The sequence below is a fragment of the Bacillus sp. (in: firmicutes) genome, from assembly GCA_012842745.1.
Taxonomy (GTDB): Bacteria; Bacillota; Bacilli; order Bacillales; family Bacillaceae_J; genus Schinkia.
The window spans coordinates 57,672-173,014 of record DUSF01000033.1 but is presented as its reverse complement, the minus strand read 5'-3'; the positions used below and the strand labels follow the sequence as shown (position 1 = coordinate 173,014).

The following is a 115,343-nucleotide window of genomic DNA, read 5'->3' as shown; positions in this document are numbered from 1 at the left end:
TTTTTCATGATATCTCTGAATAGCATCGGCACTTTGCTGATAGAACCGTTTTGATTTACTTTTCTTACTCATTAAGATTCCCCCTATACATGAGATCTCTTAAGTCATAAATGACTCGTCCTTATTTTGAATCACGAAGCTATTAGTTATGTAAGGGGGAGTGTGTAAAAAAAATGCTGTTTAGGAAAATAAGCGAAGTGCAAACTATAATCTAAAAAACTTTTCTAAATAATAAGCGATACCATCTTCTTCATTCGTATTCGTAACATCATAGGCTACCGATTTTACGTCATCAATAGCATTGCCCATGGCAACGCCATATTTCGCAAGCTGTAGCATTTCGATGTCATTATCCTCATCACCAAAGGCTATAATGCGTTCTTCTGGTATTTGAAAAGATTCTGCAACCTGTTTAACTCCAATCGCCTTATTAATCCCCGCTCTAATAATCTCAATAATATTCCAAGGTGAACCTGACGAACGATGCTCAATAAAGCTTCCTACTTCTTGTGAAAGTTGCTTGCGAATACTGTCAAGTTCATCTTCTTTAGAATGGATTAAAATCGAGGTTGGGTCGCTTTTTAAATTTTCCCGAACCTGGCCTGTATGGATTTGTGGGTTTCCAAACCTAAGCAGCTCCATAATATCTTCATCATGGTTTTGCAGGAAAATATGGTCTTTAACCTGTGCCATAATATTCCTAATATTATATTTATTACAGGTATCAATAATTTGCTGTGCAACGTTTAAAGCTAGTGGGGAATGGTATGTTCCCCAAGCCTCATCCTTTGGATGGTGAATATAGGCTCCATTATAATTTACAATCGGTGTGTTTAATTTCATTTGCTTATAATAGAACTGACTGGCACGAAATGGTCTTCCAGTAGCAATCATGACTTGGTGGCCGCGCTCACGTACATGCTTTATGGTGTCTAATGTTCGCTTAGAGATTGTTTTATTGTTTTTCAGAAGAGTTCCATCGAGATCAACGGCAATTAAATGAGGTTTCATCGTGTCAAGTCCTTTCTAGCTATGCTATATCAAGTGTAGTTATAATTGATATTTTTGTCTAGAATATTGCCTTTAAAAGAAATTTTTGCTCAAGGCTTAAATCTTTTACGGTTTACGTAAAAGTGGTAGGATATAATAAGAAAAATGCTTAATGAAAGGGGTTTTTATAAAATGGATAAGGCTTTAGAAGAAAATATTTTCGGTGCGTTAGAAAATGTGTTAGACCCTGAACTTGGTGTTGACATTGTTAACTTAGGATTAGTATATGGATTGGATTTAGATGAAAATGGGATTTTAACCGTTGAAATGACGTTGACTTCTATGGGCTGCCCATTAGCGGGGACGATTGAAAGTAATATAAAAAGTGTGCTAGCGGATTTACCAGAAATTAAAGAAACGATTGTCAAAATTGTCTGGACCCCACCTTGGTCAAAGGACAAAATGTCCCGTTATGCAAAAATTGCATTAGGAATTCCAGATTAAAAAGAATATAGGGAGAAAAAAACGTGGAAAATAAAGTGATTCTATTATTATCAGATCAGCTTGGTCAAGGCGATCAACAATTAGGTGAGGGAATTTTAGAAACGTTTTTTACGCTTTTAAAACAAAAAGAACAAAAGCCGAAAGCGATTTTTTGTATGAATCGCGGTGTTTTAACGATGACTGAACAATCCCTAGTTTCTGTTCACTTAAAAGAACTTTATGAACAAGGCGTCCAAGTGCTGGCATGTAAAACTTGTGCTGATTATTATGAGGTTACAGACAAGATAATAGCCGGAGAAATTAGTGGAATGGATAAGTTTATTGAGCTATCTACGCAATATGAGGTTTTAACCCTATCTTAGGAAAATCAACCTTTGTTGCAATAACAACTCTATTTATTGTCAATTTTTAAGGAATTTCAATTAAAAAATTGGCTCTAAATGGAGTTTTTCTATATATTGATAAAAGATACTAGTAAACCAGTGATATTTATCACAGTAATATACTGACTATATATTTAAAATTAGTTAAGGTGTGTTAAATAGCCTTGTTAATTAAGGGGGCAATACAATTGCTGGATAAAAGAGACCCAATTAAAGTAGCAGAAGCAGTCAATCGCGTTATGAAATATGCTCTTAAGGGAGATATTGAATACGTTTCTATAAATGAATGTGATGAAAGATATTTAGGGGAGGATGTTAAGGCAAGCCATGATATTCCACCATTTGATCGCTCACCATATGATGGCTTCGCGATTAGAGCTGAGGATTCAAAGGATGCAACCCAAGATCAACCTATTGAATTTGAGGTTATTGAGGAGATTGGTGCTGGTTATGTAGCAAAGAAGAAAGTGGGCCCTTTTCAAGCTGTTAGAATTATGACAGGGGCGCAAATGCCAAAGGAATGTAATGCTGTTGTTATGCTTGAATTGGCAAAAGATATTGTAAAAGATGGCAAGCCTTATATGATGATTAAAAGACCATATAAACCTGGTGATAATGTTTCATATCAAGCATCTGAAACAAAGGTAGGAGAAATTTTAGTAGAAGAGGGACGGTATATCAATCCTGGTATCAAGGCTGTTTTAGCTACTTTTGGATATGCTAAAGTGCCAGTTGTAAAAAAAACAGTCGTCGGCCTTTATGCAACTGGGACAGAATTATTAGATGTAGATGAAGCAATGCAACCAGGAAAAATTCGTAATAGTAATGCCTACATGATTGCTTCGCAAATAAAAAGAGCAGGAGCCGAGCCTAAATATTTTGGAAAATTAGAAGATGATTTTGACACATGCTTTGAAGCTGTAAAAAACGCATTGAATGAAGTCGATATGCTCATTACAACTGGCGGAGTATCTGTCGGTGATTATGATTATATGCCTGAAATATACAAAAAATTAGGGGCAGCAGTTCTATTTAATAAAATTGCTATGAGGCCTGGCAGTGTGACTACTGTTGCTGAGTTTAACGGCAAGCTTTTATTTGGACTTTCTGGAAACCCATCGGCATGCTTTGTAGGCTTTGAACTATTTACAAGACCGATAATTAGAAGCTGGTTCCATTCAAAGAAACCGTATTTACAAAAAATTAAAGCGACATTATACACGGATTTTCCAAAACCAAATCCTTTTACAAGATTTGTAAGAAGTAGGTTGGTCTACAATGACGGCAAATTGTTTGTCGAGCCATCAGGCCTTGATAAATCAAATGTTGTAACTTCTTTAGTAGATTGCAATGCGCTCATGATTCTTCCAGGAGGCACAAGAGGATATAGTACAGGTGACGAGGTTGAAGTATTGTTACTAGAAGACCAAAAAGGTAGCGAGTGGCCGTGGAATTAACAGTTCCTATTTTACAAATTGTTGGCTATCAAAATAGTGGGAAAACAACCTTACTAACGAAAATTATCAAGGAATTAAGTCAGGCTGGCATTCGCGTCGGTACAATTAAGCACCATGGACATGGTGGTGCTCCGGATGCATTCGATGCGGATAAGGACACTGCCAAACATCGTCATGCTGGTGCAACGGTGAGCGCCGTTGAAGGAGAAGGAATGCTGCAAATCGAAGCGTTCAATGCCGATGGCTGGACGCTTAATGATATGGTAGCGTTTTATAGGCAATTGCCGATTGATATCATCCTTATAGAAGGTTTTAAAAGAGAATATTTCCCAAAAGTCGTGCTGCTACGATTAGAGGAGGATTACATTCTTTTGGAACAGTTAGAAAATATTAAGGCAATGATCTATTGGGATAAACCCTGTAAGGGGGAAATAGGTATTCCAGCTTTTCATATAAATGATGAAAAGGACTATTTGACTTGGATAAAAACCTATTTTGAAAGGAAGATTTGATTGAGTGAGCGACTATTTTTAATTACGAAAGACCCCATTGCGATTGAACAGGTTACAAACAAGGTTGTCCGCTGTGAGGCTGGAGCGATTAATACATTTATTGGAACAGTACGAGAGCTGACAAAAGGAAAAAAAACACTTTATCTCGAATATGCCGCATATGAGTCGATGGCTGAGAAGAAATTAGCGCAAATCGGTGCTGAAATCAAAGCAAAGTGGCCAGAAGCGAATATCGCAATTACCCATCGAATTGGCAGGCTTGAAATATCAGATATCGCTGTTGTCATCGCTGTTTCGACTCCGCATCGTGCGGAGTCTTTTGAGGCGAGCCGTTATGCAATCGAGCGCATAAAAGAAATTGTTCCGATATGGAAAAAAGAGCATTGGGAAGATGGAGAAGAGTGGATTGGCGACCAGCTTGAAAAAAAAGCCTACCCTTCCGGAAAGCCAGAAAAGGAGGACCTTGGCCATGATTAATATATTATTATTTGCACATCTTGAGGAAGCGATTGGTGAATCAAAGCTTATCTGGACAGAACTCCCGATTACCGTAGAAGGTCTTAAACAAAAAATCTCTGAAAAATATAATATATCCCTTCAATCTGTAATGGTGGCTGTAAATGAGGAATATGCGGATGATGCTTTGGAGCTGTGCGATGGTGATATCGTAGCACTCATTCCACCAGTGAGTGGTGGATAAAAAGATGCTCCATAAGTCGATTATACTTCTCGAGATGGCCTGATTAAATTTGGTCGCTATAACCGACTTATGGACAGATCCTGTCTATTAGCTTCAAATATTTCATATATTTTTGTTGGATATTTAATTTGCTATTGAAAATAAGTGTAAACTTTTTTATAATTATAAATGAGAATGATTTTCATTATCCTTAATACGGAGGGATGAACGATGGTATTAGCTGAATTAAAACAAGGTGAAAAAGCTAGAATCAGAGATTTTTCTAAGCTTTCTGATATTGTGAGACGTAGATTAATAGATATGGGTATTTATGAAGGTGTGGAAGTGTGTTTAAAGTGCAATATGCCTTTTGGTGGTCCGTATATGATTGAGACGTTCGGTCAATGTGTCGGTATTCGTCGCCATGAAGCTGGAACGATTCGTGTTGAAAAAGTATGTTAGAGATAGCTTTATTTGGCAACCCAAATACTGGGAAAACATCGCTTTTTAATAGTTTAACAGGTTCCTATGAATATGTAGGGAACTGGAGCGGTGTAACAGTTGAAAAAAAGGTTGGGCTACTGCGCGACAAGCAAGGACAAATCATCGATCTCCCAGGCATATATTCTTTAAGCCCATTATCAAAAGATGAAACGGTTGTAACAAACTTTTTGCTTCAGGAATCTTTTACAGAGATTTTAAATATTGTTGACGCATCACAATTAGAACGTAATTTACATTTGACTGTTCAATTACTGGAATTTGGCAAACCATTGATTATTGGTCTAAATATGATGGACGTTGCAAAAAATCGCGGTATTTTTATTGATGAAAAATTATTAGCTAAACAGCTCGGTGTAAGAATTGTCCCAATTATAGCGCGTACAGGAAAAGGATGCAACGAATTAAGCCAACAATTAGTAATCTCTTCTACGGAACATAAAGAACCTCTTCAATTATATTATGGTTCAGTAATTGAAAAGGGGATTGATCGTTTTCGTCAATTAGTCGTTAATAGAAGAGATTCAATCGTGCGCGAACTTCCACCATTAAGATGGTTAGCCTTACAATTTTTTGAAGGAAATAAAGCTGTATTTGAATATTTACAAGATTTTATTGCAAAAGATGAATTAGATTGCTTGCATAAAGATACGGAAGCAAATTTGATTGAAAAAAATGAAGGTAAGTCTTTATTTCAAGCGATTTACGATGTTAGAAGAATGTTCATTGAGAAAGTGATCAGCGGTGCAGCTGAACGAAAGGCGGCTGGAAAACAAACATTAACTGAACAGATTGATAAAATAGTTACTCATAAAGTGTTGGGTATTCCAATTTTTCTATTCTTTATGTTTATGATGTTTATGTTAACGTTTAATTGGCTAGGTTTTCCACTTTCAGATGCACTTGATGCATTTTTTTCAGGCCCATTAACAGAATGGCTTACTGCGGGGTTAATAAGTATTGGTGCCTCAGAGTTTATTCAATCATTAATATTAGACGGTATTGTAGCAGGTGTGGGCGGTGTTTTAGTATTTGTTCCACAAATTTTTATTCTCTTTTTCTTTATTTCGTTTCTAGAGGATTCCGGCTACATGGCTCGAGTTGCCTTAGTTATGGACAGGATGATGGAGGCGATTGGTTTAAATGGAAAATCATTTATCCCAATGATTATTGGCTTTGGTTGTAATGTTCCAGGGGTTATGGCCGCAAGGACAATTGAACAGCCAAAGGAACGGTTGTTGACCATTCTTTTAACGCCGCTGATGTCATGTTCAGCACGGCTCCCAGTCTATGCTTTATTTGTAGGTGCATTTTTCGCCGCACACCAAGCAATTGTAGTTTTAGCGCTGTATGTGCTTGGAATTGTAATGGCTTTTATTGTAGCGAAAATATTTTCTTCGACGATTTTGAAAAGTGAAGCATCGGTATTTGTCATTGAGCTGCCGCCTTATCGCGTGCCACAGTTTCAAACATTAGCAAGAAGCACCTGGGATAAAGGGAAAGGTTTTGTCAAGAAAGCAGGGACATTTATTTTTGCAGGATCTGTAATTATTTGGTTGTTAGCATACGCTGGTCCTGGTGGTTTAGCTGTTGAAATGGATGATAGCTATCTTGCGATGATTGGAAGCGTAATGGCACCGCTGATAGCACCAATTGGTTTTGGTACGTGGCAGGCGGGGGCTTCTTTATTAACTGGTTTCTTTGCGAAGGAAGTCGTTGTATCAACGATGAATATTATTTATCACGTTCCAGATGTTAATTCCTTACAAGGGTTATTAGCAACTGCCTATACACCACTTTCGGCTTTTACATTTATGGCGTTTGTTCTGTTGTATGTCCCTTGCTTGGCAACAACAGCTACTATTCAAAAAGAAACTGGGTCATTTAAGTGGACCGCGCTTGCGATAGGATATGCATTGATATTAGCATATGTGCTTTGTTTGCTTATTTACCAAGTTGGTCGGGCGCTGGGATTTGCGTAATAGTATGCTTCTAGAGAGGCGGGGAAATCTATGATAGCAAATATTATAATCGGTCTAGCCATTTTTGGTTATGCTGCTTGGGCTCTAATGAAATATATTAAAAATAGCAAAAAAGGAAAATGCGCGGGTTGTGCGATAGAAAATTCGTGCAAAACAAAGGATAAATGTAGTTAATGGAAAACAGAAAGAATGCGGGGACGGTTTCATTTTAACGTCCCCGTGTTTCGTTGTTACGTTGTTATTGTTCATAAATTATAGTACCTGTTTGTGAAACATCATATCCCAATGCCAACAGCTCTTCTTTAAATTTTGCAGATTGTAGAATAGTTGTTAACAATGTAATTAATTCTTTATTTTCTTCTGTTTTTAAAATCACGAGGTCATACTGTTCTTTCACTAATGGGATGAAATCAATCCTAGCTATGTGAGCGGCTTTTTCAATGCCAACTCCAACATCAACTTCTCCTTTTGCAACCATTCCAGCCACACCAAGGTGAGAATTTTCCTCTTGGAAATATCCATTAATCTTTGTTTCCTCAATATTATGTACTCTTAGCATTTCATCGACTAAAATTCTTGCACCAGAGCCTTTTTCCCGGTTGACAAATTTTAATGTCGGATTACTTGCCAAGTCAATCCAAGTTCGAATACCTTTAGGATTCCCTTTTTTTACATAGAAACCAGCCCAACGGGAAATGAGGTTTATCACAAGAAAATGATGGCTGACTAAGATTTTTCTAATATAAGAAACGTTGTATTCTTTAGTATCTCCATCAATTAAATGGGTACTAACGATGTCAGCTTCTCCTTTATACATTGAAAATAGGCTATCTAAGCTACCAACATAGGATCGCAATGGGCGATACAAGCTGGAGCTTTTTTCAATATTTTTACTCAAAATATCTAGGCATAGATCTTGTCCGCTAATAATGAGTGAGCGAGTGTTAGCTGGGGAGTGCTCTAGTTTGGGGGAAACCACTAATCTTGTAGGAAGCACTTGTTCCTCTGTTGGTGGAATGCCTTTTGCTCTCCGTTTATAATCCTCAAGGTCGGAAGCATCAACTCGCATTTGTCGACCAACACGATATGATTTAAGTTCTCCTTTTTTAATTAAATCATAGACGGTTAATTTAGATACTTTTAATAATTGTGATATTTCTTCAGTTGTAAAAGATTGCTCTCCCATTATTTCACCCTCCTCTTTGCAAAAGTGAATGTTATTGAAGTTTGATAAGTATTACTTTTCATAGGATATCAGTAATAACAATACATAGCAATTTGCTATTGCCGCAAATTTTCTATTTTATAATTAGTTATATTTTATCATTTACATAATGAATATAACTAATTATAATGAAATATAAATTAGATATATTTATTTATATCTAATTACAATTAAATATAATGAAGCAGGCTAGTAGGAGGTTACAATATGGCTAAAAGAGTATTACTTAGTTTTCTTGCTTTCTTGTTTGTAATTGCATTATCAGTTGGATGCAGCCGGAATAATGCTTTGGAGCCGAATGTAGAAAATTCAAAAGAAGAAAAACCAGCTAAACAATCAATAGAACTAACGATTTCAGCAGCAGCAAGCCTCACAGATGCCTTAAATGAAATGAAACAAACATATGAGAATGAGCATAAATCCGTTCACTTGCTTTTTAATTTTAACGGTTCAGGTAAGTTGGCATTACAAATTGAACAGGGAGCACCTGTAGATGTATTTTTATCAGCAGACCAAAAAAGGATGGATGAACTAGAAGATAAATCGTTAATTCTAGCTGATTCACGCCAAGATTTTACAGGGAACAAGCTTGTGTTAATAGGTTCAAAAGATAAAGATTACGGAATCGCTTCATTTACTGAGATTAACCCAAGTTCATTGTCACATATAGCTGTTGGTGATCCTGAAAGTGTACCTGTTGGCACGTATACAAAAGAGATTATTACGAAACTCGGTAAATGGGATGAAATCGAATCAAAAGTAGTGCTGGCGAAAGATGTGCGCCAAGTGTTGACCTATGTTGAGTCAGGCAATGCTGATATTGGATTTGTGTATTTAAGTGATGCACTTACATCTGATAAAGTAAAAGTGTTAGCAGAAGCGGATGCAAGCCTACATACCCCAATTATATATCCTGCTGCAGTGACTGCTGATAGCAAACATCAAGAGGAAGCAAAGCAGTTCATTGAATTTTTACAAAGTGATGCTGGGCAAAATATATTAGAAAGGCATGGGTTTGTAAAGTAATGTAAAATAGGAGGTGGTGATACAAGTGAATTATTCCCCATTATTGCTTTCATTAAAAATTACGAGTATCTCCACCGTGTTTGTTTTTATAACTGGCCTAGTTGTTTCAAAATTTCTTTCACGGCGTAATTTTTTTGGTAAAAGCATAATAGAATCTGTTTTGTTACTTCCATTAGTTCTTCCGCCTACTGTTGTTGGTTTTGGGTTATTAATGCTGTTTGGCAAAAATGGACCAATAGGGAGCCTCCTTTTAGAATGGTTTCATATCCAAATTGTTTTTACTTGGATTGGCGCTGTCATTGCCGCGATTGTTGTTTCTTTCCCGCTGATGTATCAAAGTGCAGCCGCGGCATTTCAAAATTATGACCGTAATTTAGAAAATGCTGCTCTAACGATGGGAGCTTCAAAATGGAAAATATTTTGGTCGATATCCTTCCCGCTTGCTTGGCCTGGTTTATTGTCAGGCCTTGTCCTATCATTTGCAAGGGGCTTAGGGGAGTTTGGAGCTACTTTAATGATTGCTGGATACATTCCGAATAAGACAGATACAATCCCGATGGCTATTTATTTTGCGGTAGAATCTGGGCAAACGGATGTGGCCCAGTTTTGGGTGATGATAATTGTGGCTTTAGGCTTTAGCACGATTATGTGGCTCAATTGGTGGAGCAGGCGGAATATTATGAAATATGCGGATGAAAATTAGTGAAAAGGCGGGTATCCCCTATGTTATCGGTTCAAATTATAAAAAAGCTCGCTCATTTTACAATCAATGTTGATTTTAAAATTGATAATGAAATGGCCATCCTTTTTGGGCCATCCGGTTCAGGAAAAACAACGATTTTAAATTGTATAGCAGGCTTAACGCATCCTGACAAGGGCTATATCGCAAACAACGGTATAGACTTTTTCACTTCTTTAATAAAACCGCTACCAGTACAAAAAAGAAATATTGGCTATCTATTTCAAGACTACGCCCTCTTTCCCCATATGACCGTTTGGAAAAATATTTCGTATGGAATGAAAAATGAAAGTTTAACAAATCAAATCATTGATGTATTAAATATAAAGCATTTGCTACATAAATACCCAAGGGAAATTTCTGGTGGGGAAAAACAAAGAGTTGCCTTAACGAGGGCGCTGGCGACGGAACCAAGCCTATTATTGCTTGATGAGCCATTTTCAGCTTTAGACTATGAGACACGTATGCAATGTCATGATGAATTGCTCCGCTTACATAAATTATGGGATATACCAATTCTTATGGTCACTCATGACCATGAGGAGGCCAGGAAATTAGGCAATCGAATTTTTTATATGAAACAAGGACAAATAGAAAAGGTAGTTCAAGCAAAGTGTAGCTGAACTACCTTCTTTCTAATTTCCTTTACGAATCGTAATTTGAAAGCTGCCATCCTCAAGTTCAATTGTTTCGTGGCTGTAGCCTCGTTCATCTAATTCAGGATATAGAAACATTGGACGACGGTCATTATTAATAATGAGTTCCTCACCATCGGGCAATTCCTCAAGTGCCGCGAGTGTTCTCATCATTGGCTGCGGCGGTTCTAGTCCGCGATTATCAAGTTTCATGAATGATCTCACCTTACTTTTTTACAAATGTTATTTTCCAATGGTTTTCAGACAGCTCTTCAGCATTATTTGAGAAGCCTTTTGCTTTTAAAACACCGAAAAGTGGTGTTGGTTTAAATGGGGCGTGTAAAATGAATGTATCCCCTGAAGAGTCCAAATCCTTTATAGCACCCATTATTTTTTGAAAGGGCTCAAGCTTATTTTTAATATCCTCACGCACATCTAATTCAACAACTTTACCTGTTCCTTGACTCATCATACATTCCCCCTATTTATAATAATTATCTAGCACCTAACCAATCTTTCGCACGATCACTCATAAGCTCTGGAGACCATGCTGGCTCCCATACTAGTTGAACATGTACACTGTTTACTTCTTCCATTGCTTCAAGGACGTATCTTGCTCCGCTTGTGATGCTATCATGCAAAGGGCAGCCAGGTGTTGTTAACGTCATTTTCACATCTACATTATTTTTATCATCAATATCGATTTCATAAATTAACCCTAAATCAACAATATTTAATCCTAATTCTGGGTCAATGACTGTTTCTAATTCCTTAAGGATTTTTTCTTTTAATTCCATCTTACATTCCTCCATTATAATTATTTTCTAAGAATGTTTACTATTGCTGCACTATAGACAATGGTTGTAATAGCAAATAAAAACTGAACAATGGTATAAAGGTTTGTTAACTGGAAACCGAATGAAACGATAAATCCTAGATAACTTACCAAACATAAAATAAATAGCACTAACCCAAGATTTTCATTCATCAGCTGTTTTAAGGTTGGTACATTTAGCTGTCCCATTTGTTTACTATATTTATGGGTCCACCATAAAAATGGTACAATTTTATAGAGATAGCCCATAATGCTGAAAACAACCCAACCTAAAATATATAAATAAATAATCGCTCCAAATAAGTATGGAGAAATTAGTATGAATGATGAAATCATTGCCACTAGGTGAACAACCCAGCCAATTATGATCGCAATTAAAGAAAAAATAAATGGCTTATCTAAGTTTTTCTTAAGGCGCTTTTTAATAATTTGTTTAATATGCCACACAAATAGTGTGAATGCTACAAATAGCAGTGTCATCCCAAGTCGAAAAAAATTTGCTTGATTTATCCAAAATGAAACAATCGTCGCAAGTAAGCCGAAAATATAGAGAAAATAGATTGGTTTGCTTAGCTTCATTGAAAAACCATGAGCTAATGAAAACATTGGTACCATTTTGTAGGAAAGTCCAAAAATTAATAGCGAAAACCAGCCAGCAATACCGAGTAAAACATGTGTTTTCAGTAAAGCTACATGATTCGTTATAGACAGATATCCACTTACACTGGCAGCAAGGAGAATGCCGAACAAAATCGTAAGCAGTAAACTAACTAATGCAGTACCGACAAAAGCTGTCAAAATATTCTTTTCCGTTTGTTTCATCATTGTCATTCCCATTTGGAAGAGAAACATGACGATTCCAATTAACATTATAAATCCTGTTATCAATGTGAGTTTAGGGAAAAAGGCTAATGACAAAGCGAAACTTGTAATCCCGATTGCTGTAACTGCAAATTGAATAAATCCAAAGGTTTCATTCCAGATCGGTGTTAAAAAGGCGACAGGGACTAACTGGTACATCGCACCCATCGCAACCATCAGAGCCCAGCCTAATACTAATAAATGAGCTACCATCCATAATGGTGGTATTCTAAAGGCACCATTCATAATAAAGTCACCGCTAAAAATTAAAATGATTTGTGAAGTTGAAAAGGCCAGCAAACTATAAATAATAAAAGAAAAAGGTAATTTGATATTTGTTTCGGTCTTGGCAAGACCTGGAATCATGTTCACTGTGATTACCTCCGAACATTTTATCTTTAGTGCCCTATTAATATGATAACCATTTTCAGTTCATCATAAAGTGATTTACATCACAATCATGTTGTAAACTTTTTCGAATACTACTATATATGATTAAAGGAAAAGAAAAAGGCTGTTCCTAATGTATCGGACAAAATGCAATACATTAGGAAACAACCCTTATTTTGTGCAATATAAAAAAAGTTTAGTCTAAAATAACTCATTCTGTAGTTGCTCTATATCAACGAAGTAATATCCATTTTCATCTGTGTCAACTAATTTTTTTTTCTTAAGTTGGTTTAATGTTCGGCTAACAGTTTCACGGGAACTGCCAATCATATTGGCTAATTCACGGTTTGTGAAATGTGTGGTGATAAGAAATTTATTTGTCATATCGCTCACTTTTTGTCCGTGTGATTTAGCTAAGCGTAGTAATAATTTAATGATTTGTTCGTACGTATTTGATAATATTTGTTCCTCTAAACGGTTTTGTAAATCAATAATCTTTTCACCCAGTACTCTAAACACTTTTATACTTACTTCCGGGTATTTAATAAGTATTTCTTCAAAATTTGAAATCGGGATTACGATTAATGTTGTAGGTTCAATAATTTCGGCATGGGCTGGATACTCCCCTTTTTTAAAAAAGCCGACATGTGGAAACATATCCCCATCTTTTAAAACAGATACAATTTGTTCCCGTCCATTAAAATCAGTTTTGTAAATTTTCACCTTGCCATGATGGATAAAAAAAACGCGGTCCTGTATGTCCCCTTGCATAAAAACATGTATTTTTGAATCATAAATTCGGGTTTGGGAAATATCAATGATTGATTGTAATTCTTCATCTGTTAATTCCCGGAATATTGGAACATTATGTAAAAGCTGTTTTATTGATATCGGGGGTAACATATTGTTCACCTTCTTTTCATAATGACTTATTCTATTATAATTTTATCAAACTTAGCGGTAATAAAAAATACATTTGGACTATATATTTGTAGATATTTATTGTTATTCTATCAAAACTTGATTTCGTGTGATTAATATCACATAATCCTAGGCTGATTGACTGTAAAATAAAACATAAGTTCTTTTCAAGGAGTGTGATTTCACGTGTTTAATCGTGATTATAATAAAAATCCATTTATTGTTATTTGGGAGTTAACAAGAGCATGTCAGCTTAAATGCTTACATTGCCGGGCCGAGGCACAATATCATCGTGATCCAAGAGAACTTTCATTTGAAGAAGGAAAGAAATTAATTGATCAAATATACGAGATGGACAACCCAATGCTTGTGTTTACCGGCGGAGACCCGTTAATGCGTGAGGATGTCTATGATATAGCTGATTATGCAATCAAAAAAGGTGTTCGTGTTTCGATGACACCTAGTGCAACTCCAAATGTAACAAAAGAGGCGATTGAAAAAGCGAAAGAAGTTGGACTTGCAAGATGGGCATTTAGTATTGATGGGCCCACTGCAGAAATTCACGATCACTTCCGTGGCGTCAGCGGCTCTTTTGATTTAACGATGAAAGCTATTAAATATTTACATGAACTTGAAATTCCAATTCAAATCAATACTGTTATATCTAGATATAACGTAGATGTACTAGATGATATGGCGAAGTTAGTTGAAGATTTAGATTGTGTTCTTTGGAGTGTATTTTTCCTTGTTCCAACTGGCAGAGGCCAAGAGTCTGATATGATTTCTCCTGTACAGCATGAGCAAGTATTTACATGGCTTTATAATTTAAGTAAGCGTGTAAAATTTGATATTAAAACGACGGCAGCACAGCATTATCGCAGAGTTGTTATCCAAAATAAGATGAGAGAAAAAATGACAAATAATGATGATATTAATTATGAAGATGCTTTAATGAAGGGGGCAACTGGCACGATTGATGGTTTAGGACGAGCGCCTAAAGGTGTTAATGACGGGAATGGTTTCGTGTTTATCTCACATGTTGGTGATGTTTACCCAAGCGGTCTTTTACCAGTAAAAGCTGGAAATGTTCGTGAAACACCACTCGCTGAAATATATCGTGAATCACCTGTTTTTACATCATTGCGAAATCCTGATATGTATAAAGGAAAATGTGGTGTTTGCGAATTTCGTTTTGTTTGTGGCGGCTCTAGATCAAGAGCATATGCGATGACAGGTGATTATTTGGAAAGTGAACCATTTTGTGTCTACATTCCGAAAGCATTACGAAACAAAAAAGAAGAAAGTATTTCAAAGTAGAAAAAAGCCGGCTGATTTTTTTCAGCCGGCTTTTCTAAAGAGTGATGTTCTTCACTTTTAATTTTTACTTCGTACAATAATATAATGTTAGATGCAAACGAAGTCTTTAACTAATCAATATTGCATAGTTCTGGTGGACAATCCTCGCAATTAATTTCTGATTTTAAAAATGCGAGGTCATGGACTGTGATTTTTCCTTTATTAATGGTGATAATATTATCTTTTCGTAGATCGCTGAGCATTCTATTAATACCTTCCCTAGAGGTACCACAGAAATTGGCGAGTTCTTGATTTGTTAATGGAATATTGATGAGAATGCTTCCGTCATCACGTTTTACTCCATAGCTATTTGTCATTCGAATTAATGTGGAGTAAAGGGCGCCTTTTTTTCCATGAAGAACTAAGTCGCGGAATTTCGTTTGCGTCCTTCTAAAATGGTCGCTCATCCATTTCATAAATTCAAATGCAAGGGCTGGCTTTTCTAATAATTGTTGTTCTAAATGTTCTTTTTTAATAACGCCAACCTCGCCACTTTCTAAGATTTTGGCATTGAGCAAGTATTTTGCTTCGTTAGTAAATAACGTAAGTTCACCGACTATATCTCCCATTGTACAAATTCGTAATGTCAACTCCTTGCCGTCTTGTGAGATTTTACTTATTTGTACGCGGCCAGAACGCACTATATATAGTTCATTAGCTGCCATACCTTCTTGAAATAAAAATGTGCCTTTTTGGGTTCTCGTTATATGGTCAATTGAATGTAAAAGTTCTTTAATCGATTCAGGCATGAAATTATTTTTGATTGATTGTTTAGGCATAATCAAACCACCTTTCGACGGAAGTCACCAAAATTTTATTCCATACTACTAGTTAAAAGGAAAAAAGTATTTTAGTCAACTTCTTTATACCGTTAACACTATCATAACAGTGTTAATAACCAAGCTATAAATTACCTTTCAGAAACGATTTTGGTATGATATTTTGTGAACAATTTATGAAACTATGCATACCGTGATGGAATTCATACTTTTTTTGACTTAGGCATTATAGAATCATTATTAGGAGTGTTAGTATTGTGGAAATTATCTAAATTCCAACCCCCTTATTTTGAGTACTGTTTTGTCAGTACTCTTTTTTTTATACAGAAAAAAAGCTGGTCCTTGGACCAGCCTCTTAGTAATCAGTTTGTTCGATGAACATTTGACAAAAATCACACCAATTGTTAATAATAATATTTTTTTCGTTAATTGTAACTAAATCTTGTTCTTTTAATTTTGAAAGTACACGGCTTACACTTTCACGGGTCGATCCAACGATGTTTGCTAATTCTTGGATTGATAAAGGAAGTTCTATTTTTACTCCACTAGCTGTTTTGCTGCCGAATTCACGCGCTAGTCTTTCAATTGTTTTTACAGTTTTACCGTATACATCAAGCAGTGCGATATCCCGTAAAATCGAAGTAAACGAACGAAGCTGTTCTCCCATAAAGCGAATCATTTCAATTGAAAGGTCAGGATTAATGGAAATAACATCTTCTAAATCTGAGGTGTAAAGGAACATAACCTCGGCATCTGATATCGTTTGCGCGGTCCCAGGATAAGTGGTACCAGGTTCGCAAAATAGGGAAGCCTCAGCAAAAATATCTCCAGATCGTTTAATACAAACAATTAACTCTTTCCCTTGAGGGTTAATTTTCTTTATTTTGACGATGCCGCTTTTTACAAAATAAATCGCTTTTGCTTTGTCTGACTCATGAAATATATAGTCACCTTTTTTATAGGTAGCAGTTTTTACCTTTGAACTTAAGGCGCTGATTAAATGATCAGGCAAGTCCTTAAAAAATATAATTCCTTTTAAAAATTCATCAAGCATACAAATCCCTCCTCTGCTGTAAACAGACACTTTTTACCTCTTTACATTTGATTATAGTTCTCATTAACTAATGTAGGTGTGATGTAATTCACATTAGCTGCTAATGTTCACACTATATTCATATTTCTTAGCATGTCCAATCAATTTTGGCGATAATAATCGGTTAATAAAATTTTCTATAATTGAACTAAAAATATTGCGTAATTTATAAAAATACAATTGCTTTTATTTTTATGCAACTATATAATAAATACTAATTTCAAACAATTAATCGGTAGGGAGGACCAAAGATGAAAGTCGCAATCGTTGGGGCAACAGGTTATGGTGGAGCAGAGTTAATTCGTTTATTAAATCATCATCCAGAGGCTGAAATTGTATCTTTGCACTCCTCATCACAGCAAGGTACACCATTTATTGAAAGTTACCCACATCTTCATGGAATAGTGAATAATAGATTAGAAGAAATTGATCCCAAAAAGATGGCTAAAAATGTCGAGCTTGTTTTTTTGGCTACACCAGCGGGGATTTCTAGTAAACTAACACCGAATTTAGTGGAGCAAGGACTTAAAGTTATTGACGTCTCAGGAGACCTTCGGATAAAAAATCAAGAAGATTATGAGTTTTGGTACAGAAAGCCAGCAGCACCTAAGAAAACTTTAAAACAAGCGATTTATGGGATGCCTGAATGGTTTAAAGCGGAGATAGAAGAGGCAAGCGTCATTGCGAATCCTGGCTGCTATCCTACAGCTACATTACTTGGCTTAGCACCTTTAGTTCAAAAGGAACTTATAATAGAAGATTCCATCATTATTGATGCAAAATCAGCACTATCGGGAGCAGGACGATCATTATCAGCTGCCAGTCATTTTCCCGAAATGAACGATAATTTTAAAATATATAAAGTGAATCAGCATCAACATATTCCAGAGATTGAACAGACTTTAAAAATATGGAATGAAAGCATTCAGCCAATCACATTTAGCACCCATCTTGTCCCAATGACAAGGGGGATAATGGCAACGATATATGTAAAGCCAAAAATGAATATAACAATTGACCAATTGTTAGAAATTTATAATGAAGCATATGAAAACAAACCATTTGTTAGGGTACGTCCAAAAGGAGTATTCCCTTCAACAAAGGAAGTATATGGTTCGAATTATTGTGATATAGGGTTAGCCTATGATGAAAGAACAGGCCGAATCATGATTGTTTCTGTTATTGATAATCTCGTAAAAGGAGCAGCAGGCCAGGCAATCCAAAATTTAAATATTATGATGGGACTGGATGAAAAGACTGGGTTGAACTTTGTCCCTGTTTATCCGTAGGAAAAAGGAGAGAACGACAGTGATTAATGGTATAAAGAAGGTTGCAGGTGGTTCTGTGACAAGCCCTAAAGGGTTTAGTGCTACAGGCATTTATGCAAATCTTCGTAAAAAAGATAAATTAGATTTAGCAATGATCATCAGTGAAGTTCCGGCAAGCTGTGCAGCTGTATATACTTTAAATACATTTCAGGCAGCACCATTAAAAATTACAAAAGACAGCATTGCTAAGGAAGGCAAAATTCAAGCAGTTATTTGCAATAGCGGAAATGCCAATGCATGTACAGGGGAACAAGGCGAAAAAGATGCTTATCGAACAAGACAGGAAGTAGCGGAAAGGTTTTCATTGCCAGAGCATTATGTAGCTGTTGCCTCAACAGGGGTCATTGGTGAATTAATGCCGATGGATAAGATTTCAACAGGGGTTGATCAGTTGGAGCCAGTCGCTTCTTTAGAAGGTGGCGAGCTTTTCAGCAAAGCAATTTTAACGACTGACCTTGTTCCGAAAACAACTTGCTATCAAATCGAAGTTGATGGGAAGATGGTTACAGTTGCTGGGGCGGCAAAAGGCTCAGGTATGATTCACCCAAATATGGCAACAATGCTTGGTTTCGTAACAACTGATGCAAATATTGAATCAACAGTTTTGCAAAAAGCGCTTAGCGATATTACGAATAAAACATTTAACCGCATTACTGTTGATGGAGATACATCAACAAATGACATGGTGCTTGTCATGGCAAATGGAATGGCAGAGAATAGGACATTAACAATTGAACATCCTGAATGGGATTTATTTTATAAAGCACTCGAAAAGGTTTGTGAAGATTTAGCGAAAAAAATTGCGCGAGATGGTGAGGGAGCTACGAAGCTTGTTGAAGTCCAAGTTGAAGGTGCGCGGACGGACGATGATGCCGGGAAAATCGCAAAAAGCGTTGTTGGCTCTTCATTAGTAAAAACAGCTGTACACGGAGAAGATGCAAATTGGGGCCGGATTATTTGTGCTGTTGGCTATAGTGGTGCCGAAGTCAATCCGAATGTAGTCGATGTCTTTATCGGTGACATTCAAATGCTGAAAGCAGGACAGCCGCTTCCATTTTCAGAAGAAGATGCGACGAATTATTTAAAAGGTGAAGATGTTGTCATTAAAGTTAATCTTCACATTGGCGAAGGCAAAGGAAAAGCTTGGGGCTGTGACTTATCCTATGATTATGTACGCATTAATGCAAGTTACCGTTCTTAATTTTAAAATTTTGAAGGGCTAAGAAAGGGGGAAGCAAAGCTTGAACGATATTATTTTAATAAAATGTGGCGGAAGTACATTAACAGAGCTTAGTGATGAATTTTTTGAAAGCATTGCCGATTTAGTGAAATTAGGCAAAAAACCAGTGATCGTCCATGGCGGAGGGCCGGCAATCGGCGAAATGCTTACCTCCTTAAATATAGAATCTGTATTCGTTGATGGACTAAGAAAAACAACCGCAGAAGTGATGGAAGTTGTTGAAATGGTATTGGCCGGGAAAGTTAATACAACGATAGTGGGAAGACTACAAAAAACGGGTGTAAAAACGATTGGTTTAGCAGGTGTTGATGGGCAGCTACTCAAAGCAAAGCCAATTAATTTCGAACAGCTTGGCTATGTCGGTGAAATAGAGAATATAAATGCAAGCTTTTTATTAGAGCTAGTTTCAATTGGCTTTGTTCCAGTCATCGCCCCGATTGGCGTTGATGATGCGGATCAACGCTATAATATTAATGCCGACACCGCGGCTGGTGCGGTTGCGAAGGCGATTGGTGCAGAACAGCTTTTATTTGTTACGGATGTTCCAGGTATTCTGAAAGATGGCAAGATGATTGCAGAAATCACTCCAAAAGAAATTGAAGTTTTAATTGAGGATGGCACAATCTATGGTGGAATGATTCCAAAAGTAAAAGCGGCGATTGATTCGCTTACTGGAGATTTACAGGAAGTTATTATCGTAAATGGGAAAGATGCAAAAATCGTAAATGACGGTCAAATAATTGGGACAAAAATTGGTAGGTGAAAAATAATGGGAGCCTTATTTCCAAACTATGCTCGTTGGGATATTGAAATTGTAGAAGGGCAAGGCACGAAAGTTATTGATAAAAATGGAAAAGAATATTTAGACTTTATATCTGGGATTGCTGTTTGTAATTTAGGGCATCGCCCACCTAAAGTACAAAAAGCGATTGAGGAACAGTTAAATAAAATATGGCATGTATCAAATCTTTTTCAAGCAAGCCATCAAGAAGTGGTTGCTGAACTATTAACACAAAATTCATGTGGTGATTATGTTTTTTTCTGCAATAGTGGAGCTGAGGCGAATGAAGCTGCCATTAAAATGGCTCGAAAACATACAGGAAGACTTAAAATCATTACATTTTTGCAATCCTTTCATGGTCGAACTTTTGCAACAATGACAGCAACTGGACAAGAAAAAGTTCATAACGGATTTGGTCCTCTATTACAGGAATTTGTTTATTTGCCATATAATGATGAAAAAGCTATTGAAGCTGCAATGGGGGACGATGTTGCCGCGATCATGCTTGAAGTGATTCAAGGTGAGGGCGGCGTAAACCAAGGGGAATATGCATTTTTGCAAAAATGTCAGGAATTATGTGAAAAATTTGGTGCATTATTCATTATTGATGAAGTGCAAACTGGTATTGGTAGAACAGGCAAAGCATTTGCTTATGAACATGCAGACCTTTCACCAGATATTATTACTGTCGCTAAAGGTCTCGGAAGTGGGTTTCCAGTAGGGGCGATGATTGGCAAGGCACATTTGCAGGATACGTTTAGTGCGGGGACACACGGTTCTACATTTGGTGGAACGCCATTAGCGATGGCCGCTGCCAAGGCTACATTAGAGGAAATCTTTCAGGCAGAATTTTTAGAAGAAGTAAGTAAAAAAAGCGACTATTTAATCAGAAAGTTGAAAGAGCAGCTCAGTGATGCTCCAATCGTTCAAGCGGTTAAAGGGAAAGGCTTGCTCATTGGCATTCAATGTGACGAGGATGTCGGGCCAATCATCACAGAGCTTCACAAAAAAGGCTTACTAGTTTTAGTAGCCGGTCCAAAGGTCATAAGATTATTGCCACCGTTAACAGTATCGTACGAAGAAATTGATCAAGCGGTCAACATACTAACAAAAACATTTCACGTACATGTATTACATTAAACTATTTCTGTAGCCTTATCTCATAAGGCTGCATATTTTTGAATATCTATGAATAAAAATACCTTTCTTGTTATAATTATACGTCGTGGGGGTGCACATAAAGTGAAAGGGTATCTTGTTTTAGAAAACGGTGATCAATTCGAAGGGGATTGGGTTGGTCAAAAACCAAATGAGCCACTTCAGGGTGAAGTAGTCTTTTTTACAGGGATGACTGGTTATCAAGAGGTTATAACAGATCCTTCCTTTAAAGGTCAAATCGTCGTTTTCACCTATCCGTTAATCGGTAATTACGGAATAAATGAAGTAGATTTTGAAAGTGTAATTCCGCAAGTTTCTGGGGTTATTGTCAGCGAATGCAGTGATGATTATCATCATTATGAAGCGATGAGTACATTTGCTGGCTATTTACAAAAGTGGAATATTCCCCTTTTGGAAAATATTGATACACGTGCCGTCGTCAAAAGACTTCGTAAACACGGAGTTATGGGAGGGCAGATGGTATCACATCCCGATGAGGTAGCCCTTGACAAATATCAGGCTGAAGAAAAAATGCTCGTAAGTGAAGTTTCAACGAAACAAATGGAGACATACGGAACGAGCTCTTATCATGTAGTATTACTAGATTTTGGCTATAAGAAATCGATTGTTACTTCATTAAATCATGTAGGCTGCAAAGTTACAGTTGTTCCATATAATACTTCCTTTGAAACTGTTCAATCATTAAATCCAGACGGTATTATGCTTTCTAATGGCCCGGGCAATCCGAAACAAATGGCTTTCCATTTGCCGGTTGTTAAAAGATTAGTGCTAAATTATCCGACACTTGCGGTTTGTTTAGGACATCAGTTGCTGGCCTTAGCCTTTGGCGGCAATACAAAAAAATTAAAATTTGGTCACCGCGGTGCCAATCAACCTGTCATTGATTTAGTTCAGAAAAAAGTATTTATGACATCACAAAGCCATACATTCGTCGTTGATGATGATAGTTTAAAAGGAACGGGATTTTCCGTAAGGTATGTAAACGTCAATGATCAATCTGTTGAAGGAATGATTCATGCAATATTGCCGATTATTTCGGTGCAATTCCATCCTGAAGCACATCCGGGATTAAGTGACACATCTTCGTTATTTGCCGACTTTGTAGGCTTGATGATGAGTGCAAGGAGAGAAAAAGCTTATGCCTAAATGTAATGACATCAAGACAGTACTCGTAATTGGATCAGGTCCGATTGTTATTGGGCAGGCAGCTGAGTTTGATTATGCTGGCACTCAAGGTTGCTTAGCATTAAAAGAAGAAGGCTGCCGCGTTATTTTAGTGAACAACAACCCAGCGACAATTATGACGGATGAAGCAAACGCAGATGCCGTTTATTTTGAGCCGCTTACAGTCCAAGCAATCGAAAAAATAATTGCGAAAGAAAAGCCAGATGGCATCTTAGCCACACTTGGAGGGCAAACAGGCTTAAACTTAGCTTTTTCTCTCCATGAAAAAGGCGTATTAGGAAAGTATGGTGTGAAATTATTAGGCACCCCAATTGAATCGATTAAAAAAGGTGAAGACCGTGAAGCATTTCGTGAATTAATGCATCAGCTTAATGAGCCTGTACCTGAAAGTGAAATTGTCGAAAATATAGAAGCAGCATTAAGCTTTGCGAAAAAAGTCGGTTTTCCAATTATTGTTCGCCCTGCCTATACATTAGGTGGATTTGGCGGTGGAATTGCCCAAGATTATAATACATTCATTGACCTTGTCAGAAGCGGTCTTGATGCCAGCCCAATTACGCAATGTTTAATTGAAAAAAGTATTGCTGGCTTTAAAGAAATTGAATTTGAAGTGATGCGTGATGCAAGTGATACTTGTATTACGATTTGCAACATGGAAAACATCGATCCCGTTGGCATACATACAGGGGATTCAATCGTTGTTGCGCCATCGCAAACATTGACTGATGTTGAATTTCAAATGCTCCGAGCTGCTTCAGTAAAAATTATTCGCGCTCTTGGCATTATCGGCGGCTGTAATATCCAATTTGCGTTAGACCCAGTTAGCAAAAATTATTATTTAATTGAAGTCAACCCTCGTGTAAGCCGATCTTCAGCACTTGCTTCAAAAGCAACTGGTTATCCAATTGCCCGCATTGCTGCGAAATTAAGCCTTGGTTACACATTAGCTGAATTATTAAACCCAGTTACAGGACATACTTATGCTAGCTTTGAACCTTCTTTAGATTATGTTGTTGTAAAATTTCCATGTTGGCCGTTTGATAAATTTCCTAACGCCAATCGCCTTTTAGGGACGCAAATGAAAGCAACTGGAGAAGTGATGGCAATTGATCGGAATTTAGAAAGTGCCATCCAAAAAGGTGTTCGTTCATTAGAGCTTGACACAAAGGGCTTAAAGCATTCAGCAACCGGGAAAATGGTCGAAGCTGAACTTATGTCCATTGTTAAAAATGCAGATGACCGCCGCTTTTTTGCTATTTTAGAATTAATCAGAAGAGGCGTTGATATAAAAAGGATTGAACAAGAAACAAAAATTAATTCTTTTTTCCTTGCTTGTTTCAAGCGTTTAATTAAAATGGAACAAGAAATAGACAGCTATTTATTTGAAAATGTTTCAGAAGAATTTATGAAAAAAATTAAAAAATATGGTTTTTCGGATGCATATCTAGCGTCTGCTTGGAATGTTACGGAAGCTGAGATACGTGAAGTAAGAAAAAGCTATACTATTCGCGCCACCTATAAAATGGTTGACACATGCGCCGCTGAATTTGAAGCTAATACACCTTATTACTATTCAAGCTATTTTGGTGAGTGTGAGGTTGAAAAAAGCGACAAGAAAAAAGTATGTATTATTGGTTCTGGTCCAATCCGTATCGGTCAAGGAATTGAATTTGACTATAGCTCTGTTCATGGTGTTTTGGCTCTTCAAGATGAAGGCTTTGAAACGATAATGATTAACAACAATCCGGAAACGGTGAGTACGGACTACGAAATGGCAGATCGTTTATATTTTGAGCCGCTAACATTAGAAGATGTCTTGAATGTTCTTGAAGTTGAAGGGACAAATGATGTAATTGTTCAGTTTGGTGGTCAAACAGCGATTAACTTAGTTTCTGCACTGGAAAAGGCTGGTGTCAATATTCTTGGAACGAATGAGGATGTTATCGACCAGCTAGAAGACCGCGATCGCTTTTATCAACTTTTACGTAAAGTAAATGTTCCGCATATACCTGGTGAAATAGCAGTAAATACCGATGACTTAAAAGAAAAAGCTGCACAGATCGGATATCCAATTCTGTTAAGACCATCCTATGTGATTGGTGGAAAAGGGATGATTATTTTAAAGAACGAACAGGAATTGGAGCAATTAATCGAGGGGCAAGGAGCAACAGTGTTCCCAATTTTACTTGATGCCTATGTAGCTGGGAAGGAAGCAGAAGTTGATGTATTGACTGATGGCAAGGAGATTTTAATTCCAACAATTATCGAGCATGTCGAAAAAGCAGGCGTACACTCTGGAGATAGTACTGCGATATTACCTTCGATTTCAATTTCGGAACAAGAGAAAGGACTTATGGCTGAGTATGCGAAACGAATTGCGACAGAGCTTAATTTTAAAGGAATTATGAATATTCAATTTGTTCTTTCGGATGGGGTTGTTTATGTATTAGAAGTCAATCCAAGAGCAAGCAGAACAGTTCCGATTTTGAGCAAAGTAACTGGTGTACCAGTTATTCAAATTGCGACAAAATTATTGCTTGGGAAATACTTAAATGAGATTACTGATCAAAAAGGACTTCTACCTGACCGTCCGTTTATTACGATTAAGTATCCAGTATTTTCAACAATAAAACTGGCTGGCTTGGACCCAATATTAGGGCCGGAAATGAAATCAACTGGTGAAGGTATAGCCATCGCTGAAACGAAGCAAGAAGCGTTCTATAAAGTCTTTCACTGGAACGAACAAAAATCCCATAACAAAAATGAAATTTTCATTGATGCCAGCGATTTAAATTTTGAATTCATCGAATATAGTAGCGAACTAATTGAAAATGCAGGCTTAACAATTGCAATCGAAAAGGATTATGAAAAATGGGTGCAACATCCAAACGCACTTGCATTGATTAGTTTGTCTAAAGAGAAAACGGATTTAGTAATTGAGAAGCGCCAGTTAGCCTTAAAATATCGACTTTATATTTTTACAGAATGGGAGACAGTGGAAGGATTTTTAATTGGTTTTAAAGAAAGTAATTTTAGTGTGAATTCCATCCAAGATTGGTTGGCGAAAATAAATATAGAGAGAGAAGTGGTTTAAGTGAATTTAGCAGCAAGTATTACTGCGCCGAAATTACATGTGGAGGATTTATTAACATTAATTGATTTAACTCAAGAAGAAATGATTGATATTATTAAAACAGCTGTAGAATTAAAAAAAATGCATAAAGCTGGTCAGCATTTAGACGTATTAAAAGGTAAAACAATGGTGATGATTTTTGAAAAATCATCAACACGTACACGTGTGTCATTTGAAGCAGGGATGACGCAATTAGGTGGGCATGCGATTTTTTTAAGCACGAAAGATTCGCAATTAGGAAGAGGGGAACCTATTTCTGATACGGCTCAAGTATTGTCAGAGTACAATGATATTATTATGATTCGCACACATGAACATGAACGTATTGTTGAATTAGCGAAACATGCAACGATTCCAGTTATTAATGCGTTAACAGATGATTACCATCCATGTCAGGCTTTAGCGGATCTAATGACTGTTTATGAATTAAAAGGAAGCTTCAAAGGCCATAAGCTTGTCTATGTTGGCGATGGCAATAATGTCGCCCATTCACTAATGATTGGCTCTGCAAAGGTTGGCCTTGACTGTATCGTTGCTTGTCCTGAGGAATATCAACCAAAAGCTGAAGTAGTCGAAATTGCCAAAAAATTTGCTGCTGAAACTGGCGCAGTGATTGAAGTTATCAATGACCCAATCGAGGCTGTAAGGGGTGCCGATTTCATTTATACAGATGTGTGGACAAGTATGGGCTTTGAAGACGAAGCTGCTGAAAGAATTGAAAAGCTGCAACCGTACCAGGTGAATGCTGAGCTTATGCAGTATGCGAAAGCAGATTACTCGTTCATGCATTGCCTACCTGCACATCGTGGTGAAGAAGTAACAGCAGAAATCATCGATGGACCACATTCTGTCGTTGTTCAAGAAGCTGGCAACCGTCTCCATGTGCAAAAAGCGGTGATTTTAGGTTTATTAAATAAATAATATTGACAAAGCATGAATTAACGGTAATCGGATAAACTATGACTGAACCTTTAATTAAAGGAGGTCATTGTAATGGGGCAACCGCGTCAATTCCGTGCGGGGCAAAAGGCACCGAATAATGGTATTTATGTTGAAATTGGTGAAACGGGATCAAACGTCCTGAAACCGAGGTCGGTAAGACTGGAAGTTGGGGATCGTTTCCCAGAAAACTCAAACCATAACCGCGTATGGACATATGCGAGTAAATTTAAATAATGAGATTACAACCCGCCTGACAAGATTCAGGTGGGTTTTTACTTGTATTTTTTTCTTAAAATGTCCTATAATATAGATAGGTCAAAATTGGTCAAATTAATCCTAGGTATAGGGGGACTATTTTATGGATATGAACAAAATGACGGAAAAAACGCAAGAGGCACTTGTTAATTCACAGTCGCTAGCAGTTAGAAAAGGCCATCAACAAGTAGATGTTGAACATTTATTATTTTCATTGCTTACCCAAGAAGATGGTATCACAAATAGTATTTTACAAAAACTAAATATGAACACAAATACAGTGGTCACCCTAACTGAAGAAGCCTTAGGTAAGCTTCCGCATGTTTCAGGTTCAGGTGTAGAAACGAGTGCAGTCTATATCACCCAAAGGTTACAAGCATTATTAGTGCGGGCCGAGGATGAAGCTACCCATCTTAAGGATGAATATATTTCTGTTGAACATTTGCTCCTTGCGATGACAGATGAAAAACCATCGACAGAAGCAGCAAAAATCTTTAAGCATATCGGCTTCAATCGGTCAGCATTGTTAAAAGTGCTCTCAGAAGTGCGTGGCAATCAACGAGTAACAAGTCCGACGCCAGAGGTTACTTATGATGCTTTGAAAAAATATGGGCGGGATTTAGTGGAAGATGTTAGAAGGGGAAAAATCGACCCAGTCATCGGCCGTGATGCTGAAATTAGACGAGTAATCCGAATTTTATCGCGAAAAACAAAAAATAATCCTGTCTTAATTGGCGAGCCTGGTGTCGGTAAAACGGCAATTGTTGAAGGGCTAGCACAACGGATTGTCCGTAAAGACGTTCCTGAAGGATTAAAAGACAAAACAATTTTTGCTTTAGATATGAGTGCCCTTGTAGCAGGAGCAAAATATCGTGGGGAATTTGAAGAAAGATTAAAAGCAGTGTTAAACGAAGTAAAAAAGAGCGATGGCAGAATTTTATTATTCATTGATGAAATTCATACAATTGTCGGTGCCGGTAAAGCGGAAGGGGCAATGGATGCCGGAAATATGTTAAAGCCGATGCTTGCACGTGGTGAGCTGCACTGTATTGGGGCGACAACTTTAGATGAGCATCGCAAATATATTGAAAAAGACCCTGCACTTGAAAGACGGTTTCAACAAGTGCTTGTGGAAGAGCCAACAGTGGAAGACACGATTTCCATTTTAAGGGGACTAAAAGAAAGGTTTGAAATTCACCATGGTGTGAATATCCATGACAGGGCGCTTGTGACTGCTGCTGTTTTGTCAGACCGCTATATTACAGACCGCTTCCTACCTGATAAAGCAATTGATCTCATAGACGAAGCATGTGCAACAATTCGGACGGAAATAGACTCAATGCCATCTGATTTAGACGAAGTGACCCGTAAGATTATGCAATTGGAAATTGAAGAGGCAGCACTAAGCAAAGAAAAAGACGAAGCAAGTATTGAACGCCTAAAGGCGTTGCGGAGAGAGTTGGCAAATTTTAAAGAAACAGCCCATGCGATGAAAGCAAAATGGGATGAGGAGAAGAAAGAACTGCAAACCCTACAGCAGTTAAGAGAACAGCTCGAAAAAACAAGACGAGAGCTTGAGGAGGCTGAGGCGAAATATGATTTAAATAAAGCTGCCGAATTAAGGCATGGCAAAATTCCCGCCCTTGAAAAACAGTTAAAAGAAAGAGAACAAGAGTTAGCAAAATCCGAAAAAGAAGGACGCCTATTACGCGAGGAGGTTACAGATGAAGAAGTGGCTGAAATCGTCGGGCGCTGGACAGGCATTCCAGTATCTAGGCTTGTTGAAGGGGAACGGGAAAAACTGCTCCGCTTGGATCAAATTTTACATGAGCGTGTCATTGGTCAAGATGAGGCTGTTCAGCTTGTTGCTGATGCCGTCATTAGAGCAAGAGCTGGTATAAAAGACCCTAACCGGCCGATTGGTTCCTTCATTTTTCTTGGTCCAACTGGTGTGGGTAAAACTGAACTAGCGAAAGCTTTAGCAGAAAGCTTGTTTGATAGCGAAGAGCACATCGTTCGCATTGATATGTCTGAATATATGGAAAAACATGCTGTTTCAAGATTAATCGGCGCCCCTCCAGGCTATGTCGGCTATGAAGAAGGTGGGCAGCTGACGGAAGCTGTACGCAGAAAGCCATACTCGGTTATTTTATTAGATGAAATTGAAAAAGCCCATCCCGAAGTATTTAATGTCTTACTGCAAATGCTTGATGACGGCAGAATCACCGACTCAAAAGGCCGTCTTGTCGATTTTAAAAATACAGTAATCATCATGACATCGAATATCGGCTCTGCTAACTTATTAGAAGGATTAACTGAAAGTGGTCAAATTTCAGAGCAGGTTCGTGAAAAAGTAATAGCTGAACTTCGCCGTCATTTTCGCCCTGAATTTTTAAATCGGGTGGACGATACAATTTTATTTAAACCTTTAACTGTGAAAGAAATTTCTGGTATTGTTGAAAAATTAGTTCAGGAATTACAAACACGCCTTGATGACCGCCAAATTAAATTAGCGCTTACTGAGGAAACGAAAGAGTTTATTGTAAATGAAGGTTTTGATCCAGTATATGGTGCTCGCCCATTAAAACGATTTATCCAGCATTTTATTGAAACGAAAGTAGCAAGGGAAATTATTGCAGGAACGATTACAGACGGCGCTGATGTTGTGATTGATGTTGAAGATGGGGAATTGCAAATTACTGTTAAAAAATAAAAAAGAGGTCGAATCGTTCGATTCGCCTCTTTGTTTCTTTGCTTATCAATCTTAGTGGTGTGATTCATGTGGTTCGTTCGGTACGCCAGCTTCACCAAGAAAAATAACGATAATTGAAAATACAACACAAAGAAAAACCCCTTGCATGAAATCGTATGTACTACCTGTCATACTGCTAACAACATATACAAGCATTTGGCTTAATGCAAAAGTCCAAAAAATAGTCCAAAAAATACGCATTATCTTCTCACCTCGTTTATAAGCACATTGTAAAACCATATTATCATATTTTCGATAAAAAAAATAGGTAAAAACCTTTGCTTTTTTAAAAATATGACATACATTAGAATTGTATGTACAAGAGTAAAGAGGCGAGGAACATGATGAAGCTCAATCAGCGCTTTTTCAAAATTGACGACCAATGGAACATAATCCACCTTCCTGAACGCCCAAATGGTTTTGCAATTTTACTTGTCGGTGACCAAAACCATTTTGTTGATGAGACTACAAGTGTTTGGATTCAAAATCGTGATCGGTTTCAAATGATTGAGAGATTCAGAGATGAAGGCTATACCGTTTTTTATTCTAATTTATTTGGCAGACATTGGGGAAGTCCTAGTGCCGTTAATCTACTAAAACAGTTGTATAATATGGTAATACGTAAAGAAATCGTGAACGACAAAATCCATGTTATTGCTGAAGGTATGGGTACGCTTGCTGTGCTCCAATTGATGGAGGAGATGGGACCTTCATTAAGATCTGTTGCAATGCTAAGCCCTTGCATTGATTTAAAAGGTTTTATTAAAACGGAAAAAAATAATAAATTATTTTTCAAACGAATCATTAATGAAATAGCTGTTTCATATAAAATTGAAGAAATACAAATTGAAAAAGAAGTGATTGAAAATTTTGATGTATCCAAGTTTATATCGAAAGTACCTGTGAAAATTTGGCATTGTACAAATAGAGTGCTATACCCAGCTTTTGAGCATAGTCGTTTATATGAGAAAATTCGAAAGCAACAAGGTGCCCCAATCGAACTTTCTTTGCACTTATTTGAGAAAAGATTTCATATTACAGATAATGTTATTGCTTTTCTAAAAAAGCATGAACAACTATTATAAAATAGAATTATTGGAAATAAGGCAATATCTGGCCTTATTTTTCTTATTCTAAATATTTTTGTTATGCATAATAATGTTTGAAAAAAGAATTATTGGGGGACTTCTAATGAAAAAGGCCATAGTGCTTGGTGCATTGGGATTTATCGGTTTTGCTCTATGTGAATGTCTTTTAGAGGAAGAGTATGAAGTGATTGGTATTGACTATATAGAGGGGCGAAATGCAAAAGTTCAAGAACAAAAGTTGGCCCAGATTGCTAGAAACAGTCATTTTGTATATCGTAATGAACAAGTAGAGGAAGTTGTTTTCAAAGATGTAGCGGAAAAATGTGATTGTCTCTATTTTTGCTTAGATGATCAAGAAGTGAATGAGGATAATATTAATGATAAAATGTTAACAAGAAAAATTATATTGCTGCAAGTAATGGACTATTGCAAAGAAGGTAACTGCCAATTTATTTATCTTTCATCTTATGAAGTATTCAAAAAAAATCCTCGTAATTTAACCGGTATGCTGAAAGCTGCAGAAGAAATTGAAATCGAAAAATACAGTCAAGAAAATCCAATATTTACCTTTGTTATTTTACAACTCCCAACAATTTATGGTCCATGGCAGCCCACTTCGATGACGTTCCAACAACTGATTCAAGGGGTTACTTTACCATCATTAGATCCGATCCAAGAAGATGCGATTTTCATCAATGATTTAGCGGAAATACTAGTTTATATTCCACATAGCCAGCTGAAAAATAAAACAATCATCATAAGCAGCAATAAAAAAAATCAATGGCATGAGGGCTTTAATTTTTTACAAAAACATCCCAAAAATCCACCAAAGGAGAATGAAACTAAAATAGAAATTCCTAATCATCCGCACATTTTTAGTAAATTTATAAAAACCCCCATTGCTGATGGAATTAAGGCACAAGAAGAACATTATAAGTATATTGAAAGGTTAAGAGATTTTGGACTGATTTAAAGAGAAAAACTAATCAAATTGTTGATAACCTTTTACAACTTCACATTCGAATAGTAAAATAGAAATGTTAGACAAATAGAGAGAAGGTTATAATAGGGAGGGGCTTGTTTTGAAAAAGCTTCTTTTGTTACTTTTAACGGCAATATTTTTGTTGGCTGCTTGTGGACAACCCGTTAGTAAACATACAAATACAAAGGTTGGCTTACTTTTACCTGAAACGATTAATGACCCAGTATGGGGTAGTAAAGGCTACAACGGACTCTTGAAAATCCAATCAGCATTAAAAGTAGACGTATACTATAAAGAGGGAATGAATACGAAAAGTGATGTTAAAGCTGCTCTGGATGAATTTGAAGAGGAAGGAGTCAGTCTTGTATTTGGACATGGCAGTGAGTTTGGCCCTTTTTTTGAAGATTTACATAACAATTATCCCTCCATTGATTTTGTATATTTTAATGGGAGTTTTACTGCTGAGAATGTGACAAGCATTAAATTTGAATCGCAGGCGGTTGGATTTTTTAGCGGGATGATTGCAGCGAAAATGAGTAAAACGAAACATATTGGTGTGATTGCGGCCTTTAATTGGCTGCCAGAAATAAAAGGCTTTGTTGATGGGGCAAAATATCAGGATCATACCGTTGATGTTTCCGTTTATAACACAAAAAGCTGGAGCAATAAAGAAGTAGCGCTAAAAGCATACAAAGAAATGGAAGAGGCTGGGGTAGATGTCTTTTATCCAGCAGGCGACCTGTTCAATCTTCCAGTCATTGAAGCAATTAAAGAAGATGGTCATTATGCGATTGGCTATGTTTCCGATCAATCGGATTTAGGGGATTCTACTGTACTTACAAGCACAATTCAACAAGTTGAAAAAGTTTATGAATTAGTAGCAACCGAATACGTCTCAGGTAAATTTAAGCATGGAATTAAATCGTATGATTTCCAAGAAGGCGTTATTTCGTTGGGGGAATTTAGTTCCGAAATACCTAACGACTTTAAAAATGATATAAATAAAGCCGTTGAATTGTATAAGTTAACTGGTGAATTACCAAGTAAAGAATTAAGAAAAGAGTAAGAGGTGCTTAACGATGGAACAAGAAAGAAATTTTAAATTTATCCAAATTGCGATGAAGTATATGCCTGAAGCGCAAATGATGCTAAAGGAAAAAGGCATGGAAGTAAACATCGATATGATGCAACCGATGCTTGATGTGCTTTTAAAGGTTATGAATGATGCTTATGCGCTCGGTGCTTCTGAGGCCAATCAAAATAAGTAAGCATGTGGAGGTTGACATAAAAAGTCGGCCTCTTTTAATAGACAAATAAAATGAAATGTTTTACTATATTAGTACCAAGTCATAATATTTGGTGATAATAGGTGATTTTATACAAAGGAGATGCTTCGCGTGAACGCTGGAATAATAGGGATTGGCCGATATCTTCCTGAAAAAGTAGTGACAAATGCTGATTTAGAAAAGATTTTAGATACATCTGATGAATGGATTCAAACGAGAACAGGGATAAAAGAAAGACGAATTGCCGATGATGACATTAACACTTCTCAAATGGCAGTTTTCGCAGCTGAGAAAGCTATTGCTGATGCTGGGATTACGGCTTTGGATATTGATTTAATCATCGTGGCAACGGTAACACCAGATTCTCCGTTTCCGTCAGTATCCTGTTTAGTTCAAGAAAAAATAGGGGCGAAAAATGCGGCTGCGATGGATATCGGTGCTGCTTGTGCAGGTTTTATGTACGCAATGGTTACAGCGCAACAATTTATTCGAACTGGTACATACAAGAACGTGCTTGTTGTTGGCGCTGAAAAGCTTTCAAAAATTACTGATTGGTCTGACCGCAATACGGCAGTTTTATTCGGTGATGGCGCTGCGGCGGCTATAATGGCGCCTGTTTCCGAAGGCAGAGGAATCTTATCATTCGAATTAGGCGCGGATGGTGTTGGTGGAAAGCATCTTTACCAAGATGAATACATCATGATGAACGGCAGAGAGGTATTTAAATTTGCAGTTCGACAAATGGGAGAATCAGCTGTTAATGTCATTGAAAAAGCAGGGCTAACAAAGGAGGATGTTGACTTTCTTGTACCACATCAAGCAAACATTCGCATCATGGAGGCATCAAGACAACGGTTAGAACTTCCAGAGGAAAAAATGTCAAAAATAGTAGATAAATACGGCAATACTTCCTCGTCCTCAATCCCGATTGCACTTGTTGAAGAATTGCATAACGGAAAAATCAAAGATGATGATATAATTGTTATGGTTGGTTTTGGCGGCGGCTTGACTTGGGGAGCAATCGCGTTAAAATGGGGTAAATAAGAAGCAGGAATTATGTAGTTCACTATAGAAGTATGTTTAGATTGTAAATAAAAAAATGAAAGGTGTCATGTTTTTATGGAAAAAAGACGAGTTGTAATAACAGGTCTTGGTGCAGTTACGCCTTGTGGCCTTGATGTAGATACGACTTGGAGTAATGTGGTTAATGGTATCTCAGGGGTTTGTGAGGTAACAAGAGTAGATAAAGAAGTATTCCCTGCAAAAGTAGCAGGTGAAATAAAAGATTTTAAACCCGAGGATTTTATCGATAAAAAAGAAGCAAGAAGAATGGACCGTTTTACACAGTATGCACTTGCGGCAGCAATAATGGCTGTCAAGGATGCAAACTTGGAAATTACCGATGAAATTGCCACAAGAGTTGGCGTTTGGATTGGTTCCGGTATCGGCGGGATGGAGACACATGAAGAGCAACACAAGAATTTCCTTGAAAAAGGCTATCGCCGTGTAAGTCCATTTTATGTACCAATGATGATTGCTGATATGGCTGCAGGACAAGTATCAATTGCGCTAGGTGCAAAAGGAATTAATGCATGTACGACAACGGCGTGTGCTTCTGGAGCAAACTCGATTGGTGATGCTTTTAAGGTCATCCAGCGTGGCGATGCAGATTACATGATTACTGGTGGAACAGAGGCTCCAATTACAAATATGTCTTTTGCTGGTTTTTGTATGGCAAAGGCATTATCTACGAATCCAGATCCTAGTAAAGCAAGCCGCCCATTTGATTTAAATCGCGATGGGTTTGTTATGGGCGAAGGTGCAGGAATTTTAGTGTTAGAATCATTAGAATCTGCATTAGCACGTGGTGCAAAAATTTATGCTGAAATCGTTGGTTATGGTGCGACTGGTGATGCCTATCACATTACAGCTCCAGCACCAGGCGGTGAAGGCGGCGCAAGGGCGATGAAGATGGCTCTTCAAGATGCTGGACTGAAAGCGGAAGAAATCGACTATATGAACGCTCACGGTACAAGTACAGATTATAATGATAAATATGAAACAATGGCTGTGAAGGAAGTTTTTGGTGAGCATGCTTATAAAATGGCTGTAAGCTCGACAAAATCTGTGACAGGCCATCTTTTAGGTGCGGCTGGCGCGGTTGAAGCTATTTTTTCTGTAAAAGCTATTACAGATGGAATTATTCCGCCGACGATGAATTTAGAAACGCCAGACCCAGAATGTGATTTAGACTATGTCCCTAATCAAGCTAGAAAACAAGCTGTAAATGCAGTTTTAAGTAATTCATTAGGATTTGGCGGACATAATGTCTCTTTAATCTTTAAAAAATATGAGCAATAAAAAAGAGGCTGACCCATGGGGTCAAGCCTCTTTTTTACTGGACATCCGCTGCAATTTCATTCATGCTTACTTCTTCAGAAACAACCTGTGTTGACGAGAAGAAATCCTGTAAAGCTTGTTTATTTTTTTTCCGGTCAATTTCCAAAACTGCACCTGCATGGCTGTATCGTTTGTTTTCGAATGCCCCATCGATAGGAATGCGAATGGTTTCGATGTCTTTTTTATTCATTAAAAAGTTTGTTCCTAAAGCAAGAAGCGTTTTTGAACCTAAATTTGTATCAATATAAGGCTGGGCAGTCCCCAACATTTTCGGTAGCTTTGCGATTCCATTGATGCTAATGAGCTCATCTTTAATGGCAGCAATTACTTGCTGCTGTCTGCGCACTCTTCCGAAGTCGCTTTCAGCATCATGGCGGAAGCGGGCATATTCTAGTAATTCTTTCCCGTTTAATTTTTGTAAACCAGGTTGGAAGTTAATATATAATCCACCAGCTCTATCCGTATATTTCATTTTCTTTTCAACATCAATATTTACACCATCAGGCGACAATACATCAACAACTTGAGTAAAGCCATCAAAGTTCACCGATGCATAGTATTGGACATCAATGCCAAAGTTTTCTTTTACAGTTTTCCGCACTAGCTCTGGTCCGCCGAGGCTAAAAGCAGAATTTATTTTATTATCTTTATACCCTGGGATCGAAACATAGGAATCCCTCATGATTGAAGCAAGTTTTGCGGTTCCGGTTTCGGGATCGTATTGTGCAATCATAAGCGTATCTGTACGACCGTTGTCTTCAGGACCTGAGTCTATACCTAGAATTAAAACATTGATTTTATCTAAATCTTCTACACCATTGAAAGAATTTTCTTCTTCGCCTTTCCCGTTAGTAGAAGACAAATCATTGTCACCGGAAGCGGAAATGTAGCCACTATAATATTGGAAAACCCCATAGCCAATTAAGGCAATTAAAAAAGTTAAAACGATTAGTCCGATTTTAAAAGGGCTTTTTTTTCTTCGCCTTTTTGCTGCTCGTTTTTGTTGCACTATATTTTTTCTACGCTCTATGCGCGTTGAAGACATCTTGATCTTCACCTCTCCTTAAATACACAACAACTAATTTACTCTCATTTTATTAATTAGTAAAGAGTTTTATTAAAAAAGATGTATAGACTTATAGCATACTAGATTCGACACCTATTTACAATATTATCATAAAATAAGTTACATTTCTTCTAGTTTTCACCCACATATTTTTTTTCTTTCTTCATACAAATGATAAAAAAGGGACAAGCAAAAGGGGGATTAAATAGGCTATGATTTTTCGACTCTTTATTTTTTTAATAGGATTTGGACTGGCTGTTGCAGGAGGAGTATCAATTATTGCCTATTTGAATGTCATCCCGATTGGTTTGTCCTATTTTGATTATTTTAAATTTATTAGTAAAAAAATAGAGTGCCATCTCTTTATAATTGGTATTCTTTTTATTACTTTAAGTATCTATTTGCCATTTGAAAGGAAATGAAATAATTACCCCGATTGGAATATTTTCCCCTGTATCTGCCTATACTATTTTTTAATAAAGTGATGTGAAGTGAGGGGTAAAACATGTTGTATTTGCACGATGTTTGGGTGAATTGGTTTGAAGGGGAGGAGAATGGTTATAATATTTGCTATTTTCACGAATGGCGCAAGGAAGATACCGTAGAACTTTTAGACCAAACACCGTTAATAAAGGTAGAATCTCTGTTATTCAATTATATTGAAAATGATTTGTCTGAATTGCCGCAAACGCTTCTAGAGGACGTATATCAAAAAAGTTTTGTACGCAAAAATCACGAACGGATTCAGCTTGATTATTGTTTTGTCGTTACAGATGGAGTTGGAATTTTAGCAGCGGATACTTTAGGGTATCATATCCCGATTAGAAAAAGCAGATTAATTCCAAGACAAGAACAGCTTGTTTATGAAATGGTTAGAGATTTAGAACCGACTATATACGAGTTTGAGCAGAGGGCAAGCTCAAAAGAGTATCATATTCTTTCGCCTGCCCCATTCCTAATGAAGGGGCTCACCCGGAAAGAACGACAATTAAAGCAATTATTATTTATGGCACTTGATCAATTGCACTCCACTGGTAATCCGGCTGAAATCCGATACTGGTATACGGAATGGAATCCTGCTGAGTATAAAGAAATTCAACAGAAAAATTTTGATGATATCTGGAATAAATTATATGAGGAAACAAAGTATGGTTGGTCACTGCGTCATGAACATCTTTGTGAACGCCTTGTAAAAGGACAACCGTTCTTTGAAAAGCTATGGGAATTAGAACAAGGAACAAAGGTAAATTAGGAAGCAGGAGAACCGAACCGTCTCCTGCTTCCTGCTTTTATTTTCGTTTTCTTCCTAATCCCATCGCTTTTTCAACCTTTTTCATCATTTTTGAGGCAACTTCGTTTGCTTTTTCAGCACCAAGGTCTAAACATTGATCAAGCTCTTCAGATTCTAGTAATTCGTAGTATCTTTCCTGAATCGGTTTTAACGTTTCGATAACTGTTCCCGCTACATCTGCTTTAAATTCTCCGTAGCCTTTTCCATCATATTTCTTTTCTAAATCCTCGATAGATTGATTTGAACAGATTGAATAAATTGTTAGTAAGTTCGAAACGCCAGCTTTATTTTCTTTGTCGAAGCGGATGATCCCTTCTGAGTCGGTGACGGCACTCTTAATTTTCTTTTCAATTTGCTTTTCAGTGTCAAGCATGGAGATGAACGCTTTTGTATTGGCATCTGATTTGCTCATTTTTTTTACCGGGTCTTGGAGCGACATAATTTTTGCTCCAACCTTAGGGATGCTAACTTCTGGAATAGTGAAAACTTCCCTATATTTTTTGTTAAATCGTTCAGCTAAATCGCGAGTGAGCTCAAGATGCTGCTTTTGGTCTTCGCCAACTGGGACAATATCTGTACTGTATAATAAAATATCTGCAACCATGAGTGGTGGATATGTTAAAAGCCCTGCTGATACAGCTTCTTTGCCAGCGGATTTATCTTTAAATTGCGTCATTCTTTCAAGTTCTCCGATGTAGCTTATACATTGCATAACCCATCCTAGTTGGGCATGGGCAGGCACTTCCGATTGAATAAATAAGGTAGAACGCTCCGGGTCGATGCCTACCGCTATGTATAGTGCAGCAAGGCTGCGGATATTTTTTTGAAGCTCTTTTGGATCTTGCGGGACAGTAATCGCATGTTGGTCTACAATACAGAAATAACATTGATTTTCGTCCTGTAAATCAACAAAATGCTTCATTGCCCCAAGATAATTTCCTAATGTTAATGTTCCGCTTGGCTGAATGCCAGAAAAAATAATTGCCATAAAAATTTCCTCCTGATTTTTTTCTATACAAAAAGGCCCATTCATCCCGCAAATAAGGGACGAATGGACCGTGGTGCCACCCTTGTTATTCTATTAAATAGAATCACTTTGACGAGGATGTCAATCATCCTCACGTACAGTTGCTCAAAAGCCCATTCCATATCTCTTCACTGCTTGTTCCCACCAACCACAAGCTCTCTATAAGCTTCAAGATATGTACTTTTCTTTTATCATTGCAATCATCATATTGAATTGGAAAGATGATTTTTATTATAGTAAACAGTTTTATAAAAATCAAGTTGTGAATGAAATGAAATATAAAAGGAAAATACTACTAGTAGGAGGTTAATAAAATGAAGGCTAAATTGTCTTTACTCTTTATCATGACATTCCTATTTAGTATTATCCTAGCTGCTTGTGGTTTTAGTAATGGAGAGATAGAGAGCAACGGAGCAAAAGAAAACGAACAAGTTTTAAACTTGCTTGAGTCTGCTGAATTACCGACAATGGATACGACAAGGGCAGATGATAGCGCCTCGTTTGTAGCTATGAATCAAGTTTTTGAAGGGTTGTATCGGCTTGGCCCTGAAAATACTCCAGTGCCTGGTGTTGCAAAGGATGTAATAAAAAATAATGATGGTAGCGTGCTTACTTTTATTTTGAATGAAAATGCAAATTGGAGTGATGGCTCCCCGGTAACAGCAAATGACTTTATCTATGCTTGGAAAAAAGCATTAAACCCGGAAACACTTTCCCCCTATGCCTATTTGCTGAAGCCTATCAAAAATGCTCAGGCGATTATAACGGAAGGGAACCCATTGTTTGGAAAAGTCGAAAGATTAGGCGTGAAGGCTTTAGATGATAAAACATTAGAAGTTACGCTTGAAATTCCTGTGCCATACTTTATTAGCTTAACAGCGTTTCCAACCTTTTTTCCGCAAAAAGAGGAGTTCGTTGCAGCCATTGGGGAGGACTATGCTCTTTATGCCGATAAAATGCTTTATAATGGTCCTTTCTATATGACCAATTGGACGACTAGCGGCTGGACATTTAAGAAAAATCCACAGTATTGGGATAAAGAAACGGTAAACTTAGCGCAAATCAACTATAAAGTTATTAAAGATTCAACAACAGAAACAAATCTTTTTGAGACAGGGCAAGCGGACCGTGCTAGCTTAAGTGCAGAATTAGTTGAGTTGTATAAAGACCACCCGGATTTTAAAACGTATAGTGTCCCGTCAATGGTGTACTTAAAGTTTAATGTAAAGCGCATTCCGATAGAGCAGCGAAAAGCGATGCAGCGCGCCATTAATAAAGACGATTTTGTTTTATATTTATTAAATAATGGTTCTTTACCAGCTGATTATTTTTTTCCAGCGGGATTTGTGAAACACCCGAAAACAGGTGAAGATTTCCGCACAAAATATGGAAACATTGTTTCCTACAATAAAGAGGAAGCGAAAGAATATTGGCAAATGGCTGGTTCTCCTACGGTTACTTGGGATTTATTAATAAATGATCGTGATGAAATAAAGAGGATAGCAGAATATATTAAAAATCAATTGGAATCAAATCTTCCGGGATTGTCAATCAATATCAATATTCAGCCGTTTAAGCAGCGTCTTGCTCTAGATGATGCCATTGATTATGATATCCAACTTTGGGGCTGGGGTCCTGATTATCATGATCCGCTTACCTATATGGACCTGTGGGTAACAGATGGCGGTAATAACAAAACGAATTATTCAAATCGAGAATATGACAAAATCATCAACAATGCGATGAACAATCTTGATGATTTGGCTGTACGGTTTGAAAGCCTGCAGGATGCGGAAATGATTGTTTTAAAAGAGGATGCCGTATTGGCTCCACTTTATCAAAGTGGACGAGCGGCTTTACAAAAGTATTATGTGAAGAGTTTGCTTGAACATCCATTTGGCCCTCAATACAGCTTTAAATGGACTTATATTGAAGGGAAAGGAAAATAAGAGGTGGTGTTGGAGTGGTCCGTTATTTGCTAAACCGCTTTTTTTATATGGTACTCACTTTTTTAGTCATCGCCACACTCACTTTTTTTCTAATGCAAACCTTACCAGGCTCTCCGTTTAATGATGAAAAATTGACTGAGGATCAAATTGAATTAATGAATAAGCGTTATGGTTTGGACAAGCCTGTAGCTGTGCAGTATGTGATTTATATTGCTAATTTATTACAGGGGGACTTAGGTGTTTCCTTTCAATATGACGGGCGGCCAGTAGCGAAAATAATCGCTGAACGAATTCCAGTTTCCGCTTTTTTAGGTGGACAAGCGTTGGTTTTTGGCACGTTGGTGGGAGGGTTTTTAGGAATGATCGCTGCACTAAGGCATAATACGATGATTGATTATGGGGCAATGATTTTAGCGGTGCTTGGCTTGTCAATCCCTTCATTTGTGTTCGCTGGACTTTTGCAATATTGGATGAGCGTAAAGTGGCGGCTCTTACCAGCTGCTTTTTGGGAAGGGTATATATATACGATTTTACCAACGCTTTCCCTTTCCGTATTTGTAATTGCCCAAGTAGCAAGATTTATGAGAACGGAAATGTTGGAAGTTTTGGGACAGGATTATATCGTTTCCGCAAAAGGTAAAGGTCTTGGCCAACTTACGATTGTTTTTAAACATGCCATTCGAAATGCGTTAATTCCAGTTATCACCATTATTGGGCCGCTTGCCGTTAATATTATGACAGGCTCTTTAGTCATTGAAAAAATATTTGGAGTTCCAGGCCTTGGCGAACAGTTCGTGCTGTCAATTATGACAAACGATTATCCCGTCATTATGGGAACAACATTATTCTATGCTGCCTTATTTATTGTCATCGTCTTTATTGTCGATTTATTATACGCATGGATTGACCCGAGGATTCGTTTAGCAGGGGGGGAATAATGAAAATCATGAGTAGCGAAAATCATCCAATAACAAGCGATTTATTTCAGCCTGTGAAAATCGATGAAAAGGGCCATAAGGCAATTTCTCGTAACAGTCTTACATATGGACAAGATGCGTGGCTCAGACTAAAAAAGAATAAGGGCGCCTTAATTGGCCTTATGATGATTAGTATGATTGTCATCCTTGCGATAGTTGGTCCATTTTTAGGTGGACATTCTCATGTTGAACAAGATTTGCGGCGGGCTAATTTGCCGCCGAAAATCCCAGTTTTAGAGAATGTTTCTTTTTTATCGTTTAACGGTGTTGACATTCTTGGTGTTGATCAATACGCAAAAAAAGGAATTGACGAATATTATTGGTTTGGTACGGATACATTAGGTCGTGACTTATGGGCAAGAACTTGGCAAGGAACGAGGATTTCTCTTTGTATCGCGTTTTTAGCGGCAGCGATTGATTTAATAATCGGTGTACTCTTTGGCGGAATTTCAGGCTTTTATGGAGGAAGAATTGATAATGTGATGCAGAGAATCATTGAAATTTTAGTTGGGATTCCGAATTTAATCGTTGTCATTCTATTTATTCTTATTTTACAGCCTGGAATTTTATCAATTACACTAGCGATGGTGATAACAGGTTGGGTTGGAATGGCACGTGTTGTTCGCGGACAAATTTTGAAATTAAAAGAACATGAATTTGTGCTTGCAGCAAAAACTTTAGGGGCAAGTAATAAAAGATTGCTATGGAAACAATTAATCCCGAATGTAGCAGGTGCCATTATTATAACGACAATGTTTACGATTCCTAGTGCCATCTTTACGGAAGCTTTTTTAAGTTTTATAGGTTTAGGATTACGCCCGCCGATAGCTTCATTAGGAACAATTGTGAATGACGGCTTCAAAACAATGCGAATATTTCCACATATGTTAATCGTTTCATCGGTGATTATAAGTTTAATCATGATTAGCTTTAACATAGTAGGGGATGGTCTCCGTGATGCGTTAGACCCTCGAATGCGAAGATAGGAGGAAGGTCAATTGAATCCTATTTTAGAAGTAAAAAATCTTCATGTCTCTTTTCATACATGTTCTGGAGTGGTGCAGGCTGTTCGCGGTGTTGACTTTTATTTAAAAAAAGGAGAGACGCTTGCCATCGTCGGGGAATCCGGCTCAGGAAAGTCTGTAATGTCTAAAGCGATCATGCGCTTAATTCCACCTTCTATTGCTACGATTGAGGAGGGGAAGATTTACTATCAAGGAACAAACCTATTGAACTATAATGAAAGACAAATGCAGGCCATTCGTGGTGGGGAAATTTCAATGATTTTTCAAGACCCTTTTTCTTCGTTAAATCCCACAATGACAATAGGAAAACAAATTGCGGAGGGGCTCACGAAGCACGAGCATTTAAGTAAAACTGAGGTAAAAAAGAGGGTTATAGAGCTGTTAAGTCTTGTTGGAATTCCAAATCCAGAAATCCGCCAAAACGAATACCCCCATCAATTTTCAGGCGGGATGAGACAACGTGTTGTCATCGCAATCGCCTTAGCCTGTAAACCTAAAGTGTTAATTGCCGATGAGCCGACTACTGCATTAGATGTCACAATCCAAGCGCAGATTCTAGATTTAATGAAGGATGTTCAGGCAAAAATAAGGACAGCGATTATTATGATTACCCATGACCTTGGTGTTGTTGCCAATATCGCGGATCGGGTTCTTGTCGTCTATGCTGGGAAAGTCGTTGAAACAGGTACAGTTGAGGAAATTTTTTATGAGCCAAAACATCCATATACATGGGGTTTACTAGCGTCGATGCCAAAGCTTTCTACAAAAAAAGGGAAGCTTTATAGCATTGCCGGGACACCGCCAAATTTAGCTTCACCACCCCTTGGTTGTGCTTTTGCAACGCGTTGTCCTTACACGATGGCAGTTTGTACAAAATATATGCCAGAATATACAAAGTATTCGGAGACAGGTTTAGCCGCTTGTTGGCTTTTGGATGAAAGGGCTCCAAAGGTAGCCTCACCTTTAGGTGCATTTGGAGGTGCATTTTGATGGCTGAGAAAAAAGAACTATTAATTGAGGTTAAAAATTTAACAAAGCATTTTAAAGTAGGAAAAAAGCAAATGCTGCAAGCAGTCAATAATGTTTCGTTTAAAATAATGAAAGGTGAGATAGTAGGACTAGTTGGTGAATCAGGCTGCGGCAAGTCGACAACAGGACGGACGATTATTCGCCTCTATGAAGCAACATCTGGTGCTGTCTTATATAAAGGGGAAAATGTTCACGAAAAAAAATCAAAAGCCCAACTAAAAAAATTAAATCGCAGAATGCAAATGGTTTTCCAAGACCCTTATGCATCATTAAATCCGCGCATGACAGTAGCAGATTTAATCGCAGAAGGCATTGACATCCATCGTCTAGCTAAAAGTCGTATAGAGCGACTTGATAAAGTATATCATCTTCTAGAAATAGTTGGTTTACATCGTGAACATGCTAACAGATATCCTCATGAGTTTTCAGGTGGGCAAAGACAACGTATTGGTATCGCACGGGCTTTGGCAGTCGACCCGGAATTTATTATTGCAGATGAAGCGATTTCAGCTTTAGATGTTTCAATTCAGGCGCAGATTGTAAATCTCATGCAGCAGCTTCAAGAAGTACGGCAATTGACTTATTTATTTATAGCTCACGATTTATCAATGGTTAAATTTATAAGCGACCGCATTGGTGTCATGTATTTAGGAAGCCTTGTTGAGCTTTCGGGAAGTGACGAGTTATATGAAAACCCGCTGCACCCTTATACAAAGGCATTGCTATCTGCAATTCCAGTGCCAGACCCTAGAAGTGAACGTGCAAAGGAAAGAATTATTTTGGAGGGAGTCATTCCAAGCCCTATGGATCCACCAGAGGGCTGTCACTTCCATACGCGTTGTCCATATGTATTATCCTTATGTAAGCTGGAAGGGCCAAAATGGAACGAAGCTAGTGAAAACCATTGGGTAGCATGCCATCTTTATTAAAATTGAAATAACTGTCTCACGCCTATCGATGAATATGTAAACATGATATGAATATACTTTACTAACCGAAAACTAGCTGTTTAAAACTTCCAGCTGGTTTTTGTTTTTCTCGTGGAAATGATTGAAATATGCCAAAAAACAATGTTTCTTGTCTAAAAATGTCCTATAATAATAACAGTCATGCCAAATATATATGATAGGAGCGTCAACATGGGAAGACGAGTGGGGGAAATGAGAATTACATACTTATTACTGTTATTTTTAACATTTGGAATTATATTTTCTAATACAACCTATGCACAAGAACAAAAGCTATCGGCAAGTTTTCATGCAAAGAAGTATACTGAAGTAAAGCAGATGGAATTGATTGGGGCGTTGCCAAGATTTAAATATGATACAGGTCTTTCATTTCCATATCCCGATGCTGTTAGAGGAGTTTATATGACAGCCCATACTGCAGGTGGGTACAAAAATTATCTGGACTATTATGGCGGCATTTCGAAAAACCTTTCTGGTTCCGGAAAAAATTTCGCAGGAATTATGAATTTAATGGACACTACTGATTTAAATGCGGTTGTCATCGATATGAAAGATGATTGGGGAAATCTTACTTACCTGCCTGAGGAAGGGTCAGCCTTCACAGCGATTGGCAAGCCTTATATTAAAAATCCTCGGGAGCTTTTAGAGCTTTTAGAAAAAAAACAGGTCTATCCAATCGCAAGAATTGTTGTTTTTAAAGATACAGTGTGGGCGAAGCAAAGGCCAGATCTTTCGTTTTTAGACAACGGTGCAGTATGGAAAAATGGTCGCAAAGAATCGTTTGTGAATCCATTCTTAAAAGAAGTTTGGGACCACAACGTGCAAATTGCGATTGAGGCAGCAAAATTAGGGTTTAAAGAGGTCCAATTTGATTATGTTCGCTTTCCCGAAGGATTTGAGAAACGGGATCAAGTACTAGCGTATAGCATGGGAGAATATAAAGCTATTGAAATGGATAATGTCCAGAAACGGGTGCAAGCTATAACCGATTTTGTTGCTTACGCCAGAGAAAAATTGAAACCTTATGATGTGAAGCTTTCTGTTGATATTTTCGGCTATACGGCAACTTTGCCTGAAGCCCCTGGGATTGGCCAAAACTTTTCGAAAATTGCTGAGAATGTTGATGTTATTTCTTCGATGATTTACCCAAGTCATTGGACTTCTTATTTTGGGATTGCTAAACCAGATTTACAGCCTTATCGCTTAGTGAGCGAATATACGAAAATGGAGAACGCGAAGCTAAACGAATTGAAAAATCGTCCGATTTCACGACCTTGGCTTCAAGATTTTACGGCGACTTATTTAGGAAAAGGCAATTATATGCACTATGGAAAAGCAGAGGTTGAGGCACAAATTAAAGCGTTAAATGAGAATGGGATACAAGAATTCTTATTATGGGATGCTGCCAATACTTATACACTTGGAGTTGATTATACTCCATTGCAAAAATAAAAAAACACGACATTTGCCAATGCGGAAAATGTCGTGTTTTTGTCTTATTATCTTTTCCCGCCAACCAATTTCCAGCCTGCTTGTGTTTTATTTGTTTGGTCAGCATGCAAATCACGGTTACCTCGTCCGAAAAAACGATAGCCAATATTATGTGTAATGACACCATTTAATGCTGTAATCCCAATAATTAGACCCGCTATAATAGCATAATCAATAATATATCCTACTATCATAAACATTACCCCCATTTTTTCTGTCCTACATACTATTTTATAAAATCTTTATATAAAAGAAAAGAGGGAAACCAAAATGAATTTGAATCGTATATAAATTGTAAAGAAATATTACACAATTATTTTTAAAAACTTATATATTTCTGATTAGTTTTATTGTATAATTGTACCATAGATAAATTAAAATAATTTTAAAGTAATAGTCAGTGTTTATATAAAAACTTTTGAATTAGATTGGAGTGAGTTGTAATGGTTACATTATTTACATCACCAAGCTGTACATCATGCCGCAAAGCAAAGGCATGGTTGGAAGAACATGAAATCCCTTATAAGGAAAGGAATATTTTTACAGAGCCATTAACGATTGAAGAAACGAAGCAAATCTTGAGAATGACTGAGAATGGAACGGATGAAATTATTTCAACAAGGTCGAAAATCTTTCAAGAACTTAATGTCGATTTAGAAACAATGCCATTGCAAGATCTTTTTAAGCTTATTAGTGAAAATCCTGGTTTGTTAAGACGTCCAATTATGATTGATGAAAAACGTCTCCAAGTCGGTTATAACGAAGATGAAATCCGTCGCTTTTTACCAAGAAGGGTGCGTACATTTCAATTACGTGAAGCACAGCGTTTAGTAAATTAGTGGAAAACTTCTACGCATTTTTCGTAGAAGTTTTTTTAATCGCACCTGCTAAAAGGACAATGATAATCGTAATAATTGGTAGTATATAGTGAGAATATTTAAACGCGTTTAAGAAGGGCTGAATTCGTTCTTCATGAGTAATCATCTTACCTGCTGTTAAGGCGAGGATTCCGGCACCAATGTAAATGATAACTGGAAAGCGCTCCATGAATTTTAAAATAATTTTACTTCCCCAAACGATGATTGGAATAGAAATTAATAGCCCAATGATAACTAAGTAGATATTTCCGCCAGCAGCACCAGCAACAGCTAGTACATTATCGAACCCCATTACTACGTCAGCGACAACAATTGTTCGTACTGCTTGGAAGAGGGTCGTTCCTCCTCTTATTTTGGTTCTATCATTGCCATCATCAGTAAGTAAATTGTAGGCGATAAATAGGAGAAATAATCCACCGGCAAGCTGTAAATAAGGAATCATTAATAAGTAAACGGCAAGAATTGTAAGCATGACTCTTACGGCAATTGCTAATCCAGTTCCTAGAAGGATGGCTTTATTTCGTCTTGTAACAGGGAGGTTCCGGCAGGCAAGTGCAATGACAATTGCATTGTCCCCTCCAAGTACGATATCAATACCTATGATAATTAATACTTGAGTAAGAAGTTCAAAATCCAAACAACCGCCCCCCCTTATGTTCCGTCATTATTTAGTATCATTAACAATTTTTACAGGGATGTCCAAAATTCACTATAAGCCTTTTTTTTATGTCAGTCAAGAAAAGCGCATATGATAAATAAAAGCCTGTTTTTCTTTATTTAGTATTTTTTATTTCCCTTATTATTCTTTTTATCATAAAATAGAAGTACAAGGTTACTTCTATTTAAAATTGGGCATGTTGTTTTTATAACTATCATTTTGTAGAGCAAACGCTCGGGGGTTAGGTAGTCCCTTCAAAAAAACTTTGAATAGAAGGGAGAGAGAATTATGGAAATCGAAAGAATCAATGAGCATACAGTAAAGTTTTATGTAACATATCGTGACATCGAAGATCGTGGATTTGATCGTGAAGAAATCTGGTATAACCGTGAGCGCAGTGAAGAATTGTTTTGGGAAATGATGGATGAAGTTAACAATAGAGAAGACTTCGCAATAGAAGGACCATTATGGATTCAAGTTCAAGCACTAGAAAAAGGTTTGGAAATAGTAGTAACGAAAGCACAATTATCAATGGATGGTCAAAAGCTTGAATTGCCCATTGGGCTTGATAAGCATATTGATCTAACGGTTGACGATAATATTGAAGCTTTATTAGATAAAACGAATAATGCTGATGAGCAATATGAAGATTTTCCATTTACAGACGATGAATATAGCGACGAAGCCATCCGTTTTCTCATTGGGTTTCACGATTTTGAAGATGTCATCACATTAAGTCATAGTATTGATGCTGATGGCCTTTTTAGTAGCCTGTATCATTTCGAAGATAAATACTATTTATATATAGGATTTGATGAAGAAAAGTTTGAAGAGGAGGATGAAGACGATATTTTATGTCAAATTCTTGAATTTGGCTATGAGTCGCGATTGTCAATCCATCGCATTCAAGAATACGGCAAAGAAGTCATAGCAAGCAATGCACTTGAGCAAATTAAACAACATTTTCCACTTGGAAGATAATTGAGGGTTTCACTTTTTGTGAAGCCTTTTTCTAATGTCCTAAATGTGGAGAGGTAATAGTAGGAAAGTATTTAAAACTTCGCTATAATAAATAAGAGGTAATATGTGTTAAGGAGTTTCCTATGAAAAAAAGGATGCAAATTGTAATCTTCATTATTGGTTTGACACTTATATTGGTACTTACCCATAATTATTGGGAAGGTTGGTTGCTCGGAACCTTTAGTATCATGATTTCAATTTCTGCCTTATTCATTGGTTTTTTTATTTTTTTAGAAAACCGTAATCCGCGTGGTACGATTGCCTGGATGGTTGTTTTAGCTGTTTTCCCAATTTTAGGCTTCATTTTTTATTTACTTTTTGGACAAAGCTATCGTAGAGAGAAAAAAAGATTTGAAAAAAAAGCATGGTTGGACGAACAAGCTTTTGCTAAAATTGAAGGAAATCGGCAAATCAATGAAAATGAATTTAATCAGATGAGGGACCATCAAAAAAACCTATTCCGATTGGCTCACCGTATCGGCAAAAGTCCGATTTCCTTCTATACAGAGACAAAGGTATTAACAAATGGAAATGAAACGTTTGCAGCGATTTTAGAGGTAATGAAAAAAGCAAATCATCATATCCATTTAGAGTTTTATATTGTACGTGATGATGTCATTGGTACTGAGATTAAAGAGCTATTAATTGAAAAAGTGAAGGCTGGCGTAGAAGTCCGTTTTTTATATGATGCGGTAGGCTCGTGGAAGCTTTCAAAAAATTATATTAATGAATTAAAAGCAGCCGGTGTACAAATAGAGCCCTTTTCACCAGTTCGACTTCCAGGCTTGAATAATCAAATTAATTTTCGTAATCATCGCAAGATTATTGTTGTTGATGGAAATATTGGTTTTGTCGGCGGATTGAATATTGGTGATGAATATCTGGGAAAAAATGAGTATTTCGGCTTTTGGCGTGATACCCATCTTTATGTAAGAGGCGAAGCAGTGAGAAGCCTACAGCTTATTTTTTTGCAAGATTGGTATTACACGACGGAGACGACGTTATTAACGCCGATGTATTTGTCCCCTAACCTTGTTGAGGACGATGAATTTGGCGGTGTACAATTATTAGCTGGCGGACCTGATAATGATTGGAATGTTATTAAAAATGTGTTTTTCGCAATGATTACATCAGCGAAAAAATCAATTTGGATTGAATCGCCGTATTTTATTCCTGACGATGATATATTGTCAGCTCTCAGAGTCGCAGCTTTATCTGGGATTGATGTAAGGGTTATCTTGCCGAGTAAACCAGATAAAAAACTTGTCTTTTATGGTTCTAAGTCCTATTACAGAGAACTATTAGAGGCGGGGGTCAAAGTATATGAATATAGTAATGGTTTTTTACATAGTAAAATTATCATTGTTGATCAAGAGCTTGCCTCAATAGGTACATCAAATATGGATATGAGAAGTTTTCATTTGAATTTTGAAGTGAATGCATTTTTATATAAAACAAAAAGTGTGGAGAGGCTTGTGAGCGATTTTCTTACTGATATCGACAGTTCAAAGGAGATTACTATTGAAAATCATCAAAATCGCCCTAAGCTTCAAAGGCTGTATGAATCTGCAGCCCGACTGTTTTCACCGCTATTATAAAAAATTAAGTAAAAGCAGGAAAATCACTTCTTTTGTCGAAATGAAACGACAGAAAGGAGTGGTTTTTTTGTTAACGGCAATAACGGAAAGTGGCAAGACGATTTCGTTAGTTGGAAATTGGGGAAAGCATGAGTTGCTAAAAATAATCGAAAACGAAAGATTATTATGTCCAGCCTGTAAAGAACATGTTCGGTTGAGGACAGGGACTAAGCGAATATGGCATTTTGCCCATATTTCAAAATTGAATTGTGATTCACAAATCGAAAATGAATCGGAATACCATTTAAAAGGTAAGGTCCAGCTTTATGATTGGTTAATACAACAAGGAATTGATGTTGAAGTTGAAAAATACCTACCAAAAATTAAGCAAAGGCCAGATTTATTTGTAACATGGAAAAATGAAAATTATGCGATTGAATTTCAATGTTCAACCGTTGATAGTGCTAGATTACTAAAACGAACGCAAGCCTATCTTCGCGCCAATATTATACCTTTATGGATTTTAGGGGGAAAGCGTTTTAAAAAGAATTTTGCGCATCATTTAAAAATTACACCATTTGATTTATTAATGGCATTTTCAGCGAATAATAAGGATTTACGTCTCATCTATTACTGCCCTATCACTGCTCGTTTCTGTATTGCATCATCACTTACACCGTTTTCTTCAAGCACCTTCTTAACTGCTACGGATTATTTCTTCCCAAATCAACTTTCTTTTTCTGAAATAATTACTTCTAATGAAAATCAGCAAATTTTGAATGACAATCATTGGCTTGTTCTGAAAAGGCGATGGCGGACAAGCTCTTATTTGTATACAGATAAAGCTTATCAAAGAATATTTTATGAAAATGGAATGCCGCTATGTTTACTGCCAGGAGAAGCAGGTATTCCTGTTAAGTCGATGATTTGGATTAAAACAGCGCCAATCCTCTGGCAAGGTTGGATTTTACTTATGTTTATTATGCCACTTCAAGTTGGGGAGATGGTTTCGTTTGAGGATGTTTTTTATAGCTTTAAAGCTGAAGTACAAAAGGGCTTCATGAAAATAAGACAACTCCCATCATTAAAAAATAGCCACTACTCGTTTGCTTTAATGGAATATTTACAGCAGTTAGAAAAGCTAGGTGTGTTAAGGAAAGTAAATCGATCAACCTTTCGGAAAGTTGCCAATCTAGCTGTACCGAAAAATGTCGAGGATGCCTGTAACCTTGACAGTGTAGTATTGATAAAGCTGAAAAAATATAATTTTTCAAAATATTATTATAAAATGTAGTAAATGTGAAAGTTTTTTGAACATTCAAAAAGCGTGATTTACATCACACTAGTATCTTTTTACATCCTATATGATAAATGATGTGATGAATATCACAAGTGATTTTTATCACATTTCATTTAAGGAAAAGTTAAAAGGGAGTGTGTTATGATGTATTGTCATCAATGTATGCAAGTTGCACCTGGAGGCTGTACAGTAGTTGGAGTTTGTGGAAAGGATGAAACAATAGCAAGTTTGCAAGATATTTTGATTTTTGGTTTAAAAGGAATTGCAGCCTATCGTACCCATGCAAGACAATTAGGGTACATAGATGAATTTGTTGATCGGGTTACACATGAAGCATTATATATGACCTTAACAAATTCCAATTTTAATGTACAGGAACATATCGAGATGGCGATGCAGGTAGGTCAGGCAGCGGTAAGAATGATGGATGTGCTTGATAGGGCCCATGTTAATCGCTTGGGAACCCCAGAGCCTGTCCGTGTCTCGCAAAACAAAATTGAAGGGAAAGCAATCGTTGTAACAGGACATAATTTATTTGCTTTAGAAGAATTATTAAAGCAAACAGAAGGAAAAGGCATCAATGTTTATACACACTCCGAAATGCTGCCGGCCCATGGTTATCCACAGCTTAAGAAATACAGCCATCTAAAAGGAAATATAGGAAAAGCTTGGTATGACCAACGCCGCTTATTTGAGGAATTCCCTGGGGCAATTCTAGCAACTACAAACTGCGTCATGCCGATTAAAGGTAGTTATGCTGACCGAATGTGGACTTATGAAGTGACAGGCTTAGAAGGTGTTGCGAAAATTACAGATGATGATTTCAGTCCATTAATTGCAAGAGCATTAGAATTACCTGAAGCAAATGTCGAATCTGACGAAACATTAGTAACGGGCTTCCACCATGAGACAGTCATTGGCTTAGCGCCAGAAGTAATCCAAGCTGTAAAAGATGGTAAGATTAAACGATTTTTCGTCATAGCGGGCTGCGATGCTCCTGGTAAAGGTGGAGACTACTATCGTGAGCTTGCAACATCATTACCAAAAGAAACTGTAATTTTAACAACATCATGTGGAAAGTTCCGTTTTAACGACGTCGATTACGGGGTTGTTCCTGGAACCGAAATCCCGCGTTATATAGATTTAGGACAATGTAATAACTCAGGTTCAACAGTGAAAATTGCAATGGCATTAGCTGATGCTTTTGGTTGCGAAGTGAATGAACTTCCAGTTAGTATTGTTCTTTCTTGGTTTGAGCAAAAGGCTGTTGCGATTTTACTAGGGCTATTCAGCCTTGGAATTAAAGATATTCGCATTGGACCAAAAGCACCGGCATTTATTAACGAAGGTGTGCTAGATGTATTAGTGAATACATTTGGTTTAAAATTAATTAGCAATGCAAAGGAAGATATGGAAGAAATGATGATGGCAGTAATTTAATAGTGTGAATAGGCATGGCTGACCTGAATGTTGTGGGTCAGCCTTGTTGCTGTTCCAATCAAAGTTGTGGCTTTATCCACGAAATTATCGATATATCCACGAGATTTTTTATATATCCACGAAACTGTAGTGCATATCCACATATCCCAAAAGTTTTATTTTTAGCCGTGGATGATATACTATTTATATAGGAAAATTTTTCATATGGAGGTTTTAAGATGACAGAACAAAAAAAGCCGAAAGCATTGCCAAAACGAAGTGAAATAGCAACCGATGACACATGGCGCTTGGAAGATATTTTTCCATCTGATGATGATTGGGAAAAAGAGTTCAAAGCCATTAAGGAATTAATCCCCTCTATTAAACAATACGAAGGAAAGCTGGCAGAATCCGCTGATACGTTATATAAAGCATTGGATACACAATATGAAATTTCGAAAAGAATCGGCAAGCTATATACGTATGCCCATATGCGCTATGACGAAGATACAACGAACTCCTGCTACCAAGGGCTGAACGACCGCGCTGAAAATTTATATACGCAGGCAGCAAGCAGCTTCGCTTTTATCGATCCAGAAATTCTAGCAATGGATGAAAACAAAATTAAATCCTATGTAAATGAACATAAAGAACTTAAACTATATGAACATATTTTAGATGAGCTTAACCGCAGCCGTCCACATGTGTTATCTGCTAGTGAGGAGGCCATCCTCGCCCAAGCTTCAGAGGTAACTGGCAGTGCAAGCACGACGTTTGGAATGCTCAATAATGCCGACTTGAAGTTCCCAACGATTCAAGATGAAAATGGGGAAGAAGTCGAGATTACCCATGGCCGTTTTATTCGTTTTCTAGAAAGCTCAGACCGCCGTGTCCGTGAAGAGGCTTTTAAAGCCGTATACGATACATACGGTAAATTTAAAAATACGTTTGCCAGCACTTTAAGTGGCAACATAAAAAAGGATAATTTCTATGCTCGTGTCCGCCATTACAAAACTGCGCGCGAAGCAGCTTTAGACGGCAATAATATTCCAGAAAGCGTCTATGATACATTAGTTGAGACGATTAATGAACAGTTGCCATTATTGCATCGTTATGTAGCTTTAAGAAAAAAAGTGCTTGGTATTGAGGAGCTTCATATGTATGACCTTTATACACCACTTGTGAAGGATGTAAAAATGGAAATCCCATATCATGAAGCAAAGGAAATCGTCAAAAAAAGTTTAGCACCAATGGGTGAGGAATATCAAAAGATTTTACAAGAAGCCTTTGATAACCGCTGGATTGATGTTCATGAAAACCAAGGTAAAAGAAGCGGTGCTTATTCCTCTGGAACATATGGAACAAATCCATACATCCTATTGAATTGGCAAGACAATGTGAACAATTTGTTTACTTTAGCGCATGAACTAGGCCATTCGGTTCACAGCTACTATACAAGAAACTCGCAGCCTTATCCATATGCAAATTATTCAATTTTTGTCGCCGAGGTTGCATCTACGTGCAATGAAGCATTGCTAAATGATTATATGTTAAAAAATGAAAATGACAAACAGAAAAAGCTTTATATTTTAAATCATTACTTAGAAGGCTTTCGCGGCACAGTTTTCCGCCAAACAATGTTTGCCGAATTTGAGCATTTAATTCATGAAAAGGCACGAGAGGGAGAAGCATTAACCGCTGAATTATTGACAAAGTTGTATTATGATTTAAATAAAAAATACTTTGGTGATGGTATTGTTGTTGATGAGGAAATTGGCTTAGAATGGTCAAGAATTCCGCATTTTTATTACAATTATTATGTTTACCAGTATGCGACTGGTTTTAGTGCGGCTGCAGCTTTGTCAAATCAGATTTTAGAAGAAGGAGAGCCTGCTGTTAAACGTTATGTGGAATTTTTGAAAGCGGGAAGCTCCGATTACCCAATTGAGGTGTTAAAGCGGGCTGGAGTTAATATGACATCAAGTGAGCCAATTAAAGAGGCATTAAAAGTGTTTGAACAAAAATTAACGGAAATGGAACAACTATTAAACATGTAAGCGAAAAAAATAAGGGACTGTTTCAAGTTTGTATTTATTCAAAAGAAACAGTCCCTTTACCCTTTTAATGAGCGGCGATTTATTCGTTTAAAGCGATTGCGGTTATTCCAAGAGTGTACTGTAAAAAGGATGGAGAGAAACATAGGTATAACCGTATAAAAAAGCGGAACAATTCTCATTAAACCTAATAAATAAAAACAAAAAGAAGTAATAATTAGTAGGCTGCATAAGAAAAAAAGAAATTTATTCATAGTTCAAGCCTCCTCATCATTAATCTATGAAGCAAGCTTTTAGTTCATGATGGCAATATATGTCGAATTATAAAGAAGAAGTGACAGTTTTGTGAAAAACTTAACAAACTAATTGTAAAAAGGAACGAAACTTGTTATTATAAGTTTGTAAAGTTAATCACAAACAAACATAACCCCTTTGTTTGACCGTGAAACTTTCTCCCACCCCCCTGTCGATGAGACATAAAAAGAAGGTTAGGCATCCCTCCTAACCTTCTTTTTATTTTTCCAAAAAAATAGATTGATCAACCTGTTCGGTTATCTCAATCATCATTCGCTAAATAGCGCCAAAATGTTCCATATTTTACTGGGACACGTTCCACTGTTTGTTTTAGGAGTAGTTTCTTCATTTCTTTTTCAACTTCTTGACAAGTTAAGTTATAGACAACGGCAATTTCTTTCGTAGCTACAAATTTAAAATAGGCTAAAAATTGTTCGAGTGGCGGAGGCGTCTGGGCAATGAGTTTTCTTTGTAAAATTTCTTCCAAAACCTGCACATATATTTCATATGGATAAGATCCGGCAAGCTTAATGCCTTCTTCTTCAATTTTTTCATTATTGAAAAAGACGAGAGTTGGGCTTTCATCAACTTCCATTTCCCTTGTGATTTTCAAGTCGCATTGGAACGCTTTGCAGGCTACATCAGAAAGTAAATCTTTAGTGAATTCACGAACGTCAAGGCCAGCCATTTCTGCTATACTAACTAGTACCTCTTTTTTTGTGATGTTTTGTTTTTCAAGAAAAAGGAGTTCCTGAAGCTTTCTTAGAAAACGTAAGCTTGCCTTTTTGCCTTGCAGTTCAGCTGCTTTAATTGCAACGAAGGCTGTAATTGGCTTTGATATCGGATCTTCGTACCATACATCACCATCACAGGACATCCCCGATCTGCTTGCAGTCCATTCCCAAACTTTGGCGATTTCAGAAGGAGCTTTTTTCGAAATATTTAAAGACGCTAAACGTCCAGTTAACACATGTCGTATGCTTAATTTATCGCCATATTCAATTTGTAGTTTTTTAAGCAATGGTTCTAATGCCCAGCATTCAGGGCAAAGAGGATCAATGAACACATATATTTCAATTTTTTTCATACATAAGTGTTTCCAGCTATTTTTGTTTTGTTCATTGCTGGTACCCGAACTGTTCAGAATCATGAATATCTCCTTTCTGTTCAGGAAATGATACCTATATTTTAGCAATGCAGGAGGGAAGGGGCAAATAAAGTGCTTTTGGAGATTTTTCCATTATTCATTTTATTGGAGTCCAACTTACGTGCTATAATGATTTGGAGAAATTAATAATTTTGCGGAGTGTGATAATTAATCATGCGATTTACAAAAAGCATCCCAAATATGTTTACATTAGGCAATCTATATTGCGGTTTTCTTTCAATTGGTTTTGCTGCAAATGGAGAATTTAATAATGCAGCGATATTAATATTAATTGGGATGATGCTGGACAGTATGGATGGCAGATTAGCAAGAATGCTAAAAGCCGATAGTTCTTTAGGGAAGGAACTCGATTCATTAGCTGATATTGTTACCTTTGGTATTGCCCCTTCCTTTTTAGTTTACTATACATATTTTTTTCATTTTGGGAAATTAGGTTTTATTGTAGCAGGTCTATTTCCTTTATTTGGGGCGTATCGTTTAGCGCGTTTTAACATCAGTTCGACAAAAACGTCGTTGCATTATTTTATTGGTGTGCCGATTACAGCTGCGGGTGGTATAGTAGCAATCCTAACGCTATTTGGGGATAAAATCCCGAATATTGTTACAACCGTTGTTTTTACGGCCTTATGTTTTTTGATGGTGAGCCGGATTAAAATCCCAAGCTTGAAAGAAGTGCCACTGCCTAAATATGGGACTATTGTAACAATCTTCCTTGGTTGCCTTTTATATATTATTTGGAAGGATACATATGCAAAGTTTCCCTATCTTATTTACATAGCGACACCACTTTATATTGCTTATTTAGCCTATCGATTTATAAAGCGGAAAACTAGTAAAGGGGATATTGATTAAAAGCGGCTATTTTAGCCGCTTTTAGTTCTATGAGAAATAGGAATCTGTCACTTTTTTTACATAAGCCCGCGTTTCTTTAAATGGAGGAATCCCTTTAAATTTATCAACATTTCCAGGACCAGCATTATAGGCAGCTAAAGCTAAATGCAAATCTCCGTCATACTTGTCCAACATTTTCCTTAAATATTTTGTTCCAGCATGTATATTTTCCTTCGGGTCATATACATTTTTTACTCCGAGATATTTGGCGGTAGCTGGCATAAGCTGCATTAAACCTGCTGCACCTGCTTTACTTTTAGCTAAGGGGTTGAAGTTTGATTCGTGTTTGATCACTGCACTAATAAGCTTCGAATCAACCCCGTATTTTTCAGCCGCTTCTTCTATTAAGCTATCATAATTAGAAGTGAATTTTGCTTTATCGGACACAGGATACGAGTAATTTTGAATTTTAAAATTAGGTTGTAATGCTTGTAATTCTTTTAATACTAAGCTAGTGTTCGGATTGTTTTTTTCTGTTGTTGCAGCATTCTTTTGTAGTTTTTCAATCTCAGACTCAAGAAGTTCTGAAAACGGATCTCTATTATCTCCAGTTGTAATCGATGGCACTTGGCCAAAATTACGCAAAGCTTGTATTTCCATCAATGTTTTTAAATGGTTCACATTAATATTCATAGCTTTTCTTCCTTTTGTTCTTTTATTTTAAAAAAACGCATGATTTTATTTTCAGTCATTTTTACTAGTATATTGTTTTGTTTCATGATTTCCAGAAATCTTTCTTTACCTTTCACTGGATCTTGAACTTCATATTCCAGCTCGTAATCTTCATGACCTAAATAATAACTATGATCAAGGACGAGAATGTTTTCGCCGTCTTTAATTTCGGCTCGCTCTGTTTTTAAAACACCTAAAAATTTGATGTCAACTGGATGAATTCCCATAGAACAAATGGCTTTTTTAATCGCTCCATCGATTAATTGAATCGTTTCATTATGTAACAAAAGGGAAGCTTCGTATGTTGAAAGTTCTTGATGGGTTTCTAAAAGTCCTTGCTCATGGGGCTGTTTTAATGTAAGAATAAACTTGTCCATTTTTTTACGAATTCTTAAAGCTGTTTGCTGCGCTTTTAGTGAAAAATCAAAAGTATCAAAGTAATAATTTTCTTGGATAACAAAATCATCAGGATGAAGATTGAATTTATCCATTAATAATGCAAATTCATTTTTAGTAAGCAAGTTTTTATATTCAATTTCTATTTCTTGTCTCATATTTTACTCCTAAATGCAAGTATAATGACATACAATTAATTAATATTATGAATGATAAAGTTTTTAAAATCAATTGAATTAAAATGGAGCCTCTAATGTGATAAAATAATACCATAAAAATAAAAGATTGGAAGTTGATTGTATGAAATTTGCGATTACTTCAAGAGGGGATCATATCTCAAATGCTTTAAGAATGAAAATGAAAAATTATTTATTAGATTTTAATTTAGTATTTGACGAAGAGGAGCCAGATATCGTTATTTCAATTGGTGGGGATGGAACATTGCTTTATGCATTTCATCAATATCAACATCGTTTAAGCAAAACGGCTTTTGTAGGAGTACATACAGGCCATCTTGGTTTTTATGCAGATTGGATGCCATCTGAAATTGAAAAGCTTGTGATTGAACTTACGAGGACACCTTTTTCAGTTGTTGAGTATCCGATTCTCGAAACAATTGTTCGCCATATTGACGGAGGAAAAGAGCATTATTATTTATCGTTAAATGAAACGACGATAAAAGCACCAGAGGGATCGCTTGTTATTGATGTCGAAATAAAAGGGCAAAAATTTGAAACATTCCGCGGGGATGGCTTGTGTATTTCTACTCCTTCTGGAAGCACGGCTTATAACAAAGCATTAGGAGGAGCCATCATCCATCCGTCGATTGAAGCAATCCAAGTGGCAGAAATGGCATCCATTAATAATCGTGTCTTCCGGACAGTTGGCTCGCCATTAATTTTACCTGGCCATCATACATTGTTTTTAAGACCTAAGCAGGAAACGGATTTATTAATTACCGTTGATCATAAGACGATGACACATAAGGCTGTTAAATCAATACAATGCCGCGTTTCTGACAAAAAGGTACGATTTGCTCGTTTCCGCCCGTTCCCATTTTGGAATAGAGTTCGCGATTCTTTTGTAGGGAATGGTGATGGGAATGATAGACGAAGATGAGGACAAGACCTCTTGTTGAAGGTGATTTAGACGCTTGTGCAGATTTGTTTGTGGCTGTTTTTAATAAAGAACCGTGGAATGATTGTTGGACGGTTCAGCTTGCAATAGACTATTTCCGCGATGTGTATAATACGCCAGGCTTTCATGGGTTTGTAATAGAAGCTGAAGCGGAGCCGCCCGAAAACTTTCCTCGTATTATCGGTTTTATAATTGGTACGAGAAAAAGATGGTGGAGCGGGGATATTTTTTACTTGTATGAAATGTGTGTAGACGAAGCTTATCAAGGAAAAGGAATAGGGAAACAGCTCATGAGTGATACAAAAATGGGCTTAATCGAAAAAGGTTATACAGCAATTGTTCTTTTAACAGAACGGATATTCCCAGCAGCCCACTTTTATGAAAAGCACGGATTCATAGAAAGCACTGATACAAGATTTTATTTTTGCAGTTTGTAAAATTTGTTGTGGTGATTGGTGGTTGGTGATGGGTTCATTTAAACTTGAATGGAAAATTGAAAAAAAATATGCGGGAATGCTTATTCGTGAATTTTTATTGAAGGAGAAAGGAATCTCGAAGCGGGCATTGGCTGATATCAAATTTCAAGGTGGGGATATTGTTTTAAACGGCAACCATGTAACGGTCAGACAAAGTATACAAGCTGGCGATTGTTTAGTTGTCCAATTTCCACCAGAGGACCGCAATCTTGGAATTATAGCGGAAAATATTCCATTACATATTGTTTATGAGGATGAATACCTCCTCATTATTAATAAGCCACCATACATGGCATCCATCCCGTCTAGAGAGCATCAAAGCAGAACGGTAGCTAATGCCCTTATGAATTATTATGACCAAATTGGACTATCTTCTACGGTCCATATTGTAAATCGCTTGGATAAAGATACTTCTGGTTTAATGATTATCGCCAAAAATAGCTTTGTTCATTCCTTGTTTTCATTAGAACAAAAAACGAAAAGCATTCACAGGGAATATGAGGCTATCGTTCATGATGTTGTTGCTGATGATTTCGGCACTATCAATGCACCAATTGGTCGCAAGGAAAATAGTATTATTGAACGGACAGTCAGAAATGACGGACAACATGCCGTGACGCATTATGAAGTGAAAAAGCGGTTTATTGATAGGACGTTAGTGTCATTAAAATTAGAAACAGGGCGCACTCATCAAATCCGTGTTCATATGGCTTACATCGGGCATCCTTTAGTAGGTGATGATTTGTATGGCGGTAAAAAGGATTTAATTGTAAGACAAGCATTGCATAGTAAAAGTGTAATGTTTTATCATCCTTTGCTTGAAAAAGAACTAGAGTTTACAGTACCATTGCCGGAGGATATGGAAAGATTAATAAAGTAGGGGAATGCGGCCAGAAACTAGTATGGAGGCAGGAAAGTTGGCTGCCAGACCGCAGATTCCCGTATAAACTATTCAGCAAACTTCCTAAATTTCTCTATTACCTTCGGCATTGTCGATGGTACTGAAACAGTTTCCATTTCTGGGTACCTTAGCGCTGTCAGCATACCTCCAAATACACAGCCTGTATCAATATTCCACGTCTTATTCAGTTGCCGTGGTTCTATAACTGGTGTATGCCCATAAACAACCCAGGCATCACCAGCATATTGCTTCGCCCAATCTCTTCTGACAGGCGTACCATCTGGATTTGTTTCCCCTGTAATATCACCATATAAAACAAAGGTTTTTACCTTTTTTCCCGTTTTACCAATATAGTCTTGACGAATACCAGCGTGGGCAATTACTAACTTTCCATAATCGAGTTGGAGATATAAAGGGGCTTGTTCAAAAAGCTTCATAAAATGAGAAACTACTTTTGCTTCTTCTTTCGCTGACAGTTTCTGATACTCAGCAACTGTCGTTTCAAGCCCGTGGGTTATTTGCACCTTCCGTCCTAGGAAATAACGGTATAGCTTATCACAATGGTTTCCAGGTGTATAATAGGCCAATTTTTCCTCTACAACTAGTTTATATACCATCTCCATTACTTTTATCGATTCCGGTCCCCTGTCCGTTAGGTCACCAACAAATGCTAGCAACCTTCCGTTAGGATGGACAGGAAACCCTTCGTCCCATTCATAACCGAGCTTTTTTGTAAGTGAAACAAATTCATCGTAGCAGCCATGAATATCGCCGATTACATCATACATTATGAAAATCACCTCTAACTTCCAAACATATACTTCCGTGTCCGTGAACGGACATTGAGGACAATCCCGACGGCAATCATACTTGTTAACAACGAGCTTCCACCATAGCTAATAAATGGAAGGGTAATACCAGTGATGGGCATTAATTGAATCGTCATACCGATATTTTGGAACACTTGGAAGGTTATCATACCAATAACACCAGTACATAAATAACTTCCATATGGGTCATGACTTTCCAAAGCCGTATGAATCATTCTGTATATTAATAGAAAGAACAAGGAAATAACAATACTTGCCCCGATAAAACCAAATTGTTCACCGATTACAGCAAAAATGAAATCCGTATGTGCTTCTGGAAAATAAACTTGCCCGTTCAATAATCCCTTTCCTTGCATTTGTCCAGAACCAATGGCAAGCATCGCTTTGATTAACTGAAAACCATAGTTGCTTGAAAATTCATGTGGTGCAAGCCAGCCATAAAAGCGATTCATTTGGTGTGCCCTAAGGACATAAGTTGTAATAAATTCTGGATTCTTAAAGTAAATAAATACTAAAAGCCCAATCATGGCAATGACGGAAGTCCCTAATCCTAATAAAATTCGCCATCTTATCCCCGAAACTAATAAAAGTGAACCGAGGATGGATGCAACAACGATGGAAGTTCCTAAATCGGGCTGCTTAAGAATTAATAGTAAAGGTGGCATCGTTATGCCAACAAGCTTACCTAATAGAATAAAATCTTCTCTTAGTGTACGATTATCTGGATAAATTTCATTATGTTTAGCAATAATTTGACTAAGTAAAATAATTAAAAAGATTTTCATTACCTCAGCTGGCTGAAAATTTCCGATGACTGGCAAAACGTACCAGCTAACTGCTCCATTAATGTCAGGTGCTATTTTTGATGGTCCAAGTACTTCCAGACCAAGCAAAAGAACAAGACCAATTCCATATAAATACCAAGAAAAATTTTTAAAGCGGTCGAAATCAATAATCATTGTGACACCAATGGCTGCAAATCCAATAACATACCATAAAACTTGTTTTCCAACAAAATTATAATTTTGAAGTTTGGCCGGAAGTGATGGTTGAATGCTATAAATTGCGATTAAACTGACTGCTCCTAATAACAAAACAACGAGCACAAGTGCTATATCTATTTTTTGATATGGAGTTTGCTCCTTTTCTAATTCCATTTTAATATTTCCTTTCTAAAATGCTTTTCGGTATCCTTTACTATCTTAACGAAATTTCACTTAATTGAAAAGCATAGAAACAGTTTGACAAACAGTATGCATCATTTTACGATTAATAAGGTTTATGTGCCCGTTTTTCTAATAAAAAAGACAAAAGGAGGGATGCTTGTATGCCAGACTACAAGAAAAAATTAGATGAGCAATTTGCATCCTATCTTAAAGAAGCGATTGAAAGAAATGATATCGATGCTTTTAGAGAAGAGTTTCTTGAAGTGCATCCTTATGATCAAGCGAAGTTTTTTGTTAACCAGGAAAAAGATGTCAGGCATCAAATCTATTCTTACTTATCACCGTCAGAAATGGCTGAACTATTCCATAATCTTGAAAGCGAAGATCAGGAAACAATCCTTCAAGAAATGGACCCTGCTTATATTGCGGATATGCTGTCTGAGATGTATGCTGATGACGCGGTAGACGTTTTAAATGAGCTTGAAAAAGATCAAGTTGCTAGCTTTCTTACAATAATGGATGATGAAGCAGCCCAGGAAATAAAAGACTTGCTTCATTATGAAGAAAAAACGGCAGGAAGTATCATGACGACGGAGTTTGTCGCTATTTCTGCTAATCAAACGATAAAAAATTCAATGAAAATCTTAAAAGCGGAAGCTCAAGAAGCTGAAACGATTTATTATATATATGTTGTTGATGATGAAGAGCATCTCGTTGGTGTTATTTCGTTACGAGATTTAATCGTCGCTGATGATGATAAACTAATTTCAGAATGTATGAACGACAGAGTAGTTTCAGTTTCAGTTAGTGAAGATCAAGAAAATGTCGCTAAAATGATGAAGGATTATGATTTTCTAGCTGTTCCTGTCCTTGATTACCAGAGACATTTACTCGGAATTATTACAGTTGATGATATTCTTGATGTTATGGAAGAAGAAGCAACTGAAGATTATTCAAAATTGGCTGGTGTAACTGATGTTGAAAGCAATGATTATTCTGCTTTTTCCGCGGCGAAGAATCGTTTGCCATGGTTAATTATCCTGTTATTTCTTGGGATGTTTACGGCGAGCCTGATTGGACGGTTTGAGGAAACGTTAAATAAAGTAACGATTTTAGCCGTGTTTATTCCACTTATTGCTGGTATGGCAGGGAACACTGGTACACAATCCTTAGCTGTAGCTGTTCGCAGAATTGCTCTAGGCGGGATAGATTCTTCAAGTAAATTTAAAATGCTTCGTAAAGAAATTGGAACTGGTTTAATTATTGGTTTGATATGTGGAACATTAGTCATGGTCGTTGTATATTTATGGCAACACAGCTTAGTTTTAGGTTTCCTTGTTGGTATTGCTATTTTTACAACGCTTACTGTCGCTACAATGTCAGGAGCATTAATTCCACTAATAATGCATAAATTTAAAATCGACCCAGCAGTTGCTTCAGGTCCATTTATTACTACACTGAATGATATCATTAGTATCCTCATCTATTTTGGGTTAGCAACACTTTTGATGAATTATTTAACTTGAAAGAAATTGTTTAGCTATGGTAATGATAATTGCTACTACAAGTTGCAATATTATAATATAATCAAAGCAAAGTACTAGGTGTTAGTATTTTGCTTTGAATTTGATTGAAAAAAGGAGGAGTTTTAAATGCTTTCATTACAAGGCCGTACATATGTTGTGATGGGTGTAGCCAATAAAAGAAGTATTGCCTGGGGAATAGCTCAAGCCTTACATAACGCAGGAGCACGATTAGTTTTTACATATGCAGGTGAGCGCTTAGAAAAAAGTGTTTGTGATTTAGCTGAAACATTGGAGCGTAAGGATTCAATCGTTTTGCCATGTGATGTGACAAGCGATGAAAATATCGAACAAGCTTTTTCGCAAATTAAAGACCAAGTTGGCACTATTCATGGTGTTGCCCATGCAATCGCCTTTGCTAAAACTGAAGAACTAAAAGGAGATTATATGAATACGACTCGTGACGGTTTCCTGCTTGCCCATAATATTAGTTCCTATTCCTTAACGGCCGTTGCCAAAGTTGCTAAAGATTTAATGACGGAGGGCGGTAGCATTGTCACCTTAACATATTTAGGTGGAGAAAGGGTCATGAGCAATTACAATGTCATGGGCGTTGCCAAGGCTTCCTTGGATGCAAGCGTCAAATATTTAGCGAATGACCTAGGAAAACTTGGAATTAGAGTGAATTCAATTTCAGCAGGACCGATTCGCACTCTTTCTGCAAAAGGTGTAAGTGACTTTAATGTTATTTTAAAGGAAATTGAAGAAAAATCGCCTTTACGTCGGACGACTACCCAAGAAGAAGTGGGAGATACAGCATTATTTTTATTCAGTGATCTTTCTCGTGGGATTACTGGAGAAAATATCCATGTTGACTCAGGCTATCATATTATCGGTTACTAAGTTATAAAGTACCTTAAAGCATCTGGTTGCAAGATGCTTTAAGGTACTTTTTTATACTGATAAGTATAACTTTTTGACGGATATCAGTATAAGAAAGGAGGGCCTTCAGGTCATACCTTTAGGTACATCAGCTTCCGCCATTATGGGCGGAAAGTCGTGTCTTTCTAATACAAAAAAGTGGGCACATACATAAATTTCGAGCATAAGATAGCAACGAGAGAAATTAAAAGATGAGGAGGGATCAAAATGAAAAAAAGAATGGTTGATATCGCTAATAATCCACTTATGTATATTTCACAGCCAGTTTACCCTATGGCTAAGCATAAAATGCAGGAATCTCATGTTGTGAAACCAAGGTCTCTTAAGTCTCTTGGTACACTAGAGGTACCTACTCATGAGCAAGAATTTAATGAAAAAAAGGCTCCGATGGATGTAGCGATGGAAGAAATCGAGGCACGAAAAGCTCTAAAGGAAACAAATGAAAATGTTTCAGAAGAACTACAAAATAATATAAAAGAAAAAATAAGGCCAAAGGCAACGTCTAGACAACAAAAAAAAAAATTGGTAAAAAAGGCAAAATTAATGAATAATATCGCGGAGGAAAGGCTGTATCCGTTTGATTATATTGCAGAAGAACAGCTAAAATCAGTAGAAACAATCGTCGAAGAGAAGCTAAAATCAGTTGTTAATATTGTAGAAGAAAAACTGAAGTCGGTTAATCATATTCTCGGAGAAAAAGCAAAATCTATTGAAAACTTTATTGGAGAAGGCCCCATTTCAAGTAGCAATCTAGGGGTAATCGAGGCTAAACGAGAACAAGAAAAATATGAAAAAGAGGATATAAACAAGCGACTAGATAAAATAATTAAAGAAAAAATGCCTGTTTTGGAAGATGTAATAATAGGGAAACCAGTCCACATCCAAAATGTAAAAGGTCAACTGTTACCTGCTGGCAATCACATACAAGAAGATTTAGAGAAACCCATTCCTAATCGTGAGATTGAAGTAGAAAGAAAAAGAAGTGTAATAGCTACATTTGGCTTAAAATCAAGCATAGAAAAGGGCAGGAGAGCAGCGGCTGTGCCAAAGAAAAAAATTTCTACGCCTAAAATTCTTGAACAAATAGAAGAAAAAAAACTATTAGAGAAGAAACAAGAGCAAGAACTTGAATTATCGGCGCAAAATGGCCAAAGTCTCGATAGTCCACAACATATCGGGCAAAATGTGACACAAGAACAACCGCAAGATCTTGAGCAAAGTCAAAAATTAGAGCAACCACAAGAACTTCGACAAGAAGATGTTAAACCAAAACGTCCAAGGGCTTTTAGGGAAATGTCAACTGAAGAAAAGGTTGAATATCTTGTAAATTTACCAATCTCCGTTCCAAAAATGAAATGTGAAGTGAAAACAAAAGACAATACGATTCAAGGGATTATTTCTGGATATGTCAATGGGGAGGTCCAAATTATTCAAAGAAAAAAACCGTATCGTATTGATGTGAAAATTGACGATATTATTTCCATTAATCGCAAAAGCTTTTAGGAAGCAAGGAGGGTTCTCCTGCTTCCTTTCTTTTTTTAAAAATAGGTCTTTTCAACAGACAAAACAATATCGGGATACATATATATAGTACAGATGTACCTTAGGTACAAATGACATAAGGGAGGATTATATAAATGGAAGAAAGAATGGATCATTCTTTTTTAACAACAATGGTTGGAAAAGAAGTGAAGGCATATAAAGGCGGACCGGAATCATGGCATGGTTTATTATTAGCCGTTAAGCCAGATTTTATTATGATTTTTAATGAAAAAGATGGTTTTATCTATTATAAAACAAAGCACATAAAAAACGTAATTGTCGATTCTAAGACAAATACACAAGGGTTTAATAGTTTTGATAGTGACGGTGAGGAGCAGGACAGCTTTCAAGAGATTCTTGAAAATCTTATAAATGAAACAATTAAAATCAACCGTGGTGGACCAGCATCAAGAAAAGGGATATTATTAGCAGTTACGACCGACTTTTTAGTTCTGTATGATGAAAAGGAGGGGGTTGTGTATTACAATCTTGAGCATATCAAAAGTGTCAGTGTTAAAGTGGATGAAAAAGGAAGAAGCACTGAACCGCAGGATGAAAATAATGAAGAAAAGGAAGAAGAACTAGAAAATGGAAAAACAGTACATTTTATTAATGTCAATGAATTTAATCAGCTTTTTGAGGAAATGAAATATAGTTTTGTTATCATTAATCGAGGACCTGAAAGTGCAGAAGGGATATTAGTTGATACAAGCGATGGTCTGCTTACTTTAGTTGTGAGAGAAGAAGTATTAAGGGTTAGCCAATTCCATGTGAAAAGCATTAGACAAAAGCTTAAAACTGAAAGTAGCGAGGATAATAACGGGAATAACAACGAGAATAATAATCAAAGTGATGAAAGTTCTATTGTTGCCGCTAAAAAAAGGCTACAAGATCGAAAAAAGGGGAGATGATTTCAAGCTCTTACATGAGTGCACATGAGAATAAATTCAGTGCACTCATGTAAGATTCAGCATGAACGGAGGTGGTTAATTGGATATATTAAAAGATTTTATAATGGAACAAATTTATGTAGAGGTTTCAGGTAATATTATTCACAAAGGAATTTTGATCACAGCTGGTACAGATATTATAGTGCTCTTTAATGGAAAGGACTTTTTATATATTCCTACTATTCATATTCAAAAAATAAATAAAAAGGATGATGATACGTCAGATGTAACTCCGTTTACAGGACTACTTGATGATAGTTTAAATGACACATTATCATTCCGAAAAATATTAAATAATGCAAGAGGCGTTTTTTCTGAAATCAATATTGCTAATCAACAATCAATACATGGTTATGTCGTTAGCGTTATGAATAATTATATAGTGTTTTTTTCACCAGTGTATAAGACTGTTTATATCTCTCTACAGCATTTAAAATGGTTAACTCCATATCAAGAAGAGCAGTCCCCGTATAATTTAGCGAAGGAAAATTTGCCTATTACTCCTTTTACAATACCGCTTTCTAGAACATTTGAGGAGCAGTTGAAAAAATTGATGAACCAAATTGTAATTTTAGATCTCGGGCACGACTATCATAAAATTGGACAATTAGCGGCTATTGACAATAGTATTGTAAAATTAATTACAGCAAGACAGATTCCATCATTTGTAAATTTACGGCATATAAAAACAATTCATCTGCCGGGATAATTTATAAAAAGTAATGTAAAAAGGCTGCCCCTACTGAGTCAGCCTTCTTTCAATAATATTCACAATAGCACTTTCTTAAAAATTTAAATTCATTGTTAAGTCAAAGATACGGCTGGTAAGCAGGTGATGGCGCAGAAGCATTTTAAATCAACTGTTATACAAATGCCTGTGCCAACTAAATCTTCTAGCTTTTGACCATTAATTTGATTGCATGGATTGTCTTCTTGAATTTTATTACCGCCCCCTCCACCGCCCTGATTCTCGCCGAAGGCTAATAATTCAATGACAGCACAGCAATCCTCATCAACAGTTTTTACACGGAAAATGAAGCTTTCAATGCATTCAAACTGTGGATTATTCTGGTTGTTTTTGTTTCGTTTGAAATCGATGCCGAAGCCTTTGAAAGGCATTAAGTCTTGGCCGTAAAGAATGAATGGAACAGTATTTAAATCATTGGCTGCTGCTGGGTCAAGCAAGCTTTCAATCGATCTTTCACAGCTCACATCACAAACATTTTCAACGACTTCATTTTGTGCCTCAGCAATCGCTCTTACAACATCGCATACACAATTGCTTGTCATTTCTGGATGTAAATGATGATGATTTCCTTTTCCACAACTCATATCTTCAGTCTCTCCTTTTTAAATTTTATCTTTAATGACTATCGTCTCTAACAGAATATGTATGGGTGATTGTAGTGTGTGGGTATATGTCTATATTTGAGGGAATAAAAATTGCAATCTATTAAGAAGCCTCTAAGCAAACACGGATGGAAAGCTTTGTATATCAACGTGCGTGTCGTAAAGCTTAGAGACTTTGTTAAAAATCAAATTTGTCGCAAAAAATTGTGCGTCCTATTTACAATGTCTGTGGTTTTTAATAATATCGTGAATTTGGCAAGCCGTTGCTTCCCTCACCATCATCGGCTTGTGGCAGGAAATACTGCAAAAGCATTTTAAGTCAACGGTTAGGCATGCTCCTGTTCCTACAAATCCATTAAAATTGTAGCAGCAAGGGAAGGAGTGAGTACCATCGTGTTTAAAGGTATCTTCGAATAGCTCTCCATTACAAGTAGGCCATAATAATTCTAAAACAGCGCAGCAATTTTGTAGTATCTTTTTCACTCTGAAAAAGGGGCTTGCAATCACGCAGAAGTTACCGTATTTATCATAAACGGGTGCTTTCCCAAAGAACGTATCATCGGAATCTAATGAGAATGGGATTGTGTTTGCAGTATGGCAATTTTTTGACTGTGAAAGGAGCTGTTGAATTGATTTTTCGCAACTTACATTACATGAACTATGATTGACTTCAGCTTGGGCTTTGTGAATTTTCTTAACAATTTCACAAATGCAATCTTCACAACACTTTTCCTTATGTTCATGATGATGGTGCTGGCCATCGTAACCATGATGTTCGTGATGTTCATTATGATGGTGGTGCCCGCATTGGCAAAAATGTTCTTCGTGTTCATGGTCTTCGTGAAAGTCAAAGTGCTCATGATGATCGAAGTGCCCATCATGATCACGGTGGTCAAAATGCCCCTCTTGTTCATAGTGTTTGTAATGTCCGAAATGCTTATGGCGCTTATGATGCTTCTTTTGTTTGTGATTCATTTGATGCTCATCGTTGAATGGTCCTTGAAATTCAGGTTCATTATTTTCAAAAAACCTCATGAATTAATTCCCTCCTTTAAATCTTAAAATGAATATTTATCACTATTAAAATATGTTAGCTAGGAAAAGCTGTATAGGGAGTTGTCTACTTTTTCAGAAATGTAGTTTTTCATTAGCATGATAGTTATAACGTTTTTCTTCAGAGAGATTGTATAATCAGCCTATACAATGGGACGAACGATTGCATAAAAATAAAGAAGCATGTTAGGAAGAGTATTAGCTGGGTTTTAACATTGGAGTGTGAACACGACATGAATACGATTATTTTTATTGAAACAACAAAGTCAGGATCAAGCAGAGAGGCCATTAGGGCTGCAGAAAGGCTAGGTTATTTTACTGTATTATTAACGGGAAGTTTGAAATTTTTGGATCAGCGCAAGGAATTTACAGAAGTACACCAAATGATTTACATGAACCAACTTACATTGGAAAATATTAGAGCAGAAATTAAAATGCTGGAACAACAAGGAAGAATTATTAAAGCTGTCATAAGTTTTATTGATCCTTTTGCCTCAATTGCAGCGCAATTATCAAATGAACGATGTAGCGCAGATATATCAGTACAAGCAATCAAGATTATGGAGAACAAAACGTTAACAAGAGAAGAACTAAGAAATAATCCAACAACGCCTAGATTTAGAATTTACAATCCTTCTGACAGTCTTCAACAATTTCTAAATGATAATAAAAATGAATTTCCTTTTATTATTAAATCACCAATTTCAAAGGCTTCTAGAGATGTTTATTTAGTCAACAATGAACTTGAATTAGAAAAAGGAATGAAGAAAATTCTAAAATTGTATCCGACACAGAAAATTTTGGTGGAAGATTATTTAATAGGTCCGCAATATTTAGTTGAAGTGCTCGTGCATAAAGGTGAAATTAATATTATCGCCATAATTCAACAAGATATTACAAAGAAGGAGCGCTTTATTGTAACTGGCTATGAAGTAAAGGCAAGGGGAGATGAAGAATTATATCAAACATTAGTTGAGGTAGTTACATTCATCTTAAAAGATTTGCAAGTAACGAATGCAGCTTGCCATCTTGAAATGAGATATGTAGATGGACATTGGAAGTTGATTGAAATCAATCCGAGAATTTCAGGCGGAGCGATGAACCGCATGATTGAAGAGGCTTTTGGAATCAATCTTGTTGAAGAAACGATTAAGCTATTTCTAGGGCTTGAACCAAATGTACAAAGAAAATATGAGAATAACATTTATACTCATTATATTACAATCGGTTCATACGGCAATCTATTGAAAGTAACAGGGAAAAATAAGGCTGCCACACAACCTGGTGTACTTGAAGTTTATATAAAGCCTCGAAAAGGATCGACGATGACACCACCCATCTCAATGGGGCACCGCTATGGTTATATAATCGCAACGGGAAATTCACCAGAGGAGGCTAAGCTGAATGCGATGAAGGCTGCCCAAAATATTAAATTTTATTTGGAAGCAAATTAGGGGTGAACGGAAATGGGTACTATTAGCAATGTAACAAAAGGCGGTTATAGATGAAATGTATAAAAAGCCGCTAGATGAATTAGGGATTGACATTGGTATTGATCAAAATAGAAAACTTTGGATTTATGAAGTGAATTGGCGTCCTGGCTATATATATCGAGAACTAGATGCAGCGATGAGATTAATTCCCTATACGGTTTATCTTGCCAAAAACATGAATAGCGAATCGAGTGAAGCAAAAATTTATAATTGTCTTATTTTTCCATTTGAAACAGGAGGGATGATATCATAATGGAAAAAGAGAATACTATTTGTATCGCAATGAAGAGGCTTCAAAAAGAACAAAAAATAATAGCTGAGAAAGATATGGAATTTCAATTTATTCAAAATGTCCCAAACCCTGATACAATACCGATTATGTTATTTGGAAATCAGAATAGTCAGAAGCCTTTTTCAGCATTTTGTATTGATGATGTAGGCTGCTTTAAAACAAACTTTTTCAGATTAGAAAAGCTCGATGAAGAAAAAGGCTGTGCCACTTTATCGCTCTTAGAAGCGGTCGATATGGATGGCTGCCCAGTTGAAGACTGCGATGAAATATACTCACTTTTAAAAACAAAATGCTGTGTCACTGTTGATTTACGTTGTCTTTGCATCATTAACCCATTATCGCCAGATCTTGTTAATCGACCATTACCTATTATAGAGCCAAAGTAGGGCTCGGAGTTGAGGGATGATTATTTTGGTGCTTGGCATCATGTAAAAGTTTGTTTTTTTAGGCTAAAAGATATTGATATTAAAATGAAGAAGACTGCAGCACTGATAATGACAAATGATGGAACATATAGTTTAGAAAAATATAGCGACTGCAAAGAGGCAGACCAATTGGTTTGCCTTTTTAATTTGAAAAACATTGTTTTTTCGCGGGATTCGAATGTTACTTTGGGTGTAACAAAACTGTAAAAATCAAAGAAGAACCCTTTAAGGTCAAGGGTTGAGTAGATGCAACAATGATAATGGAAAGATTTAGTTGAAATCCCCCTTTAATATCCATGTTACTATCAATACAAGCCACAAAAAACATCAGGAGGTAACTTATGAGAAAAGGTTTCGTTACAACAACATTGGCATTCACGATTGGATTAAGTACTTTTGCGACAGCCCCGACCATGATGAATCCAGTCACAGTCTCAGCCGCAACAACCACACAGCAGAGCCAAAAAGTAGTTGAGAAAAAGGCAGATGAAATCATTAGTTTTGCTAAGAGTTTAATAGGAAAAGCTAAATATGCCTCTAGTTACAACTATGAAAAATACGAGTTTAGATGTGCATCGTTCATGGCGTATATTTTTGAAAGTAAGGGTATCGATCTAGGAAGTCGTGACGAAGCTTACATGGTTCAGCAGGGGACATACGTAGCAAGAAATCAATTGCAAAAAGGCGATTTAGTTTTCTTCAAAAGTAGCCCTTCAGCAACAAGGCCAAACCATGTAGGGATGTATATTGGAGATAATAAAATTATTCATATGGCAAACACAAAACTAAATGTTGTTATTTCTGATCTAAATAGCACGTCCTATTATCGAGATAATTATATGACTGCGAGAAGAGTGATCCCTGCTTTACTCCCTTCAAATCCAGCAACAAAAGGAGATAACATTGCTGAACTCTCCTACAATTTAATGAATAAAGTGACAATGGGCAATGCTAATAATGAAAAAGCAATGCAATTTACGAGTACTGGATTCGTAAAATACGTTTATGGAAAAAGTGGCGTTGACTTAAAAGGGAACAATGTCAAAGATTTGATGAATCAGGGTAAAACAGTATCTCGCCAAAACTTAAAAAAAGGTGATTTAATTTTTATTAATAGTGCTACAGGTTCAAGTACACCAACTAGGGTAGCGATTTACACTGGTGAACATCGTATTATTGTGCTAAGTTCGGAAGAGGTTATTTCGAGAGTTCTTTTATCGGACTATTATAATCAACATTATATTACGGCCAAACGCGTATTCTAAAAGAATGATCCAATCGTTGAGACTCTAATATGGACCGATCATTTAATTTGCACAGAAAAAGAAGGCATTCGTTTGCGAAATGGATTCGAATGCCTCTTTCTCTGACTAAATGTCGATTTAGTTTTCTAGGTGCATTTTCCGAATAGCTTTAATTCGTTTCCTCATTTTCCCATTTTCAAGTTTTGAAAAAGGGCCGACTCCTGGGCTTGTATTGACTTCAAATATAATCGGATTTCCGCTTTGATTGATCCCAATGTCAATTCCATATTCTATACGTGGAACGACTGATGCAACCAGTTTCGTTGCTAAAATAGAGGTATTCTTTATTCTATTAATCATTTGATTCTTCTCTGTTTCATCCATCTTCAAATGTGCCATTAACAATTCATCTACCGTCATTACTTGAGCTCCACGGTTTCTATTAATTACCCCGTTTTCCATTGTTTCTGCCGATGCAATCTTTCCGTACATTCCACCAATAAGCCATTTTCCCTTAAGAGTCTGAACATGAACACGAATGATTAGCGGATACCCATCCGAGGTAAAACTTCGGATACCTTCCTGAACAATATATCCTCCAAACCTCTCAATTGGATGTAGTACAGGGTGGAAATCTTCAATCTTGACAACGCGTTTTTGTATTTTTTTACCACTTAGAGTGTAGCCGTTAAAACAATAGAGCCCATCGTTACTTTTAGAAACTTTAAAAATCCCTTTCCCTTGACCGCCTCGATCATTTTTTAAATAGACATATTCATAACGTTCTAGTAAATCAAATAGGTTTTCAATCGTATAAAGTCTTGTTTCTGGAATGTGTTTTGAAATTAAGGGATGTTGACTAAACAGAGTATGTTGCTTCCATTTTCTTAGTCGATCCTTCAATCAATACACCTCACTTTTAGTATTATTGTTATATTTTGTATTGTATAGATATTGTACAAACTTCGCTTGGGTAATTGTTTTAGAAACGAGCCTTTTTTTACTTTTTTTCAATGTTGTTTACATCTTTTAGGTGCATTTTCCGAATAGCTTTAATTCGTTTCCCCATTCCCCCATTTTCAATCTTGGAAAAAAGGCCGACTGCTGGGCTTGTATTGATTTCAAATATAATCGGATTCCCTCCTTGGCTAATACCAAAATCAATTCCATATTCTATACGTGGAACGGCTGATGCAACCACTTCAGCTGCTAAAATGGAGGTTTCCTCTATACAAGAAATCATTTGATTCTTCTCTGTTTCATCCATCTTCAAATGTACCGTTAACAATTCATCAATGGTCATCACTTGAGCTCCACGCATTCTATTAATGACCCCATTTTTCTCTGTGTTTACCATCGCAATCATTCCGTACATTCCACCAATAAACCATTTCCCCTTAAGAGTCTGGACATGAACTCGAATGGCTAGCGGATGCCCACCATCCCGAGTCAAGCTCTGAATACCCTCCTGAACAATATAACCTCCAAATCTCTCAATTGGATGTAGTACAGGATGGAAATCTTCAATATTGACAACGCATTTTCGTATTTTTTTGCCATTGAGGGGGTAGCCGTTAAAACAATAGAGCCCATCGTTACTTTTAGAAACTTTAAAAATCCCTTTCCCTCGACCACCTCTATCGTTTTTTAAATAGACATATTTATAACGTTTTAGTAAATCGGATAGGTTTTCGATCGTATAGAGCTTTGTTTCTGGAATGTATTTTGAGAGTAAGGGATGTTCACGTAACAGCGTATATTGCTTCCATTTTCCTAGTCGATTCTTCAATAAATACACCTCCTTTCATTGTTAACATCCTATGTTTGATCACTAACATTGCTTGTACTGATAACTAGTAAGGTTGTTTTTATGGTGCCAATAAAAAGAACCACACCATACAATCGCCGCTTTTGGTTTATTTACTAGCTTGATTCGGGATAGACAACCATACAAAAAATAAGAAAGTTTCATAAATATATATATCGATATGATGTAATTAAATTGTAGTAGGTGTGGGCCTTTTGAAAATGATCAAGTTTATTGATACCGACAATATTTCCAAAGGAGGAAGTGATTAGATGAAGTTTGCCATAATAACCGATCATACATCTAGCCATTCAATCTCACTGCATTCGACTGTTTTGGAAAAACTATCCATTCTTAAGTTTCAGGTGATTAACTTAAAAATAGGGATTATAGAAAAACCTGCAGTAACCTTAAGAAAGCATAAGCAAGATCAAACGGTTATTTATATATCAGCTGACCTTCTAGCTGGTTTTTCGCTTCCGGATTCTATTGATTATGAAGTAATAGTCGAGGAAGAGACATTAATAATCGGCCCTATTATCGGGCTTTTTATAAAAGGGAAAGTAAATGAAATGACGAGGAGAAATATAAACCACTATAAAAAATATTTAATTGATTACCAGCATATAAACGGTCTCATTTTATTGGTAACCTCTGATGGCATTGACGAACAGAAGAAGATTGTTAATGGTTTTGTCTATAATCCAATTGAAAATGAATTTACGAAAGGAACGTTTCCCTTTCCTTCCGTTTTATTTTGCAGGAAGACATTAAAGGAAGCTGACAGGATGATCATACAGAATTTAGTCGGATCTAAATACTTTAACTCCCATGTTTTCAATAAATGGGAAATGTGGCAATGGCTTTCTATAAATGATAAATTAAGCCGAAGTCTGCCAGAGACCGGTTTAGCGGTGAATCTCCAGGAAGTAAAGAAGCTAATTGACGAAAGCGGATGTATCTACTTAAAGCCTATTTCAGGAAGTCAGGGAAAGGGAATTTATCAGTTGGAGAAAAACGGGAAAAAATATAAATTAAATTTCCGGTTAAATGAATTAAATATGACCACGATTTTAAATAACTGGGATGCAGTTGAAAATTATTTGGCGGTAGAATTGAATCTTAAAAAATATATTTTTCAAAAAGGGATCCCCTTACTAAAATCTAATGATCAGATAATAGATTTTCGGGTGATTGTTGTCAAAGACCAACACGGATCCTGGGTTGTCCCTGGTATGATAACGCGGTATGGGGTTAAAAAAAGTATAGTCAGCAACATATCAAGCGGAGGTTCAGCGGAGAAAACGTGGGATACTTTAGTTGGAATTTATAACAATGATTTCAATGAAGCTTTTAAAAAGTATAAAGAAATGGAGCAATTATCTATTTTATGCTGTGAATTTTTGGAGGATAAAGAGATTCATTTAGCATATATAGGTGTTGATATTGGCATGGATGAAGATAAAAACCTCTGGATTATTGAGATAAATAATCGGTATCCAGATATGAGCATTGCTCTTGATGCAAATGATTTTCAGCTTTATTACCATACGCAAGCAGCCCCGTTACACTATTCAAAGTGGGTAGCAGGTTTCAGGGATCATTTGGAATGATGCGAGAAGGGCTTTTTACCGAATTTATTCGGCATTAACGGGCAGTAAAAACATAGGTGTCAGAAACCGAGGATGGAAGTTTTCTCTTGCGGTGTCTGACGCTTTTTGCTGTTTAATCTATTTGTTCAATCATAAATATTGAAAAATGGCAATTAATATCTGGCGTAACACTTGTAACGAAATTGTAAAGTTTCTCCATAACCCAATAATGTCTTGGCCTCGTGGGGGTCATGATGGATAATGTTAAGTTTTACCACGTGTACCAATTTTCCTATATGATAAAATTGGTTTTGAGAGAATAATAACACATCAGGAGGATAAAAATGAACAAGCGTCTAGTTACAACTACATTAGCATTCACGATTGGATTAAGTACTTTTGCGACAGCCCCGATCATGATGGATCCAGTCACAGTCTCAGCCGCAACAACCACACAGCAGAGCCAAAAAGTGGTTGAGAAAAAGGCAGATGACATCATTAGTCTCGCTAAGAGTTTAATAGGAAAAGCAACATATGCCTCAGAATACAACTATGAAACACTCCAGTTTAGATGTGCTTCGTTCATCGCATTTATTTTTGAGAGTAATGGTATAGATTTAGGTAATCGTGATGAAGATTACATGGTTCAGCAGGGGACATACGTAGCAAGAAATCAATTGCAAAAAGGTGACTTGGTTTTCTTCAGAAGTAACCCATCATCAAAAAAACCAAATCATGTAGGGTTGTATATTGGAGATAATAAAATTATACATATGGCAAACTTCGAACTAGATGTTGTTATTTCTGATCTAGATAGCACGTCCTATTATCGAGATAATTATATGACTGCGAGAAGAGTGATCCCTGCTTTACTCCCTTCAAACCCAGCAACAAAAGGAGATAACATTGCTGAACTCTCCTACAAATTAATGAATGAAGTGACAATGGGCAACGTTAATAACGAGAGTGCTATGCAATTTACAAGTACTGGATTCGTAAAATACGTTTATGGAAAAAATGGTGTTGACTTAAAAGGAAACTATGTCAAAGATTTGATGAACTTAGGTGAAAAGGTAGCACGGAAAGATTTACAAAAAGGCGATTTGATTTTCTTTAGCACTTCTGTAGGGTCGAGCACACCTTCAAGAGTAGCGATTTACACAGGGGAACATCGTATGCTTGTCCTTAGTTCGGAAGGAATTAGTTCGAGAGTCCTTTTATCTGATTATTATAATCAGCGTTATATTACGGCAAAGCGCGTTTTTAAAGATGAAAACAAAATCGTTCAGCCACCAGTTATCTCTAAAACAGAAGATCGTATTGTAGACTATACATTAAGCATAATGAATAATGTGAAGCATCGATTAAATGTGTACGATGAAAAATCTTTAACCTTCACAAATGCAGGCTTTACCTATTACATTTTTAAACAACATGGTGTTGACCTGAAAACAAAAGTAGCCAGCCAGCAAGCAGAGAAAGGTGTACAAGTTCAAAAAGAAAAATTGCAAAAGGGTGACCTTATTTTTCTAAAGCAAAGCGGGGGAAGCAAAATTAAGTATGCCGCCATTTATATTGGAAATAATGAATATGTGTATTTATCTGACTCAGGTTCAGTTGTGAAAGAAAGCTTAGAATCTAATTGGTCTAAAAGTAACTTTGTAACAGCAAAGCGTGTACTGTAATCGAATGAAATACTCGGTTGGGCTCTGAATTGTACATGCCTTTAAGGAAAAATAAAAAGAAGGCATTCGTTAGAGAAATAGCTGCGAATGCCTCTTTTTTCTTTATCGAAAACATAAATTCTGCTTACATGTTGCTTAAATCTTCTAGGTGCATTTTCCGAATCGCTTTCATTCGTTTTCGCATTTCCCCATTTTCAATCTTGGAAAAATTTCCGACTCCTGGGCTAGTATTGATTTCAAATATAATCGGCTCCCCACTTTGACTAATACCAAAATCAATTCCATATTCTATACGTGGAACGGCTGATGCAACCACTTCAGCTGCTAAAATGGAGGCTTCCTCTATACAAGTAATCATTTTATTCTTCTCTGTTTCATCCATCATCAAATGTACCGATAACAGTTCATCGATCGTCATCACTTGAGCTCCAATGTTGCTATTAATGATTCCATTTTCCATTGTTTCTACTGTTGCAATCTTTCCGTACATTCCTCCAATAAGCCATGTTCCCTTAAGAGTCTGAACGTGAACTCGAATGGATAGCGGATATCCATCCAGAGTTAAGCTCTGAATGCCCTCCTGAACAATATATCCCCCATATTTCTCGATCGGATGGAGTACAGGGTGAAATTCTTCAATCGTGGCGACATTTCTTTGTGTTTTTTTACCATCTAGAGTGTAGCCGTTAAAACAGTAGTGCCCTTCGTTACTTTTAAAGACTTGATAAATCCCTTTCCCTCGCCCCCCTCTATCATTTTTTAAATAAACATATTCATAACGTTCTAGTAAATCAGATAGGTTTTCAATCGTATAGAGCTTTGTTTCGGGAATGTATTTTGAGAGTAAGGGATGTTGACTTAACAGCATATATTGCTTCCATTTTCTTAGTTGATTCTTCAATCAATACACCTCATTTTACCTTGCATCTACAATATATTCATATATAACCTTTAACATCCTATGCTCGATTACTAACATTGCTTGTACGAATACCTAGTGAGATTGTTCTGAAGGTACCACTAAAAAGATTAAACTCATACAAGCGCCGCTTTTTGTTTATTACTAGCTTGACTCATGATAGGTAACCATACAAAAATAAGAAAGTTTCATAAATATATATCAAGATGGTTTTAAATAAATTGTAGTAGGAGTGGAACTTTTGAAAACGATCATTTTTATTGGCACAAATAAATCTGGTTCAAGTAGAGAAGCCATAACGGCAGCTAAACACCTAGGTTTCTTTACGGTTCTTTTCACAAAAAACTTAAAGCAATGGCAACAAAGGGGAGAGTACACAGATGTTCATGAAATGATTTTTATTGATACGGATAATCTTTCCGAAATGAAAGAGAAAATTAACCAATTATTGTTAAAAGGGATGGACATAAAGACGATTGTTAGTTTTATTGATTCATATGTGTATAGTGCTTCCGTTCTTTGTGATGAATTTTGTAAGAACTACTTTTCGTCTAATGCCATTCAATTGATGAGTGATAAGGAGGAAACAAGGTCAGTTCTTAAGAATCAACCTTACACACCTAAATATATTGTTATCAAACCAGGCGAGACAATCTCTTTTGAAACGATTATTTCAAAGCTACATTTTCCTTTAATGGTCAAATCGCCAAAATCAACTGGTTCTAAAGACGTGCTGTTAGCAAAAAAAGAGGAGCAATTAAAAAATCATATATTCATGTTGAGAGAAAAATACCCGGATGGGGCAATTATTATTGAAGAGTATATAGATGGGGACCAATTTTTAGTCGAGGCACTTGTTTACAATAATAGGATCATGACTGCAGGCGTTATTGAACAGGAAATTACGAAGGGGAAAAGATTTATTATTACAGGCTATGGTGTACTTGCGAATGTTCCTAATGATATAAAGAAAGGAATTGAAGGGGTCCTGCACTCTATCATTGAACAATTCGGAATAAAAAATGGCGCCCTTCATCTAGAATTAAGACTTTCCAAAAGTGGCTGGAAACTCATTGAAATAAATCCGAGGATTTCTGGAAGTGCAATGAATAAAATGATACAAGCTGCCTTTGGATTTAGTTTAGTAGAAGAAACACTAAAATTACAATTAGGTGGAAGCCCTTCCCTCATCCCCAAACATAAGAAATATGTATTCACCCAATTCCTCATCGTTCCGAAAAAAGGAATCTTAGAAAGAGTCACAGGAAAGGGGAGGGCTAGGAGATCTCCGGGAGTAGTTGGAGTATATGTGAAGCCCAAAAAAGGAACGTTGTTAACTCCACCACTATCAATGGGAGATCGATATGCCTATGTAATGGCATCTGGGGCAAGCATGGAAGAAGCGAAGGATTTTGCAAAAAATGCTGCAAACGAGATTACATTTCACCAAGCAAAGGAATAATACCATTCATAAAAATGACCCTGGATTAGCTCCAAGGTCATTTTTGTGTACATGCCTATAAATAGCCAAAAAAGGATGACTCATTGAATCATCCTTTAAGATTTGATAAATTATTTAAATGCCTTCTTTAAAAATCTAACCGTTTCATACATGTTTATTCTACTAGCTCCTTTAACCAATATCGTGTCATTCTTATGAATAATCTTCTTCAAAAATGCATGTAATTGGTCTCTATCGTCGAAGTGGAATACTTTGTTAGGGGGAAATCCCTTTGTTTTAGCTTGATTGCCCATTACGTCTGTTTTATCACCATAAGTGATAAAAAGGTCAATTTCTTTTTCATAAACATATTCTCCTATTTTACGATATTCCGGCTCTCTTAAGTCCCCTAGTGCTCTTATTTCTCCTAAAACGGCTATTTTTCTATGTTTTCCGATATTTGAGAGTACATCAATGGCAGCTTTAACACCTTCTGGATGGGAATGAACGGTATCATCGATAATAACAATATTGTTTCGCTGAGGATAAATCGTCAATCTTCTTGGCGGCTTTCTGAATAGGAGTCCTTCTTGGATCTCCTTTGGTGTTAAACCTAAGTAATCTGCTACAGCAATGGCGTTAAGAGCATTATACACATGATGCTCCCCGAAAGTAGGGATAAACAACATCACTTCAATTCCTCGAAGTTTCATCTTGAATTTCATTCCATTATCTGTGTATTTAACATCGTATGCTTTGTAGTTAGCATCTGATTTAATGCCAATTGTCATGATTTTTCCTTTGAATTTTTGCGTCTCCAAGTATTTTGAATTATGATCATCCTTGTTAAGAATTAGAATGCCTCCTTGATCCATTCCGTGAATTAACTCAGATTTGGCTTTTGCAATTTTTTTAATATCGCCATCGAAATACCCTGCATGTGCAAGTCCAACGTTTGTCACAATACTAATAGTAGGTTTTATTATGCGGCAATGTTCAGTTATGGTACCTGGGGAGGACATTCCATATTCCAAGACAACGGCTTCATGGGTTTCGTCGATTTCAGCAGCGTGAATTTCTGTATGTTCTGTAGTATTCCAATAATCCCTTGATTCAAAGGTATTCCACTTTTTTGCTAAAATGGAAGCCAAAAACGCTTTAGTCGTCGTTTTACCAGCACTACCGGTTATGGCTATAATGGGGACGTTCTTTTTTTTTTGCATTTTTTCTCTCCTTCAATTCCTTTATTTGAGCTTGTATTGCTTTTGAGTTCTTCGCTAGGTACATTGCATACCTAATCGAATTGATTACCACATCCATCTCTAAATAAAATGTGGGTGGACATCCTGGAAGCCAGTTTACCTCATAGATCCAAATTTTTTGGTTTTCGTCTAATCCAATGTCTATTCCAATCTCATCAATCACTTCTTCATATAGAATCATCTGAAGCTCATCCAAATGTTCGGCTAGGGACAATGAAAAATGTTCAAGTTTTCGCTTCATATTCATTGCGTCATCTTTAAATTCTTGTTGCAAAAATGGGTCTAAATAATTGGTATAACCACCATTGTTGATATTGGAAATTTTTGATCCCTCTGGAGCAATCCGTGGATAAATCGAGGTTATGACCCATTTGCCTTCTCCATTTTTTTGAACATGAAGTCTGAAGTCATAAGCTTGCCCAGATTTAGTAACGGATTGTATATATGGCTGCATAATGAAAGTTCCAGTTGAAAGCCTTTCTTTAATAAGTTCGTTCAATTGATTTTTTGAATAATAACGGCAATTTGAATCCTTTGTTATATGAAAACCATCATTTTTCTTAGAAATAAATAAGATTCCTTTTCCCTTTCTGCCATCAAAGGGTTTAAAGACAACATGTTCAAAGGCTGATACATAATTAAAGAAACTCTCCGTATTTTTTACAATTTTTTCAGAAGGGACTAAGTAATGAGCGAACTCCTTCCCTTTTTTTAAGCGTTGATTCACACTCCACTTGTTACCGATGGAATTTGTCGTAAAGGGAATCGTTTCCTTCAATTTATCAATCACTCTTTGAGATTTGGCCAATTTGTTTGGATTTCCAGCATTGTAAATGACATCAGGAAAGGGCATTGTTTTCTCCACCCATGAGCCATTTTCATAAACTTTTCCCCTAATAGACCGATTGTTTAGATTGACGGTACCAGGAGAAAAGTAAAAAAAATCGGCACCTTCAGCTTTAGCAACCGCCGCAAAAGCATATGTTTTTATGACAGTTCTGGGATCCTTACGATGGTGTAACATTCCTATTAACGTCATAGGTTAGACTCCTTTATTTTATTTTATTTTATTTGTTATCTACTGAGTAAATCTCATATGGAATTCCTTCACTACTATTACATTCAATAAGCCAAGCTTTTGAAATGGACAATCGTTTAGTTTTATTGATATTTTAAAATGCAGCGGTTTTATTAGAACTTGCTTTATCACTTTTTGAGAAAAATCATATATTTGTAATAGAGTATATATTTTCACAGAAAAGAGGTAAAAACATGGCAGAAAAACAAGATTATCCGTCAGGAACAGCAGAGTGGAAAAAGAAAGCGGTTGATTGGTTATTTGAAGAAGGTTTATTAACAGACGACGCTTGGAAAAAACAAATTGAAGAACCTTTGCCTTTATGGGCGCAAGCAGTAGTGTACCAACGCTTATTTCAAAAGTTGAAAGGAGCGAACAAAAAGAATGAAACGAAGCTTTAAAGCTTATACAACGAGAGATTTCCAGTTATTCATCCAATCCGTGTCAGTAAAGAGAAAAATTACGCATATTCAAATTCATCATACATGGAAGCCAAGAAAATCTGATTATAATGGTGAGACAACAATCGCGGGGATGTGGAGGTATCATAAGGAAACAAGAGGCTGGCAAGATATTGGGCAGCATTTTAGTGTAGCACCTGACGGATTAATTTGGGATGGGCGCTCTTTGGAATTGGATCCAGCTGGGATTGCCGGACATAATAGCGGTGGAATTATGTTTGAAATGATTGGTAATTTTGATCAAGGTGAAGAAAAGCTGGAGGGGCAGCAGTTAGATGCTATAGTAGTGGCAATAAGAGCATTAATGGAAAAATTTAAATTATCGTTGTCTTCCATTGTTTTTCATCGAGAACACTCACCTAAAACATGTCCAGGCACTAGTATAACGAAGGAATGGTTAGTAAATGAAGTGAAAAATAGAAAGATACAAGAAGTGGCAACAAATTCATACGAAAATACTGCACAATGGAAAAAGGTAGCAATTGATTGGCTATATAAGGAGGGATTGCTTTCGTCGGATGAATGGAAGGAACAAGTTGAAAAAGGTTTGCCACTTTGGGCGGAGTCTCTTGTCTTAAAAAAGTTAAAGGAATTTTGCGAAATAGCTCAATAAGGTGGGCCTTTTTTTTGGGGCAAAATACCTATTTTTCTAGGTTTTTATTGTGGGTTTAGTAGTTTATTGGTATAATATTCCTAGGATAAGCTTTTGTAATTTTTAAAAATTTTATTAATCAACTTAAAAGAAAACGTTTACATAACTAGCGAATGAGGGGGTGGAGACTAGGTGGATAAGAAAAATATTTTTAAAGCCAGAACGGTTGAGGAAGCGATTGCTCTTGGTTTACAACAGTTAGGTGTAACGGAGGAAGAGGTTACGATTGAAATTTTGGAAGAAGGTCGAAAAGGAATTCTTTCGATGGGCTCTAGGGAGGCTGTAATTCGAATTATAACACAAAGTAAAGAGGAAGTAGAGGTACCTTCTGAGGAAGAAATAAAAGAGCCTTTAATGGAACCAATAGACGAGGCACTAGCAGGTAAAGGGAAAGTTTGGGTTGAAAATGGTGAAATTCATTGTATTGATTCGGACGAAGGGGAGTTACAAGTTCATATTCCATCGGTTGTTTTATTCTATAAAAATAATGAACTCGTAAAAGAAAAAACAACGATTTCAGAAAAAGATAAAATAAAAATAGAATGTAAGGATGAGGAAATTGCTACAAAGTGGAATATTGAGTTATCTAAAGATAAACTAACTGCTAAGATTAACGTCATTCCTGGGAGCAAATCCACTTATATACTACGTGAACAAAAACCAGCTCGTGAGATTACACTTGAGGTCGTAAAAAAAAGTGAACCGAACCGAACGTTGACAACGGATGAAATATACGAAACGCTGAAAAAAATGCAAATTTCATATGGTATTCAGGAGGAATGGATAGACGAGGCATGCAAGGCGGAAAAAAAGGCAGAATTTATCATCGCCGAAGGGGACCGTCCTGTTGAAGGTAAGCATGGGTGGTTAGAGTATAAAGTTGAAATAAGTGAAGGAAAGAAGTTTAAAGAAAGAGAGGATGGCTCGATTGACTTTCGGGCAGGCCGTGATATACCTTCTGTCGGAGAAGGGACAGAGATTGCCATTCTTCATGACCCTATCTTAGGAACGGATGGAAAGTCTGTTACAGGGGAGATTATACCAGCGAAACCTGTACTTCCTCTACAAGTACGTTGCGGGAATGGTGCTGAACTAATAGAAGATAGAATTATCGCAACTTCGATTGGTAGACCATCTATACAAAAGAAAGGGAATATGGTTGTCGTAAATGTCGTTCCTAAGTTAGAGCATCAAGGTGATGTCGGCATGGCTTCAGGAAATTTAAAATTCAACGGAGATATCACGATAAGCGGTAATGTTGAGGAACATATGGAGATAACGGCTACTGGAAATGTAGAAATAAGAGGAGTGACAAGTGGGGCAAAAATAAAAGCAGGACAGTCCACATTACATCATAGGAATGTTATAACAAGTGAAATTATTGCTGGTAATAGCGATAAAGTCATTGTTGAGAAAATAAGCGAATTAACGGAAATGCTTGAAGGTCTTGAAGCGTTGGGAAATGATTTAAACAAACTTAGCCAAAATCCTTCTTTTACGGATGCTACGATGAAGGATGGCATCATGCCACTACTGAAAAAATTAATTCAGTCAAAATACTCGCCGCTAGTTAACCTCATTAGGCACTTTATTATAACGTTTAGAAATGATATTGAAATGGTTAGTGCGGATTGGCGCCATCTACTAAAACAAATTTATGATATTTTTATTATGATGGATGGAAAGGCATTACAAAATTTAGAAGAATTCAATCAACTTGTCGAAATGATGAAACAGCTTGTTGAATACGCGAATACTTCCGTGGAAATTGGTGTATTTGTTCAGTTGCCATCTGCGATGAATAGCAATATATATTCATCTGGTGATGTGATTATTCCAAAACAAGGCTGTTATAATTGCGTCATCCATGCCCAAGGTTCTATAGAAATAAATGGCTTTGTACGAGGCGGTAGAATTTTTGCCGGTAAAGGGGCTAAGCTTGATGAAGCAGGTAGTAAAAGTGGCACACCAACATTAATTAGTGTTCCGCATGACCAAACGATTACCATTAAGAACGCATATTCTGATACAACGATACAAATTGGAAAAAGGAGGTATAAATTTACAAAGAATATGACAAATATTTATGCCCACATTGATGAACAAGGCGGTATTGCGCTTCGATAATGCAATCCAATTTGTTCATAATAATCGGTTGATGGAATAACTTACACTAAAAGGGTTAGAAGCATATAGCTTCTAACCTTTCGTTTTTTATTGGATAAATAGTATTTGTTTATTAACAAAAGATTAAATTTTCCGATATTAAGAATAACAGGAGGTGGGAATCATGAGTTATATATTACCAATTAATCATGAGCAATATAATCAATATGCTAACCGAGTTATTCGGAAGGATGGACCACCGTTTGTAGTTAAGCCTGTACAAAAGAGTACATTACGTGCGAAGCTCAAAGGAAAAACCGACTACGAAGATAAATATGAAGAGGCGAAATTAATCAGAAAATATGTTGTTAAGAAGGATAAACAAAATGATTTGGATGAAACTGTACCGGAAGAATGTGAAGCCGATATAACTGGAAAAGGAAAATATATTAATGAAGTGGTTTAAACATAAGAGGTCAGACCAATACCGCCGATAGTGCCCTAGACGAGTTTACCAGCGGGGTCTGACTCCTTTAAAGAGTTTTTACCATTGTCACATGTGGAATGTCAGCCTCCATGAAAACATTTGATATTGTTTCATATCCTAATTTTTTATAGAAATCCTCCGCATGGGTTTGGGCATTAAGCTTTAGTTTCTTTATATTTTTATCGTTGGCGATTTCTTCTGTCTTTTCCATGATAAGCTTCCCGCAGCCTTTACCACGATACTCATCGAGTACACATATTCGTTCAACTTTAAGTACATCGCCTAATTCGCGAACTCTCCCCGCTCCAACTGGCTCTTTTCCATCATACAAAACAAAGTGAACAGCTGAATTCTCAAATGCATCAATTTCTAAATCAATCGGTACATTTTGTTCCTCAACAAATACTTTTTTGCGAACTTTGTAGGCATCTTCCAATTCGCTGTCCGTTGCAATGATTTTTACTAGCAATGTTTAACATTCCTTTCCAAGGTGAAACGTTTCGTATGTTGTCCATTGATTATTTTCTAATTGATATAATAGATGAAAACGATCAACAACATCAGAAAAAGCAACATCCATCATCGTAAGCTGTCCTACGATATCAGAATGTTCTTCATTTGAGAGCCGTTGTCCAATCGTAATATGTGGTACGAAACTTTCAGCTTTTTCATTATTTCCAAATATATCTAAATTTAGTTTACCATAAAGTGCGGATAGTTCATCACTCTTTTTTATGGCGAAATAGATTTTATTAGCTGTTGGATGAAATGTCTTTACTTTGTAAACCTCAAGGGTAATAGGTGAAAAGTCATGAGTGATTTTATGCAACGTTTGGATGATGCCTTTAATTTCTCCTTCCGCTAATTCAAGGGGGTTCACAAGTGTTACATGTGGAGGAACTAAAGCAATATGAGGGTCGTACCGTTTCCGAAAGGAATTCGCATAGTCTTGAAGCTTTTTAGATGGGAAAATTACAATACCATATTTCACAGGCATTACCTCCTTAATTCAAGATTCAAATACTTTATTATTATAACAAAAAACAAAATGAATTTATACGCACGAAAAGATATTAATTAGTAAAGGCAAAAAAAGACATGTTATAATAGATATATGTTTACATATGAGAGGAGATTATCTAAAAATGACAAAAAGGGTACATAGCCGTGATGTGTATCGGGCGACAAAAAGCTTACTTGAAGAACGTGGTGTTACTGTAGAAGAAATAGCAAAAATCGTTTACGAAATGCAATTACCATTTAGTAATGTATTAACATTAGAGGATTGCATTTTTTCAGTGGAACGAGTCCTCAGGAAGCGGGAAATTCAACATGCTATTCTTGTTGGGATTGAGTTAGACCGTCTTGCGGAGAAAAAGCTGTTGTCAGAACCGCTACAGACGATTGTTGAAACTGATGAGGGATTGTTTGGCATCGATGAAACCATTGGTTTAGGAGCAGTTCTTACATATGGCAGTATTGCTGTAACATCCTATGGCTATTTAGACAAAAATAAAATCGGAATCATTAAAAAGCTAGATACAAAAGACGGTCATGGTGTCCACACCTTTTTAGATGATCTTGTGGCAAGTATTTGTGCCTGTGCAGCCTCACGAATCGCTCACCAAATGCGGGATATTGAAGAAGTCGAAGAAGAAATGACCTACGCTGAAGTGGACATGTAAGGAACGACCAGCTAAAGAATAGCCTTAAATCTTTTAAAAAAAAAGAGATTTAAGGCTTTTTTTGCTTGATATAAGTGCCAAGTTCTATTAAAATAAGTTTGTATTTTTTTACTTTTTTGTAATCAATTTCATTTTTTATAAATAATAAAAACTAGATAAAATTGAAAAAAATGGTTGAATCAAGGGGTTGAAGATATTCGTGTTGCCGTTAATATTTCATTTAAACAATTCCAACAGGATAACTTCGTAGAGATTGTAAAAAATACATTAGCGGAAACAGATTTAGATCCGCAGTATCTTGAACTTGAAATTACAGAAAGTGTTGCAATGAATAACCCTGAAGAAGTTATTAAGAAATTACAACAATTAAAGGAAAGTAATATCTTTATTTCCATAGATGATTTTGGTATGGGATATTCATCATTAAATTATTTAAAGAGGCTTCCAATTGATCAATTGAAAGTAGATCGCTCATTTATTCAAGATATAGTAGAAACAAACGATACTGCCATTGTTCGTGCAATCATCTCGATGGCGCAAAGCTTGCAACTTAGCGTTGTAGCAGAGGGAGTTGAACAACAACTACAAGCAACCATATTAAAAAATTTAAACTGTCAAATTGCTCAAGGATTTTTGTATTATAAGCCTATGAAGGAAAGTGAATTAATCAATATTCTTACAAAAAAAGAAAAAATAAAAATATAAAAATTTCTATTGCCGTTTTTTAGTTATGCTGTTATTATAAAATAGTCGTTAATTGGAAAGCTTATATTCAAATTTAGAGTCTTTCCGAGCAGATAATTTTTGACCACTTCCTTTCGGGAGTTAAGGCCATACGGACAGCCGGGTCAAATGCCGAGTGGCAACTTTCGTTGCCTTATTGATTGAGTTAAAAGCTCAAATTTTATAAGTTGGTTACTTTACAACCAGTGCATATGCACACAACTTGTGAAACGGTCAATAAGAGTGGTAAAAGTAATTATTTGCTATATAGACTCTGAACCTAATGATATATTTGAATATTAAGATGTCTTTCCATGAAATGGTTATAGTTTTATGGTTGCTGTAATCCTATGATGTTTGATAGGTTACACATTTTCTATTCTTAATATTTATGAGTATATCAAGCAAGTGATGCGCGAATATGCGTTTATGCACTTGCTTTTTTATTTGCGAATTTTTGGGTTTGTACATTCTTTTTCGAAAAATAAAATGAAAAGGAGATAGGAAAATGGGAAAAGCACTTATCATTGGTTGTGGCGGAGTTGCTTCCGTAGCTATTCACAAATGTGTTCAAAACAGTGAGGTTTTTGAGGAAATTTGCATTGCAAGTCGTACAAAGTCGAAATGTGATGAGTTAAAAGCAAAATTAGATGGCGGAAAAACAAAAATTACGACAGCACAAGTTGATGCAGATAACGTGGACGAACTTATTGCTTTAATTAATGAGGTAAAACCAGACATTGTCATGAATCTTGCTTTACCATATCAAGATTTAACAATCATGGATGCTTGTCTAGCTACTAAAACAAACTACATGGATACTGCCAATTATGAGCCTGAAGACACTGCGAAATTTGAATACAAATGGCAATGGGAATATCGTGAACGTTTTGAAAAGGCTGGTATCACAGCACTTTTAGGTAGCGGCTTTGACCCAGGTGTGACAGGTGTATTTTCTGCCTATGCATTGAAGCATCATTTTGATGAAATTGAATACATTGATATTCTTGATTGCAACGCAGGCGATCATGGCTATCCTTTTGCAACGAATTTCAATCCAGAAATCAATATTCGTGAAGTTTCTGCGAACGGAAGATATTGGGAGAAAGGTGAATGGGTAGAAACGAAGCCGATGGAAATCAAACGTGTTTATAATTTCCCTGAAGTTGGCGAGAAAGATATGTATTTGTTGTACCACGAAGAACTTGAATCTCTTGCCGAGAATATTCCTGGGCTTAAGCGAATTCGTTTCTTTATGACGTTCGGTCAAAGTTATTTAACACATTTAAAATGTCTTGAAAATGTTGGCATGACATCAATTGAGCCGATTGAATTTGAAGGAAAACAAATTATTCCATTACAGTTCTTGAAAGCTGTATTACCTGACCCAGCATCACTTGGTCCAAGAACAAAAGGAAAAACAAATATCGGTTGTATTTTTAAAGGTAAAAAAGACGGCAAAGATAAAATGTATTATGTGTACAATGTTTGTGACCATGAAGAATGCTACAAAGAGGTTGGCTCACAGGCAGTATCTTATACGACAGGCGTTCCAGCGATGATTGGTGCGATGATGGTAATGACTGGAAAGTGGAATAAGCCAGGTGTATACAATATCGAAGAATTTGATCCAGATCCATTTATGGATGCATTGAACAAGTGGGGACTTCCATGGAAAGAAAGCTTTAATCCGGAACTTGTAGATGCCTATCCTGAAGAGGAAGAGTCAGTTGAAACTTTAGAAGCGGAGCTTGTGGGATAAGATGCATTTTGAAGAATTACCGACACCATGTTATGTAGTAGATGAAGCACTTCTTGAAAAAAATCTTAAAATCCTGAACGGTGTCATGGAACGGACAGGTGCTAAGATTATTCTGGCACAAAAAGCATTTTCAATGTATTCGCTGTACCCGCTTATTGGCAAGTATTTGAGCGGCACAACGGCAAGCGGCTTATATGAGGCGCGACTTGGTTATGAGGAAATGGGCAAAGAAAATCATGTCTTTGCCCCTGCTTACCGTGAAGATGAAATTGATGAAATCATCTCTTATTGCGATCACATCATCTTCAATTCTTTTTCACAGTTGGAAAAGTTTCGCGATAAAGTATTGCAAGCTGGTAAAAAATTTGGCTTACGCATCAATCCTGAATGTTCGACACAAGTAGGGCACGATATTTACAACCCATGTGCTGTTGGCTCTCGGTTTGGTGTGACGATTGAACATTTCCGTCCAGAATTACTTGATGGTGTATCAGGATTGCATTTTCACACGCTTTGTCAGCAAAATTCTGATGATTTGGCAAAGACACTTGATGCTGTTGAAGAGAAATTTGGTCAATGGCTTCCGCAAATGGAATGGATTAACTTTGGCGGAGGCCACCATATTACAAGAGAAGATTATGATATTCCGTTGTTAGAAGACTGTATTCGCCGCATGCAGGAAAAGTATGGTTTAAAGGTTTATCTGGAACCAGGCGAAGCCGTGGCGTTAAATGCTGGATTTTTAATCACAACGGTATTGGATACGATGCAAAACGGTATGGATATCGCCATCCTTGACACGTCTGCATCTTGCCATATGCCAGATGTTTTAGAAATGCCATATCGCCCGCCGCTGATCGGTTCAGGGGAAGTAGGTGAGAAGTCATATACATATCGCCTTGGCGGACAAACCTGTCTTTCTGGTGATACAATTGGCGACTATTCCTTTGATAACCCTTTAGTCAATGGTGACCGCCTTGTCTTTGGTGATATGGCTATTTATACAATGGTGAAAAACACGACTTTTAACGGGATGCCGCTGCCAGCGATTGCTGTTCGCGATAAAGACGGCGATTGCCGTATTGTACACAAGTTCGGTTACGAAGATTTTAAGATGAGATTAGCATAAAAATTTCATAAAATTATTAAGCCATCAACTGGTTATTTCCAGATGATGGTTTTTTTGTTAATTAAGTTATGACTTTTACATGACTAAAGTCATGATGAATATGACCTAGCGACATTATAATTAGATTAGTTATAAAACTATTTATAATAACAACTTTTATGAATGGAGGTATAGAAACAAGAGAACAATTGGAGTTTATAAAAAATATAGGCTGTAATATTATGCAAGGTTTTTATTTTTGTGAACCGGTTAAAGAAGATTTTGAAAATCTATTTAAGCGTATGAACGCATAATCATAAGTTTGGAGGGTACATAAATGATTCAAAAAATATCAATTTCAAAAGTTAAAGCTGGCATGGTTTTAGCGGAGGACGTGATAAATCAAAATAGGCTTATTTTGCTCAAAAAAGGGATAACATTAACCGATAACATCATTCAAAGGTTTAACAAACATGAAATTAATGAGATATTTGTTAAAAATGACCATAATCAAACCGTTATAAATCATAGTAATGTTAAGAAGGGGACAAAATATTTTTAACAAAATTATGTAACTATTATTAATCAATTACGCTATTGTTAAAATTGCCGGTTATTAGCTGTAATGGTAGAGAGTATTTTCATAGTTTACTGGGTTCAGGAGATGTTTTATTTGATTATAAAATTGTTGCGGAGTTTTTAAATATTATAAATATTTATGTTGCAGGAAGCCTCGTTTTGCTAAATAATGGAGATATAGGAATGGTTACGGAAATTAAAGGCAAGCCAATTGGCAGACCAATTGTGAAGCTTTTATATGACAAAGAATGGAGAAATCTAAACGGTCAAGAAGTTGACCTTAGTAGGAACCATTTATTTTTTATAAAAAAAGTAATCGATTAGGGGAATGAACAATGTGGATGGTGGAAGAATGGGGTTAATCACAATCTTGATTGCGGATGATCAAACATTAATGAGAGATGGTTTGAAAACGATACTTGAATTAGAAGAAGATATGGAAGTGATTGGTACTGTTTCGAATGGAAAGGAAGCCTATGAGTTTGTGAAGGAATTTTCACCTTCGGTCGTTCTAATGGATATTAGAATGCCAATTATGAATGGTGTTGAAAGTGTGAGACGAATTACAAATGATTTTCCAGATACTAGTGTTATTATGCTGACGACTTTCGATGAGGATCAATTGATTGTTGATTCGCTCGCCGGCGGAGCAAAGGGATTTCTATTAAAGGATATACAAGGAGATAAATTAATTGGGGCTGTTCGTGATGCGGCTAAAGGACAAATGATCCTTCCTAGTAATATTGCTACGAAACTAGCTCTGAAAGTATCTGAATTATCAAAGACATATGAGGCCGAATCTGAAATTAATAAAAAATTCGAAGAAGTGCCTATGCATTTTTCCGTGCGCGAGAAGGAAATAATTTCGTTAATGATTCGTGGTTTTAATAACCAGCAAATCTCTGAGCGAATTTATATTAGTGAAGGCACTGTAAAAAATTATATTAGTGATATTTATAATAAAATTGGTATTAATAATCGCTCGAAAGCCATTGTCTATTTTCAAAAGTTATTGGATGAAAATGGTGGGTATTTATAAATGAAGAGTAAAATTATAACTCTATTAACAGCAATATTTATTCTCCTTTTTTATTTTTCTATGAATAGTAGTGCAAACGGCCAAGTTTTTGCACAATCTGGAAAGATGGATTTACAGAAGGCGAATCCAAATGAGTTGATTCCATTAAATGGTGAGTGGCTTTTTTATTGGAATAAATTATTGCAGCCAAGTGAAATAGAGCAGCATCAGCCTACAGCGATGATTCCTCTACCAGGAATGTGGTCCAGCATTGAGTATGAAGAAGGTAAAATTTTACCAAAGCATGGATACGGTACATTGTATTTATCCTTGAAAATTCCTGAGCGTGACATTGGTGAGCAAAAGGCCCTTTATATACCATCCGTTAGTACGGCATATGAGCTGTATATTGATGGAAAGTTTAAAGGGAAGGTTGGTGAGGTTGGTACAAGCAAGGAAGCGATGAAACCAAAGTACTTGCCACAAGTATATACCTTTATTCCAAATTCAAATGAAGTTGAAATTGTGATTACTACTTCTAACTATTATCATATTAAAAGTGGTACTTGGGAAGAAATTTTGTTCGGCGATAGTCTAGTAGTGAATGATTTCAAAGAGAAAGCAGTCGCGAAAGTAAGTGTTTTCTTTGGTTTGTATATTTTGATTAGTTTTTATCATATATTGTTTTATTTTATTCGTAGGCATGAACTTCGTTCATTGGCATTTTCGCTAGTTGCGTTTGACATGGCTTTGCGAAATTTATTAATTGACCAGGTACTGTGGATGCGAATTTTCCCTGAATTCAACTGGGCATTAGAAGTGAAAATAGAATATTTAACGGTCTTTTTAGGCTTTTTCTTCTATGTTATTTTTTTGAAAACGCTATATCCGAATGAATGGAATGTATTTATATATCGAGCTTCTCTATTCATTACAGGTACCCTTTCATTGATTGTTGTATTCACATCCCCAACTATTTTTATTTACTTATTAAAACCATTTAGTTTTGTAGCTGAGGCACTACTTGTTTATTTTTTGTATGTTATGTTTGTTGCTATGCTTCGTAAACGTCAGGGGGCAATTTTAAGCTTTACGACATGCCTATTATTCTACGCTACAGTTGTTAATGATTTACTGTACTATAATGGATTTATTAATTCAATTGATATGATGCCAGCAGGCTTTTTCATTCATCTTTTATCACAATTTATAATGCTGACTCGGGAATATGGAAGAACTTTCAATGAAACAGGCCGACTAAATGCTTTATTGAAAGAGGCTAATACAAAGCTAGAAGAACGGGTCGTTTTGCAAACAGAGTCGTTAGCTCAATCAATGAAAGAAACTGCCATTGCTCTAAGTGAAAAAATGGTGTTGGAAGAGCGCAACCGGCTTGTAGGAGAAATTCATGATACAGTAGGACATACACTGACAACAATCAATATCCAAATTGAGGCTGGGAAACGATTAATTCAAAATAAACCAGATGTGGCAATAGAGAAATTTGAAAGATCACAAGAGCAAATTCGGATTGGTCTTAGGGAAATACGAAATTCACTGAGATTGTTAAAGGACGATAATCATACGGGAATCAGTGATTACTTATTTTCTTTAAGGAATTTTATTTCAAATACAGAAGAAATTACAGGTGTAAAAATAAATTCAATAATTAACGTAACAAACCCTCTATCAGCAAAAAAGCAAGCTTTACTCTACCGTGCACTCCAAGAAGGGCTAACAAATGGAATTAGACATGGAAGTAGTAGCCACTTTGATTTCACCCTCTATGAATCCGATGACAATATTATTTTTAAATTAAAGGATAATGGGGAAGGGGTCGATGAAATTCAGTCGGGCCTAGGTTTAACAACGATGAGGTCGCGCGTAAAGGAACTTAACGGCGAAATATATGTTGAATCGAAAAAAGGGCAGGGTTTTACGATTACAATTTATTTACCACTTGATTAAAAAAACGAAGGAAAATAGTAGTAAATTGTCGAATTATTCTTTAAAAGATAATAAGTATAAAAGCCAAATTCTTCGATATTGCTGGTGGGGAATTTGGCTTTTTGAGTAGACACTGATTTTGGGAATCAATCAGCAAATTATTATGGAGGTTGTAATGGATTTTTTAATAAAGCTTTTACCAGATCATACATTAATCGCAGCAATTGTAAGTATTATCATTAATATAACTATTTCCGTAGCTGGTTTTATTCCTAGTACATTTATTACAGCAGCAAATATATTTTATTTCGGATTTCAATTTGGACTATTCCTATCGATTGCCGGTGAGGCCATTGGTGCAATCATCAGCTTTATTTTATATAGAAAGGGAGTTCGAGCGCTTGAGAACAAGTTAAATAAGCAACCGTCCAATAGATTTATAGAAAAATTAAAAAATGCCCAAGGGCTGGAGGCTATTATTTTAGTGCTTACCCTACGAATTTTCCCGTTTGTTCCGTCTGGGCTTGTCACCCTTGCGGCTTCCATTAGTAGAATGAAGACGACGCAGTTTGCCATTGCCAGCACTGTTGGTAAAATTCCTGCATTGCTAATAGAAGCGTATTCAGTTCAGAGTTTTTTGAGCTGGAAAACGCAATATCAAATCGGGATCACCGCCATAGCATTATGTATCATTATTTTTTATTATTTTTGCCGTTTTATGAAGAAGTAGCCCTTTGGGCTAACCGTTTTTATTTTATTTGACAATAGAATAGAAATTAATATATAATTATCTCGAATTCGAGATAAAAAGGAATGGTATTTATGGAGATTCATGACGAAAACCAAAGGGAAGAGGCGCTGTCGTTAAAGGTGTTTATTGTCCTGTCCAGAGCCTTCCAATCAATAAAAAAGCGGGTTGAAGAGGACATTAAGTGTTTGGGGCTGAATCCAACAGAGTTCGCTGTGCTTGAGTTGATTTATAGCAAGGGAGATCAGCCTATTCAAAAAATTGGGGAAAAGGTATTGATTGCCAGTAGCAGTATAACGTATGTCGTCGATAAGCTAGAAAAGAAAAACTTACTAGAGAGAAAACCTTGCCCAAAAGATCGTCGCATTACTTATGCTGTCATCACACCATCTGGGATTGAATTCATGGATGAGGTTTTTCCTAAACATAAAGCGGCAATAAATGAAATATGCAGTGGATTAGATGCTGATGAAAAACAGATTCTAATACAGCTGTTAAAAAAATTAGGTTATCACACCCAAGATTTCTAATTTTTTTAGCTTAATATCTCGAATTCATAATGTACTAATTAATAACAAAATGTTTATTTGATTTTTATTAGATTGGAGAGAATAATTATGTTAAAAAAAATCGACAGCAATAACATGGGTTCAAGCAATCTTGGCTGGTTAAAAAGTAAGTTTCACTTTTCATTCGCTGAATATTATAATCCAGACAATATCCAGTTTGGGGTTTTACGAGTAATTAATGATGATTTGATTCAGTCGCAAACAGGCTTTGGAACACATCCTCATAGCAATATGGAAATCATCTCTTATGTTATCAATGGGGAATTAACACATCGTGATAGCATGGGAAATGAAAATACAATTACACGCGGACACGTTCAATACATGAGTGCAGGTACAGGGGTGTATCATAGCGAGCATAATTTAGGAGAAGATATGCTCAGGTTGCTGCAAATTTGGATTTTTCCTAATCAAAATGGTCATAATCCTAACTATGGTGATTTTAGATTTAAGTGGGAAGAGCGAAAAAATGATTGGCTTCATATGGTTTCAGAGATAGATGGAGATGCCCCAATCAAAATTCATCAAGATGCTAATATTTATTCTTTGGAATTGGAGGAAGGAAAAGAAATTAGCTTCCCAGTGAAAGAAGGCAGGCAGGCCTATTTAGTTCAAATTGAAGGAACATCCACTATTAATGGAATTGAGCTAGTAGATAGGGATGGAATGGAGATTGTTGAAGAAAATATTGTAATTAAAGCAGTGGAAACATCACACATTCTAATGATTGAAATGAAAAAAGCAAATGAATAGAAACAGTTATTGAAATAAATAATTAGTGGCATATTAAAGTCGAATTTATCAAAAAAATTAGGTTCAGAAAAGGAGAATGAAACGATGACAAACGTAAAATTAGCAGTGATTTACTATAGTATAGGTGGAACTAATTATCAGTTAGCAAAATGGGCAGAGGAAGGTGCAAAGGAAATTGGTGCGGAGGTAAAGGTATTAAAAGTGCCTGAACTTGCCCCACAATCTGCGATTGAAGGAAACCCTGTTTGGAAAGCCCATGTTGAGGCTACGAAAGATGTTCCAGAGGTTACATTGAATGACCTAGAATGGGCAGATGCGATTATTTTCAGTGTGCCAACCCGATTTGGTAATATGCCATCACAATTGAAACAATTTTTAGATACAACTGGTGGCCTCTGGTTTAATGGCAAGCTTGTGAATAAAGTTGTAAGTGCCATGACCTCAGCACAAAATGCACATGGCGGCCAAGAAGCAACGATTTTATCGCTCTATACGACAATGTACCATTGGGGAGCCATTGTTGCTGCACCTGGTTATACAGACCCAGTAACTTTCGGTGCAGGAGGTAATCCATATGGAACAAGTGTGACAGTTGACCAGAACGGCAACATGATAGAAGATGTTCAAGCAGCTGTCAAGCATCAAGCTAAGCGAACTGTAACAGTTGCGGAATGGGTGAAACAAGGGAATCAATAATTTAAGAAGCGAATCACGAATAAAAAGTAAATTGAAATCAGCAATTGTTTCGAGTTCGCTTAATGAAAAACCACGCTCAAATAGTGGGCGGCTTACCTAACGGAACATTTAATCCAAAAGGCAATGCAACACGTGCAGAAGCGGTAGCGATGATTACTAGATTACCAAAATAATAATAAATAAAAAAGAACCAACTCCTTTGTTTACTATGTAAAGTGGGAGTTGGTTTTTTATTACGGCAGATATACTAAAATTCAGTTCCTCTACTAGAACTATACAATATCAATATACATTAATTCCATATAACCTCTTTTCCTCCCTATTAAGTAATACCTAATAAGTATTACTATTAAACTTAATAAGTATTTCTGTTTTATTATTCAGATTACTTACAATAGAGTCAATTGTTGTAAATCGTTTATAAAGTTTTTTCAACAAAAGTTCGTGCAACTTAATAGTTTTCACAATTTTTGAGATTGCATTTGATTTTCTGTATTTTCAGAGAGGAGATTAGTCCAAATGAAAAAAGGATTGAAAAGATTCAATAAAATTATTTTTAGTTTAATCATTTTTTTAATTGGCGTGCTTCCTGCTGTTGAGCAAAAAACAGTACAAGCAGATGAAGCACCCTATGTAAAAGCTATTTCAGCGGGCGGTAACCTTTCACTAGCTTTAAAGGAGGATGGAATGGTCGTGGCATGGGGGAATAACCAGAATGGTCAAACCACTATACCCAATGGCCTAGATGATGTGAAAGCTATTTCAGCAGGTAATAACCATTCCCTAGCTTTAAAAAGTGATGGGACGGTTGTCGCTTGGGGGGATAAATCCTATGGTAATACTATTGTGCCTAATGATCTAGGTAAAGTAGAGGCTATCTCAGCAGGCTTCAACAATTCCTTAGCCTTAAAGGAAGATGGAACGGTCGCTGCCTGGGGGAATAATCAGTACGGCCAAACGACTGTACCGAGTAGTCTAAATAATGTTGTCGCTATCTCAGCGGGTGGTGACCATTCCCTAGCATTAAAGAGTGACGGAACGGTCGTGAAATGGGGACCTCAAACCTTTGTCCCCTCTAGCTTAGAAAAAAATACAACCGCTATCTCAGCAGGTTTATTCCATTCTCTAGCATTAAAGAAGGATGGAACGGTTGTGGCATGGGGAAATGGTGGTAAAGGTCAAACTACTGTGCCCAATGGTCTAGATAAGGTAGTAGCCATCTCAGCGGGCGGTGACCATTCTCTTGCTTTAAAAAGTGATGGAACGGTCGTCGCCTGGGGGGATAACTACTACGGTCAATCCAAAATACCTGCTGGTCTTGATAATGTAGTGGCTATCTCAGCAGGCCGCTTACATTCCCTAGCATTAAAAAGTGATGGAACGGTCGTGGCTTGGGGGGATAACTATATGGGTCAAAGTAATGTACCAACGAAGTTAGCCATGAATAATACCGAAGCTGTTACGGTAGATACGAGTTCTCTTTTGATAGGATATGGTGGGACAGACAATGCCGATGGGGTTACCCAAAATATGACGTTTCCAATAAGTGGAGCCAATGGATCAACAATCAGTTGGGTCTCCAATAATACAATGTATGTGAAGAATGATGGAACCGTCACGCAACCAACATACAGTGAAGGGGATCATGAGGTTACTTTAACTGCAACAATTAGCAGAAGTGGTATCAAAGCTACAAAGGAATTTACGTTGATGCTACTGAAACAGGAGGCGACAGATGAGGAAGCGGCATCGTCGGATAAAGCAACTTTAAAAATCGGGTACGGTGGTACAGACAATCCTAATAGTGTTACGCAAGATGTAATACTCCCGACAAGTGGCTCTAATGGAACAACGATTAGTTGGGTATCTAGTGATCCGAACTATGTCAGTTCCAGTGGACAAGTCACCCGTCCGTCCAAAAGCCAAGGTGATAGGACGATTACCTTAACTGCAACAATTAGTAAAAATGGTATTTTCGATACGAAAGACTTTACGTTAAAAGTTCTGAAAGAAGAGTATTTGAATGACATGGAGGCTGTTACAGCGGATACAATTACTCTCACAATAGGATATGGTGGTACAGATCATGCCGATAATGTTACGCAAAACTTGGTGCTCCCGACAAGTGGCTCTAACGGAACAACGATTAGTTGGGCATCAAGCAATCCGAATCATCTCAGCTCGAGTGGTCAAGTCACCCGTCCAACCAATACCCAAGGGGATCAGACAATTACCTTAGTCGCAACAATCAGTAGAAACGGCATCTCAGATACAAAAGTTTTTACTATCAAAATAATCAAACAACCAAGTGAAAGCTCAGATGTATCTTCAGGTGGAAATAGTAGAGGTGGGGGTGGTGGCTCAACCCCTATAACAAACATAGAGAAAATATCAGTTGGTATCGAAACAGCTGGTCTTGGAAAGGGACAAAATAGTTCAACCATCACTTCAAACCGAACAACAAAACCTAATGGAACGAAACAAGATGAAGTAGACCTCGAAGCGGAGCAAGCAAAGGAAATAGTGAAAAATGCAAAAGAAGCAAGGCAAACCATCGCTCGTATTATGATACCGGATGCGAAAGACGAGGTATCCCAAATCTCTGTTAACCTAACTGTCGATGCAGTAAAGGATTTCGCATCAGGAGGGATAGGCCTTGAATTTTATACCGAAAATGTTCAAATCAATCTTCCAGCTGAAACATTAGTGGGATTAAATAAAGATATCAATTTTAAGATTTCTCCGATTAAAGGGGAATCAGGGAAAAATGAAGTGAAAAACCGTGCAATAATGGTAAAGGTAGTTCAAGACATAGCGGTGGACGGAACAGTCCAAGTGATTGGTCGGCCAATCATCATTGAGACGAATCTTCAAAATCGTCCGGTTGATGTAGTATTACCTTTACGGGATGTGACATTACCGACCAATCTAGCAGAAAGACAAGCGTTTTTGGAAAACCTGGCAATCTTTATTGAACATGATGATGGGGAAAGTGAGTTAATAATACCGGAGATAGTTGAGTATAAAGAGGGACAAATTGGATTAAAGTTTCGCGTAACAAAGTTTAGTACATTTACAATCTTGAACATCGACCATTTTAGAGACGAAATGAAAAAACAAGAAACTCCTGCATCTGGAGCGAGACCAAGACCTTATATCATAGGATTTCCAGATGGAACCTTTAAACCAGAAGCAAGCATCAGCCGTGCCGAAATGGCAGCCATCTTATCTCGTGTGGAAGCAAGTAGGAAAACAATCGGCACCTCTACAACGTACCCCGATGTTGCTTCCGATCATTGGGCATACGAAGTGATTCAAGATGCAAGTACAAGCGGACTTATGAAAGGGTTTAGTAATGGTACATTCAGACCTAATCAATCTATTATACGTGGAGAGGTTGCGGCTATTCTCAGTCGTTGGTTAGGCCTGAGTGGTGATATGCAATCAGGCTTCAAGGATAGCCTGGAACACTGGACATCCAAAGATATTGCATTAGTGGGTCAAGCTGGTTTGATGAAGGGGATGGCAAATGGCGAATTCCAACCAAATAAGCCGTTAACACGTGCAGAAGCGGTAGCTATCTTCAATCGAGCATTAAAACGTGCGCCTTTAGAAGCAACGACACCAACATGGCAAGATGTACCTTCTACACATTGGGCGTTTAAAGATGTTGAAGCCGCAACGAATAATTAAAATAATGAAATTTTAACAGGAGGTATCCTATTATACTATGAAAAACGTAAATACAGAGGGAATGAAACAAGCAAAGCTTCAACGATGGAAGCGAACATGTCTATCATTTTTCCTAGCTTTAAGCATGGTTTTACCATCTATTGGTATGGTCGAAGCTACAGGTGAAACAACCAATCTATCAAAGTCAGAGCAACAGACAACAGGGGAAAAAACTCTATTCATCGCATCAGACATCAAAGGCCATTGGGCTGAAGAGGTGATGCAAGATTTTGTCCAAAAAGGCTATGCCAAAGGCTTTCCTGATGGCACAATGAAACCGAACCAAACGATTTCACGAGCGGAATTCATCGCCCTTGTAAATCACGTCTATAACTATCAGGAAAAAGCACCAATCAGCTATCGTGATGTTCCTGCTAATGCTTGGTTTTATCAAGAGATAGCGAAGGCTGCGAAAGCAGGCTATATTTCAGGTTTCGAAGATGGAACCATGCATCCGACGAATGCGGTCACACGTCAAGAAGCAGCCACAATCGTTGCCCGTTTGCAAAATTTAACGGAAAATCCGGATGGAACAAACAAACTTGCTGATAGACAAGCCATACCAAGTTGGAGCAAAGGTGTGATTGGGGCAGTCATTCAAGCAGGCTATATGAAAGGAATGCCGGATGGGACATTTCAACCAGCAAAGCCAATGACACGAGCAGAAGCGATGACGATCCTTCATAATGTAATGAAAACATTTGACGAAACTAAAGCAAAGGACCTAACTAAGCAAGCAACAACCTATGACAAAGCGGGCACATATGGCGGGGCAACCGCATCAGAAAAAGAAACAGTACAGGGTGATGTTATAATCAATGCTGCTGGTGTGAATCTGCAAAACCTTGTAGTTGAGGGAAATCTTATAATTGATAAAGCGGTTGGCGAAGGTGAAGTTTCTCTAAAAAATGTAACGGTCAAAGGGGAACTGTTTGTCAATGGTGGTGGGAAAAATAGCGTCTATTTAATTGATTCGACCATTGAAACAATCGCTGTTAACAAGCAACAAGGTGACGCTGTTCGAATTGTTGTTCGTGGCAAGACAACGATTAATAATCTGGAAATAGAAACAACAACGATAGTAGTCATCGAAGGTGGCGTGATACAATCGATTACAATCAGGGCAACCGCTCCGAATACAGTCATTGATGCAAAAAATAGCGCTGAAATTGGTGAACTTCTCATTCAAGCTATCTCTAAGGTGTTAGGTGGAATCGCAATTAAACATGTGACTATTAACGTCAATGGAGTGACAATTGAAGGAAATCCACAAAAAGTCACACTAGCAAATGGAAATAGTGTCATGATTAACGGCCAACTTCAAACGAGCAGTACGGCCGCTAATATCGGGGGCGGTTCAGGTGACTCAAGTGGAAGTGGGCCAACTGACACAACAGCACAGGATACAATCGATGTTGCAACTGCTAAAGCAGCGCTGCAAATCGGCTTCACATCAGGTGACACAATTTCATTTGTAACAAGCGATTTAATCCTAGATGATTCAGGAGTGAATGGAACGACGATTTCATGGGCATCTGATAAACCAAGAATCATTGCAGCAAACGGTACCGTCACAAGACCAAGCTTTACATTAGGTAATCAAGATGTAACCTTAACAGCTACGATTACAAAAGGAAGCATTCGTGATATGAAGGAATTTAAGATTACAGTGATAAAACTCGCAGAAACACAAGATGACCGTGATGTGGCAGATGCCAAGTCTAAATTAGAAATTATCTTTACATCCGGTGATTCAATCACTCTTGTTACAAGTAATCTTTCCCTCCCTACAACAGGAGAGCATGGAACAACGATTACATGGGAATCAGACAAATCCTATGTCCAACCAATGAACGGGAATGTGACAAGACCTTATTACACATTAGGCAATCAACCTGTAACCTTAACAGCAACGATAACAAAAGGAAATGTATATGATACTAAAACGATAACCATCACAGTTCGTGAACGTGAGCAATCAACAGAAGCAAGGGATAATGGATTTGCCGATGGAAAAGGTACAGTTACGGAGCCCTATATCATCACAAATGCCGACCATCTTAACAATATTAGAAACCATTCTGACAAGTATTTTATGCTGGCTGCAAACGTGGATATGAATCAATCTCCATATAACAGTGGTCTTGGTTGGGAACCAATTCAGGTATTTGAGGGGTCATTGAACGGAAAAGGGTATAAAATTTCAAATCTAATGATAAACAGACCCAATGATTCCTGGCCGATTGGTCTATTTAAAATGAATAAGGGTAAAATCTCCAATGTAATTTTGGATAATGTCAATGTTACAGGTAACAGGGTCGTTGGTGGCTTCGTTGGTGAAAATCTTGGAGGCGGCTCGATATATAATATTGACCTTACTGGAACTGTGGCTGGTGAAGAGCTGGTTGGCGGTTTCGTAGGACAAAATGAAGGGGAGGTAGCACATGTTACTGTTAATGGAACCGTTACGGCTAGTATAAATGTTGGCGGTTTCGCAGGAGTTAATATGGGTACAATCTCAAATAGTCGTGCGATGGGAACAGTGAAGGGAGAAAATAGCATAGCAGGTTTCGCCGGATTCAATGGACAATCAGGCAAACTATTGGGAAACTATACAACAGCAATGGTTTCAGGTACAGATAGTGTCGTAGGATTTGTTCTATTTAATCAGGGAACCGTGATGAATAATTATGCCACGGGTAATATTACAGGTACAAATTTCGTCGCAGGCTTTGTTGTAACTAATAATGGAACAATAACGAACAACTATACAACCGGTAATGTGACAGGAAAAATGTTTGTTGTTGGGTTTGTTGGAGCTAATGATGGAACAATAACGAACAACTATGCCAGTGGAGTGGTTACTGCTGAGGGATTAACGGATGGTTTTATTGATCAAAATAATGGTGGAACAATATCCAGTAATTATTTCAATAGTAAGAACGCTATACAACAGCCAATAACTGGCGTTACAGGAGTTTCTCTTGCGGATATGACGCAAAAAGCAACATTTAATAATTGGGATTTCACAACTGTATGGGATATAACTAATAATAAAAATCATCCATACCCATACTTGCGAAACAATCCTGACTATCGATTAAGGTAAAATCAGATAAATATTAAGCAGTGATTACTAGATTACTAAGGTAAAAAAAGAACCAACTCCTTCGTTTACTATGTATAGAGGGAGTTGGTTTTTGTGTTATTGATTGTTGATAGAGCTAACTATGAGTTACATCAATTTTATGATCATGAAATTCGGACAAGAATGTAAGAAATGTATCTAGGAGTTCAGAGCGAATATCTTTTCGCCATACAAGTGATGTGGGGATGGCAAGATTAATATCTTCTACATTTCGTTTTATTATCCCACTTACTGGAATATCAAGTAAAGGTGCCAATGATACTCCCATACCACCTGAGACCAACGCTATAACCGTATGAAGATCATGGGCTTGAATCGTGATCTTCGGCATGAAATTGGCGTTTTGGAATACGCTCATAAACATTTCATAATACAATGGTCCTACTGACTTAGGTGTTATAATAAAGGTTTCGTTCACCAAATCATGGATATAAATGGTTTCTTTCGAAGCAAGGGGGTGCCTTTCTGGTAAAGCGACCATAAAACGCACCTTTTTAAATGGTTGTGCTTCAATGATATTACTTTTGAATGGAGTAGTTACTAAACCGATATCAATTCTCTTTTCATTTAAAGCTTCAATTTGTGCAGTCGAACTCATTTGTTGCAATATGATTCCAACTTGAGGGTATCGCTCACGGTATTTTTGAAGGGTTGGAATAATATCATGGACTATTCCACTAAATCCAATCCGAAATTCCCCTTCTTGCCCGGTAGAGGATAAGCGCGTACTGATACACGCTTGTTCAACTTGATCAAGAATTTGATAGGCTCTTTTCAGAAAAACTTTTCCTGCATTTGTCAACTCAACACGCCGCTTTGTTCTATAGAACAATCGAGACCCAATTTCATCTTCTAATTCTTGAATTTGCCTGCTAAGCGGCGGTTGGGCGATGTGTAACCTTTCCGCTGCCCGAGTAAAATTTAGTTCCTCTGCAAGAACTAAAAAATATCGGATATGCCTTAGTTCCATATACTTTCCTCTTTTTCATAAAATTATACCTAATAAGTATTACTACTAAACTTTATAAGTATTTCACTTTTATTATTCAGACAATTTACAATAAAGTCAAATATTATAATCACTTCCTATATTCTCCAACTTTACGAGTGGCTTAGGGGCAGAACAAGATTCCTTCTACCAATACAAGAAAACAGTCAACTGATTAGTAATGTTTATGAAATTACGAAGGAACAGGCAGGCAATTTTGATAAAGCTATCACGATGACCCTACTTTATGACAAATTAAAATATGATAAACAAAACTATACGATCAGTATAGTGTGGTTTAATGAAGCAACGAAGGAATGGGGCGAACTAGATAATGTAATTATAGATGAAGAATCTGGTAAAGTTAGTGGTGAAGTCAATCACTTTACAAAATTTGCCGTTATAGTAACTAAAAAAGCCGAATCACCAACACAAGAGCAAAAAGAAGCTACTCAGCCGTCATCAGCATCTTTCACTGATACTAAAGGACATTGGGTAGAGAAAGAAATTCAAGCTTTTGTTTCTAAAGGTATAATCAAAGGCTTCCCAGACGGAACCTTCAACCCAAAAGGCAATGCAACACGTGCAGAAGCGGTAGCGATGATTACTAGATTAATAAAATAATGATACAAAACCAACGCTCAAAGCTTTGGCTTGAGCGTTGGTTTGTCGCCTATGAAATATATTTCAGTATCTTTGAAACAGGCAAAGGTTGGTCAAAATAAAAGCCTTGAACTTCGTCACAACGGTGTGACTTTAAAAATTTATATTGGTCCTTCGTTTCAACGCCTTCAGCGACAACGGCTAAATCTAAATTATGTGCCAGTTGAATCATCGCTTTGACAATAGACTGATCATCTTTATCCGTTGATAGATCATCGATAAAGGATTTGTCGATTTTTAGGCGATTCAAAGATAATAGTTTTAAATAACTTAAAGAAGAATAATGTACCCCAAAATCATCCATTGAAATTTGAATTCCAATTGATTTTAGCTTTTTAATATTCGCTAACGCTGCGTCTGGATCATCCATCAGTACTCTTTCCGTTAGTTCAATTTCCAATAGGGAAGGATCAATCTTAGTTTCTGCTAAGATTGCTTTAATCATCGCAAACAAATCTTTATGCTGAAACAGTTGCATCGAAAGGTTTACGGAAACCTTTGTTTGTTTATAGCCTTTCTCTTGCCATTTTTTAATTTGTTGGCAAGCTTGGGATAAAACCCATTGATCAATTTGAATAATCATTCCTGTTTCTTCCGCTAACGGAATAAAAGAATTAGGAGGAATGAGCCCTTTTTTTGGATGATTCCATCTAATCAAGGCCTCCAATCCATTTAGCTCCCCAGTTTTACATGAAAATTGTGGCTGATAATACAATGAAAATTCATTGTTTTTGATTGCCTTCCGCAAATCATTTGTAAGCATAAGCCTTTCAAGCGATTTTTTCATAAAATCTTTTTGGTAAAATTTAAATGTATTCTTTCCCTCTTGTTTAGCATTATACATCGCCAAATCAGCATATTTAACAAGGCTTTCCAAGTTATCGCCATCATCTGGGTAAAAGCTAATTCCGATGCTGGCTGTTACAAATAATTCATGTTCATTGATGAAAAATGGTTTTGAGAAGTTTTCAATAACCTGATTAACTAAATCGATACTATCCGATTTATGCTGCAGGTCATGTAGGATGATTGCAAATTCATCGCCACCATAGCGAGTAACGATTCCTTTAGATCCGAGAATTTCTGTTAATCTTTTTGCTGCTGCTTTTAGCAAATCATCACCGATAGTATGCCCTAATGTATCATTGATATCTTTGAAACGGTCTAAATCAAGAAAAACAACGGCACATATTTTGTCTGAATCAGTAGCACTTTGAATCGTTTCTTTCAATTGCTTATAAAAAAATGTCCGATTAGGTAGCTTTGTTAAAGCGTCATGAAGCGCTTGAAACTGTAGCATTTCCTCCAGTTTCTTCTTTTCAGTAATATCAATGAAAAAGGACACATAATTTTTTACTCTGCCAGTAGCATCTTTTATTACATTAATCGTAATTTCTTCTAGGAAAAACTCGCCATTCTTTCGTTTATTCCAAATTTCACCTCTCCATAATCCATTTTTCTTCAGGTTTTGCCACATTTCCGTGTAAAAATCGTTTCCATGCATACCTGAGCTAAGTATTTTAGGATTTTTCCCGATTACTTCATCTTCCTGATAACCAGTTAATTGAGTAAACGCCGAATTGATAAATAGTATTTTATTTTGTGAATCCGTTACTGTCATTGCATAATTTATATTGTCAAATACATCGACTAATAAATTCTTTCTCATATCTACCAAAGTTGTTTTCATGCTATAAAAACCCTTCCATTTTATTAAAGTTTTCCCTCTTAATAAAATATCATATCTTTGAAGAATGAAAAAACTATGAAAAATCCTAGAAATTCACCTTTTCAGGAAAATGAAAACCGCGCAATTAGTGTACAGCTTAGATAAAATTTGTAAAGGACTAAGGTAATACTTATAATAAAAGTAAACTAAACTGCGAATATTATAGTCTGGAAGAATGAAACATCGTTATTTAGCGACAGAAAGGGGTAGTAGTATGCTTTATATTTTGGGAGTTGTAGCAATAGTAATTGGCACATTATTAACCTTATCAGTTGCCAAAGAAGATGATAAAACTTATAGAAAAAAAGATAAGTCGAATATAATTAGGCTAACTTCCATTTATGCAGTTGTTATTACTTTATCATTCATCTTTCTAGGCTTATATATTGCTAACACAAACTGATTGGGTGGCGAGGTGCTGGCCCTTTTTTTGAAAAGAGAGCTGGAGATTGGGAATGATGAACTCTAAAGTCACTCATTGACTTTCTTTTTTATATTCATCACAATACCTGTATAGGTATATAAAATTTGGAGCATGGAGGAATTTTTTACGGTGAAAATAACGGAAGCAGCAATAAACCACATTATGAAGGAATTTCAAGACATCATTCAAGCAGGAGAAAGGCCATTCGTTCGGTTAACAATGGAACTTTGCTGAGGTGGCCCTAAACTACGTCTGGCTCCGGTGGAGTCAGTTTCAGAAAAGGATTTGTTGCTTGAACAACATGGGATTCAGTTTGTTATCAATGAAAGAGACCAAGTTTACTTCAATCAGGCAAAAATTGATTATATAAAAAATGTGTTCGGGCAAGGACAGTTTGTTGTACTTCGCGTATAACAAATAAAAGCTTGCTAAATATCAATGATAGGGGTGTTTTTTCACTATTTATAGGGAAGTCCCTTATAGAAAAAAGCGAGGAAAATTGTAATAATTTAAGATATAAAATAAGAAATGGGGGATGGAATTATGAAACAAGAATTTTTTGTCCAGCCAGACCACATTACAGTAAAATTGAAAAATGAGCTTTATATTGATGATGCTTCGTCACTAAGGGATCAACTGCTTACCTATACAGATAAAGGTTATAATAATTTCCTGCTAGATTTAAAAGAATTAACCTATATTGATAGTGCTGGACTTGGCGTCATTATCGGAATCCACAAAAGAGCATTTAATAATGGTGGAAAAGTTGTAATTGAAGGTATTCAAGGCCCTGTCAAAGAAATATTTGAGTTGACACGACTAACAAAGGTATTTGAGATTCATTAAAAAAGCATTAACTGCTCATTGTGGTTATTGCTTTTTTTTTGCATAGGAAAGAGTTTTCATGCCAATTTTTTATTTTAATGAGTTGAAGGGCCTTCCATTTAGGAACTTAATAATCTGCTGATTGAATGCAGCACATGTTCAATTTTATCTTCTCCAGCTTGTGTCCATCTACTTTTATCATAGATATAATCGTCTTTATCTAAAGGTTCTTGAAATTGATTAAGCCCTGTCGTACCGGTAATAAAAGAGTTTTCATCATAATCTAATCCAATATTGACGACATGCTTAATAACAAATGGTGTTCCAAATTCAATCAATGCATTAGAATGATCTAGAAATCCGCTCAAAACATTAATGGGAATTCTCAAATAAATAGATTCTCCGCCTTCTCGCCATAACAATGAATCGAACTTGCCTTGGTCATAATCAAAATTACTACAAAAACTACAACCGTTAGATTGTAAAATATCCCGCACGGCTCCAAAATGGGCTCTTTTTCCTTCAAGATTTGTCTGTAATTTAATCATCTACTTTACACTCCTGTTAAAAAAGTCTGTTACTATTCTTAACAAAAATTTGGATAAAATACCTGTATCATGAATTAATGGCAATGCGGGGACGGTTCTTCTTCAATTTTCACATTCACTTTTGATACTGCATTATATCCGTATCCTTTTCTATTCCAAAAGGAAAATAGCGGTTGAATGCGCCCTTCTGAATCCTTCGCTCTTGAATAAATGGAATATTCCCCCTTTTTTTCAATCTGCCATTGATATGACCAATAAATCCAGGAATAATCCTCATGCGGCAAGCAATTTAGAGCCGCATTGTGCCAAGTTTCACCTTTGTCAAAGCTTATTTGTACTTCCGTAATGATTCCCCACCCTGTCCAAGCAATTCCTTGAATGGTATGAGTCCCTGTGGTTAATATCGATTGATTTATTGGTTGCTGGATGGTGGAGTTAACGTTCAGAATTGTGACGGGTAATGAATCTTTGTCACTATCTTTATGTGGATAATAAACATAATCATCAGTTTGGAAAGGGCCTGTAAATGCGTGCTGAATGATTGTTATTTTATGAAGCCATTTAACGGAAGCCATCCCATACCAATTAGGCACAATTAATCTGAGCGGAAAACCGTGCTTTAACGTTAAAGGCTTATCGTTATATTGAAAAGCGATGATTGTATCGGTGTGCAGCGCTTTCTCGATTGGAAGACTTCTTTCAAAAGGAATGCTTCCATCGATACCTAGTTTCTTGCCAAAATCAGCGCCTTCAAAAACAACTTCTTTAGCATGACTAGATATTCCCACTATTTGTAGGATGTATTTCAATGGAACCCCAGTCCATTTCCCTTGGCTTATCGCCCCATCTTCCCATTGTTCACCATACACTTTTGGAATAAAATTTGCCCTTTTATTACCCGCACATTCAAGTGGAATAACTAGTGATTTTCTAGGCATTGATAATAATTCATCATAACGAAAAACACGAGGCTGAAACACTTGCCCGGCAACTTGTAACCAAAAATTTTTTTCGGTTAAAACAGGATACGAGAAGTGGTTTCTACGGTAAAAATATTTAGTCGGGGTCAGCCATTTGTAAAGAAAGTGAATGGGGGATTCTTGGTTTTCTGGATTTAATTTTTTCGTAGTTAAAAAAGGCATAATCAAAATTTTTTTCACTTTGCAACACCTCATTTCATTATTAAGATATTGCAAATGACAAGTGATAGAACAAAAAAATAGATGGGCCGTTTTATAAAATAGCCAAGAACACTCGTGACTTTAGTCATAAGTGGTTCAGTAATTTGAATTAACTGAATGGTCATTGTTTAAAATAATGCTCTGCTACTAGTTTCCAATCCTCCAAAAAAAACGGCCAAAGGTTAGGACGTCGTCTTAAGGCTAGAGGGTGATACGCTACAGTTGTTCGGTACCCATTGATATCATGAATTTTGCCTCGTAATGATTTAACATCAATCTCTGGATTCTGAAAGAAAGATTGGACCGCAATATTTCCAAGGCAGACAATGAAGCGCGGTTTTTTTGACTGTAGTTGTTGTTTAAGGTGATTCATACAGATTTGCCTAGCTTGTTCTTTGTTATATGCTTGTGTGGGCTTTCTTTTTAAAACATAGGTTACGTATATGTCATCGACTTTTAATCCAACCTGATGGGTTGCTTGTTGTAACGTTTGTCTTGTTCCGCAGATAAAGGGTTTGTTTTCACGATCTTCACGGGCACCCGGATTGTCTAATAGAATCATGATTGGTGCTTCTGGATTGCCTTCACCCCAAATCATTCTTGAACCATGCTTGTCAAGACCACATTCGCTACAATCTTTTAGATTTTCTGGTGTTGATTCTTCAGGCCATAATGAAGCGCAAAAATCAGGCAAAACTTCTCCCCCTTATTAAATTTACTTGATTATTTAATATGCCCAATATGACCTAGCAAAACACTAATCGAAATTGTTTCAGTCACTTGTCGTTTTTTACGTATGCCTAGCAAGGAGTGCAAGTCACAAACTGCTAATGTAGAAGTAGTAGTAGTAGTAGTAGTAGTAGTAGTAGCTTTTTGCATAATAATAGACACATTTCTGAAACTGACAGAATGTAACTGATATGATAAAATAAATGCATTAAATAATAATTGCGAAAGGAGAGATTTTAATGGAAAAACAAATACTAGAACTTCTTCAGAAAATGGACGAAAAACTAACCGTTCAAGGTCAGACGTTGGAAAAACATAGTCAGATATTAGAAAGTCATAGCCAGATATTAGAAAATCATACTCAGATATTAGAAAATCATACTCAGATATTAGAAAATCATAGTAACATATTAGCAGAACATAGTCTGATACTAGCCGACCATAGTCAAATATTAAATGCGCTAAGACATGGTCAGGAATCACTTAAAGCAGAAGTAAGTGAATTAAGGCTGCAAAATGCTAAGGAGTTCGGCGAGCTAAAAGAACAAATAAAGAATCTTGAAGTTAGCAATGAACTTTTAAAGGAAGATAGTTGGAATAATAAAAAAGATATTCGTAGAATTCAAAGAACAATGGGGATGGTTTAAAAATAAAAAACAATCGCGTGTTTTTGAGTGACACAGCCTCTTTTTCCGCAAAAATAGTTAACATAACAATGGCAAGAATCCACTACCATTAATCATCAAAATTGTATTTTCTTAAAAAATGTTAAATTTCGTTGCTCTCGAAATAAAAAGCCAATTGGGCGAATACGCATGAAAAAAGACCACTTTTCTTTTTGGATAGTGGTCTTAAATTTTTGAAAATTAAGGTTAACAATCAAAATGGACATGGACCTTCAAACGCTATATCGAAGTTTAGAAGTATTGGAGACAATCACTAGTCAAACATTATCATTCTTTCTTCCTTTTGAATAATCTTCATGACGGAAAAACCTATTTTTTCAATTTTATCTACTATTCTAGAAACGTTAATTATACTTGGATTATACTTAATGAAGATCTTTCCTTTCGGCATCATACCTTTAAAGGTAAAAATACCACCCAAGTCTATCATCTCTTTTTCAATTATGCGAATACAATCCAAACAGGAGGCTCCATAAATATACATTGTCACATGATTCATGAAGTTTTCCCTCCGTTCATATTTAAATAACAATCTCTTGTTAATTTTTGATTAGTTATAATGAGTTGGTTCAGTTGCTGACTATAACTTAAAGTCTCTTGACTATCCAATTCAGTGGCCTTAACTGTTAAATTTAATTCCTTTTTCAACCTTTCAATTCGTTTCTCTAGCTTAACCCTGTCATTAATCATTACAACTTCACCTCAATCATTAGAAATTCTTATTTCCTTGTACCTATATTTTATAATAATGATTATCAATATTAATTGATATAAATCAATTTTTAAAATTTATACTATACGCAGGACGTTTGAAACTAATAATGAAGGAGGAATTTCTTAAAGTATGTGCAGGTGAATATGAAGATAACAGCTGCAGGAAATGAAAAAAGCCTGTATTCCTTGATACACAAGGAATACAGGCTCCTTTTACAATAATGGTCTGTACTGGATTCGAACCAGTGACACCTTGCCTGTCAAGCAAGTACTCTCCCACTGAGCTAACAGACCGTAGCGAATTTTATTATATAAAATTATATTAATATTGTCAATGTTTATTTCAGAGTACGATTAAGAACAGCAAGCGTAGTTAAAAAGTTGTTCGTAAAGTGCATCTATTTAAATGACATGGGAACTTATCTTTTATTCGTACATGATTGGGTGAGCAGCAATGTGCCGTAGGTTTTCGTTAACATCCAGTATAGGCTGACAGCTATTGTGAGATTGCTTCTTTTTTTTATCGCGGCTTGTCGATTTAAGTAGAATCACAGTATACTAGAAATAGGACTTTAGAATCGTTTACAAGCATAGAAAAAGAAAGGGGAGACCTTATGCGGCTAATGAATGTTGCTAGCTGTCAGTCCGGAACTAAATTAGGTAAATCTATTTATAATGATAAAGGTCAAATTCTTTTATCAGAAGGTGTCCAACTAACAGACAAACTAATACATAAGCTAATAAAAAGTGGAGTTACTACCATTTATATAGAGGACGAACAATCAGAAGGGATTGAAATAGTTGAATCAGTCCCTATAGAATTACGGCTTGAGGCAATCAATACGATAACGGAAGGGTTCCAATCAATTGCGAGCCTTAAATCTAATCATTCCCGCCTCCAAGGTATGATAAAATCGGACAGAGCTATTCGCAGTTTTCAAAAAATCTTTAAAGATATTTTAAATTGTTTAACTGAAAACAGAACGGCGATCAATCTATTAGCAA

120 protein-coding genes, 1 tRNA gene, 1 pseudogene and 1 other annotated feature (2 of these 123 cut by a window edge) are annotated in these 115,343 nt (G+C 36.6%); of the genes and pseudogenes, 84 read left to right on the top strand and 38 right to left on the bottom strand.

Going from position 1 to position 115,343, the window contains the following annotated elements; translation table 11 throughout:
- Both GX497_04640 and GX497_04635 read right to left on the bottom strand, forming a co-directional pair.
- Positions 1-72, bottom strand: partial view of a hypothetical protein gene (locus tag GX497_04640; protein HHY72511.1) — the 5' portion only. It extends 87 nt beyond the left edge of the window; the window shows 72 of its 159 coding nt (coding positions 1-72); it begins with the start codon at positions 70-72; the stop codon falls past the left edge of the window.
- A 132-nt stretch (positions 73-204) separates the two neighbouring features.
- Complete coding sequence (locus GX497_04635) at positions 205-1,011, bottom strand: HAD family phosphatase (GenBank protein ID HHY72510.1); 807 nt, start codon at positions 1,009-1,011, stop codon at positions 205-207.
- Between the two features lie 171 nt (positions 1,012-1,182).
- Between GX497_04635 and GX497_04630 the strand changes: the two genes are divergently transcribed.
- From GX497_04630 to GX497_04590, 9 genes are all read left to right on the top strand, one after another.
- Positions 1,183-1,494, top strand: a complete 312-nt coding sequence (locus GX497_04630; protein ID HHY72509.1) for a metal-sulfur cluster assembly factor — start codon at positions 1,183-1,185, stop codon at positions 1,492-1,494.
- Between the two features lie 23 nt (positions 1,495-1,517).
- Positions 1,518-1,856: a transcriptional regulator gene (locus tag GX497_04625; GenBank protein HHY72508.1), complete on the top strand. Its 339-nt coding sequence runs from the start codon at positions 1,518-1,520 to the stop codon at positions 1,854-1,856.
- A gap of 209 nt (positions 1,857-2,065) precedes the next feature.
- Entirely contained in the window at positions 2,066-3,334 is a 1,269-nt protein-coding gene (locus GX497_04620; GenBank protein ID HHY72507.1) for a molybdopterin molybdotransferase MoeA, read from the top strand.
- Positions 3,325-3,846 carry a molybdopterin-guanine dinucleotide biosynthesis protein B gene (mobB, locus tag GX497_04615; GenBank protein ID HHY72506.1) on the top strand — a complete coding sequence of 174 codons (522 nt, stop codon included), beginning with the start codon at positions 3,325-3,327 and terminating at the stop codon, positions 3,844-3,846. Before GX497_04620 ends, mobB begins: the two co-directional genes overlap by 10 nt.
- Positions 3,847-4,323 carry a molybdenum cofactor biosynthesis protein MoaE gene (locus GX497_04610; GenBank protein HHY72505.1) on the top strand — a complete coding sequence of 159 codons (477 nt, stop codon included), beginning with the start codon at positions 3,847-3,849 and terminating at the stop codon, positions 4,321-4,323. It abuts the gene before it with no gap.
- Positions 4,316-4,546 (top strand): MoaD/ThiS family protein, encoded by a 231-nt coding sequence (locus GX497_04605; protein ID HHY72504.1) that lies wholly within the window; start codon positions 4,316-4,318, stop codon positions 4,544-4,546. Before GX497_04610 ends, GX497_04605 begins: the two co-directional genes overlap by 8 nt.
- Before the next feature lie 210 nt (positions 4,547-4,756).
- Positions 4,757-4,987: a ferrous iron transport protein A gene (locus GX497_04600; GenBank protein HHY72503.1), complete on the top strand. Its 231-nt coding sequence runs from the start codon at positions 4,757-4,759 to the stop codon at positions 4,985-4,987.
- Positions 4,981-7,008: a ferrous iron transport protein B gene (gene feoB, locus GX497_04595; protein HHY72502.1), complete on the top strand. Its 2,028-nt coding sequence runs from the start codon at positions 4,981-4,983 to the stop codon at positions 7,006-7,008. Before GX497_04600 ends, feoB begins: the two co-directional genes overlap by 7 nt.
- Positions 7,009-7,038: 30 nt before the next feature.
- Entirely contained in the window at positions 7,039-7,182 is a 144-nt protein-coding gene (locus GX497_04590) for a FeoB-associated Cys-rich membrane protein (protein HHY72501.1), read from the top strand.
- A gap of 64 nt (positions 7,183-7,246) precedes the next feature.
- Here the strand turns inward: GX497_04590 and GX497_04585 are convergent, their stop codons facing one another.
- On the bottom strand, positions 7,247-8,194 hold the full coding sequence (locus GX497_04585) for a helix-turn-helix transcriptional regulator (GenBank protein ID HHY72500.1): 948 nt from the start codon (positions 8,192-8,194) through the stop codon (positions 7,247-7,249).
- A 246-nt stretch (positions 8,195-8,440) separates the two neighbouring features.
- On the opposite strand from GX497_04585, the gene modA reads away from it, so the two are divergent.
- The 3 genes from modA to GX497_04570 are packed head-to-tail and all read left to right on the top strand — an operon-like array spanning position 8,441 to position 10,621.
- Positions 8,441-9,259: a molybdate ABC transporter substrate-binding protein gene (gene modA, locus GX497_04580; GenBank protein HHY72499.1), complete on the top strand. Its 819-nt coding sequence runs from the start codon at positions 8,441-8,443 to the stop codon at positions 9,257-9,259.
- A 16-nt stretch (positions 9,260-9,275) separates the two neighbouring features.
- Positions 9,276-9,962, top strand: a complete 687-nt coding sequence (gene modB, locus GX497_04575; protein ID HHY72498.1) for a molybdate ABC transporter permease subunit — start codon at positions 9,276-9,278, stop codon at positions 9,960-9,962.
- Positions 9,963-9,982: 20 nt separating this feature from the next.
- Positions 9,983-10,621 carry an ATP-binding cassette domain-containing protein gene (locus GX497_04570; GenBank protein HHY72497.1) on the top strand — a complete coding sequence of 213 codons (639 nt, stop codon included), beginning with the start codon at positions 9,983-9,985 and terminating at the stop codon, positions 10,619-10,621.
- A gap of 12 nt (positions 10,622-10,633) precedes the next feature.
- On the opposite strand, the gene GX497_04565 is transcribed toward GX497_04570, so the two are convergent.
- From GX497_04565 to GX497_04545, 5 genes are all read right to left on the bottom strand, one after another.
- A complete protein-coding gene (locus GX497_04565; protein ID HHY72496.1) occupies positions 10,634-10,846 on the bottom strand; it encodes a DUF2249 domain-containing protein in 213 nt (70 codons plus the stop codon).
- A gap of 13 nt (positions 10,847-10,859) precedes the next feature.
- Entirely contained in the window at positions 10,860-11,102 is a 243-nt protein-coding gene (locus tag GX497_04560) for a DUF2249 domain-containing protein (protein ID HHY72495.1), read from the bottom strand.
- 25 nt (positions 11,103-11,127) lie between these two features.
- Positions 11,128-11,430, bottom strand: coding sequence for a metal-sulfur cluster assembly factor (locus GX497_04555; GenBank protein HHY72494.1), 303 nt, complete (start codon positions 11,428-11,430; stop codon positions 11,128-11,130).
- A 20-nt stretch (positions 11,431-11,450) separates the two neighbouring features.
- A complete protein-coding gene (locus GX497_04550) occupies positions 11,451-12,701 on the bottom strand; it encodes a hypothetical protein (GenBank protein HHY72493.1) in 1,251 nt (416 codons plus the stop codon).
- A gap of 219 nt (positions 12,702-12,920) precedes the next feature.
- Positions 12,921-13,622 (bottom strand): Crp/Fnr family transcriptional regulator, encoded by a 702-nt coding sequence (locus GX497_04545; GenBank protein HHY72492.1) that lies wholly within the window; start codon positions 13,620-13,622, stop codon positions 12,921-12,923.
- A 204-nt stretch (positions 13,623-13,826) separates the two neighbouring features.
- Between GX497_04545 and GX497_04540 the strand changes: the two genes are divergently transcribed.
- Positions 13,827-14,957 carry a radical SAM/SPASM domain-containing protein gene (locus GX497_04540; GenBank protein HHY72491.1) on the top strand — a complete coding sequence of 377 codons (1,131 nt, stop codon included), beginning with the start codon at positions 13,827-13,829 and terminating at the stop codon, positions 14,955-14,957.
- A gap of 110 nt (positions 14,958-15,067) precedes the next feature.
- Here the strand turns inward: GX497_04540 and GX497_04535 are convergent, their stop codons facing one another.
- Together GX497_04535 and GX497_04530 are read right to left on the bottom strand one after the other, a co-directional pair.
- Entirely contained in the window at positions 15,068-15,775 is a 708-nt protein-coding gene (locus tag GX497_04535; GenBank protein HHY72490.1) for a Crp/Fnr family transcriptional regulator, read from the bottom strand.
- A 355-nt stretch (positions 15,776-16,130) separates the two neighbouring features.
- Positions 16,131-16,829, bottom strand: coding sequence for a Crp/Fnr family transcriptional regulator (locus tag GX497_04530; GenBank protein ID HHY72489.1), 699 nt, complete (start codon positions 16,827-16,829; stop codon positions 16,131-16,133).
- 290 nt (positions 16,830-17,119) lie between these two features.
- Between GX497_04530 and GX497_04525 the strand changes: the two genes are divergently transcribed.
- From GX497_04525 to clpB, 9 genes are all read left to right on the top strand, one after another.
- Positions 17,120-18,157, top strand: a complete 1,038-nt coding sequence (locus GX497_04525; protein ID HHY72488.1) for an N-acetyl-gamma-glutamyl-phosphate reductase — start codon at positions 17,120-17,122, stop codon at positions 18,155-18,157.
- Positions 18,144-19,397: a bifunctional glutamate N-acetyltransferase/amino-acid acetyltransferase ArgJ gene (gene argJ, locus GX497_04520; GenBank protein HHY72487.1), complete on the top strand. Its 1,254-nt coding sequence runs from the start codon at positions 18,144-18,146 to the stop codon at positions 19,395-19,397. Before GX497_04525 ends, argJ begins: the two co-directional genes overlap by 14 nt.
- A gap of 40 nt (positions 19,398-19,437) precedes the next feature.
- Positions 19,438-20,199: an acetylglutamate kinase gene (argB, locus tag GX497_04515; GenBank protein ID HHY72486.1), complete on the top strand. Its 762-nt coding sequence runs from the start codon at positions 19,438-19,440 to the stop codon at positions 20,197-20,199.
- 6 nt (positions 20,200-20,205) lie between these two features.
- Positions 20,206-21,357 carry an acetylornithine transaminase gene (locus tag GX497_04510; protein ID HHY72485.1) on the top strand — a complete coding sequence of 384 codons (1,152 nt, stop codon included), beginning with the start codon at positions 20,206-20,208 and terminating at the stop codon, positions 21,355-21,357.
- A 48-nt stretch (positions 21,358-21,405) separates the two neighbouring features.
- Positions 21,406-22,542: a carbamoyl phosphate synthase small subunit gene (locus GX497_04505; GenBank protein HHY72484.1), complete on the top strand. Its 1,137-nt coding sequence runs from the start codon at positions 21,406-21,408 to the stop codon at positions 22,540-22,542.
- Positions 22,535-25,675 (top strand): carbamoyl phosphate synthase large subunit, encoded by a 3,141-nt coding sequence (locus tag GX497_04500; protein ID HHY72483.1) that lies wholly within the window; start codon positions 22,535-22,537, stop codon positions 25,673-25,675. The genes GX497_04505 and GX497_04500 overlap by 8 nt, the downstream gene beginning before the upstream one ends.
- 18 nt (positions 25,676-25,693) lie before the next feature.
- Positions 25,694-26,635 (top strand): ornithine carbamoyltransferase, encoded by a 942-nt coding sequence (argF, locus tag GX497_04495; protein ID HHY72482.1) that lies wholly within the window; start codon positions 25,694-25,696, stop codon positions 26,633-26,635.
- Between the two features lie 72 nt (positions 26,636-26,707).
- On the top strand, positions 26,708-26,890 hold the full coding sequence (locus GX497_04490) for a YjzC family protein (GenBank protein ID HHY72481.1): 183 nt from the start codon (positions 26,708-26,710) through the stop codon (positions 26,888-26,890).
- Between the two features lie 124 nt (positions 26,891-27,014).
- Complete coding sequence (gene clpB / locus GX497_04485) at positions 27,015-29,624, top strand: ATP-dependent chaperone ClpB (protein HHY72480.1); 2,610 nt, start codon at positions 27,015-27,017, stop codon at positions 29,622-29,624.
- Positions 29,625-29,675: 51 nt separating this feature from the next.
- Here the strand turns inward: clpB and GX497_04480 are convergent, their stop codons facing one another.
- Positions 29,676-29,864: a YjzD family protein gene (locus tag GX497_04480; protein HHY72479.1), complete on the bottom strand. Its 189-nt coding sequence runs from the start codon at positions 29,862-29,864 to the stop codon at positions 29,676-29,678.
- A gap of 140 nt (positions 29,865-30,004) precedes the next feature.
- Between GX497_04480 and GX497_04475 the strand changes: the two genes are divergently transcribed.
- From GX497_04475 to fabF, 6 genes are all read left to right on the top strand, one after another.
- Positions 30,005-30,748: an alpha/beta hydrolase gene (locus GX497_04475; GenBank protein HHY72478.1), complete on the top strand. Its 744-nt coding sequence runs from the start codon at positions 30,005-30,007 to the stop codon at positions 30,746-30,748.
- Positions 30,749-30,854: 106 nt separating this feature from the next.
- On the top strand, positions 30,855-31,724 hold the full coding sequence (locus GX497_04470) for an NAD(P)-dependent oxidoreductase (protein ID HHY72477.1): 870 nt from the start codon (positions 30,855-30,857) through the stop codon (positions 31,722-31,724).
- A gap of 109 nt (positions 31,725-31,833) precedes the next feature.
- On the top strand, positions 31,834-32,799 hold the full coding sequence (locus tag GX497_04465) for a BMP family ABC transporter substrate-binding protein (GenBank protein ID HHY72476.1): 966 nt from the start codon (positions 31,834-31,836) through the stop codon (positions 32,797-32,799).
- Positions 32,800-32,812: 13 nt separating this feature from the next.
- Positions 32,813-33,001 (top strand): competence protein ComG, encoded by a 189-nt coding sequence (locus GX497_04460; GenBank protein HHY72475.1) that lies wholly within the window; start codon positions 32,813-32,815, stop codon positions 32,999-33,001.
- A gap of 129 nt (positions 33,002-33,130) precedes the next feature.
- Positions 33,131-34,063, top strand: a complete 933-nt coding sequence (locus GX497_04455) for a ketoacyl-ACP synthase III (protein HHY72474.1) — start codon at positions 33,131-33,133, stop codon at positions 34,061-34,063.
- Positions 34,064-34,138: 75 nt separating this feature from the next.
- Positions 34,139-35,380 (top strand): beta-ketoacyl-ACP synthase II, encoded by a 1,242-nt coding sequence (gene fabF / locus GX497_04450; GenBank protein HHY72473.1) that lies wholly within the window; start codon positions 34,139-34,141, stop codon positions 35,378-35,380.
- A 34-nt stretch (positions 35,381-35,414) separates the two neighbouring features.
- Here the strand turns inward: fabF and GX497_04445 are convergent, their stop codons facing one another.
- Complete coding sequence (locus GX497_04445) at positions 35,415-36,464, bottom strand: LCP family protein (GenBank protein ID HHY72472.1); 1,050 nt, start codon at positions 36,462-36,464, stop codon at positions 35,415-35,417.
- A gap of 233 nt (positions 36,465-36,697) precedes the next feature.
- Here GX497_04445 and GX497_04440 point away from each other — a divergent pair, with 233 nt between their 5' ends.
- Together GX497_04440 and GX497_04435 are read left to right on the top strand one after the other, a co-directional pair.
- Positions 36,698-36,907, top strand: coding sequence for a hypothetical protein (locus tag GX497_04440; GenBank protein ID HHY72471.1), 210 nt, complete (start codon positions 36,698-36,700; stop codon positions 36,905-36,907).
- 83 nt (positions 36,908-36,990) lie between these two features.
- Entirely contained in the window at positions 36,991-37,737 is a 747-nt protein-coding gene (locus tag GX497_04435) for a DUF3603 family protein (protein ID HHY72470.1), read from the top strand.
- Positions 37,738-37,774: 37 nt separating this feature from the next.
- Here GX497_04435 and trpS read toward each other — a convergent pair whose 3' ends face one another.
- Positions 37,775-38,764, bottom strand: coding sequence for a tryptophan--tRNA ligase (gene trpS, locus GX497_04430; GenBank protein HHY72469.1), 990 nt, complete (start codon positions 38,762-38,764; stop codon positions 37,775-37,777).
- A gap of 52 nt (positions 38,765-38,816) precedes the next feature.
- Positions 38,817-39,007 (bottom strand) — a binding site (T-box leader).
- Between the two features lie 110 nt (positions 39,008-39,117).
- Here trpS and GX497_04425 point away from each other — a divergent pair.
- The 6 genes from GX497_04425 to GX497_04400 all read left to right on the top strand — a co-directional run bounded on the left by GX497_04425 (position 39,118) and on the right by GX497_04400 (position 46,203).
- A complete protein-coding gene (locus GX497_04425; GenBank protein ID HHY72468.1) occupies positions 39,118-40,752 on the top strand; it encodes a peptide ABC transporter substrate-binding protein in 1,635 nt (544 codons plus the stop codon).
- 14 nt (positions 40,753-40,766) lie between these two features.
- On the top strand, positions 40,767-41,690 hold the full coding sequence (locus tag GX497_04420; protein HHY72467.1) for an ABC transporter permease: 924 nt from the start codon (positions 40,767-40,769) through the stop codon (positions 41,688-41,690).
- Between the two features lie 8 nt (positions 41,691-41,698).
- The gene (locus tag GX497_04415) at positions 41,699-42,715 is read left to right on the top strand and encodes an ABC transporter permease (GenBank protein HHY72466.1); all 1,017 of its coding nucleotides are present in this window, start codon (positions 41,699-41,701) and stop codon (positions 42,713-42,715) included.
- Between the two features lie 12 nt (positions 42,716-42,727).
- On the top strand, positions 42,728-43,744 hold the full coding sequence (locus GX497_04410; GenBank protein HHY72465.1) for an ABC transporter ATP-binding protein: 1,017 nt from the start codon (positions 42,728-42,730) through the stop codon (positions 43,742-43,744).
- Entirely contained in the window at positions 43,744-44,712 is a 969-nt protein-coding gene (locus GX497_04405) for an ATP-binding cassette domain-containing protein (protein ID HHY72464.1), read from the top strand. Before GX497_04410 ends, GX497_04405 begins: the two co-directional genes overlap by 1 nt.
- 231 nt (positions 44,713-44,943) lie before the next feature.
- Positions 44,944-46,203: a putative glycoside hydrolase gene (locus GX497_04400; protein HHY72463.1), complete on the top strand. Its 1,260-nt coding sequence runs from the start codon at positions 44,944-44,946 to the stop codon at positions 46,201-46,203.
- A gap of 47 nt (positions 46,204-46,250) precedes the next feature.
- Here GX497_04400 and GX497_04395 read toward each other — a convergent pair whose 3' ends face one another.
- Complete coding sequence (locus tag GX497_04395; protein ID HHY72462.1) at positions 46,251-46,433, bottom strand: hypothetical protein; 183 nt, start codon at positions 46,431-46,433, stop codon at positions 46,251-46,253.
- A 252-nt stretch (positions 46,434-46,685) separates the two neighbouring features.
- Between GX497_04395 and spxA the strand changes: the two genes are divergently transcribed.
- On the top strand, positions 46,686-47,081 hold the full coding sequence (spxA, locus tag GX497_04390; GenBank protein ID HHY72461.1) for a transcriptional regulator Spx: 396 nt from the start codon (positions 46,686-46,688) through the stop codon (positions 47,079-47,081).
- Between the two features lie 10 nt (positions 47,082-47,091).
- On the opposite strand, the gene GX497_04385 is transcribed toward spxA, so the two are convergent.
- Positions 47,092-47,757 (bottom strand): TerC family protein, encoded by a 666-nt coding sequence (locus GX497_04385; GenBank protein HHY72460.1) that lies wholly within the window; start codon positions 47,755-47,757, stop codon positions 47,092-47,094.
- Positions 47,758-48,066: 309 nt separating this feature from the next.
- Here GX497_04385 and mecA point away from each other — a divergent pair, with 309 nt between their 5' ends.
- The 5 genes from mecA to pepF all read left to right on the top strand — a co-directional run bounded on the left by mecA (position 48,067) and on the right by pepF (position 55,151).
- The gene (mecA, locus tag GX497_04380) at positions 48,067-48,759 is read left to right on the top strand and encodes an adaptor protein MecA (protein HHY72459.1); all 693 of its coding nucleotides are present in this window, start codon (positions 48,067-48,069) and stop codon (positions 48,757-48,759) included.
- Positions 48,760-48,881: 122 nt separating this feature from the next.
- Positions 48,882-50,396 (top strand): cardiolipin synthase, encoded by a 1,515-nt coding sequence (gene cls / locus GX497_04375; protein ID HHY72458.1) that lies wholly within the window; start codon positions 48,882-48,884, stop codon positions 50,394-50,396.
- 67 nt (positions 50,397-50,463) lie between these two features.
- On the top strand, positions 50,464-51,669 hold the full coding sequence (locus tag GX497_04370) for a hypothetical protein (protein HHY72457.1): 1,206 nt from the start codon (positions 50,464-50,466) through the stop codon (positions 51,667-51,669).
- A 150-nt stretch (positions 51,670-51,819) separates the two neighbouring features.
- Positions 51,820-53,115 carry a hydroxylamine reductase gene (gene hcp, locus GX497_04365; protein ID HHY72456.1) on the top strand — a complete coding sequence of 432 codons (1,296 nt, stop codon included), beginning with the start codon at positions 51,820-51,822 and terminating at the stop codon, positions 53,113-53,115.
- A gap of 218 nt (positions 53,116-53,333) precedes the next feature.
- Positions 53,334-55,151, top strand: a complete 1,818-nt coding sequence (gene pepF / locus GX497_04360) for an oligoendopeptidase F (GenBank protein HHY72455.1) — start codon at positions 53,334-53,336, stop codon at positions 55,149-55,151.
- 56 nt (positions 55,152-55,207) lie between these two features.
- Here pepF and GX497_04355 read toward each other — a convergent pair whose 3' ends face one another.
- Both GX497_04355 and GX497_04350 read right to left on the bottom strand, forming a co-directional pair.
- The gene (locus GX497_04355; protein ID HHY72454.1) at positions 55,208-55,402 is read right to left on the bottom strand and encodes a hypothetical protein; all 195 of its coding nucleotides are present in this window, start codon (positions 55,400-55,402) and stop codon (positions 55,208-55,210) included.
- 302 nt (positions 55,403-55,704) lie between these two features.
- The gene (locus GX497_04350) at positions 55,705-56,592 is read right to left on the bottom strand and encodes a DsbA family protein (protein HHY72453.1); all 888 of its coding nucleotides are present in this window, start codon (positions 56,590-56,592) and stop codon (positions 55,705-55,707) included.
- Between the two features lie 171 nt (positions 56,593-56,763).
- Here GX497_04350 and pssA point away from each other — a divergent pair, with 171 nt between their 5' ends.
- Entirely contained in the window at positions 56,764-57,462 is a 699-nt protein-coding gene (gene pssA, locus GX497_04345; GenBank protein ID HHY72452.1) for a CDP-diacylglycerol--serine O-phosphatidyltransferase, read from the top strand.
- Between the two features lie 27 nt (positions 57,463-57,489).
- Here pssA and GX497_04340 read toward each other — a convergent pair whose 3' ends face one another.
- A complete protein-coding gene (locus GX497_04340; GenBank protein ID HHY72451.1) occupies positions 57,490-58,134 on the bottom strand; it encodes a lytic transglycosylase domain-containing protein in 645 nt (214 codons plus the stop codon).
- Complete coding sequence (locus tag GX497_04335; protein ID HHY72450.1) at positions 58,131-58,727, bottom strand: CYTH domain-containing protein; 597 nt, start codon at positions 58,725-58,727, stop codon at positions 58,131-58,133. Before GX497_04335 ends, GX497_04340 begins: the two co-directional genes overlap by 4 nt.
- Before the next feature lie 142 nt (positions 58,728-58,869).
- On the opposite strand from GX497_04335, the gene GX497_04330 reads away from it, so the two are divergent.
- Genes GX497_04330 through GX497_04320 form a run of 3 tightly spaced genes read left to right on the top strand, consistent with a single transcriptional unit; the run spans position 58,870 to position 61,062 of the window.
- Positions 58,870-59,688, top strand: a complete 819-nt coding sequence (locus GX497_04330) for an NAD kinase (GenBank protein HHY72449.1) — start codon at positions 58,870-58,872, stop codon at positions 59,686-59,688.
- Positions 59,685-60,143 (top strand): GNAT family N-acetyltransferase, encoded by a 459-nt coding sequence (locus GX497_04325; GenBank protein ID HHY72448.1) that lies wholly within the window; start codon positions 59,685-59,687, stop codon positions 60,141-60,143. The genes GX497_04330 and GX497_04325 overlap by 4 nt, the downstream gene beginning before the upstream one ends.
- A 28-nt stretch (positions 60,144-60,171) precedes the next feature.
- A complete protein-coding gene (locus GX497_04320; protein HHY72447.1) occupies positions 60,172-61,062 on the top strand; it encodes an RluA family pseudouridine synthase in 891 nt (296 codons plus the stop codon).
- Positions 61,063-61,130: 68 nt separating this feature from the next.
- On the opposite strand, the gene prpE is transcribed toward GX497_04320, so the two are convergent.
- Both prpE and GX497_04310 read right to left on the bottom strand, forming a co-directional pair.
- On the bottom strand, positions 61,131-61,874 hold the full coding sequence (gene prpE, locus GX497_04315; GenBank protein ID HHY72446.1) for a bis(5'-nucleosyl)-tetraphosphatase PrpE: 744 nt from the start codon (positions 61,872-61,874) through the stop codon (positions 61,131-61,133).
- A gap of 11 nt (positions 61,875-61,885) precedes the next feature.
- Positions 61,886-63,070 (bottom strand): rod shape-determining protein RodA, encoded by a 1,185-nt coding sequence (locus GX497_04310; protein HHY72445.1) that lies wholly within the window; start codon positions 63,068-63,070, stop codon positions 61,886-61,888.
- Between the two features lie 170 nt (positions 63,071-63,240).
- On the opposite strand from GX497_04310, the gene mgtE reads away from it, so the two are divergent.
- The 5 genes from mgtE (at position 63,241) to GX497_04285 (ending at position 68,745) form a co-directional block, all read left to right on the top strand.
- Entirely contained in the window at positions 63,241-64,605 is a 1,365-nt protein-coding gene (gene mgtE, locus GX497_04305) for a magnesium transporter (protein ID HHY72444.1), read from the top strand.
- A 126-nt stretch (positions 64,606-64,731) separates the two neighbouring features.
- Entirely contained in the window at positions 64,732-65,505 is a 774-nt protein-coding gene (gene fabI / locus GX497_04300) for an enoyl-ACP reductase FabI (GenBank protein ID HHY72443.1), read from the top strand.
- A 246-nt stretch (positions 65,506-65,751) separates the two neighbouring features.
- Positions 65,752-67,047, top strand: a complete 1,296-nt coding sequence (locus GX497_04295) for a hypothetical protein (protein HHY72442.1) — start codon at positions 65,752-65,754, stop codon at positions 67,045-67,047.
- A 134-nt stretch (positions 67,048-67,181) separates the two neighbouring features.
- The gene (locus tag GX497_04290) at positions 67,182-67,997 is read left to right on the top strand and encodes a hypothetical protein (GenBank protein ID HHY72441.1); all 816 of its coding nucleotides are present in this window, start codon (positions 67,182-67,184) and stop codon (positions 67,995-67,997) included.
- Between the two features lie 103 nt (positions 67,998-68,100).
- Entirely contained in the window at positions 68,101-68,745 is a 645-nt protein-coding gene (locus GX497_04285) for a DUF2642 domain-containing protein (GenBank protein ID HHY72440.1), read from the top strand.
- Between the two features lie 95 nt (positions 68,746-68,840).
- On the opposite strand, the gene GX497_04280 is transcribed toward GX497_04285, so the two are convergent.
- Positions 68,841-69,368: a spore coat protein gene (locus GX497_04280; protein ID HHY72439.1), complete on the bottom strand. Its 528-nt coding sequence runs from the start codon at positions 69,366-69,368 to the stop codon at positions 68,841-68,843.
- Between the two features lie 231 nt (positions 69,369-69,599).
- A complete protein-coding gene (locus tag GX497_04275) occupies positions 69,600-70,421 on the bottom strand; it encodes a hypothetical protein (protein ID HHY72438.1) in 822 nt (273 codons plus the stop codon).
- A 251-nt stretch (positions 70,422-70,672) separates the two neighbouring features.
- Between GX497_04275 and GX497_04270 the strand changes: the two genes are divergently transcribed.
- The 5 genes from GX497_04270 to GX497_04250 all read left to right on the top strand — a co-directional run bounded on the left by GX497_04270 (position 70,673) and on the right by GX497_04250 (position 73,914).
- A complete protein-coding gene (locus tag GX497_04270; GenBank protein HHY72437.1) occupies positions 70,673-71,893 on the top strand; it encodes an ATP-grasp domain-containing protein in 1,221 nt (406 codons plus the stop codon).
- 55 nt (positions 71,894-71,948) lie between these two features.
- A complete protein-coding gene (locus tag GX497_04265; protein HHY72436.1) occupies positions 71,949-72,185 on the top strand; it encodes a hypothetical protein in 237 nt (78 codons plus the stop codon).
- Positions 72,185-72,610: a hypothetical protein gene (locus tag GX497_04260; GenBank protein HHY72435.1), complete on the top strand. Its 426-nt coding sequence runs from the start codon at positions 72,185-72,187 to the stop codon at positions 72,608-72,610. Before GX497_04265 ends, GX497_04260 begins: the two co-directional genes overlap by 1 nt.
- A 9-nt stretch (positions 72,611-72,619) precedes the next feature.
- Positions 72,620-72,856 (top strand): hypothetical protein, encoded by a 237-nt coding sequence (locus GX497_04255; GenBank protein ID HHY72434.1) that lies wholly within the window; start codon positions 72,620-72,622, stop codon positions 72,854-72,856.
- Positions 72,857-72,990: 134 nt separating this feature from the next.
- Positions 72,991-73,914, top strand: coding sequence for a C40 family peptidase (locus GX497_04250; GenBank protein HHY72433.1), 924 nt, complete (start codon positions 72,991-72,993; stop codon positions 73,912-73,914).
- Positions 73,915-74,031: 117 nt separating this feature from the next.
- On the opposite strand, the gene GX497_04245 is transcribed toward GX497_04250, so the two are convergent.
- Together GX497_04245 and GX497_04240 are read right to left on the bottom strand one after the other, a co-directional pair.
- Positions 74,032-74,796 (bottom strand): hypothetical protein, encoded by a 765-nt coding sequence (locus tag GX497_04245; protein HHY72432.1) that lies wholly within the window; start codon positions 74,794-74,796, stop codon positions 74,032-74,034.
- Between the two features lie 97 nt (positions 74,797-74,893).
- The gene (locus tag GX497_04240; protein HHY72431.1) at positions 74,894-75,682 is read right to left on the bottom strand and encodes a hypothetical protein; all 789 of its coding nucleotides are present in this window, start codon (positions 75,680-75,682) and stop codon (positions 74,894-74,896) included.
- A 290-nt stretch (positions 75,683-75,972) separates the two neighbouring features.
- Here GX497_04240 and GX497_04235 point away from each other — a divergent pair, with 290 nt between their 5' ends.
- On the top strand, positions 75,973-77,313 hold the full coding sequence (locus GX497_04235) for a YheC/YheD family protein (GenBank protein HHY72430.1): 1,341 nt from the start codon (positions 75,973-75,975) through the stop codon (positions 77,311-77,313).
- 323 nt (positions 77,314-77,636) lie between these two features.
- Complete coding sequence (locus tag GX497_04230; GenBank protein HHY72429.1) at positions 77,637-78,977, top strand: peptidoglycan hydrolase; 1,341 nt, start codon at positions 77,637-77,639, stop codon at positions 78,975-78,977.
- Positions 78,978-79,101: 124 nt separating this feature from the next.
- Here the strand turns inward: GX497_04230 and GX497_04225 are convergent, their stop codons facing one another.
- On the bottom strand, positions 79,102-79,878 hold the full coding sequence (locus tag GX497_04225; protein HHY72428.1) for a hypothetical protein: 777 nt from the start codon (positions 79,876-79,878) through the stop codon (positions 79,102-79,104).
- A 250-nt stretch (positions 79,879-80,128) separates the two neighbouring features.
- On the opposite strand from GX497_04225, the gene GX497_04220 reads away from it, so the two are divergent.
- Positions 80,129-81,358, top strand: a complete 1,230-nt coding sequence (locus GX497_04220; protein HHY72427.1) for an ATP-grasp domain-containing protein — start codon at positions 80,129-80,131, stop codon at positions 81,356-81,358.
- Positions 81,359-81,468: 110 nt separating this feature from the next.
- On the opposite strand, the pseudogene GX497_04215 reads toward GX497_04220, so the two are convergent.
- Positions 81,469-83,638 (bottom strand): annotated as a pseudogene (locus GX497_04215) (UDP-N-acetylmuramoyl-tripeptide--D-alanyl-D-alanine ligase).
- A 233-nt stretch (positions 83,639-83,871) separates the two neighbouring features.
- Here GX497_04215 and GX497_04210 point away from each other — a divergent pair.
- From GX497_04210 to GX497_04195, 4 genes are all read left to right on the top strand, one after another.
- Positions 83,872-84,078 carry a hypothetical protein gene (locus GX497_04210; protein ID HHY72426.1) on the top strand — a complete coding sequence of 69 codons (207 nt, stop codon included), beginning with the start codon at positions 83,872-83,874 and terminating at the stop codon, positions 84,076-84,078.
- Positions 84,062-84,751 carry an N-acetylmuramoyl-L-alanine amidase gene (locus tag GX497_04205; GenBank protein HHY72425.1) on the top strand — a complete coding sequence of 230 codons (690 nt, stop codon included), beginning with the start codon at positions 84,062-84,064 and terminating at the stop codon, positions 84,749-84,751. The genes GX497_04210 and GX497_04205 overlap by 17 nt, the downstream gene beginning before the upstream one ends.
- Positions 84,752-84,922: 171 nt before the next feature.
- Complete coding sequence (locus tag GX497_04200) at positions 84,923-86,917, top strand: FapA family protein (GenBank protein ID HHY72424.1); 1,995 nt, start codon at positions 84,923-84,925, stop codon at positions 86,915-86,917.
- A gap of 163 nt (positions 86,918-87,080) precedes the next feature.
- Positions 87,081-87,362, top strand: a complete 282-nt coding sequence (locus tag GX497_04195; protein HHY72423.1) for a hypothetical protein — start codon at positions 87,081-87,083, stop codon at positions 87,360-87,362.
- A 67-nt stretch (positions 87,363-87,429) separates the two neighbouring features.
- Here the strand turns inward: GX497_04195 and GX497_04190 are convergent, their stop codons facing one another.
- Both GX497_04190 and GX497_04185 read right to left on the bottom strand, forming a co-directional pair.
- The gene (locus GX497_04190) at positions 87,430-87,852 is read right to left on the bottom strand and encodes a GNAT family N-acetyltransferase (GenBank protein HHY72422.1); all 423 of its coding nucleotides are present in this window, start codon (positions 87,850-87,852) and stop codon (positions 87,430-87,432) included.
- 3 nt (positions 87,853-87,855) lie between these two features.
- A complete protein-coding gene (locus tag GX497_04185) occupies positions 87,856-88,380 on the bottom strand; it encodes a hypothetical protein (GenBank protein HHY72421.1) in 525 nt (174 codons plus the stop codon).
- A gap of 148 nt (positions 88,381-88,528) precedes the next feature.
- On the opposite strand from GX497_04185, the gene GX497_04180 reads away from it, so the two are divergent.
- From GX497_04180 to GX497_04105, 16 genes are all read left to right on the top strand, one after another.
- Positions 88,529-89,068, top strand: a complete 540-nt coding sequence (locus GX497_04180) for a phosphatidylglycerophosphatase A (GenBank protein HHY72420.1) — start codon at positions 88,529-88,531, stop codon at positions 89,066-89,068.
- A gap of 174 nt (positions 89,069-89,242) precedes the next feature.
- Positions 89,243-89,773: an EAL domain-containing protein gene (locus GX497_04175; protein HHY72419.1), complete on the top strand. Its 531-nt coding sequence runs from the start codon at positions 89,243-89,245 to the stop codon at positions 89,771-89,773.
- A gap of 526 nt (positions 89,774-90,299) precedes the next feature.
- Positions 90,300-91,553, top strand: coding sequence for a saccharopine dehydrogenase family protein (locus GX497_04170; GenBank protein ID HHY72418.1), 1,254 nt, complete (start codon positions 90,300-90,302; stop codon positions 91,551-91,553).
- 1 nt (position 91,554) lies between these two features.
- The gene (gene nspC / locus GX497_04165; GenBank protein ID HHY72417.1) at positions 91,555-92,682 is read left to right on the top strand and encodes a carboxynorspermidine decarboxylase; all 1,128 of its coding nucleotides are present in this window, start codon (positions 91,555-91,557) and stop codon (positions 92,680-92,682) included.
- Positions 92,683-92,840: 158 nt separating this feature from the next.
- The gene (locus GX497_04160; protein HHY72416.1) at positions 92,841-92,975 is read left to right on the top strand and encodes an EAL domain-containing protein; all 135 of its coding nucleotides are present in this window, start codon (positions 92,841-92,843) and stop codon (positions 92,973-92,975) included.
- 23 nt (positions 92,976-92,998) lie between these two features.
- Positions 92,999-93,223, top strand: coding sequence for a hypothetical protein (locus tag GX497_04155; GenBank protein HHY72415.1), 225 nt, complete (start codon positions 92,999-93,001; stop codon positions 93,221-93,223).
- 200 nt (positions 93,224-93,423) lie between these two features.
- A complete protein-coding gene (locus GX497_04150; protein ID HHY72414.1) occupies positions 93,424-93,564 on the top strand; it encodes a hypothetical protein in 141 nt (46 codons plus the stop codon).
- 28 nt (positions 93,565-93,592) lie between these two features.
- Positions 93,593-94,279, top strand: a complete 687-nt coding sequence (locus GX497_04145; protein HHY72413.1) for a response regulator transcription factor — start codon at positions 93,593-93,595, stop codon at positions 94,277-94,279.
- A complete protein-coding gene (locus tag GX497_04140; GenBank protein HHY72412.1) occupies positions 94,280-96,226 on the top strand; it encodes a sensor histidine kinase in 1,947 nt (648 codons plus the stop codon).
- 154 nt (positions 96,227-96,380) lie between these two features.
- Positions 96,381-96,935 carry a VTT domain-containing protein gene (locus GX497_04135; protein ID HHY72411.1) on the top strand — a complete coding sequence of 185 codons (555 nt, stop codon included), beginning with the start codon at positions 96,381-96,383 and terminating at the stop codon, positions 96,933-96,935.
- A gap of 92 nt (positions 96,936-97,027) precedes the next feature.
- Positions 97,028-97,483 carry a MarR family transcriptional regulator gene (locus GX497_04130; GenBank protein HHY72410.1) on the top strand — a complete coding sequence of 152 codons (456 nt, stop codon included), beginning with the start codon at positions 97,028-97,030 and terminating at the stop codon, positions 97,481-97,483.
- A gap of 87 nt (positions 97,484-97,570) precedes the next feature.
- Positions 97,571-98,275, top strand: coding sequence for a pirin family protein (locus GX497_04125; protein ID HHY72409.1), 705 nt, complete (start codon positions 97,571-97,573; stop codon positions 98,273-98,275).
- 84 nt (positions 98,276-98,359) lie between these two features.
- On the top strand, positions 98,360-98,971 hold the full coding sequence (wrbA, locus tag GX497_04120; protein HHY72408.1) for an NAD(P)H:quinone oxidoreductase: 612 nt from the start codon (positions 98,360-98,362) through the stop codon (positions 98,969-98,971).
- Between the two features lie 62 nt (positions 98,972-99,033).
- Positions 99,034-99,144 (top strand): S-layer homology domain-containing protein, encoded by a 111-nt coding sequence (locus GX497_04115; protein ID HHY72407.1) that lies wholly within the window; start codon positions 99,034-99,036, stop codon positions 99,142-99,144.
- A gap of 346 nt (positions 99,145-99,490) precedes the next feature.
- Positions 99,491-102,664: a hypothetical protein gene (locus GX497_04110; protein ID HHY72406.1), complete on the top strand. Its 3,174-nt coding sequence runs from the start codon at positions 99,491-99,493 to the stop codon at positions 102,662-102,664.
- Between the two features lie 37 nt (positions 102,665-102,701).
- Positions 102,702-105,812, top strand: coding sequence for an S-layer homology domain-containing protein (locus tag GX497_04105; GenBank protein ID HHY72405.1), 3,111 nt, complete (start codon positions 102,702-102,704; stop codon positions 105,810-105,812).
- A gap of 115 nt (positions 105,813-105,927) precedes the next feature.
- Here GX497_04105 and GX497_04100 read toward each other — a convergent pair whose 3' ends face one another.
- Complete coding sequence (locus GX497_04100; protein ID HHY72404.1) at positions 105,928-106,821, bottom strand: LysR family transcriptional regulator; 894 nt, start codon at positions 106,819-106,821, stop codon at positions 105,928-105,930.
- 252 nt (positions 106,822-107,073) lie between these two features.
- Between GX497_04100 and GX497_04095 the strand changes: the two genes are divergently transcribed.
- Positions 107,074-107,463 carry an S-layer homology domain-containing protein gene (locus tag GX497_04095; protein HHY72403.1) on the top strand — a complete coding sequence of 130 codons (390 nt, stop codon included), beginning with the start codon at positions 107,074-107,076 and terminating at the stop codon, positions 107,461-107,463.
- A gap of 49 nt (positions 107,464-107,512) precedes the next feature.
- Here the strand turns inward: GX497_04095 and GX497_04090 are convergent, their stop codons facing one another.
- A complete protein-coding gene (locus GX497_04090) occupies positions 107,513-109,192 on the bottom strand; it encodes an EAL domain-containing protein (protein HHY72402.1) in 1,680 nt (559 codons plus the stop codon).
- Positions 109,193-109,406: 214 nt separating this feature from the next.
- Between GX497_04090 and GX497_04085 the strand changes: the two genes are divergently transcribed.
- Together GX497_04085 and GX497_04080 are read left to right on the top strand one after the other, a co-directional pair.
- Positions 109,407-109,634: a hypothetical protein gene (locus GX497_04085; protein ID HHY72401.1), complete on the top strand. Its 228-nt coding sequence runs from the start codon at positions 109,407-109,409 to the stop codon at positions 109,632-109,634.
- A gap of 564 nt (positions 109,635-110,198) precedes the next feature.
- Positions 110,199-110,501, top strand: a complete 303-nt coding sequence (locus tag GX497_04080) for an STAS domain-containing protein (GenBank protein ID HHY72400.1) — start codon at positions 110,199-110,201, stop codon at positions 110,499-110,501.
- Positions 110,502-110,599: 98 nt separating this feature from the next.
- On the opposite strand, the gene GX497_04075 is transcribed toward GX497_04080, so the two are convergent.
- From GX497_04075 to GX497_04060, 4 genes are all read right to left on the bottom strand, one after another.
- A complete protein-coding gene (locus GX497_04075; GenBank protein ID HHY72399.1) occupies positions 110,600-111,028 on the bottom strand; it encodes a hypothetical protein in 429 nt (142 codons plus the stop codon).
- A gap of 74 nt (positions 111,029-111,102) precedes the next feature.
- The gene (locus GX497_04070; protein HHY72398.1) at positions 111,103-112,170 is read right to left on the bottom strand and encodes a sulfite oxidase; all 1,068 of its coding nucleotides are present in this window, start codon (positions 112,168-112,170) and stop codon (positions 111,103-111,105) included.
- Positions 112,171-112,330: 160 nt separating this feature from the next.
- Positions 112,331-112,903: a uracil-DNA glycosylase gene (locus tag GX497_04065; protein HHY72397.1), complete on the bottom strand. Its 573-nt coding sequence runs from the start codon at positions 112,901-112,903 to the stop codon at positions 112,331-112,333.
- Positions 112,904-112,932: 29 nt separating this feature from the next.
- Positions 112,933-113,088: a hypothetical protein gene (locus tag GX497_04060; GenBank protein HHY72396.1), complete on the bottom strand. Its 156-nt coding sequence runs from the start codon at positions 113,086-113,088 to the stop codon at positions 112,933-112,935.
- Between the two features lie 89 nt (positions 113,089-113,177).
- On the opposite strand from GX497_04060, the gene GX497_04055 reads away from it, so the two are divergent.
- Positions 113,178-113,585, top strand: coding sequence for a hypothetical protein (locus GX497_04055; protein HHY72395.1), 408 nt, complete (start codon positions 113,178-113,180; stop codon positions 113,583-113,585).
- Between the two features lie 292 nt (positions 113,586-113,877).
- On the opposite strand, the gene GX497_04050 is transcribed toward GX497_04055, so the two are convergent.
- The 3 genes from GX497_04050 to GX497_04040 form a co-directional block, all read right to left on the bottom strand.
- Positions 113,878-114,123 carry a heavy-metal-associated domain-containing protein gene (locus tag GX497_04050; GenBank protein ID HHY72394.1) on the bottom strand — a complete coding sequence of 82 codons (246 nt, stop codon included), beginning with the start codon at positions 114,121-114,123 and terminating at the stop codon, positions 113,878-113,880.
- Entirely contained in the window at positions 114,120-114,314 is a 195-nt protein-coding gene (locus GX497_04045; GenBank protein ID HHY72393.1) for an aspartyl-phosphate phosphatase Spo0E family protein, read from the bottom strand. Before GX497_04045 ends, GX497_04050 begins: the two co-directional genes overlap by 4 nt.
- A gap of 246 nt (positions 114,315-114,560) precedes the next feature.
- Positions 114,561-114,632, bottom strand: a tRNA-Val gene (locus GX497_04040).
- A 320-nt stretch (positions 114,633-114,952) separates the two neighbouring features.
- Between GX497_04040 and GX497_04035 the strand changes: the two genes are divergently transcribed.
- A protein-coding gene (locus GX497_04035) for an HD-GYP domain-containing protein (protein ID HHY72392.1) crosses the window boundary here: on the top strand, positions 114,953-115,343 show its start. 716 nt of this gene lie beyond the right edge of the window; the window shows 391 of its 1,107 coding nt (coding positions 1-391); its start codon is at positions 114,953-114,955; its stop codon lies off the right edge, out of view.

Bases quoted from the DNA above. Each gene is read 5' to 3' on its own strand.
- GX497_04635 (HHY72510.1), bottom strand. From the start codon at position 1,011: ATGAAACCTCATTTAATTGCCGTTGATCTCGATGGAACTCTTCTGAAA.
- GX497_04630 (HHY72509.1), top strand. From the start codon at position 1,183: ATGGATAAGGCTTTAGAAGAAAATATTTTCGGTGCGTTAGAAAATGTG.
- GX497_04605 (HHY72504.1), top strand. From the start codon at position 4,316: ATGATTAATATATTATTATTTGCACATCTTGAGGAAGCGATTGGTGAA.
- GX497_04600 (HHY72503.1), top strand. From the start codon at position 4,757: ATGGTATTAGCTGAATTAAAACAAGGTGAAAAAGCTAGAATCAGAGAT.
- feoB (HHY72502.1), top strand. From the start codon at position 4,981: ATGTTAGAGATAGCTTTATTTGGCAACCCAAATACTGGGAAAACATCG.
- GX497_04590 (HHY72501.1), top strand. From the start codon at position 7,039: ATGATAGCAAATATTATAATCGGTCTAGCCATTTTTGGTTATGCTGCT.
- GX497_04585 (HHY72500.1), bottom strand. From the start codon at position 8,194: ATGGGAGAGCAATCTTTTACAACTGAAGAAATATCACAATTATTAAAA.
- modA (HHY72499.1), top strand. From the start codon at position 8,441: ATGGCTAAAAGAGTATTACTTAGTTTTCTTGCTTTCTTGTTTGTAATT.
- GX497_04570 (HHY72497.1), top strand. From the start codon at position 9,983: ATGTTATCGGTTCAAATTATAAAAAAGCTCGCTCATTTTACAATCAAT.
- GX497_04565 (HHY72496.1), bottom strand. From the start codon at position 10,846: ATGAAACTTGATAATCGCGGACTAGAACCGCCGCAGCCAATGATGAGA.
- GX497_04560 (HHY72495.1), bottom strand. From the start codon at position 11,102: ATGAGTCAAGGAACAGGTAAAGTTGTTGAATTAGATGTGCGTGAGGAT.
- GX497_04555 (HHY72494.1), bottom strand. From the start codon at position 11,430: ATGGAATTAAAAGAAAAAATCCTTAAGGAATTAGAAACAGTCATTGAC.
- GX497_04545 (HHY72492.1), bottom strand. From the start codon at position 13,622: ATGTTACCCCCGATATCAATAAAACAGCTTTTACATAATGTTCCAATA.
- GX497_04535 (HHY72490.1), bottom strand. From the start codon at position 15,775: ATGCCTAAACAATCAATCAAAAATAATTTCATGCCTGAATCGATTAAA.
- GX497_04530 (HHY72489.1), bottom strand. From the start codon at position 16,829: ATGCTTGATGAATTTTTAAAAGGAATTATATTTTTTAAGGACTTGCCT.
- GX497_04525 (HHY72488.1), top strand. From the start codon at position 17,120: ATGAAAGTCGCAATCGTTGGGGCAACAGGTTATGGTGGAGCAGAGTTA.
- GX497_04510 (HHY72485.1), top strand. From the start codon at position 20,206: ATGGGAGCCTTATTTCCAAACTATGCTCGTTGGGATATTGAAATTGTA.
- GX497_04505 (HHY72484.1), top strand. From the start codon at position 21,406: ATGAATAAAAATACCTTTCTTGTTATAATTATACGTCGTGGGGGTGCA.
- GX497_04500 (HHY72483.1), top strand. From the start codon at position 22,535: ATGCCTAAATGTAATGACATCAAGACAGTACTCGTAATTGGATCAGGT.
- GX497_04490 (HHY72481.1), top strand. From the start codon at position 26,708: ATGGGGCAACCGCGTCAATTCCGTGCGGGGCAAAAGGCACCGAATAAT.
- clpB (HHY72480.1), top strand. From the start codon at position 27,015: ATGGATATGAACAAAATGACGGAAAAAACGCAAGAGGCACTTGTTAAT.
- GX497_04480 (HHY72479.1), bottom strand. From the start codon at position 29,864: ATGCGTATTTTTTGGACTATTTTTTGGACTTTTGCATTAAGCCAAATG.
- GX497_04475 (HHY72478.1), top strand. From the start codon at position 30,005: ATGATGAAGCTCAATCAGCGCTTTTTCAAAATTGACGACCAATGGAAC.
- GX497_04470 (HHY72477.1), top strand. From the start codon at position 30,855: ATGAAAAAGGCCATAGTGCTTGGTGCATTGGGATTTATCGGTTTTGCT.
- GX497_04460 (HHY72475.1), top strand. From the start codon at position 32,813: ATGGAACAAGAAAGAAATTTTAAATTTATCCAAATTGCGATGAAGTAT.
- fabF (HHY72473.1), top strand. From the start codon at position 34,139: ATGGAAAAAAGACGAGTTGTAATAACAGGTCTTGGTGCAGTTACGCCT.
- GX497_04445 (HHY72472.1), bottom strand. From the start codon at position 36,464: ATGTCTTCAACGCGCATAGAGCGTAGAAAAAATATAGTGCAACAAAAA.
- GX497_04440 (HHY72471.1), top strand. From the start codon at position 36,698: ATGATTTTTCGACTCTTTATTTTTTTAATAGGATTTGGACTGGCTGTT.
- GX497_04435 (HHY72470.1), top strand. From the start codon at position 36,991: ATGTTGTATTTGCACGATGTTTGGGTGAATTGGTTTGAAGGGGAGGAG.
- trpS (HHY72469.1), bottom strand. From the start codon at position 38,764: ATGGCAATTATTTTTTCTGGCATTCAGCCAAGCGGAACATTAACATTA.
- GX497_04425 (HHY72468.1), top strand. From the start codon at position 39,118: ATGAAGGCTAAATTGTCTTTACTCTTTATCATGACATTCCTATTTAGT.
- GX497_04415 (HHY72466.1), top strand. From the start codon at position 41,699: ATGAGTAGCGAAAATCATCCAATAACAAGCGATTTATTTCAGCCTGTG.
- GX497_04405 (HHY72464.1), top strand. From the start codon at position 43,744: ATGGCTGAGAAAAAAGAACTATTAATTGAGGTTAAAAATTTAACAAAG.
- GX497_04400 (HHY72463.1), top strand. From the start codon at position 44,944: ATGAGAATTACATACTTATTACTGTTATTTTTAACATTTGGAATTATA.
- spxA (HHY72461.1), top strand. From the start codon at position 46,686: ATGGTTACATTATTTACATCACCAAGCTGTACATCATGCCGCAAAGCA.
- mecA (HHY72459.1), top strand. From the start codon at position 48,067: ATGGAAATCGAAAGAATCAATGAGCATACAGTAAAGTTTTATGTAACA.
- cls (HHY72458.1), top strand. From the start codon at position 48,882: ATGAAAAAAAGGATGCAAATTGTAATCTTCATTATTGGTTTGACACTT.
- hcp (HHY72456.1), top strand. From the start codon at position 51,820: ATGTATTGTCATCAATGTATGCAAGTTGCACCTGGAGGCTGTACAGTA.
- pepF (HHY72455.1), top strand. From the start codon at position 53,334: ATGACAGAACAAAAAAAGCCGAAAGCATTGCCAAAACGAAGTGAAATA.
- GX497_04355 (HHY72454.1), bottom strand. From the start codon at position 55,402: ATGAATAAATTTCTTTTTTTCTTATGCAGCCTACTAATTATTACTTCT.
- GX497_04350 (HHY72453.1), bottom strand. From the start codon at position 56,592: ATGATTCTGAACAGTTCGGGTACCAGCAATGAACAAAACAAAAATAGC.
- pssA (HHY72452.1), top strand. From the start codon at position 56,764: ATGCGATTTACAAAAAGCATCCCAAATATGTTTACATTAGGCAATCTA.
- GX497_04340 (HHY72451.1), bottom strand. From the start codon at position 58,134: ATGAATATTAATGTGAACCATTTAAAAACATTGATGGAAATACAAGCT.
- GX497_04335 (HHY72450.1), bottom strand. From the start codon at position 58,727: ATGAGACAAGAAATAGAAATTGAATATAAAAACTTGCTTACTAAAAAT.
- GX497_04330 (HHY72449.1), top strand. From the start codon at position 58,870: ATGAAATTTGCGATTACTTCAAGAGGGGATCATATCTCAAATGCTTTA.
- GX497_04325 (HHY72448.1), top strand. From the start codon at position 59,685: ATGAGGACAAGACCTCTTGTTGAAGGTGATTTAGACGCTTGTGCAGAT.
- GX497_04320 (HHY72447.1), top strand. From the start codon at position 60,172: ATGGGTTCATTTAAACTTGAATGGAAAATTGAAAAAAAATATGCGGGA.
- GX497_04310 (HHY72445.1), bottom strand. From the start codon at position 63,070: ATGGAATTAGAAAAGGAGCAAACTCCATATCAAAAAATAGATATAGCA.
- mgtE (HHY72444.1), top strand. From the start codon at position 63,241: ATGCCAGACTACAAGAAAAAATTAGATGAGCAATTTGCATCCTATCTT.
- fabI (HHY72443.1), top strand. From the start codon at position 64,732: ATGCTTTCATTACAAGGCCGTACATATGTTGTGATGGGTGTAGCCAAT.
- GX497_04295 (HHY72442.1), top strand. From the start codon at position 65,752: ATGAAAAAAAGAATGGTTGATATCGCTAATAATCCACTTATGTATATT.
- GX497_04290 (HHY72441.1), top strand. From the start codon at position 67,182: ATGGAAGAAAGAATGGATCATTCTTTTTTAACAACAATGGTTGGAAAA.
- GX497_04285 (HHY72440.1), top strand. From the start codon at position 68,101: ATGGAACAAATTTATGTAGAGGTTTCAGGTAATATTATTCACAAAGGA.
- GX497_04280 (HHY72439.1), bottom strand. From the start codon at position 69,368: ATGAGTTGTGGAAAAGGAAATCATCATCATTTACATCCAGAAATGACA.
- GX497_04275 (HHY72438.1), bottom strand. From the start codon at position 70,421: ATGAGGTTTTTTGAAAATAATGAACCTGAATTTCAAGGACCATTCAAC.
- GX497_04270 (HHY72437.1), top strand. From the start codon at position 70,673: ATGAATACGATTATTTTTATTGAAACAACAAAGTCAGGATCAAGCAGA.
- GX497_04265 (HHY72436.1), top strand. From the start codon at position 71,949: ATGTATAAAAAGCCGCTAGATGAATTAGGGATTGACATTGGTATTGAT.
- GX497_04260 (HHY72435.1), top strand. From the start codon at position 72,185: ATGGAAAAAGAGAATACTATTTGTATCGCAATGAAGAGGCTTCAAAAA.
- GX497_04250 (HHY72433.1), top strand. From the start codon at position 72,991: ATGAGAAAAGGTTTCGTTACAACAACATTGGCATTCACGATTGGATTA.
- GX497_04235 (HHY72430.1), top strand. From the start codon at position 75,973: ATGAAGTTTGCCATAATAACCGATCATACATCTAGCCATTCAATCTCA.
- GX497_04230 (HHY72429.1), top strand. From the start codon at position 77,637: ATGAACAAGCGTCTAGTTACAACTACATTAGCATTCACGATTGGATTA.
- GX497_04210 (HHY72426.1), top strand. From the start codon at position 83,872: ATGGCAGAAAAACAAGATTATCCGTCAGGAACAGCAGAGTGGAAAAAG.
- GX497_04205 (HHY72425.1), top strand. From the start codon at position 84,062: ATGAAACGAAGCTTTAAAGCTTATACAACGAGAGATTTCCAGTTATTC.
- GX497_04195 (HHY72423.1), top strand. From the start codon at position 87,081: ATGAGTTATATATTACCAATTAATCATGAGCAATATAATCAATATGCT.
- GX497_04185 (HHY72421.1), bottom strand. From the start codon at position 88,380: ATGCCTGTGAAATATGGTATTGTAATTTTCCCATCTAAAAAGCTTCAA.
- GX497_04180 (HHY72420.1), top strand. From the start codon at position 88,529: ATGACAAAAAGGGTACATAGCCGTGATGTGTATCGGGCGACAAAAAGC.
- GX497_04170 (HHY72418.1), top strand. From the start codon at position 90,300: ATGGGAAAAGCACTTATCATTGGTTGTGGCGGAGTTGCTTCCGTAGCT.
- nspC (HHY72417.1), top strand. From the start codon at position 91,555: ATGCATTTTGAAGAATTACCGACACCATGTTATGTAGTAGATGAAGCA.
- GX497_04160 (HHY72416.1), top strand. From the start codon at position 92,841: ATGAATGGAGGTATAGAAACAAGAGAACAATTGGAGTTTATAAAAAAT.
- GX497_04155 (HHY72415.1), top strand. From the start codon at position 92,999: ATGATTCAAAAAATATCAATTTCAAAAGTTAAAGCTGGCATGGTTTTA.
- GX497_04150 (HHY72414.1), top strand. From the start codon at position 93,424: ATGGTTACGGAAATTAAAGGCAAGCCAATTGGCAGACCAATTGTGAAG.
- GX497_04145 (HHY72413.1), top strand. From the start codon at position 93,593: ATGGGGTTAATCACAATCTTGATTGCGGATGATCAAACATTAATGAGA.
- GX497_04140 (HHY72412.1), top strand. From the start codon at position 94,280: ATGAAGAGTAAAATTATAACTCTATTAACAGCAATATTTATTCTCCTT.
- GX497_04135 (HHY72411.1), top strand. From the start codon at position 96,381: ATGGATTTTTTAATAAAGCTTTTACCAGATCATACATTAATCGCAGCA.
- GX497_04130 (HHY72410.1), top strand. From the start codon at position 97,028: ATGGAGATTCATGACGAAAACCAAAGGGAAGAGGCGCTGTCGTTAAAG.
- GX497_04125 (HHY72409.1), top strand. From the start codon at position 97,571: ATGTTAAAAAAAATCGACAGCAATAACATGGGTTCAAGCAATCTTGGC.
- wrbA (HHY72408.1), top strand. From the start codon at position 98,360: ATGACAAACGTAAAATTAGCAGTGATTTACTATAGTATAGGTGGAACT.
- GX497_04115 (HHY72407.1), top strand. From the start codon at position 99,034: ATGAAAAACCACGCTCAAATAGTGGGCGGCTTACCTAACGGAACATTT.
- GX497_04110 (HHY72406.1), top strand. From the start codon at position 99,491: ATGAAAAAAGGATTGAAAAGATTCAATAAAATTATTTTTAGTTTAATC.
- GX497_04105 (HHY72405.1), top strand. From the start codon at position 102,702: ATGAAAAACGTAAATACAGAGGGAATGAAACAAGCAAAGCTTCAACGA.
- GX497_04100 (HHY72404.1), bottom strand. From the start codon at position 106,821: ATGGAACTAAGGCATATCCGATATTTTTTAGTTCTTGCAGAGGAACTA.
- GX497_04095 (HHY72403.1), top strand. From the start codon at position 107,074: ATGACCCTACTTTATGACAAATTAAAATATGATAAACAAAACTATACG.
- GX497_04090 (HHY72402.1), bottom strand. From the start codon at position 109,192: ATGAAAACAACTTTGGTAGATATGAGAAAGAATTTATTAGTCGATGTA.
- GX497_04085 (HHY72401.1), top strand. From the start codon at position 109,407: ATGAAACATCGTTATTTAGCGACAGAAAGGGGTAGTAGTATGCTTTAT.
- GX497_04080 (HHY72400.1), top strand. From the start codon at position 110,199: ATGAAACAAGAATTTTTTGTCCAGCCAGACCACATTACAGTAAAATTG.
- GX497_04075 (HHY72399.1), bottom strand. From the start codon at position 111,028: ATGATTAAATTACAGACAAATCTTGAAGGAAAAAGAGCCCATTTTGGA.
- GX497_04070 (HHY72398.1), bottom strand. From the start codon at position 112,170: ATGCCTTTTTTAACTACGAAAAAATTAAATCCAGAAAACCAAGAATCC.
- GX497_04060 (HHY72396.1), bottom strand. From the start codon at position 113,088: ATGCAAAAAGCTACTACTACTACTACTACTACTACTACTACTTCTACA.
- GX497_04055 (HHY72395.1), top strand. From the start codon at position 113,178: ATGGAAAAACAAATACTAGAACTTCTTCAGAAAATGGACGAAAAACTA.
- GX497_04050 (HHY72394.1), bottom strand. From the start codon at position 114,123: ATGAATCATGTGACAATGTATATTTATGGAGCCTCCTGTTTGGATTGT.
- GX497_04045 (HHY72393.1), bottom strand. From the start codon at position 114,314: ATGATTAATGACAGGGTTAAGCTAGAGAAACGAATTGAAAGGTTGAAA.